This is a genomic window from Comamonas sp. MYb396 (genome assembly GCF_037479555.1).
Taxonomy (GTDB): Bacteria; Pseudomonadota; Gammaproteobacteria; order Burkholderiales; family Burkholderiaceae_C; genus Comamonas.
The window spans coordinates 185,855-298,147 of sequence record NZ_JBBGYU010000001.1 but is presented as its reverse complement, the minus strand read 5'-3'; the positions used below and the strand labels follow the sequence as shown (position 1 = coordinate 298,147).

Sequence of the window (112,293 nt, the reverse complement as noted above, 5' to 3'; positions counted from 1 at the left end):
GGCATCGCTGAACCAGCGCATGGTGGAGTTTCTCGATTCTGTCACCTTGCAAAAGCTGGTCGATGACCAACTGGCCAAGGGCATCCAGATCGAAGACAAGCCCATCGTGCGCCGCGCTATCTCGACCACGCCGGTTGTCAAGCCCATCCGTGTCACCGCACCGAACTCGGTGTTTGCACTGGGCAATGTGTTTGCCAAATCCTGATTGTTGATGCGGCGCTGGTCGCCGCATCCCCCGGTGCTCTTCGCAGTGCCGGGAGGCCTTGTTACGCCCTGAACCGGGTGCGGCAAGTTCATTCGATGATTGCGTTTTGAGTTTTTGCGGGTGCCCACCAGCACGCGCCAGTAGAGCCAGATATGGACACGACCCCACACTTCCCTATTTACCTTGATTACGGCGCCACCACGCCCGTGGACCCCCGCGTGGTTGAAGCGATGATTCCCTGGTTGTCCGAGAACTACGGCAACCCTGCATCGCGCAGCCATGCCTGGGGCTGGACGGCGGAAGAGGCGGTTGAAAAGGCCCGTGCGCAAGTCGCCGCGCTGATCAATGCCGATCCGCGTGAAATCGTCTGGACCAGCGGTGCCACCGAGTCGGACAACCTGGCGCTCAAGGGCGCTGCGCAGTTCTACAAGGGCAAGGGCAAGCACCTGATCACCGTCAAGACCGAGCACAAGGCCGTGCTGGACACGATGCGTGCGCTCGAGCGTGAAGGCTTCGAGGTCACCTACCTGGACGTCAAGGAAGACGGTCTGCTGGATCTGGACGTGTTCAAGGCGGCGATTCGCCCCGACACCATCCTGGTCAGCGTCATGTTCGTGAACAACGAAACCGGCGTGATCCAGGACATCGACACCATCGGGAACATCTGCCGCGAAAAGGGCATCATTTTCCACGTCGATGCGGCCCAGGCCACCGGCAAGGTCGAGATCGATGTGACCGCGCTGAAGGTCGACCTGATGAGCCTGGCCTCACACAAGACCTATGGTCCCAAGGGCATTGGCGCGCTGTACGTGCGCCGCAAGCCCCGTGTGCGCATCGAAGCGCAGATGCACGGCGGTGGCCATGAACGCGGCATGCGTTCGGGCACCTTGGCGACGCACCAGATCGTCGGTATGGGCGAGGCTTTCCGCATTGCCAAGGAAGACATGGCCAAGGACTACGCCCATGCCAAGGCGCTGCAGCAGCGCATGCTCGACGGTCTGATGGACATCGAACAAGTGTTCGTCAACGGTGACCTGAACCACCGCGTGCCGCACAACCTGAACATCAGCTTCAACTTCGTCGAAGGCGAATCGCTGATCATGGGCATCAAGGGCCTGGCCGTGTCCTCGGGTTCGGCCTGCACCTCTGCCAGCCTGGAGCCCAGCTATGTGCTGCGCGCGCTGGGCCGCAGCGATGAGCTCGCCCACAGCAGCCTGCGCATGACGTTTGGCCGCTTCACGACGAATGAAGACATCGACTACGCCGTGGCTTCGATCCGTGAAAACGTGACCAAGCTGCGCGAGTTGAGCCCCCTGTGGGAAATGTACAAAGACGGTGTTGATCTGAGCACCATCCAGTGGGCTGCCCACTAAAGCCGGCGCAGCCGCTAACTGTAAAGAGGTACCAAGATGGCATATTCCGACAAAGTGATTGATCATTACGAAAACCCCCGCAACGTGGGCTCGTTCGACAAGGGTGATGAATCGGTGGGCACCGGCATGGTCGGCGCTCCGGCTTGCGGCGACGTGATGAAGCTGCAGATCAAGGTCAATGCCGACACCGGCGTGATCGAAGACGCACGCTTCAAGACCTACGGCTGCGGCTCGGCGATTGCCTCGTCGTCGCTGGTGACCGAATGGGTCAAGGGCAAGACCTTGGACGAAGCCGCTGCGCTGAAGAATGCACAGATCGCTGAAGAGCTGGCTTTGCCACCGGTGAAGATCCACTGCTCGATCCTGGCTGAAGACGCGATCAAGGCGGCGGTCAACGACTACAAGGCCAAGCACACCGCCAAGGCGGAGGCTTAAAGCGCCATGGCTGTCACGCTTTCTGAGTCGGCTGCGCGCCACATCAACCGCTACCTGTCGCGTCGCGGCCATGGCGTGGGTGTGCGCCTGGGCGTGAAGACCACCGGCTGCTCGGGCCTGGCCTACAAGCTCGAGTACGTGGATGAGGCAGCGCCTGAGGACGTGGTGTTTGAAGACCATGGCGTCAAGGTGCTGGTCGATCCCAAAAGCATGGCCTACATCGACGGCACCGAGCTGGACTTTGTGCGCGAAGGCCTCAACGAGGGCTTCAAGTTCCACAATCCCAACGAGCGTGATCGCTGCGGTTGTGGCGAGAGCTTCAGAATCTGAGGCCTCGGGTTCAGGCGCCCGGTTGGCCTTCATGGGCTGACCCGGCCTTGTTTGTCGGCATCGCTGATGCCAAAACTGCAAACCGCCTGTGCTTTTGCCAGGCGGTTTTTTCATGATGAATCTGCAATCCAACGATTTTGAACTGTTCGCCGTGCCGCTGCAGTTTGCGCAAGATGCCCAGCAATTGGCTGAGCGCTGGAAGGCCTTGCAAAAGCAGGCCCATCCAGACCGCTTTGCGTCGCAAGGGGCTGCCGCCCAGCGCGTGGCCATGCAGTGGTCGGTGCGCATCAATGAGGCCTACCAGCGCTTGAAGGACCCGCTCAAGCGCGCTGCCTACCTGTGCGAGATGCATGACGCGCCCATCCGCGCCGAGGACAACACCGCCATGCCCACTGCTTTTCTGATGGAGCAGATGGAGTGGCGCGAGGCGCTGGAAGACGCGCAGAGCCAGACCGACGTTGATGCCTTGGATGACCAGGTCGCCAGCGCGCGCCGCACGATGCTGGCGCGCTGCCAGCAGCTGCTGGATGTGGAGCGCGACTATGCGCAAGCGGCCCAGCAGGTGAGAGCCCTCATGTTTGTTGCGCGATTTAGCGGCGACATCGACCGCCGCCGCGAGCAACTGGGACAATAGGCTTTTGACCAAGGCAGGGCGGCCCACCAGGCCGCACAGCATGCCTTGGCGACACCCCCATTGAGACCGCTGCCTCCGCGCGCCCGCGCGGGCCGCAGGCAAGAGAACACAAGATAGATCGCATCCATGGCACTGCTCCAAATTTCAGAACCTGGCCAATCTCCCGATCCGCACCAGCGCCGTATTGCGGTGGGCATTGATCTGGGCACCACGCACTCGCTGGTCGCTGCCGTGCGCAACGGGGTGGCCGAATGCCTGCCGGATGACGAAGGCCGGGTGCTGCTGCCATCGGTGGTGCATTACCACGCCAATGGCAAGCGCGATATCGGCTATGCGGCGCTCGCCCATCCCGGCGTGGATGCCGCCAACACCATTGCCTCGGCCAAGCGCCTGATGGGCCGCAACCTGGACGATATCCATGCGCCCGAGCAGCTGGCCTATGCACTGGTGCAGCCCGAGGGCAGCGGCATGGTGGCCATCGAGACCGTAGCCGGTCTCAAGACCCCGGTGGAGATCAGCGCCGAGATTCTGGCCACCTTGCGCTACCGCGCAGAAGACACCTTCGACAATGACCTGTATGGCGCGGTGATCACCGTGCCAGCCTACTTTGACGATGCGCAGCGCCAGGCCACCAAGGATGCGGCCCAGCTCGCCGGCATCAAGCTGCTGCGCCTGATCAACGAGCCCACTGCTGCAGCGATTGCCTATGGCCTCGATAATGCGTCCGAAGGCATCTACGCCGTTTACGACCTGGGCGGCGGCACCTTTGATATTTCCGTGCTGCGCCTGACGCGCGGCGTGTTTGAAGTCATCGCCACCGGCGGTGACTCGGCGCTGGGCGGTGACGACTATGACGCTGCACTGGGCCAGTGGGTGCTGGAGAAAACCGGCGGCGCGGTGCAGAGCGCGCAGGACAAGGCGGTATTGCGCCTCGCTGCCAAGGCCGCCAAAGAGGCGCTGACCGATGCCGACCAGGTGACGTTCTCCGCGCAGCTGTCGGGCCAGGATATTGCGCTGCCGCTGAGCCGGGCCGATTTTGATGCGGCCACCCAGGCCTTGACGGCCCGGACCCTGACGGCCGTGCGCCGCGCGCTGGCCGATGCCCAGCTGGCCAAGGACGAGGTGCAAGGCGTGGTGATGGTGGGTGGCTCGACGCGCATGCCCCAGGTGCAGACAGCCGTTGGCAACTTCTTTGGCAAGCCGCCGCTGACCAACCTGAACCCCGACGAGGTAGTGGCCCTGGGCGCCGCGATCCAGGCCAACCAGCTCGCCGGCAACGACACCAATGGCGACCTGCTGCTGCTCGATGTAATCCCGCTGTCGCTGGGCATCGAGACCATGGGCGGCCTGGTCGAGCGCATTGTCAGCCGCAACGAAACCATTCCGACCGCACGCGGCCAGGACTTCACCACCTACAAGGACGGCCAGACGGCCTTGGCCATCCACGTGGTGCAGGGCGAGCGCGATCTGGTGGCCGATTGCCGCAGCCTGGCGCGCTTTGAGCTGCGCGGCATCCCGCCCATGGCCGCGGGCGCTGCACGCATCCGCGTGTCCTTCACTATCGATGCCGATGGCCTGCTGAGCGTGGGCGCGCAAGAGCTGGTGAGCGGGGTGGAGGCGCATATCGATGTGAAGCCCTCGTACGGCCTCTCGGACGACCAGATTGCCCATATGCTGCGCGACAGCTTCAGCACCGCCCAGGCCGATATGCAGGCCCGTGCGCTGGTCGAAGCGCGCGTGGATGGCGACCGCCTGCTGATTGCCACCCAAAGCGCGCTCGATGCCGATGGCGACCTGCTGACTGACGCCGAGCGCAGCCAGGTCGACGCACTGATGGACCAGCTGCGCCGGGCCCTGGCCAGCAGCGAGAGCGCCGCCGAGATCGAGGCCAGCACCGATGCGCTGGCCAAGGGCACCGAGGCCTTTGCCGCCGAGCGCATGAACCGTGGCATCCGCCAGGCCCTGGCCGGCAAGAACGTGCAATCCATTTAACCGACTACAGCAAGAAGAACCACATTCCCATGCCTATCATCAAAATCCTGCCCCATGCCGAATACTGTCCCCAAGGCGCCGAGATCAAGGCGCCCACCGGAACGTCGATCTGCGAGGCGCTGCTGGACAATGGCATCAACATCGAACACGCCTGCGACATGAGCCGGGCCTGCACCACCTGCCACGTGATCGTGCGCCAGGGTTTCGACTCCATGGACCCTTCCGAAGAGGAAGAGGACGATCTGCTCGACCGCGCCTGGGGCCTGGAGCCGCAGTCGCGCCTGTCCTGCCAGGCCATTTTGGCGCGCGAGGATGTGACCGTGGAGATCCCCAAGTATTCGATCAACCACGCCAAGGAAAACCACTGAGCGTGGGCCGGGCCGGGCGCGCGGGTGCGAGCGGCTTTTACAATCGGTGTTTTGAGTCGAGGAAGCTGTAGATGTCGCGCCAAATTGTTCTGGATACGGAAACCACGGGTCTGTCAGTCGTCGATGGTGACCGTGTCATTGAGCTCGGCTGCGTCGAGCTGCTCAACCGCAAGCTCACCGGCAATAACCTGCATCTGTACTTCAATGCCGACCGGGAAAGCCATGAAGACGCGCTGCGCGTGCACGGCATCACCAGCGAGTTTCTGGCCGACAAGCCGCGTTTCCACGAGAAAGCCGAAGAGATCCGCGCCTACCTCGAAGGCGCCGAGCTGATCATCCACAATGCGCCATTCGACATGGGCTTCCTGAACAAGGAGTTCGAACGGGTGGGCATGCCGCCTCTGGTCAGCATGGTGAGCGGTGTGCTCGATTCGCTCTTGATGGCGCGCGACCTGTTCCCGGGCAAGCGCAACTCGCTCGACGCGCTATGCGACCGCCTGGAAGTGGACAATTCCGGCCGCGACCTGCACGGCGCCTTGCTCGATGCCGAGCTGCTCGCTGACGTCTACATCAACATGACGCGCGGCCAGGAGCAGCTGCTGTCGTCCGACAGCATGGCGTCGAACAGCAAGTCCAACGCGGCCATGGTGGTCAAGAAAGTGGATTTTGCGCAGTTCGATCTGCCGGTGATCCAGCCGTCGGATGCGGAGCTCGCTGCCCATGACGAGGTGCTGACGCAGCTGGACAAATCCAGCGGCGGCAAAACTATTTGGAGAAAATTGGCCTAATTCTCACAGCCAGCAAATATTTGCTGTCATAATAGAGGGCTTGACGGCGAGAGATTTTGGGTGATTAGCTCAGCGGTAGAGCACTGCCTTCACACGGCAGGGGTCACATGTTCGATCCATGTATCACCCACCAATCCATCGTCGTTGCGGTATGTCCCTTGGGGCATGCTTGGGGTGATTAGCTCAGCGGTAGAGCACTGCCTTCACACGGCAGGGGTCACATGTTCGATCCATGTATCACCCACCACCATTTAGTTTTGGCAGGCCTCTTTGGGGCGTGCCTGGGGTGATTAGCTCAGCGGTAGAGCACTGCCTTCACACGGCAGGGGTCACATGTTCGATCCATGTATCACCCACCAAACAACAAGCCTCTTGAATGTGATGTTCAAGAGGTTTTTTGTTTTTGCGCGCTTGTGCATGCGCTGCGCAGGCTGCAGCGCAGTCCACCACGCCGTTCATGTATCGGGCCTGTCGCTGCCAGGTAAATCCCGCCCCGGTGCTGCACCGCTGGGCCACAAAGGCCTAGGATGGCAGGTCTTGGGACTACCACGGTACCGCTATGACCGCTCGCACACTCGCTTTTGGTGTTGGCCTGGCCGCCTTGCTGGCTGGCAGTGGCTGGGCAGCTTCAAGCCCGCCATCCACCCCAGCATCGGCGCCACAGACCTGTACCGAACAGGCTTCAGACGCCTGTTACCAAGGCTTTGTGCTGCCAGGCCAGGCCGGGCGCATGCATTTCTATGCCTCGCAGGCGCCGCAAGCCGAAAATGCCGATGGATCTGGCGGGCCTCAAACGGCGCTTTTGATCATGCATGGGCACCCGCGCGATGCCAACCGCAGCTTCAAGGCCGCGCTGGATGCCGCACGCAAGGCGGGGCGCCTGGAGACGACCCTGGTCATTGCGCCGCTCTACCAGGTGGCCAGCGACAAGGCCGAGCGCTGCCGCACCAAGGGCACGCCTGCGCCGGAGCCGGGTGATGCGCTGTGGACCTGCGGCAGCTGGCTGGCCGGGCAAAACTCCCAGGCCGGCGCTGGCAGGACCCCGATCAGCGCGATTGCCGCGCTCGATGCCTTGGTCGCCCATATCCACCAGCGCTGGCCCAGCGTGCGCCACATCACCTTAGCGGGCTTTTCTGCCGGTGGGCAGATGCTCCAGCGCAGCATCGGCTTTGCCCAGCAGCCGCCTGCCGCTGTATCGCTGCGCTATGTCGTCGCCGACCCCGGCACCTGGCTGTATTTCGATCCACCGCGCCCGCAGCCCCAGCGCGCGGGCCGCGATGTGGACTGGGCTGCCTGCAGCGATGGTGGTTGCGACTACCGCATGCAACTGCCTCAAGAGGCATCCTGCCCGGGCTACCACGACTGGAAATACGGCACGCAGGCGCTGCCGTCCAGCCTGGGGCCCACCGCTGCGCAGGCGCGCGAGCGCTACCGCCAGGCGGATATTCACTATCTGGAAGGCGCGCTCGACAACCATGCCGGCAAGGGCACGAGCTATGGCGCGCTCGATAAATCCTGCGCCGCCATGCTGCAAGGGCCGTTTCGCCGCCAGCGAGGGGAGGGCTATGCCGCCTATGTGGCCCAGGTGCTGCAGCCAGCGCGCCCGCAGCCGCTGTCCATCGTGCCGGGCTGCGCCCATGATGTCGCCTGTGTGCTGCCCTCTGATGCAGCACGGCCGGCCTTGTTTGGCAGCCTGCCTTGATGGCGCGCTGTGCGGCCCTGCCCAGGCGCGTGGAGCGCTTTAGCGTGCGGGTGAGGGGGCGAGCTGGGTCGCAGGCAACGCGCCGGGAGCTGCGGCGGCGGGCGCCGTGCTGGTCAGCATGCTGCGGTCCAGCACCTCGATATCGTTCAGCGCCAAGGTGCCGGCCGCCTGCTTGAGCTTGAGCTGGCCGAGCAAGGTGTTGTAGCGGGCAAGGGCCAGGTCGCGCTTGGTCTGGTAGAGCTGGCTTTGGGCGTTGAGCACATCGATATTGATGCGCACGCCCACCTGGTAGCCGGTCAGGTTGGCATCGAGCGCGAGCTGGCTCGATGCCTCGGCGGCTTCCAGTGCCTTGACCTGGCTTGCGTTGGACTGCAGGCCAAAGAAGGCGCTGCGCACGTTCTGCGCTACGGTGCGGCGGGCATTGTCCAGGTCGGCCTCGGCCTTGCTCTCCAGTGCCAGCGTTTCCTTGACCCGGTTCTGCACGGAAAAGCCGGCAAACAGCGGCACATTGAGCACCACACCGACGGTCGCCTGGTTGGCGTTGTAGCCATGGGTGGGCATGGTGATGCTGCCCTTGGGGTAGAGCTGGCGGCCCACGGTGGCCTGCAGGTCCACGGTGGGCAGGTGGCCGGTTTCGGCCTTCTTGGTGTCCAGCCGGGCATTGTTGGTAGCCAGCTGGGCAATGCGGATCTGGGGTTGCTCGCTCTGGGCCTGGTCCACCCACATCAGCACATTGTCGGGCGTGGTCGCTGGCAGCAGCACCGGCTGCTTCAGCGGCCAGGGCTGGTTGCCGGGTGTGCCCACGGCGTTGTCCAGCGCAAGGCGTTTGACGGTCAGGTCATTCTCGGCGGCGATCTCCTGCGCGCGCACCAGGTCAAAACGGGCCTCGGCTTCGCGCGAATCGGTGATGGTGGCCGTGCCCACATCAAAGTTGCGCTTGGCAGCGGCCAGCTGCTCTTTGACGGCAGCCTTTTGGGCCTGCACAAACACCATGCTGTCCTGCGCGGCCAGCACATCGAAGTAGGCCTGGGCCACCCGCACCAGCAAATCCTGGCTCGCGGCATCGAGCTGCAGCCGGGCGATATCGCCGCCCAATTTGCCTTGTTCCAGCGCAATGCGGTTGGCCGGGCGGTAGAGCGGCTGGCTGGCCGTGATGCCAATCTGGTGGTCGGGGCCGTTCAGGCGCAGCTCGGGGTTGTTGATGGCCGTGTGGCTGTACTGCGACTGCGCCTGCAGGCCCACCTGGGGCAGCAAGCCTGCACGGGCCTGCTCGCCCCGGGAAATGGCTGCATCCAGATTGGCGCGGGCCGATTGCCACTGCGCGTCATAGCCGCTGGCCTGCTCCACCATCTGCATCAGGCTCTGGGCCTGGGCCGGCAACTGGGCCAGGCCCAGCAGCAGCGCAGCAGCTGCGGCGCAGGTTGTTCTCAGACGAGGCAGGGCAGGGGCTTGGCGCATGGTGCAGTAGGGGGAGGTACAAGGGGAGGCGCGGCCAGGCCAGAGGCCCGATGCCGCGCCGCAAACGGCGCGGGCCGCAGGTCAGTAGCGCGGCACCGAGGGGTCGCGCTCAGCCGTCCAGAGGTCGATGCCGCCGGTCAGGTTGCTGACCTGGCTGTAGCCCTGGCGCTCCAGGAACACGGCAACCTGCATGCTGCGCATGCCGTGGTGGCAGAGGCAGGCGATGGGGCGGTCTTCATCGAGCAGGTTGAGCGACGCGGGAATCTGCTGCATCGGGATATTCAGCAGCTCAAAACCTTCGGGCTTGACCGAGGCAGTCTGCAGCTCCCAGGGCTCGCGCACATCCAGCACCAGGGGGTTCTGGTCAGCATGCTGGGCCAGCCATTCATTGAGTTGCGCGGGGCGGATTTGCTCCATACATCACTTTCTGCAGCGCAGCCGGCCCCCAGGCCGCCGCGCTGCGGGGGTCATCAGAACTTGAAGCGGGGTGCCTCGGCAAAGCCCTTGAGGCGGGCCACCACGGTGTCCCAAGGCTGGCTGATCGTCAGCTTGCCTTGCGTGCGGGTGTAAACGGTGGTGCGCATCATCGGCTCGGTGCCCACAAAAGCGATCAGACGGCCGCCTTCCTTGAGCTTGTCGAGCAGTGCCGCTGGCACTTCGTAGACCGAGCCGCTCAGCACGATCACGTCATAGCTGCCGCCGATGGCCTGGGCGTTGGAGCCGTCTTCCAGCACCACATCGACATTCTTGATCTGGGCGCGGTGCAGGTTGGCGCGGGCCAGCTCGACCAGCGCAGGCTCGATCTCCAGCGAGGTGACCTGCTTGGCCAAGCGCGACATGAGCGCAGCCATATAGCCCGAGCCGGTGCCGATTTCCAGCACGTTTTCATGGGCTTGCAGCTTCAGATCCTGCAGCACGCGTGCTTCGACGCGGGGAGGCAGCATGCAGTGGCCATTGGCAACGGCTTCTTCGCCGTCATCGCCCAGCAGTGGCAGCTGGATGTCCATGAAAGCCATGTCCTGCAGGCCATCGGGAACAAATTCTTCACGGCGCAGCGTGCCGATCAGCGCCAGCACCTGTTCGTCGCCCAGGCTCCAGGGGCGAACCTGCTGCTCGACCATGTTGTAGCGTGCTGCGCGGTATTTATCATCCGTGCTGGGGGACATGTTCAGTGGCAAACTCATTGCAGACTCCGGTTGGCTTGTTGGGGGTGGGGCAAGAAAAAACCCCTTATTTTAGGCCGCTTAGGGTTCCATAGCGGGACGCCGCCACTTTTGGGCGGCCCATTTCGCAAAATCATCGAGGTAGCAGTACACCACGGGCACCACCACCAGGGTCAGCAGCGACGAGGTGATCACCCCGCCAATCACCGCCTGGCCCAGTGGCGCGCGCTGCTCGGCCCCTTCGCTCATCGCAAAGGCCAGCGGCACCATGCCAAACACCATGGCCAGGGTGGTCATCAAGATGGGGCGCAGCCGCACCTGGGCGGCCAGCAGCAGTGCCTGCTCACGGGGCAGGCCGGGCACCATCTGGCCGTCTTCGCCAGGCTGGGGCTGGCGGGCGCGTATCGCAAAGTCCACCAGCAAGATCGCATTCTTGGTCACCAGGCCCATCAGCAAGATGACGCCGATGATGGAGAACATCGACAAGGTGGTGCCAAACATCATCAAGGTGAGCACCACGCCAATCAAGGTCAGTGGCAGCGAGGTCATCAGCGCCAGCGGCTGCAAGAAGCTGCGGAACTGGCTGGCCAGAATCATGTAGATAAAGATCACCGCCAAGGCCAGTGCCGACAGCGCGTAGCCAAAGGACTCCTGCATGTTCTTGGTGCTGCCGGCAAATTCATAGCGGTAGCCGGGCGGGAAGGTGGTCTGCGCCAGCACCGCGCGGATATCGGCGGCCACTTCGCCGGCGCTGCGCTGGTTGGCGTTGGCATTGAAGGCGACTTCGCGGTTCATCGCCCGGCGGTTGATGCGGTTGGGGCCGGTGGTTTCGGTCAAGGTGGCCAGCTGGCTCAGGCGCACCGTATGGGGCTGGCCATTGGCGCCCATGGCGGTGAGTGGCAGCTGGGCCAGCATCTGCGGGTTTTCGCGCGCCTCGGGCGCCAGGCGCACTCGCACGTCATAGGTCTGGTTGTCGCCCGCGCGCCAGTTGCCCACCGTGTCGCCTTCCACCAGGGTGCGCAATGCGGTGGCCACCTGGCCCATCGGCAGGCCCAGGTCGGACGCGGCATCGCGGTTGAACTGCAGCTGCACGATGGGCTCGCGCTCCAGCACGCTGCTGTCCAGGTCCACCAAGCCGGGGATATGCTGCAGGCGCTCGCTCACCTGGCGTGCCAGACGTTCCAGCTCCTGCAGATCCGGGCCTTGCAGCGAGAACTCCACCTGCTTTTGGCCGCCCACCGCTTCGAGCAGGCCCACGTGCGTCACCTGGATGCCGGCGATCTGGTTGAGCTCCGCGCGCAGGCTGGCCGATATCTGCTGCACATCCTGGCTGCGTTCGCTGCGGTCCACCAGGCGCACATACATGCTGGCGTAGTTCTTGCCGTTGGCATTGCCGGTGTTGATCGTGGTCAGCGTGTAGCGCACGGCCGGGTTGCGGCGCACCACGTCCTCGACCTGGCGGGCGCGGGCCTCGGTCGCTTCGACCGACGCGCCCACCGGCACATTGAAGCGGATCTGGGTTTCGGAAAAATCAGCGCGCGGCACAAACTCGGTGCCCAGCAGTGGCAGCAGCAGCAGGCTGAGGATAAAGATCGCCAGCGCCACCAGCAGGCTGGTCAAGCGGTGGCGCAGCGCCCAGGCCAGCAGGCGCTGGTAGCCGGCGCTCAGCTGCTCGGTGGCGGCCTCAAAGCCAGCCAGCGCCCGGTCGAGCGCCCGTGCAAGCCCGTTGCGTGCGGGCTTGCCGCCCTTGTGCACGCTGGGGTCATGCCAGACGCTGGAGAGCATCGGGTCCAAGGTAAAGCTGACAAACATCGACAGCAGCACGGCGACCACAATGGTCAGGCCAAACTCATGGAAGAACTTGCCGATGATGCCGCCCATAAAACCAATGGGCAGAAACACCGCGACGATCGACAAGGTGGTGGCCAGCACGGCCAGGCCAATCTCCTGCGTGCCTTCCAGCGCCGCGCGGTAGGCGGATTTGCCCATCTGCAGGTGGCGCACGATGTTCTCCCGCACGACGATGGCGTCATCGATCAGCAGGCCCACGCACAGCGACAAGGCCATCAGGGTCACCATATTGATGGTGAAGCCAAAGGCATACATGAAGAAGAAGGTGCCGATGATGGAGATCGGCAGGGTCAGGCCGGTGATGACCGTCGAGCGCCAGGAATGCAGGAACAGAAACACGATCAGCACGGTGAGCACCGCCCCCTCGACCAGGGTCTGGCGCACGTTATCGACGGCCACGCGGATCGGTCGCGAGGCATCGGCAATCGGCTCCAGCCGCAGGCCCGGCGGCAGCTCGGGCGTGATCTCGGCCACTGCGCGGCGCAGGCCGTCCACCACCTCGATGGTGTTTTCCTCCTGCGATTTCTGGATCGACAGCAGCAGGGTGCGCGTGCCGTTGTACAAGGCCAGGTTCTTCAGCTCCTGCGCGCCATCCTGCACGCGCGCTACCTGGTGCAGGTAGATGGGCGCGCCATTGCGGCGGGCGACGATGATCTGGTTGAAGTCCTCGGGCCGCTTCATGCGCGAGTCGATCTGCACCAGCCGGTCCTGCTCGCGCGAGCGCACCGAGCCCAGCGGCAGATCCTGGTTCTCGCGGCGCACGGCATCGGCTACTTCGCTCGCCGAGATGGACAGCGCCTCCATCTGCTGCGGGTTCAGGTAGACATTGATCTCGCGCGGCGTGCCGCCCACCAGGCTCACCGCCCCCACGCCGCGTACATTCTCGAGGCGCTTCTTGAGCACCTGGTCGGCCCAGGAGGTCATCGCAATCGCACTGGGCGGCGTGCCCCGGCTCGGGTCAGGCAGCAGGGCCAGCGACCAGACGGCGGCGTCCGCCGGGTCAAAGCGGATCACGCGCGGGTCTTTGACCTCGTCGCGCAGCAAGGGGCGCACGGCCGCGATCTTCTCGCGCACATCCTCAGCCGCGCGGCGCCCGTCCACATAGATCTGGAACTCCATGATGATGACGGCCGTGCCCTCGTAGCTGCGCGAGGTGAGGGCGCTGATGCCGGCCACGGCGTTGACCGCTTCCTCGATCTTCTTGGTGACTTCGCTCTCGACGATCTCCGGCGCGGCGCCCGGATAGTCCACGGTGATGACCACTACCGGAAAATCGATATTGGGGAACTGGTCGACCTTGAGGCGCTGCAGTGAGAACAGGCCCAGCACCACCAGTGCGGCCATCATCATCGTGGCCAGCACCGGGTTGTTCAGGCTGAGGCGGGTGAACCACATGGATCAGGACGCGGGCGATGCGACTTTGGCGGGTGCGGCCTCGGGCGCCAAGCGGACGGGCGTGGCCTCGCGCAGCTGGCCAACCTGGCCGCCGAGAATGCGCTGGCCAGCCTGCAGACCCTGGCGGATGGCCACCCAGGTCTTGCCCTGGAGTTGGCTGCGCGCGCCCAGCACCACGGGCTGGTGCTGTACCCGCAGCGTATCGCCTGGTTCGCCCGATCCGGCGTTTGGGCTCAGCAACTGCACATAGGGCTCGGGCTTGTCGGTGCGCACGGCGGCCAGTGGCACGGCAAGCGTCTGCAGCTCGCCAGTGGCCAGTTGCCCCTGCAGGTACAGCCCCTGGCGCAGCGCCGGTGCGGCAGCGCCTGCGGATGGCGCGGGCTGTGCAATGCGCAAATACACCGTCACACTGCGGCTGTTGGCATCGGCCTGCGGGTTGATGCGCACCACCTGCGCGCTGACGGTCTGGCCGCTGCCATCGACCTGCAACTGCGCCGTCTGGCCCAGGCGCAGCTGCAGCGAATCGGCTGCCGGCATCTGGGCTTGCAGCTCCAATTCACGCAGGTCGACAATCTCCAGCACGTTGGCGTCCGGCCCGACCTTTTCGCCATTGCTCACCCATTTGCGGGCCACCTGGCCCTGGATGGGGCTGCGCAGCACGGTATCGCTCAGGTTTTTGCGTAGCACATCGGCGGCCGAGCGTGCCGCCTGGTAATTGGCCTGCGCGGCCTGCCATTGCGACTGCGACGACTCCAAGGCCGTGGCCGAGATAAAGCCCTGGTTGGCCAAGGCGCGGTTGTTGTCGTACTGGCGCTGCTGGATATCTTGCTGCGCGCGCGCCGCATCGGCCTGCTGCTGGGCCTGGGCCAGGCGGGCCTGGCTCTCGGTGCTGTCCACCCGCGCGACGACCTGGCCGGCCTGCACCGCGTCGCCCTCGCGCAGTTGCAGCTGCTGCAGCTCGCCGGCAATGCGGGCCTTGATGATGGCGGTGTGCACCGCCTGCACCGTGCCGCTGATGGGCAGGCTCAGCACCAGGGTCTGCGGCGCCACGGTGATCGCGTCGCTGGCAGCCAGCTGGTAGACCGCCTGTGCCTTGGCCTGCTCGGCCTGGGCGAGCGCTTGCTGGCGCTGCTGCTGGGTTTGGAGGCCACGCCACAGCCCGCTGGCGAGCAGGGCGATGACGACGGCAGCGGCCAGCCAGGGCAGTACGCGCTTCATGTTGCGCCACCCCGGGGTTGGCAGCCCAGGCCATGCATCAGTGCATCGGCCTGCATCTGCAAAAAGCGGGGCACATCAAAATCCGGGTTGGGCAGGCAAAAACCGCCGGTGCTTTTGACGCTGGCGCAAAAGATCAGCGGGGCCAGCACCAGGGTCACGCCATAGTCCAGGTCCAGCGGGGCGAGCTCACCGCGCTCCATGCCCCGGCGCAGCACGCGCTCGATCAGCCGGTTGCCGGGCAGCACCACTTCCTGGCGGTAGAAGGCCGCGATCTCGGGAAAGTTATGCGCCTCGGCCATCACCAGGTGCGGCAGGCCGCAGGCCTTGGTCGAGCCAATGCGCTGCCACCAGACTTCGTAGCAGTAGTGGATCAAGGTGGCAGTGTCATGCTGGTAGCTGTCGAGCTCCAGATCCCACTCGGCAAAGCGGCTGCTGAGCACATGGCGCACCACGGCCTGGAATAGCTCCTGTTTGCTCGGAAAATACAAAAACAGCGTGCCCTTGGAGACGCCGGCCTGCCGGGCCACTTCTTCGACCTTGGTGGCCGAATAGCCCTTGCTGACAAACAGGTCCAGCGCCGCATCCAGCAGCTCGCCGGGCCGGGCCTCTTTGCGGCGGCTGCGGCGGGGCGCAGGCGTAGCCAAAGCAGGGGGGGGAGGCGGAGTGGACACGGTGGGCAGCGCAATCTAACAGTTAATGACCAGTGGGTTAGTAATGTAGGCGGCCGCCCGCGACAAGTCAAGCACAACGCGGTGATACAAATAGAGAACGCATTGGCATATGGCTGTCTTTTTCTCTGTTAAAAATGAAGCCAGCCAGCGGCAGTTCTTGTGCGCTTGCCCCTGAATGTTTGGCCCTTTTGTTGCCGGAGTCATGATGTCAAATGAAGCCCAGTCCCCCGTGGAAAAAATCTATCTCGCCGGTGGTTGTTTTTGGTGCACCGAGGCCGTGTTCGGGCGGGTGCGTGGCGTTGTCAAGGTCGTCAGCGGCTATGCCAATGGCCAGATCGCCAATCCCAGCTACGAACAGGTCTGCACGGGAACGACGGGCCATGCCGAATGTGTGGAGCTGACTTTCGAGCCGCAGGTGCTGCCGCTGGACAAGGTGCTGCACATCTTTTTTGCGACGCATGACCCGACCACCTTGAACCGCCAGGGCAACGATGTGGGGCCGCAGTACCGCAGCGGCATCTACACCACGACGCCCGAGCAGCTGGCCCAGGCCCAGGCCTTTGTCGACAAGCTCAATGCCTCCGGCCAGATGGGCGCGCCGGTGGTGACCGAGGTGGAGCCACTGCAGCATTTCTGGAACGCCGAGGCCTACCACCAGGACTATTTCGACAACAACCCGCGCCAACCCTATTGCACCTATGTGGTGGCGCCCAAGGTCGACAAGCTGGAAACCCGCTTCGCAGACTGGTTGAAGTAGGTCACCTGGCTGCCGGGCGCGGGCGATGGGCATAATGCAACACAATTGCATCAAAGCCATTGCTCCCAGCCACCGATGTCCGCCCGCACTCCATCCCCCGCCACTGCCGCTTTGAGCGTGCAGTCCCTGCCGCCCGGCATGCGTGCCACGCGCGCCACCAAGGCCTTGCTGGCCCTGGTCGGCAGCCAGCCGGGCATGCAGTGGTCCGTGGCCGAGGTGCAGGCCCGGCTGCAGAAGATGGGCGTCGACGTCAACCGGGTCACCAGCTACCGCCTGCTCGACCGCCTGGCCGCTGCCGGCAAGCTGGTCAAAAGTGTGGATGCCGAGCGCCTGACGCGCTATGCGCTGCGGGCTGACGCACAGGAGCCGCTGCAGGTGCGCTATGAATGCACTGACTGCCATTCGGTGCAAAGCCTGGAGGAGCGTGCCGGCGACGCTGCCACGGCCCAGGTCAACCAGGCGATGGCGCAATACCTGCAGGTGCTGCAGGAGCAGGGGCTGGCGCCGGAGCAGACCGAGCTGCGCCTGCAGGGCCTTTGCGCCGACTGCAAGCACGACCCCAAAAAATCCTGATCTCCGCTCAGGCCCGCTTGCGGCCAATCAGCCCCGTTGACAGCATGGTGCCGCCAATCACAACGGCGCCGCAGCCCAACATCCAGGCGGTGATGGGTTCTGCCAAAAACCAGTTGCCATAGACCAGCGCAAACACCGGCGCCAAAAAGGTGACCGCAATCGCGCGGCTGGGGCCGGCTGTCTGGATGATGTGGAAATACAGGATATAGGCCACGCTGGTGCACAGCAGCGCCAGGGCCGCGACGGCCAACCACGAGCCCCAGGACGGCGTCTGGCTGGGCCACATCGCAATCGTCGGGATCAGCAGGCAGAGGCTGGCACCGACCATGCTGCCGGTGGCGGTGGCCAGGGGCGGCACGCCCACCAGGTAGCGCTTGGCAAAACTGGCAGCCACGCCATAGCTCAGCGATGCACAGAGGCAGGCGGCGATCGCGGCATAGGCGCTCCAGCTGGCTGCGCCTGCGGTGGCGGGCTTGTCATGCAGCGCGAGCAGGGCCACGCCCGTAAAGCCGATCAGCAGGCCGGTGACGCGCAGGCCGGTGATGCGGTCGCCCAGCCAGAGCCAGGCCACCAAGGCACCAAACAAGGGGGCGCAGGCATTGAGCACCGAGGCCATGCCGGTGGGCATATAGACCACGGCATAGGCGAACAGCGAGAAAGGAATGGCCGAATTGATGATGCCCGAGAACAGCACCGGCTTCCAGTGCTGGCGCAGCGCGGGCCATTCGCCGCGCAGCAGCATCAGCGGCAGCAAAAACAGCGCAGCCAGGATGACGCGCAAGCCGGCCGTGGGCACCGCGCCAAACTGCGAGGCGCCCAGGCGCATGAACAGAAAGGACGCGCCCCAGAGCACCGCCAGCAGCACAAAGGGGGGTAGCCAGCGGCTGGCGCTCGGCGCAGCCGAGGCAAGGGCGGGGCTAGGGATAGACGCAGCAGCAGAGGATGGGGTGGGGCGCATAGGATCTCGCAAGGGCAGACAGCATGCTAGCGGGCACCGTGCTTGCCATTGGTGACATTCTTGCGGTGTATTGATGCGCGCCGTGCACAGTGCAGCGGCGGCGCGGCAAACCCGCGTCTGGCCGGGTCCCATTGTGCGTCTGGCAGCGCGGCGCCCTGGTCGCCATATGGACAACTGGCCGGCCATCGCCTCGAGCGTGCCTACAATAGCTGTCTCGCAGCAAAGGCGCGGCTTCTCATGGAGGCCGTTTTTCATGCCTGTTTTGCGCCAACAACAAGGTGAGTTCTGTGCCGATTTCTTCTGCAATCTTCAAAGCCTATGACATCCGCGGCGTTGTGCCGAGCACGCTCAACGAGAGCGTGGCACTGAAGCTGGGCCGGGCCTTTGGCCAGCAGGCGATTGCCGCTGGCGAGCTGGTGGTCGCCGTGGGGCGTGATGGACGCCTGTCAGGCGATGCGCTCAGCCGCGCGCTGATGCAAGGCCTGGTGGAAGCCGGTATCGAGGTCATCGATGTGGGGCGCGTGACCACGCCGATGCTGTACTTTGCCGCCAGCACCTTGTGCCACAGCGGCATCCAGGTGACCGGCAGCCACAACCCCAAGGACTACAACGGCTTCAAAATGGTGCTGGCCGGCCGCGCCATCTATGGCGAAGAGATCCAGAAACTGCGCCAGATCATGGAGAAGGAATGCTGGCGCTTCCAGGGTGGCGGCAAGCTGCGCCAGGCCGATGTGACGGCCGCCTATGTCGAGCGCATCGTCTCGGACATCAAGCTGGCGCGCCCGATGAAGATCGTCGTGGACAGTGGCAACGGCATTGCCGGTGCCACCGCGCCGGGCATCTTCCGCGCGCTGGGCTGCGAGGTGACCGAGCTGTTCTCCGAGGTCGATGGCAACTTCCCCAACCACCATCCCGACCCCAGCAAGCCCGAGAACCTGCGTGACCTGATCGAGGCACTGCAGACCGGTGATGCGGAACTGGGCCTGGCCTTTGATGGCGATGGCGACCGCCTGGGCATCGTGACCAAGGATGGGCAGAATATTTTCCCCGATCGCCAGATGATGCTGTTTGCCCAGGACGTGCTCTCGCGCGTGCCCGGTGGTGAGATTGTCTATGACGTCAAGTGCTCGCAGCGCCTGGCGCCGGCCATTGAGGCAGCCGGCGGCAAACCGGTGATGTACAAGACCGGGCATTCGCTCATCAAGGCGCGCATGCGCGAGACCAATGCGCCCTTGGGCGGCGAGATGAGCGGCCATATCTTCTTCAAGGAGCGCTGGTACGGCTTTGATGACGGTACCTACGCCGGCTGCCGCCTGCTGGAGATTCTGAGCAAGGCCCAGAACCCTTGCGCGCTGCTGCATGCGCTGCCCAGCAGCTACAGCACGCCTGAGCTCAATGTGGAATGCCAGGAGGGCGAGCCGCACAAGCTGAGCGCCCAGCTCCAGGAGATGGCGGCCGATGTGTTCAGTGCGCCGGCCCAGATCAACACCATTGATGGCCTGCGCGTGGACTGGCCCGATGGTTTTGGCCTGATCCGTGCCAGCAACACCACGCCCGTGCTGGTGCTGCGCTTTGAAGGCCATACCCAGGCAGCGCTGCACCGCATCCAGAACGAGATGAAGGCGCTGCTGCTCAAGGTCAAGCCCGATGCCGTCATTGGCAGTGCGTCGCACTAAGGCGCGGCCGCATCCATGGGTCTGAGCCTGACGCTCTACGGCTGGGTCGCAAGGCTTGCCCGCCCGCTGGTGCGGCGCAAGCTGGCGCGCCGCGCGGTGCAGGAGCCCGGCTACGCCCAGATGGTGGAGCAGCGCTTTGGCGATTATGGCGACCTGCCGCGCTACCAGGCCGTGCCCGAGATGCCGCTGGTCTGGATCCATGCGGTATCGCTGGGCGAGACGCGGGCTGCTGCCATCTTGCTGCGCGAGCTGCGGCTGCAGATACCGGCCTTGCGCCTGCTTTTGACCAATGGCACGGCCACCGGCCGTGAAGAGGGGCAAAAGCTGCTGCTGCCCGGCGATATCCAGGTCTGGCAGCCCTGGGATGACCGCGCCAGTGTCAGCGCCTTTTTGCGCCATTTCCGCCCCACCATCGGCATCCTGATGGAGACGGAGATGTGGCCGGGGCTGGCCGCTGGCTGCCAGCGCGAACATGTACCGCTGGTGCTGGCCAATGCCCGGCTCAATGAGAAATCGCTGCGCGGTGCCCAGCGCCTGGCTTGGCTCGCGCGCCCGGCTTACCGCAGCCTGCGCTCGGTGATCGCGCAGACCGAGGCCGATGCCAGCCGCTTGCGCGCCGCGGGCGCCGAGGTGACTGCGGTGCTGGGCAATCTTAAATTCGATGTCGAGCCCGATGCGGCGCAACTGGCCCAGGGCCAGGCCTGGCACCAGGCGGCGGGCAAACCGGTGGTGATGCTGGCCAGCAGCCGTGAGGGCGAAGAGGCCTTGTGGTTAGAGGCACTGGCGCAGCTGCGCGGCAGTGACCCGCAAGCCGCCGCATGCGTGCAATGGCTGCTGGTGCCGCGCCACCCGCAGCGTTTTGACGAGATTGTGCAGCTGCTGCAGGGCGCCGGTTTGCAGGTATCGCGCCGCAGCCAGTGGCAGAGCGGGCCCGAGCCCGCCGATGTCTGGCTGGGCGACAGCATGGGCGAGATGCAGCTGTACTACGGACTGGCCGATGTGGCCTTGCTGGGTGGCAGCTTTGCGCCGCTGGGCGGCCAGAACCTGATTGAGGCGGCCGCTTGCGGCTGCCCGGTCGTCATGGGGCCGCATACCTTTAATTTTGCGCAGGCGGCGGACAGCAGCGTGCAAGCCGGTGCCAGCTTGCGCGTGCCAGGCATGGACGAGGGCCTGCAGCAGGCCGTGGCCATTGCCAGTGATACGAGCCGCCACAGCCGCATGCGCCGCGCGGCACTGCAGTTTGCGCAGGCGCACCGGGGCGCAGCGAAGACCACGGCGCAGCTGGTGGCCGCGGTGCTGGAGTCGACAGACGGCTTTGTCAATTCCAGCTTTGAGGCCTCGCTGTTTGACGACGCTGCCTAAGAACCTGTTCAAAGTCTCCTCGCGCCGCGAAAGTGTCTTTGCGGGATGGGATGCTAGGCGCAACACCGCAGCAATAGCCCAGCTATTGCGAGGATTTGCAACAACGCAGACCGCCCGCAAAGCCACTGTCCCTACGGGTTGGAGTGAAATCGGGCGATTTCTGCGCGCTGGCCCTTGCTTGCACCCCGGTGCAAGCTGCGTTCCACCCCTTCGAACTCATCCCGATTGCACTCCAACGCGGCTGCGTAGAGACTTTGAACAGGTTCTAAACAGAGCGCGCTTTCAGGCTTTGGGGCGGGTGGCAAAGGCCAGCACAAAGGTCAGCGCCAGGGTTGGCAAGGCCGATCCCGCTTGCGGCGCCCAGGCGGCCAGGCCGTGGTAGAGCGCGATGCCGCCCAGCCACAGGGCCAGCGGCAGCAGGTGCACGCCGGCCTGCGTGCGGGCGGGCTGGTAACCGCCCCAGGACAGCCGGCCCAAAATCACGCCAAACAGCGGCACAAAGACGGAACTCAGGATCAGCAAAAAGGGCTCGAGGCTGTGCATCGGCAGCACCATGGCGAGCGCCGTGCTGCACAGGGCCATCGCAATGCCCCAGCCGCGCACACCCCAGCGCGGCAGCAGGCTGTGGGCCGATACCGCGCCCGAGTAGGCATCGCCATAGGCATTGTCCACTTCGTCCAGCAGCACCAGTGATAGTGCGATCAAACCGCCCTGGGCCAGCAGCAAGGCGGCGACCAGGTCGGTGCTGGGCAGCACCAGAGCCACCAGCACGCCCAGTGCATAGCACCAGATATTGGCAATGCCAAAACCAATCCAGGTGCCGGCCATGGCGCTGCGGCCATTGCGCCCGTAGCGGGCATAGTCGGCCACCAGCGGCAGCCAGGAGATGGGCATGGCCACCACCAGGTCGAGCGCGGGCATCACGCCCATGCCGCCCGCTCCTGGCCGGCTCCACAACGCAGGCAGGCCTTGCTGCAAGGCCATGCCGACAAACTGCCAGCTCAGCCACAGCAGCGACAGCACCACCAGCGGCAGCGCGACGCGCGAGATCAGCTGGCGCACCAGCCGCACCATGGAGCCCGTCATCAGTGCCACCAGCAGGCCACCCCAGAGCAAGGTGGCCAGCCAGGGCCAGTACGCGGCCTGCATGCCACCGGCCTGGCGGCCAATGGCCACGGTCGATTCGCGCATCACCACCAGCTCGAACGCGCCCCAGCCCAGCAGCTGCACGATATTGAGCAGCACCGGCAGCTTGGCAAAGTGGCGGCCATAGACATGGTGGATCAGTCCGGCGCTCGACAGCCCCGTGTCGCAGCCGATCTTGCCCACCCAGGCGAGCAGTCCCGCCCCCACGACCGAGCCGCCCACAATGGCCATCAGTGCCTCGGGCGTGGACAGCGCTGGCATCAAATAGGCACCCACCTGCATCACCAGCAGGCCCACGCCCAGGCTGAACCACAGCGAGGCCAGATGCCAGCCGTTGAAAACACGCTCCTCTTGAGCGACGGGATGGAGGGCGAAGTTGGAGGCGGAAGAAGCGTTGGCGGTCATGGCCTGTTATTGTTTGAAGTGCTGGTAGTTAGGTTGCAGTGCAAGGCAGTCCGGGCGCCTGCAAGTGCGGCTATTGTGCCCAGCCTTCATGCCCCTAAAGAGATGACTACAATCGCCTGCGAGATGACGATACAGACGGACCCTTCTACCTGGATGCGCGACGGCGTGAGCCCCAGCTGCGTGGTGCTGCCCTCGCGCGGAGAGGGCCTGCTGCTGGACTTTCTGGCCCAGCGCCTGCCGCTGGTCAGCGCCGCGCAGTGGCTCGAACGCCTGCAGGCGGGCGATGTGGTCGATGGCGCGCGCCAGACCTTGGGCCCGGCACAGGTCTTTGTGCCCGGCATGCGGGTGTACTACTGGCGCAAGGTCGAGCAGGAGCTGCCCATTCCTTTCGATGCCGAGGTGCTGTACGAGGACGAGCGTCTGCTGCTGGTGGACAAGCCGCATTTTCTGCCGGTGCTGCCGACGGGCAAATATGTGCAGAACTCCTTGCTGGTGCGGCTGAAAAATGCGACCGGCAATGCCCATCTCTCACCGCTGCACCGTATCGACCGCGATACCGCCGGCCTGCTGCTGCTGTCCAAGGATGCGGCCACGCGTGGCCAGTATCAGGCCTTGTTCCGTGACCGGGCGATGGACAAGCGCTATGAGGCGGTGGCGCCCTGGCGGGCGGACCTGGTGTTTCCGCGTGAGCACCGCAGCCGCATGGAAGAGAGCCAGCGTTTTTTTCTGATGCATGAGGTGCCAGGCGAGCCCAACAGCCACAGCCATATGGCGCTGCTGGAGCAGCAGGGCGCCTGGGCGCGTTATGCCTTGAAACCCGTCAGCGGCAAACGCCACCAGCTGCGCGTGCACATGGCGGCCCTGGGTCTGCCGATCCGCAACGATGCGTTCTACCCCGAGGTCAATGACCCGCCCGAGGGCGACTTCTCGCGGCCCTTGCAGCTGCTCGCGCGTGAGCTGCGCTTTAGCGATCCGGTCACGGGGCAGGCGCATGTGTTTCGCAGCCGGCGCCAGTTGCTGCCCCTGGCTGACTAGCAGCAACCAAGCCGCCCAGCGGCGGCTTGTGGTGAGGGTAGGGTAGTTGGCCTTAGCGGCTGAACGACCCCATGGCCTCGCCCAATTGCACCGGCTTGGCCGCGGCCCAGTCGGCATTAAAGGCGCTTTTGCCTTCGGGCAGCAGCAGCACGATGGTCGAGCCCAGCAAAAAGCGGCCCATCTCATCGCCTTGCTCCAGCACAATGGGCTGGGTCTGGTAGTCCCAGCTGCGAATCTTGCGCGAGCGGGGCGGGTTCACCTGGCCGTGCCAGGTGGTGGACATGCTGCCGACAATGGTCGCGCCCACCAGCACCATCACGACAGGGCCAATGCGCGACTCAAACACGCAGACCACGCGCTCGTTGCGGGCAAACAGGCCGGGCACGCCCCGCGCGGTCAGCGGGTTGACGGAGAACAGGTCGCCAGGCACATAGACCATCTTTTGCAGCTTGGCGCGCAGCGGCATGTGGATGCGGTGGTAGTCGCGCGGGCTGAGGTAGATGGTGGCGAACTGGCCGTTGTTGAACTGCGCGGCCAGCTGCGCATCGCCGCCGAGCAAGGCGGTGGTGCTGTAGCTATGGCCCTTGGCCTGGAAGATCTGGTCCTGCGCAATCGCACCGCACTGGCTGATGGCGCCATCGACGGGGCAGACCAGGTCGGCCTGGGCCATGGGGCGCACGCCGGCGCGCAACTCGCGGGTGAAGAAGTCGTTGAAGCTCTTGTACTGCGCAATATCGGGCTGCGCCGCTTCATCCATGTTGACCTGGTACTTGCCAACAAACCAGCGGATAAAGCGGGTGGTTGCGCCGCCCAGCTCTGCCGATGCCAATGTGCCGGCCAGCGCGGTCATCCATTTCTTGGGCAGCAGGTATTGGGGCAAAACAGCAATTCGATCGCGCATGGTCAGGGCCGTCACAGTAAACCGCCGATTCTATCGACACTGTGTCGTACCCATGACAAATTGCGTTGTGAAATGCAGCTTTTGTCGGCCATATGCTGACAATTTGTCGCCAAATGCCTGGGCTTGGATGCCGATGCTGCCAGCAGGGGCGACAGCGGCGGCTGTGCTTGTAGTCCGGCGCCTGATTATGATGGCGGACCTCCAGCTTTCATATCGCCTTCTGTCTCGCCATGTCTCCAGCACGTCCTCCGTCCCAACCAGCATCTGCGCCAGGCACAGTCAGCCGCCGCGCCCGGCTGCAGCTGTGGTTGCGCAACTTTCTGCCGTCGGCCGCGCATGTCAACGGGCTGGAGCTGGCGCGCATGGTCGTGGGCGCGATGGTGGTGCTGTGGCTCACAGGCATGGCCAGCCAGACCTGGGGCCAGCATGACCACAGCCCCTGGCTGTTTGCCGCGATGGGCGCCAGTGCCTTGCTGCTGATCGGCACGCCGTCGAGCCCCATGGCCCAGCCCTGGCCGGTGATTGGCGGCTCGATGCTGTCGGCGCTGGCGGGCTGGGTGGCTGTGCTGGTGTTTCCCGATCCGCTGCTGGCAGCGGCCGTGGCGGTGGGCCTGGCCATCATGGTGATGGTGGTGCTGCGCTGCCTGCACCCACCGGGCGCTGCGCTGGCCATGTGGATGGCGATTCAGGGCTGGCACGATGTATCGGTGCTGCTCAACCCCGTGGCGCTGAACCTGGTCGTTCTGGTGCTGTTGGCCACTGCCTACAACCGCATGACCGGCAAGCGCTACCCCGCACCCCAGCACAGCCAGAAGGCGCAGGCCGCGCAAGCCTCGCGCGAATCCAGCGCACGCATCGAGGGCAGCGATCTGGACGAGGCGCTGGAGCGCTTCAACGGCGTGCTCGATGTCAGCCGCGCCGATCTGGAAGCGCTGCTGCAAGGCGCAAGCCAGGCCGCCTTCAAGCGTACCTTGGGCAATGTGCGCTGCGAGGATGTGATGTCCCACCCGGTGCATGCGACGCGGCCACAGAGCAGCGTCAAGGAGGCCTGGGCCCTGATGCAGCAGCACGGGGTCAAGGCCTTGCCGGTGGTCGATGAGGCGCAGCGGGTGGTGGGCATCATCACCGCCACCGATCTGCTCAACCATGCGCTGACCGCCACCCCGGCTGCCCTCAGCAGCAAGCTCAAGCACTGGGTGCTGCGCAAGAAGGACGCCGGCCAGCTGGTGGGCGAGCTGATGACGGCCGAGGTCTCCAAGGTGGGCAGCTATGACCGCCTGGTCGACCTGATTGCGATCTTCTCGCGCGCCAAGCTGCACCATGTGCCCGTTGTCAACCGGCAGGGCAAGCTGGTGGGCATCATCTCCCAGACTGACCTGGTGCGCGAGATGGCAGCGGCGCTGTCGCTGCCGCACGCAGACACCTGAGGCGAACGTTGTGTGATGGGCATGGCCCAAAACAAAGCCCTGCGACAGCAGGGCTTTGTGCTTCAGGATGCGTAGAGCCGTCCTGGGTGTGGAGCGGGGCGCGTGGCCCCGCTACCTTCGCAGCACCAGCCAGCTGAAGGCGCCCAGCGACAGCAGCGAGTAGATCAGCCCCGGCGCCGCAGCGGTCAGCATCGGGTGCCAGTTCTGCAGGTTGCCTGCAAAGCCAAACACGTTGTTGAGCAGGAAGAAGCTGATACCGGCCATCACGCCGCCAAACACATAGCCGGTGATGCCGCCCGAGCGGAAATGCAGGTAGGCAAAGGGCAGGGCGAGCACGACCATCACCAGGCAGCTGATGGGGTAGAACACCTTGCGCCACAGCTCGATCTCGTAGCGCTGTGCGCTTTGGCCATTGGCCTGCAAATGGCTCACGTAGAGGAAGAGGTCGTAGGTGCTCATCTGGTCGGGCTTGAGCACGGCGGCAGCGACCATGCTGCTGGTCACCGCAGTGGGCCAGTCCAGGGTCTCCAGGTTCTTGACCTCGACACGCGCCTGGCGCTGGTCGCCCAGGTAGTAGCGCTGCTCCTGGATATGGTGCAGGTGCCAGACGCCATTGCCAAATTTGCCGCCAGCTGCGGTGAGCTGCATCTGGATGCGGCCCTGGTCGTCGAAGTTGTAGACGCGCACGCGCTGCAGATCGCCTTCGGGCGAGATGGCGCGCACATTGATGGCAGCCATGCCGTCCTCTCGCTTCTCGCGCAGCCAGGCGCCGGTGCGGCCCGTGCTCAGCTGGCCAAAGCGCTGCGCGCGCACCAGCTGGCTGGCCTGCTCACCGGCAGGCGCCACATAGTCGCCAATTGCAAAAGTCAGCACCACAAAGGCCAGGCCAATGCTCAGCAGGCTGCCCAGCGCCTGCCAGGGGCCCAGGCCACTGGTGCGCAAAATAGTGAACTCGGAAGTCTGCGCCATGCGCGCCATCACAAAGATCGTGCCGATCAGCACGGTGATGGGCAGCAGCTCATAGATATGGTTGGGGATGTTGAGCGCCACGCTCAACAGCGCATCCTTGAGCTCATAGGTGCCGGTGCCGATCCAGCGGAACTCGTCGACCAGGTCAAAGAAAAAGAACAGCGCCAGAAAGGCGAGGGTGACAAAGCCGACGGTCACGGCAATGTCCCGGTAGATCATTTTGCGAAAGGTCTTCATGCGCGGCTCCCCTGGCGGCGTACCCATTGCAGCAGCGAGAACTGCTGGTTGCGGCTGAGCAGCAGGGTCCATGCAAGCAGCGCCGTCAAGCCGTGGATGAGAACAAAGGAGAGCGGCAGCGAGGCTTTGCCCGAAGACACCCAGTTCTGGGCAAAGGTCATGAGGTTGTAATAGACGATAAAGGCAAACAGGGCGAACACCAGGCTGCTGCTGCGGCCTGCGCGCGGGTTGACGCTGGCCATGGCCAGGCCCAGCACGACGAAATTGATCGCGGCAATCGCCAGGCCCAGGCGGTAACCCAGCTCGCCCAGCAGGCGGGGCTCTGCACTGGCCATCAGCTGGCGCGTGGGGATGTTCTTCACCGCGCCCATGTCGTTGGGGTCAATCGTGGCGGCGCTGCCGATGCGGGTGCCGTATTCCTTGAAGTCGCTGACCTTCAGGCCGGGGTTGTCCTTGGTTTTTTCGATGCGCTGGCCGTCATTGAGCACGGCAACGCGGGCGTTTTCCTGCACTTCGAGGTGGGCGCTCTTGGCGCTGGTCACGGTGTCCTTCTTCTCTTCGTTGGTCACGATAAAGACATTGCTTGCTTCCAGGTCCGAGTTGCGGTCGCGGTCGATGAAGAACACGCGCGAGCCGTCGGACGACTCCTGAAATTCCCCCGGTGCGATGCGGTCGACGTCACCGCGCTGTTCATATTGCGCGCGAAGCTGCACAATCTGCTGGTTGGCCCAGGGCCATACCAGCAAGGCCAGCACGGCAATGACGACCATGATGGGCCAGGAAAAGCGCATCAGCGGGCGCAGAAAGCTCAGCAGACTTTGACCACTGCTGAACCACACGGCCATTTCACTGTCGCGGTACATGCGCGACAAAGTCGCCACCACCGCAATGAAAAGGCAGAGGCTCAAAATGGTGGGCAGCTGGCCCAGCACGGTGTAGCCCATCACCAGCAACACATCGGAAGGGTTGACGCTGCCACGCGAGGCCTGGCCCAGCACTTTGATGAGCATCATCGTCATCACCACAGTCACCAGCACCACCAAGGTGGCACCAAAGCTGCGGGATAGCTCTTTACGGATCGAGGAATCGAATAACATTGGCGAGAAGGAAAGCACCGATTATGAACTTTGAACTCAAAACTCTGGATTTGGCTTCGGCCGCATTGCAGTCTGGCGACCTGCTGGTCGTCTTGGTGGCTGACAAGCAGCCCAAAACCAGTGATGCATTGTCCACCCTGATTGCGCACGCGCAGAAAAATGGTGATTTTGAGGCAAAAACCGGCAAGTTGCTGGCCATGTATGCGGTGCCCGCCATCGAAGCCCGGCATTTGTTGCTGCTGGGCATTGGCGATGGCTCGCCCCAGGCGGTGCGCCAGGCGCTGGCGGCCGTCTCGGGCCCGCTGACGCGCGAAGGCATCGAGCGCGCAGCCGTTGTGAGCGCCCAGCCGCTGGCGGGCGCCTCCCTGCATGCGCTGCTGCAATGCCTGGCCGACAGCGCCTACCTCTACCGCACCACCAAGCCATCGGCCAAGGCCGTGGCGCTCAAGTCCGTGGTGCTTGGCGCGCCCAATGCACCAGAGCTGGAGCGCGCTTTTGAGGTGGCCAAGGCCACCGCCCAGGGCGTGGCCTTTGCCCGTGAATGGGCCAATCGCCCTGCGAACTACGCCACGCCCAAGCTGCTGGCCGATGCGGCCGAATCGCTGGCCGAAGAACACAAGCGCATCAAGTGCAAGATCCACAAGCCCGAAGACGTGGCCAAGCTGGGCATGGGCGCCTTCATCGCCGTGGCCCAGGGCTCCAAGGAGCCGCTGCGCTTTATCGAGCTGCACTACCACGGCGCCGACAAGGACAGCCAGCCGGTGGTGCTGGTGGGCAAGGGCATCACCTTTGATACCGGTGGCATCTCCATCAAGCCTGCGGGCGACATGGACGAGATGAAGTACGACATGGGGGGCGCTGCCAGTGTGCTGGGCACCTTCCGTGCGCTGGCTGAACTCAAGCCCGAGATCAATGTGGTCGGCCTGATCCCCGCCTGCGAAAACATGCCCGATGGCGGCGCGGTCAAGCCCGGTGATGTGGTCACCAGCATGAGCGGCCAGACCATCGAGATCCTGAACACCGACGCCGAAGGCCGCCTCGTGCTCTGCGATGCGCTGACCTATGCCGAGCGTTTCTCGCCCAGCGCCGTGGTCGATATCGCGACCTTGACCGGGGCTTGCGTGATTGCGCTGGGCGCGCAGCGCAGCGGCCTGTTCTCGAACAACGACGCGCTGGCCCAGGCCTTGCAAGCCGCTGGCGAGCAGGCGCAAGACACTTGCTGGCGCATGCCGCTCGATGACGAGTACGCCGAAGGCCTGAAGACCAACTTTGCCGATGTAGCCAATGTCGGCGGCCGGCCGGCCGGCGCCATCACGGCCGCCAAGTTCCTGCAACGCTTTGTCGGCAGCATGGCCTGGGCGCACCTGGATATCGCCGGCACCGCCTGGCGCAGCGGCGCCAAGAAGGGCGCCACCGGCCGCCCGGTGGGCTTGCTGCTGCAGTACCTGCTTGGCAGCGCCCAAGGCGCAGCACCTGCCGAGCAGGCCAAGACGGTCAAGCCGGCCAAGGCCAGCAAGGCCGACAAGCCTGCCGCAGCGGCCAAGCCCGGCAAGGCGGCAGTCAATGTGGACGGCGCTGACAAGGCGGACGCCCAGTAAGCACAGCCTGCCTTATGACGACCTCCACGACGGTAGCCTTTCACTTCAACGCGCCCAGCAAGCTGGCCTATGCCTGCAAGCTGGCGCGCAAGCTCCAGCGCATGGATATTCCGCTGGTGGTGCTCGGCGAGCCGGCCATGGTGGCCCAACTCGACGAGGCGCTGTGGTCCTTTGGCGGTGCCAGTCAGTTTCTGGCCCACTGCCGGGGGGACGCAGCGCCAGAGGTACTGCAGCGCTCGCCCACGGTGCTGCTGAGCGAGCTGGCCGGCAGCCTGCCGCATACCCGTGTGCTGCTGAACCTGGGCGCGGAGATGCCCGCCGATGTCACCCGCTTCGAGCGGGTGATTGAAGTGGTCAGCGCCGATGACGAGCAGGACCGGCAGCAGGCCAGGGCGCGCTGGCGCGCCTACGCCGCCATGGGCTATGCCATCGAGCGCCGCGATCTGGTGATGAAGTCGGAGGACTGAGCCATGACCGAGTCCAGAATCCCCCCCAAGTTTGTGCCCACCTTGACCGAGGAGGCCGCACAGGACGCCGCTGACGCACTGCCTCAGGTGGTGCCCGGCGGGGCCGCTGTGGGCGCGCCCGACAGCACACCGCCTGGCCTGGATGTGCTGCGCCGGCGCCGCGATGTGGATGTGCCGGCCTCGGGCGCCTGGGCGCAGCCCGCTGCCGATATTTCCGACCTGCCTACCTACAGTGGCTGGGCGCAGCAGGCAGATGCAGCATTGCCCCTGGGCAGCGGCGCGCAAGCTGTTGCTGCCCCCCATCCGCCTGCAGCGGACAGCAACAGCCTTCCGGGCTTGGTGCAGGGCGCGGGCCCAGCGGCTGTCTTGCCGCCCGCAGGCGCTGGGGCGGTGGTGGATGACAGCGATGGCCAGGGCAACCCCGGCCTGGTGCAAAACGCGCTGGGCGGCGAGGGCATGGCCGTGTCGGATGCGACCAGCCACTTGGTCGAGTCCGCGGCCGAGACGGCGCAGGCGCTGGAAGACGCGATCACCCGCCGCGTCACCCGGCGTGTGCAAGAGACCTTGGACACGCGCCTGTCGGCAGCCGTGCTGAAGGTGGTGGAGCAGCAGACGGCCTTGCTGCAATCGTCGCTGCAGCTGGAGATTGACAGCACCATCCGCGAGGCAGTGGCCGATGCGGTGGCCCGCATTTTGCGCGAGAGCCAGAACCCGCCACGCTAGCCTTCCGCTCATCGGTTCATCTGCTTTTTGATGACAAAAAAGACCTGGTGAAATAACCGGCGGTTGTAAAGAACTAAAATTTCGTTCTTTGCGGCTGTCTGTCGCATCGCTTACAGTACGGCTATTCACGGTTTTTCGAGCGCCCGCTGCACGCTGCAGGGCGCTTTCTTTATTCCAATGATTGAACTACGGGGTATCACCCAAACCTACCCGGGCAAAAACGGCCCGGTCCATGCGCTGCGCGGTGTCGATCTGAGTATTGCCGCTGGTGAAGTGTTTGGCATCATCGGACGCAGCGGTGCGGGCAAGAGCTCGCTGGTGCGCAATATCAACCTGCTCAACCGCCCGACCACCGGCCAGGTGGTGGTCAATGGCAAGGAGCTGACGGCGATGGACGATGCGCAGCTGCGTGCGGCGCGCCGTGAGATCGGCATGGTGTTCCAGCACTTCAACCTGCTGTCCTCGCGCACGGTGTTTGACAATGCCGCGCTGCCGCTGGAGCTGGCCGGCATGAGCAAGGCCGCCATCAAAAAGCGCGTGGACCCGCTCTTGGACCTGGTGGGCCTGGCTGCGCTGAGCGACCGCTACCCCGCGCAATTGTCGGGCGGCCAAAAGCAGCGCGTAGGCATTGCCCGCGCGCTGACCAGCGAGCCCAAGGTGCTGCTGAGCGACGAGGCGACCTCGGCGCTGGACCCGGAAACCACCCGCTCGGTGTTGGCGCTGCTCAAGCAGATCAACAAGGACATGGGCCTGACCGTGGTGCTGATCACCCACCAGATGCAGGTGGTCAAACAGATCGCCGACCGCGTGGCGGTGATGGAGGCTGGCAAGGTCGTCGAGATGGGCTCGGTCATCGATGTCTTCACCCGTCCCCAGCAACCCATCACCAAGAGCCTGATCGACGAGATCGTGCCCCAGGAGCTGCCTGCCAGCGTCATCGACCGGGTGCGCAGCCTCAATGGCGCGCTCTCCAGCGGCCAGGGCAAGCTGCTGCGCCTGTCCTATGCCGGCAATCTGGCCTACCAGCCCATTCTCTCGCGTCTGATCCGTGACTTTGGCCTGGATGTGAGCATCCTCAACGGCCAGGTCGATGAGATCCAGGACCAGACCTTTGGCTTCCTGGCGGTCTACGCCAGCGGCGATCTGGCCCAGCTCCATGCGGCTGTGGAAGCGCTGCGCGCCTCGGGCGTGATGGTGCAGGAAGTCAATACCGAGGCCTCGGCCGCTTAACACCCGCAAAGAGGTCATCGATGTTTGAGAATTTTTCTGAAATGATGCTGCAGCTGTTTGCCACGTCCTTGTGGGAAACGCTGATCATGGTCGGTATTTCTGGCGTGGCCGGCGCGCTGATCGGCATTCCGCTGGGCGTGTTCCTGCGCCTGACGGACCATGGCGGCATCCTGCAAAACGGCGCTGCCAACAAGATCGTCGGCTGGCTGGTGAATGCTGTGCGCTCCACGCCCTTCATCATCTTGCTGGTCGCCATCATCCCGTTCACCCGCTTTATCACTGGCTCGTCCATCGGCACGGCCGCGGCCATTGTGCCGCTGACCCTGGCCGCTGCGCCCTTCATCGCCCGCCTGGTCGAGACCTCGCTGCGTGAAGTGGACCACGGCCTCGTCGAAGCGGCGCAAGCCATGGGTGCCACCTCCTGGCAAATCGTCTGGAAGGTGCTGCTGCCCGAGGCGCTGCCTGGCATTGTTGCGGGCCTCACCATCAGCTTTGTGTCGCTGACTGGCTACTCGGCGATGGCCGGTGCCATTGGCGGCGGCGGTCTGGGCGATCTGGGTATCCGCTATGGCTACCAGCGCTTTTTGCCAGACATCATGCTGGCGGTGGTCGTCATCCTGATCATCTTTGTGCAGCTGGTGCAAAGCCTGGGTGACTGGGCCGTGCGGCGCCTGAGCCACAAATAATTCGCTGCCCCAGCGCTTGCCCCGCCAAAGCCCATGTGCCCTGCCCATGGGCTTTTTGCTTGGGGCCAGCGGCGGCTGTCACCCAAGGGCATTGCGCGCTCTGGGCTCTGCCTACAATGGCGCATTGCCCACGCCTTGGAGACTGCCATGAACGCCGCCTTGCCCACTGCTACCGCACATGCCCTGCCTCTGCAGGCGCTGGATACCGCGCAATGGCTGCGGGCCAAGCCCTTGCTCGATGAGAACTGGATCCACGCCCACCCGGTGCTGGCGCGGGCCTTGCCGGTGGTGCTGGCCCGCGATGTGGGCCAGGACTGGCACAAGGCAGGCACCTTTCGCCACCATCTGCTGGGGGTGACGCGGACCTTGCAGCTGTGGCAGCAACCGGAAGATGTCAAGCTGCTGGGCCTGCTGCACAGCGTCTACGGTAATGCCTTTGTGGACCTGGTCAAGTTCGATGCCAGCAGCGAGCGCAGCCAGCTGGCCGCCCTGGTGGGCGAGCCTGCCGAGCAGCTGGTCTACGAGTTCTGCATTCTCTCGCGCGCCCAGTTTGTGCAGAAGGTGCTGGCTGGCACCATCGAGCCCGATGGCGCCGTGCTGCTGGACCACCAGGGCGCGCCGCGCAGGGTCGAGCCCTATACCGTGGCCGCCTTCATCATCGTCAGCATGGCCGACACCATCGAGCAGTGGTTCAGCTGGCAGGACGATATCTTCTCCAGCTTTCCGCAGGTGCCCCAGCGCCCGCAAAAGGCGCACTGGATGGCATCGCTCTGGCCCGGCCCGATGCGCCCCAGCGGCCGCATGCTGTCGCAGATTGCCAGCCTGGGCCTGGCCTTGCAGCACCCGGCCTTGCAGGGCCTGCTGCCCACGCCGCCGGTGTTTGCCAACTGCAGCCAGGGCCTGAGTCCATCGGCCGATGCAGCGGCCGCGTCGCTCTACTGGTCGGTGATCCAGCAGGACCAGCCGCTCACGGACCTGGATGTGGCCACCGGCGTGCTGGAGCAGGCCGTGCAGCTCAACCCCTGGGTGGGCGAGCCGCAGATGGTGCTGGCCCAGCTTTACCTCAGCGCCGGGCGCGAGGCCGATGCGCTGGCCGCTGCCGACAGCGCGCTGCAGTGTTTCAGCCAATGGGGCAATGCCTGGGACAAGCGCGTGCAATGGGATGCCTGGGTCGCCTGGACCCGCATCCTGCAGCAGCATGCCAGGAACGGCAACTGGCCCGAGCGCCTGGACAAGCTCAACAACGTCGCGCTGCGGCCGGAGTAAAACGTGCCCCGGCAGCGGCGGGCAGGTTGTAAGCAAATGGCAAAAAGTTCTTTGTTGCGTTGCAAAATCGAGCGTACAGTTCGGTATCGCATTTGAAAGGTATCGCTCCCGTGCAAAAACGTACATTGCTGCAATCCGTGCTGGCCCTGGCTTTGGCCGCCGGTGTTTCTGGCGCCGCAGTCGCACAAGACAAGGAAATCAAGATCGGTGTGACCGCTGGCCCGCATGGCCAGATCATGGAGCAGGTCAAGAAGATCGCCGAAAAGGACGGGCTGAAGATCAAGGTCATCGAGTTCAGCGACTACATCCAGCCCAATGCCGCGCTGCAGTCCGGTGAGCTCGATGCCAACAGCTACCAGCACAAGCCCTATCTGGACGCCCAGATCAAGGACCGTGGCTACAAGTTTGTGGCCGCCGCCGACACCGTCAATTTCCCGATCGGCATCTACTCCAAGAAGATCAAGAAGATCGAAGAGTTGAAGGAAGGCGCGCGCTTTGGCCTGCCCAATGACCCGACCAATGGTGGCCGCGTATTGCTGCTGCTGCAGGCCAATGGGCTGATCAAGTTGAAGGAAAGCGCTGGCCTCAAGGCCACGCCGCTGGATGTGGTCGAGAACCCCAAGAAGCTGCGCTTTGTCGAGCTGGATGCCGCCCAGCTGCCGCGTTCGCTTGATGACCTGGACGCTGCTGCGATCAACACCAACTTCGCGATCTCGGCCGGCCTGAACCCCAAGTCCGACGCAATCGTGGTCGAAAACGCCAAGAACCCCTATGTGAACATCCTGGTGATCCGCGAAGCGGACAAGAACCAGCCCTGGGTGGCCAAGCTGGTCAAGGCCTACCACAGCGAGGAGATTCGCAAGTTTGTCGACACCCAGTTCAAGGGTGCGGTGATGCCTGGCTTCTAAGCGACTCTAGGCACAACAAAAAGCCTCGCGGTTTAGGACTGCGAGGCTTTTGCTTTTGAAGGGATCGGCTTCACCGCTTTAACTGCGTGCCGGTTTGGCCTTGGCGCGTTTGCTGCCGGGCACCACGGCCTGGGTCGCTTCTGCTGGCAGTGGCTCGACCTTGACGATGGCCAGCGACATATTATCGCCCGAGCCCGAGGCGCGCATGCGGGCGCGCTCGATCAGGAACTGGCTGGCTTCGCGCGGCGAGAGCAGGCGGGTGATCGATGACAGCTCGTCGGGCGAGAAGTAGTGCCAGATGCCATCGCTGCAGGCCAGGAGCACATCGCCTTGCTTGAGCATGGGGATGCGGTGGTGGATCAAGGGCGGGTCATCGGCCGTGCCCAGGCAGTGCAGCAAGATATTCGATTGCGGGTGGTAACGCGCTTCTTCCAGCGTGATCTGGCCCTGGTCGACCAGGGTTTGCACATAGGAGTGGTCACTGGTCTGGTAGAGCAGCTGCCCATCGCGGAAATGGTAAATGCGCGAATCGCCCGAATGCACCCAGGCGCAGGCGCTGTTGGGCAAGATCAAAAAGGCCGCAATGGTGCTGTGGGGCTCTTGCTCGGCGGCAATGGCCACCAGGCGGATCAGCAAATGGGCTTCGCGCACCAGGTTGCCCAACATTTCTTCGGCGTTGTCGGTCTCTGGTGAGTAGCGCTCGAACACCTGCTTGGCCGTCAGCATGACCTGGTCCGATGCCGCACGCCCGCCGCTGCGGCCGCCCATACCATCGGCCACCACGGCCAGCACGCAGCCCTTGGCGCGCGGGTGGGCGAGCATGATGACCTGGTCCTGCTGGTAGGGCCGGTCGCCTTTGTGGAGGCCGGTAGCGGCAGAGAGGCGGTAGCTGGTGCTCATGCGCGAGGGGTGCTGGGCAAGTGGGGTGGCGAAGGGGGAATCATAGAGCAGATTGCCCGGCAGGCCGCCAAAGCATGCCGGGTGATGCTGCCAACCGATGTTTGTATACCAACGCCAGGGGCGTTGCGGGGCAGTGCGCGGGGGCGGGGCGCTGAACGCGCTAGACTGCCATGCCCCCGAAACCCGTCTTTTTTGATGCCTTTGTCCGTCGCCATTGCTAGCGATAGTGCCCCTGATGCCCCGCTGCGCCTGCGTCCGCAGCAGGAGCAGATGATCGCGGCCATCGAGGCGGCCTGGGCCCAGGGCCAGCGGGTGGCGATCGAGGCGCCCACCGGTACCGGCAAAACCTATGCCTATCTGATAGCGGCCTTGGCGCGCCAGGAGCGCTTTGTGGTCAGCACCGCGACGCGTGCACTGCAGGACCAGCTGGTGGACCGCGACATTCCGGCACTGCTGGCCCACCAGGGCCTGCAGCGCAAGGTGGCTGTGCTCAAGGGGCGGGAGAACTATGTCTGCCTGCAGGGCCTGGAGCAGGCGCGCAGCAAGCTGCAAGGCCGGCATGCCGGCGCGCTGGCCCAGGTGGAGCGCTGGGCGCAAAGCACCCAGGGCGGCGATCTGTCCGAGCTGGACGATATCAGCCATCTGCCCAGTCTCGTGCCGCACATCACCGCCAGCCATGACGAATGCCTGGGCCAGCGCTGCAGCCACTTTGAGCGCTGCTTCTCCAACCAGGCCCGGGCCCGCGCTGCGCAGGCCGATATTCTGGTGATCAACCACCATCTGTTTTTCAGCGAGCTGCGCCACCGCCAGATGCTGGGCGTGAAACACGGCTTTGTGCCGCTGGCGCAAACCATGGTGATGGACGAGGCCCACCAGCTGCAGGCCATTGGCCTCAAAGTGCTGGCCAAGGGCCTGAATGTCGGCGATATGCGCGACTACCTGCAGACCGTGGAGCGCGAGACCGGCCTGCATGCGCGCGGCTTTGCGCCCTGGCATGCCCTGCTGCAGCAGGTGCAGCAGGCCCTGGTGCAGTGGATGGAGGCCGAGCAGCGCTTGCTGGGCCCCGCCGATGCCCCCACCGATGTGGCAAGCCGCAACACAAGCCGCCAGGCGCTGGTCAACCTGCACAACCTGCTATCGGCCCTGGTCGCCGCCTTGCAAGGGGTGGCTGGCAGCGCGGCCGTGGTGGCCCAGCTCGCAGGCCAGGGCGATGTGATGCTGCAGGCCTTGCGCCAGTGGGCCCAGGGCGCGGGCCAGGACCGGGTGCGCTGGTGGGATTCCCCCGGTTTTGTGCGCGCCGGCCAGGGGGGCGACCTGCAGGCCCATGGGCGCTATGCCTGGCGCCAGGGCTTTCGCGAATCTCCCCTGTGGCTGTGGCAGGCGTTGCAGGCGCTGGGCCCCCAGGTGCAGGCCAGCAGCTGGCTGGGGCAGGGGGTGCAGCGCTGGCTGTTTACCTCGGCCACCTTGGGCGATGACGAGGCACTGACCTGGTTTGCCCAAGGCCTGGGCTTGCGCAGCGATCACAGCGATAACAGCGATAACAGCGATAACAGCGATAACAGCGATAACAGCGAAACTGGCGATGCGCCCATGCTTGCCAGCCTGCGCTTGCGCAGCCATTTTGACTGGGCGCAGCAGGCCCGGCTGGTGGTACCCCAGGGCCTTCCCGGCACCGATGCGCCGGCCGCCGAGCGCGCGCAGGCACTGGCGCAATGGCTGCTGCCGCACTTGAAGACCCTGGGCGGGCGCTGCATGGTGCTGTGCACATCAACGGCCGCGATGGAGGCCTTGGCCCAGGCCTTGCGTCAGGGTCTGCAAGGCCAGGCCATCGGCGTGCTGCAGCAGGGCGAGCAGCCCAAGCGCCGCTTGCTGCAGGCGATGCGAACCGCGCCGGGTGGCAAGACCGGCCGGGTGCTGGTCGGTACCCTCGGCCTCTGGGAAGGGGTGGATCTGCCTGGCGAGGCGCTGCAGCTCTTGGTGATCGACAAGCTGCCATTTCCGCCGCGCCATGATGTGCTGCATGCAGCGCGCGTGCAGGCGCTGCGGGCTGCGGGTCGCGATGCGTTTGGGCGCTATGTCCTGCCGCAAACGGCGATGCAGCTGCGCCAGGGTGTTGGGCGGCTGATTCGGTCTGCCAGCGACCAGGGTGTGGTGGTGATTGCCGATGAGCGGCTGCACAGCCGCAGCTATGGCGCTGCCTTGCTGGCAGCACTGCCGCCGCTGCCCAGCCTGGATGACGCGGCCTTGCCGGCATTCTTGCAGGCCTTGGCGGAAAAAGAGATCCGTCCATAAGGAAACGGCTGCCGCAGGTTAAAACTTGCAGCAGCCGTTTGGCTATCAGCTAACGCGCCTCAGGCGCGTTGCATCACCACATCTTCCACCAGGGGCGCTCTTCCTTGCGGAAGCCATTGGCCAGCAGGCGGGTGTTGGGGTAGCTCGCTTCCAGCACCCGCTTGGTGTCAGCGGCCATGTCGGCCATGTTCAGGCGCTCGTAGGACAGCATCAGGATGTACAGCGCGTCCTCTTGCGCGGGCACTTCCTTGTAGTCGGCAATAGCGGCTTGCGCGCGGTTGACGGCGGCCACATAGGCGCCGCGCTCGTAGTAGTAGCGGGCGACATGCACTTCGTACTGGGCCAGCGAGTTGACGATGTAGCGCATGCGCATTTCAGCGTCGGGTGCGTACTTGGACTCGGGAAAGCGCGTGGTCAGCTCGCGGAAGGACTCGAACGAGTCCTTGGCGGCCTTCTGGTCGCGCTCGGACAGGTCCTGCCTGGACACCCAGGAGAAAAGACCCAGGTTTTCGTTGAAGTTGACGAGGCCCTTGAGGTAGAGCGCATAGTCCACGCCTTCGCTCGCCGGGTGGAGTTTGACAAAGCGGTCCAAGGTGGCAATGGCCTGGGCCTTTTCACCGCTCTTGTACTGGGAATAGGCCTTTTCCAGCTGGGCTTGCTGCGCCATCGCGGTGCCCGCGGCACGACCTTCGAGCTTTTCATACAGCGGAATGGCCTTGTCGAACGAGCCGGACGAGGCCTCGTCGCGGGCTTCCGAATAAATCTTGTTCGGGCTCCAGCCGGCGGTGGGATCCACATCGGTCGATGAACAGCCTGCCAGCAAAGCGGCAAGTGCTACAGAAGCGATAGCGGGAACCTTCGATTTGGGGTACGCAAACAGCATTTTTGGCTTGAAATCCATGGACGGAAAGCTGAAAAACTGCGTGGGGCGGCAAAGCCCGCCACGCAGCGGGGCAGCCCGTGCCGCGCCCTCTGATCTGGGCCATTGTAATCGGCGCGCAGCCCGCTGCCACAGAGCCGGACTTGTCGCCTGTAGGGCTGTGTAACATTCCGCGCCAGATATGCCATGGTTTGCAGCGGCGGTGCTGCGGCTTTCCTACAATGCAGGGATATGTTCGTACACCTTCGCATCCATTCCGAGTTTTCCATCATCGACAGCACCAATCGCGTGGGCGATTTGATCAAGTTTGCTGCGGGTGATAGCCAGCCGGCGATGGCGCTCACCGACCTGAACAGCCTGTTTGGCGCCATCAAGTTTTACAAAGCCGGGCGCGGCGCAGGTGTCAAACCGCTTCTCGGCGCCGAGCTGGCGCTGGAGCCCGAGGTGGCCGGTGGCCCGCTCTCGCGCATCATCGTGCTGATCCAGAGCCAGCAGGGTTATCTGAATCTGTCCGAGATCCTCGCGCGCATCTGGATGGCCGATACCGTCAAGGCCCAGCCCCAGTGCACCTGGGCCTGGCTCGAGGAGCTGTCCGAGGGCCTGATCGTGCTGTCGGGCGCGCAAGCCGGGCCCGTGGGCCAGGCGCTGATGCGCGGCGATGAAAAGGCCGCCCGTGGTGTGGCCTTGCGCCTGGCCAGCCTGTTTCCGCACCGTTTCTATATCGAGCTGCAGCGCGCTGGCCGCGCCGATGACGAAAGCCATGTGGCCGCTGCCGTGGCGCTGGCTGCCCACCTCAAGCTGCCGGTGGTGGCCACCCACCCGGTGCAGTTCACCAAGCCTGCCGATTTTGAATCGCATGAGGCCCGCGTCTGTATTGCCGAGGGCGAGACTCTGGGCAACAAAAAGCGGGTCAAGCGCTTTACCCGCGACCAGTACCTCAAGACCGCTGCCGAGATGGAGGCCTTGTTTGCCGACCTGCCCAGCGCCATTGCCAATACCGCCGAGATTGCGCGCCGCTGCAGTGTGACCCTGCAGCTGGGCAAGTACTTTCTGCCCGATTTCCCCACGCCCAATGGCATGCCGATCGACGAGTACTTCCGCCAGGTCTCGTTCGAGGGGTTGGAAGACCGTCTGCAGCTGCTGTTCCCGAACGAGGCCAAACGGGACGCCGAACGTCCTAAGTACATCGAGCGCCTGGATTTCGAGCTCGGCATCATCCTGAAGATGGGTTTTCCCGGCTACTTCCTGATCGTGGCGGACTTTATCAACTGGGCCAAGAACAATGGCTGCCCGGTGGGGCCGGGCCGGGGATCGGGGGCGGGCTCGTTGGTGGCCTATGTGCTGAAGATCACCGACTTGGACCCGATCCACTACAACCTGCTGTTCGAGCGCTTTCTGAACCCAGAGCGCGTCTCGATGCCCGACTTTGACGTGGACTTTTGCCAGGCCAACCGGGACCGGGTGATCGACTATGTGAAGGACCTCTACGGCCGCAATGCGGTGAGCCAGATTGCGACCTTTGGCACGATGGCCGCGCGCGCGGCCATCCGCGACGTGGGCCGCGCGTTGGACATGAGCTATGGCTTTTGCGATGGCATCTCCAAGCTGATCCCGAACAAGCCGGGCCTGCATGTGACCTTGAAGTACCCGCCCAATCCTCCCAAGGACGGCGACAAGTACACCTATGCGATCAAGGAAGAGCCGATCCTGGCCGAGCGCATCGAGAAGGAAGAGGACGTCAAGACCCTGATCGAGATGGCCCAGAAGCTCGAAGGCATGACCCGCAATATCGGCATGCACGCCGGGGGCGTGGTGATTGCGCCGGGCAAGCTGACCGATTTTTGCCCGCTCTACCAGCAGCCGGGCAGTACCTCGGCGGTGGCCATGTATGACAAGGACGACGTCGAGGCCGTGGGCCTGGTCAAGTTCGACTTCTTGGGTCTGGCGACCTTGACGATTCTGGAGATCGCGCGCGAATTCATCATCAAGCGCCACAAGGGGCAGGAGAACTTCAAGTTCGAGGAAATCCCGCTTGACGACGCCCGTACCTACCAGCTCTTTTCGGCCGGCAAGACCGAGGCCGTGTTCCAGTTTGAATCGCGCGGCATGCAGCAGATGCTCAAGGAAGCCAAGCCCAGCCGCCTGGAAGACCTGATTGCGCTGAATGCGCTCTACCGCCCGGGCCCGATGGACCTGATCCCCAGCTTTGTGGCGCGCAAGCACGGCAAGGAAGTGGTGGAGTACCCGCATCCGCTGGTCGAGAAGGTGCTGTCCGAGACCTACGGCATCATGGTCTACCAGGAGCAGGTGATGCAGACTGCCCAGGTGCTGGGCGGCTACAGCCTGGGCGGCGCCGACTTGCTGCGCCGCGCGATGGGCAAGAAAAAGGTCGAGGAGATGGTGCAGCACCGTGCCACCTTCCGCGAAGGGGCCTCCAAGATCGGCATCGACGAGGCCAAGGCCGACGAAGTGTTCGATTTGATGGAGAAGTTTGCCGGCTACGGCTTCAACAAGTCGCACGCTGCTGCCTACTCGCTGCTGGCCTACCACACCGGTTGGCTCAAGGTGCACTACACGGCGGAGTTCTACTGCGGCAATATGACCGTGGAAATGGACAACACCGACAAGCTCAAGGTGCTGTACGAAGACGCGCTGAAGATGGGCGTAACTTTTGAGATGCCAGATGTGAACCGGGGCCACCACCGCTTTGAGCCGGTGACCGACAAGGTGATCCGCTACGGCCTGGGCGCCATCAAGGGCACCGGCCAGGCCGCCATCGAGGCGATTGTGGCCGCGCGCGAAGGCAAGGGCACGGGGCCGCAGGGCGATACCAAGGGCCCGTTCAAGAGCCTGTTTGACTTCTGCCTGCGCGTGGACCGCAGCAAGCTCAACAAGCGCACGGTCGAGGCGCTGATCAAGGGCGGTGCCTTTGACAGCATCCAGCTCAACCGCCGCGCGCTGATCGAATCGGTCGATGTGGCTTTCGAGTTTGCCGCCACCACCCATGCCAACGCCAACCAGGGCGGCCTGTTTGACATGATGGGCGATGACGCCGTGGGATCGAGCACCCAGGAGCCGCCGCTGGCCGATGTGCTGCCCTGGGGCATCAAGGAGCGCCTGGTGCAGGAGAAGACCGCCATCGGTTTCTACCTCTCGGGCCATTTGTTTGACGAGGTGGAGCTGGAAGTGCGCCAGTTTGTGCGCACCCCCATCTCCCAACTCAAGGACAGCCGCGAGCCCCAGACGGTGGCGGGCATCATCAGCGAGCTGCGGGTCATCAACGGCCAGCGGGGCAAGATGGTGCTGTTCAAGATCGACGACAAATCATCGGTCATTGAGGGCTCGATCGACGAAGCCACCTGGAGTCGCCACAAGGAGCAACTCAAGGACGACGAGTTCGTCATCCTGAGCGCCCGCGTGGGTTTGGATCGCTTCAGCGGCGGCCTGCGCGCCAAGGCACAGCATGTCTGGGGCCTGGCCGAGGCCCGGGCGCGCTTTGGCCGCTACCTGCTGGTCAACACCGACCGCCACCAGCCCGATGTTGCGCGGCTGATTCAGGAGTTTCCCGCAGTCGAGGAGCACACCGACGAAGGCCTGCTGCGCCACGGCCTCAAGATCCGCCTGGGCGTCGTCTGCGGCCAGGGCGAGACGCGGGCCGGGGTGGAACTCAACCTGGGCGATGCCGCACGCTTTTTCCCCAGCGACCAGGCCATGGCGGCCTGGTCCCAGGAAGCGGGCCACGAAGCCATCAAAATCGTTTACGAAAGCATGGCCTAGTAACGGTTTTGCCCGGGTTGAAAATACGCAGCACCAGCCGTTGCTGGCGCCGCTGTATTGAAGTTCATAAAAGCATCACCATCTTTGTCCATGTGGAAATTTAGCCTTATAGAATGATCTCAATGGCCACGAAACCTGTTGTTCCTCCCTCGCCGAATCTGCCTGCAACGCCCCAGCCTCCGGAGGACGGCGGGGGGGCGCTGGTGGTCGAGCGCATCGCCCAGCGGGTGGAGCCACCGAAGATGTACCAGGTGGTCATGCTCAACGATGATTTCACGCCAATGGAGTTTGTGATTGAGGTACTGCAGCATTTTTTTGGCAAGAGCCGCGAAGCGGCCACCCAGATCATGCTGAAGATCCACCTGGATGGGAAAGGTGTCTGCGGGGTGTACTCGCATGAAATCGCCGAAACCAAGGTGGCGCAGGTGATGGATGCCGCCAACGGAGCGGGTCACCCGCTTCAAGCCGTATCGGAGCCTGTTGAATAACGGAATCTGGTCCTCATCTAGAAGCAAGTTGAGTGTATTTGGCAAGCAATAAAGGAGTTTCAAATGATTGCTCAGGAACTGGAAGTCAGCTTGCACATGGCTTTTGTCGAAGCCAGGCAGCAGCGCCACGAATTCATCACCGTGGAGCATTTGCTGCTGGCCTTGCTGGACAACCCGAGTGCTTCCGAGGTGTTGCGCGCATGCTCTGCCAATATCGACGACCTGCGCGCGTCGCTGACCAATTTCATCAAGGACAATGCCCCGCAGGTGGCCGGTGAGGACGAGGTGGACACCCAGCCCACCCTGGGTTTCCAGCGCGTGATCCAGCGCGCCATCATGCATGTGCAAAGCACCGGCAATGGCAAGAAGGAAGTGACCGGCGCCAATGTGCTGGTGGCCATTTTTGGCGAAAAAGACTCGCATGCCGTGTACTACCTGCACCAGCAGGGCGTCACGCGCCTCGATGTGGTCAACTACATCGCCCATGGCATCAAGAAGAATGACACGCCCGAGCTGCCCAAGTCCGAGTCCAGCTCGGATGCGGAAGAGGTGGGCAGCAACAACGCCGAGCGCGCTGAAAAGGCCTCGCCGCTGGAGCAGTTCACCGTCAACCTGAACCAGCAGGCCAAGGATGGCAAGATCGATCCGCTGATCGGCCGCCAGTACGAGGTCGAGCGCACGATCCAGATCCTGTGCCGCCGCCGCAAGAACAACCCGCTCTTGGTGGGTGAGGCCGGCGTGGGCAAGACGGCGATTGCCGAGGGCCTGGCATGGCGCATCACGCAAGAAGATGTGCCCGAAGTGCTGGCCGAGGCCACCGTCTACTCGCTGGACATGGGCTCGCTGTTGGCGGGCACCAAGTACCGGGGTGATTTTGAACAACGCTTGAAAGGCGTGCTCAAGGCCTTGAAGGACAAGCCCCATGCGATCTTGTTCATCGACGAGATCCACACCCTGATCGGTGCCGGTGCGGCCTCGGGCGGCACCTTGGATGCGTCCAACCTGCTCAAGCCGGCGCTGTCAAGCGGCCAGCTCAAGTGCATCGGTGCGACCACCTTCACCGAGTACCGTGGCATCTTCGAGAAGGATGCAGCGCTGTCGCGCCGCTTCCAGAAGGTCGATGTGGTCGAGCCGACCGTGCCCGAAACCATCGATATTCTGAAGGGCCTCAAGTCCCGCTTCGAAGAGCACCACAACGTCAAGTACGCGGTGGCCGCTTTGCAGGCAGCTGCTGAGCTGTCGGCTAAGTTCATCAATGACCGCCATCTGCCCGACAAGGCGATTGACGTGATCGATGAGGCCGGTGCCGCGCAGCGCATTCTGGCGCCTTCCAAGCGCAAGAAAACCATTGGCAAGACCGAGATCGAAGAGATCGTCGCCAAGATCGCCCGCATTCCGCCGGCCAACGTCAGCAATGACGACCGCGGCAAGCTGCAGACCCTGGAGCGCGACCTGCGAAGCGTGGTCTTTGGCCAGGACAAGGCCCTCGAAGTGCTGGCCTCGGCCGTCAAGATGGCGCGTTCCGGCCTGGGCAAGGTGGACAAGCCGATTGGTTCGTTCCTGTTCTCGGGCCCGACCGGTGTGGGCAAGACCGAAGCTGCCAAGCAGCTGGCCTACATCCTGGGCATCGACCTGATCCGCTTTGACATGTCCGAGTACATGGAGCGCCATGCGGTTTCGCGCCTGATCGGCGCGCCTCCCGGCTACGTCGGTTTCGACCAGGGTGGCCTGCTGACCGAGGCGGTGACCAAGAAGCCCCATGCGGTGCTGCTGCTCGACGAAATCGAGAAGGCGCATCCGGATATCTTCAATGTGCTGCTGCAGGTGATGGACCACGGCACCTTGACCGATAACAACGGACGCAAGGCCGACTTCCGCAATGTGATCATCATCATGACCACCAATGCGGGCGCCGAGACGATGAACAAGGCCGTCATTGGCTTTACCAACCCGCGCGCGGCGGGCGACGAGATGGGCGACATCAAGCGCCTGTTCACGCCCGAGTTCCGCAACCGGCTGGACGCCATCGTCAGCTTCAAGCCACTCGACGAGCAGGTCATTTTGCGCGTGGTCGACAAGTTCCTGCTCCAGCTCGAGCAGCAACTGGCCGAGAAGAAGGTCGAGGTCACGTTCAGCGACAAGCTGCGCAAGCACTTGGCCAAGACCGGCTTCGATCCGCTGATGGGTGCGCGGCCGATGCAGCGCCTGATCCAGGACACGATCCGCCGGTCGCTGGCCGACGAGCTGCTGTTTGGTCGCCTGACCGATGGTGGGCGCCTGAGCGTCGACTGGGACGACAGCAACGCCGACAAGCCCGAGGTGATGCTCGACATCCAGCCGCTGCCCAAGAAGGAGCGCGCCAAGCAAGAGCCGGCCGAGCCTGAAGAGGAAGTCGCCGCCGATTGAGGCCCCCGCGCCTTGAGGACAAAAGCAGCCGCTCCATGCGGCTGTTTTTTTTGCGTGGGACTGTCACGGTGGCAGGCTACACTGGGCAGTCCCCTCAACAGGAGCGCGCTGCTGTGGCGTCCCTCTCTCCGTATCTGACCAAGGAAAATATCGTCGCGCTGCTGTCCGTGATCTGGCCGATCTACCTCGGCGTGGTGGGTATCTGGATTTTGATGCAGCGCCGCGCGCCGGTGGCCACCTTGGGCTGGCTGCTGTCCATGGGCTCCTTGCCCGTGGTTGGGCTGATCGTGTATTACTTCATCGGCCCGCAGCGCATGAAGCGCCAGCGCATCAAACGCCTGCGCGCACGCAACAAAAACCATGTGCGCGAGACCACGCGCCGCATCCGCGACGGCCAGCCCGAGGCACCTGCCCAGCTGCGCGAGATGGTCAAGCTGGTCGAGGCCACCTGCGGCTTCCCGATCACTTCGGCCGAAAGCGTGGAGTTGCTGAGCGGGGGCGCGGCCACCTTTGACCGGATTCTGGAAGACGTCGCCCAGGCCCGCCACCATGTGCACCTGGAATACTATATTTTCGAGCCCGACCAGACCGGCACGCGCCTGCGCGATGCGCTGGTCGAGCGCGCCAAGGCGGGGATCAAGGTGCGCATGCTGGTCGATGCGCTGGGCTCCAAGCGCGTCAACCGCAAGTTCATCGCGCCCTTGCTGGAGGCGGGCGGCGAGTTTGCGGTCTTCCACCCCACACGCATCGGCAGGCGCCTGCGCCCGGTGATCAACTTCCGCAGCCACCGCAAGATCCTGGTGGTGGACGGCCAGATCGGCTTTACCGGCGGCGTCAACATCACCGATGAAGAAGACCGCCGCGTCAACACCAATGCCTACCACGATGTGCACCTGCGCATGGCGGGGCCCATCGTCACCTGGCTGCAGACCACCTTCTTGGAAGACTGGGCCTATGCGCTGGAGAAGTCGGCCCAGGACATGCCTGCCAACCTGGACTTGCTGCTGCCCGATATGCCCGATGGCCCCCATGCGATGCAGCTGGTGAGCTCGGGCCCGGACAACCCCACCGAGCCCATCCACCGCGCCCATGTCGCCGCCATCCAGTCGGCCACCGTGCGGGTCTGGCTGACCACGCCTTACTTTGTGCCGACCGAGCCCGCCATGTATGCGCTGACCAGCGCTGCGCTGCGCGGCGTCGATGTGCGGCTGCTGGTGCCGGAGAAGTCCGATTCGATCTTTGTGACGGCCGCTGCCCGCTCGTACTACGAGGAGCTGATCAGCGCCGGTGCCAAGGTCTACGAATACAGCGCGCGCATGCTGCACTCCAAGACCTTGGTGGTCGATGACAACCTGACCATCATCGGCACGGCCAACTTTGACAACCGCAGCTTTCGCCTGAACTACGAGGTCTGCGCGATTGGCTATGGGCCGGAGCTGAACGCCCGGCTGCAGGACCAGTTCAACACCGACCTGATGCGTTCCAAACAGGTGGCTTCGCGCCGCAAGCAGCGCTTTTTGCCCCGGCTGGGGGATTCGATCGCGCGCCTGTTCTCGCCGCTTCTGTAGTTGCGGGCCCACGTTGCTCTGCGGCAGTGACCGGAGCAGGCATACTAGCGGGCATGCAGAATTCCTCGTCCGCTTCCGCCAGCTTTTTCTGGCATGACTACGAAACCTTTGGCGCCGTGCCGCGCCGTGACCGCCCCGCGCAGTTTGCCGGCATCCGCACGGACATGGATCTCAACGAGATCGGCGAGCCGGTGATGCTGTACTGCCAGCCTGCGCTTGACTACCTGCCCAGCCCCCAGGCGAGCCTGATCACCGGCCTCACGCCCCAGCACTGCCTGGAGCAGGGCGTGCCCGAGCACCAGTTTGCTGCGGCCGTAGAGGCCGAGCTGGGCCGCCCGGGCACCATTGGCGTGGGCTACAACACCATCCGTTTTGACGACGAGGTGACGCGCTACATGCTGTGGCGCAACCTGCGCGATCCCTATGCCCGCGAATGGCAAAACGGCTGCGGCCGCTGGGATCTGCTCGATGTCGTACGCATGGTCTATGCGCTGCGCCCCGAAGGCATCCAGTGGCCCCAAAAGGACGACGGCTCGGTCAGCTTCAAGCTCGAAGACCTGGCCCGCGCCAACGGCATCCTGCATGAGTCGGCGCACGATGCGCTGAGCGATGTGCGTGCCACCATTGGTCTGGCGCGCCTCATCAAACGCCTGCAGCCGCGCCTGTTTGATTTTGCGCTGGGCCTGCACAAAAAGGACCGCGTGATGCAGGAGCTGGCCCTGCCGGCCACCTCCGCCCATGCCCGGCCTTTTTTGCATGTCTCGGGCATGTACGGGGTCGAGCGCGGCTGCATTGCCGTGGCCTGGCCGCTGGCCCAGCACCCGACCAACAAGAACGAGATCATCGCCTGGGACCTGGCGCAGGACCCGAGCCACCTGGCGGAGCTGTCGGTGGACGAGATGCGCCTGCGCATGTTCAGTGCAGCGGCGGATCTGCCCGAAGGCATGGCGCGTCTGCCGATCAAGACGGTGCACCTGAACAAATCGCCGATGGTCGTCGGCAGCCTGCGTACGCTCAGCGCCGAGCAGGCCGCCCGCTGGCAGATCGACATGGACCAGGCGCTGCGCCATGCCGCGATTGCCCGCGATCTGCCCGATATGAGCGCCATCTGGGCTGCCGTGTTTGACCGCCCGCCGCTCGAAGGTGTGGATGTGGACCAGGATCTGTACAGCGGCTTTATCGGCCAGGGCGACCGCCGCCGCCTGACCCAGCTGACCACCATGCACCCGCAGGAGCTGGCTGTGGCCAAGCCTGGTTTTGACGATGAGCGCCTGCATGAGCTGCTGTTCCGCTACCGGGCGCGCAATTTTCCTGATTCCTTGACGCCTGATGAGCAGCAGCGCTGGCTGGAGCTGCGCGTTGCCTTTTTGCAAGAGGGCTTGGGCGGCGCGCGCACAGCCGAGCAGATGTTTGCCGAGATCGACCAGCTGTCCGAAACCGCTGATGAGCGCGCCGAAGAGATTCTCGGCACCCTCTACGACTGGGCCGATGCGATCATGCCCGATGCCTGAGCGGTATTGAATCAGGCTACCGCCAGCGCCTGCTGCAGGTTATCGCGCGCCTGCGCCTCCAGCCGGGCCTGCATGGTCACCGTCTGGTAAATGGCCGGGCGCTGCAAAAAGCTGCGCAGCACCGCCTGTCGGCGCAGCGCATAGTCGGCAGCGGGCACCCAGGCATATTCGGCCTGGATCTGCGCCTGGTACTGCGCAAAACGCGCGGCGGGCGCGCCCAGGATGGACAAATCAATATCCAGCATCCAGGCGCTGTCTTCGGGCAGCTGCGCTTGCGCGGGCAGGAAATGGCAGGTGGACATGATCAGCGCATCAACGCGCAGCACCGCATCTGGCTCGGCACCTGCTGACTGCAGCACCGCTTGCGCCCACTGGGCACTGCGCAGCTCATTGTCCTTGGCCTGCGGGTCATAAATCGCGTCGTGAAAGCACAAAGCCAGCGCCAGCTCCGCCGGCTGCGCTACCTGTGGGCGCAATTGCTCCAGCCATTGCAGGCATTCGGCAATATGCTGCAGGCCGTGGTAATGGCGATCAGGCCCGTCATGCGCTGCCAACAGCTGCGGCAAGGCATCCGTGGCCGGGGTCAGGCCCAGGTCCTGCCAGGCACGGTCCCAGGCGGCGCTGAAAATCTGGGCGTCTGCGCTGCTGCTGGTCATGGCAACTCCTGAAGATGTCTCGTCTGCAATCAACCAAAGAACTGGTAGCAAACCACAATGGCGGCCACCACGCCCGAGAACTCAGCCAGCAGCGCGCAAGGCACCGCATGGCGCGCGCGCTGTATGCCGACGGCGCCAAAGTACACCGCCAGCACATAGAAGGTGGTCTCGGTGCTGCCCTGGATGATGGCGGCGGCCAGCGCCGGGAAGCTGTCCACGCCATGGCTTTGCATGGTCTCGATCAGCATGGCGCGCGCAGCGCTGCCCGAAAACGGCTTGACAAGCGCAGTAGGCAGCGCATCGACAAAGCGCGTGTCCATGCCGCTCAGGTCGACCAGCCAGCGGATGCCGTCAAGCGCATAGCCCAGCGCGCCGGAGGCGCGAAAGAGGCCCACGGCGCAGAGCATGGCCACCAGGTAGGGCAGCAGGCCCTTGGCGACATCAAAGCCTTCCTTGGCGCCTTCGATAAAGCTCTCGTATACGGGCACCTTGCGCAGCGCGCCCACCACGACAAACAGCACCACCAGGCCAAACAAGGTGAGGTTGCCCAGGAGGGACGACACCTGCGCCATCGCCGTGGACGTCAAGGTCGCCAAAAAGGCCATGAATCCAGCCAGCACCAGGCCCACCGGCAGCAGATAGGCCAGCACCACCGGGTGCCACAGCGGCAGGCGCTGCACGATGGCCACCGACACCAGGCCCACCAGCGTCGAGACCGAGGTGGCCAGCAAGATCGGCAGAAAGACCAGGGTTGGGTCGGGCGCGCCTTGCTGCATGCGGTACATGAAGATGGTCACCGGCAGCAGGGTCAGCGACGAGGCATTGAGCACCAGAAACAAAATCTGCGCATTGCTGGCCGCGGTGGGCGAGGGGTTGATCTCTTGCAGCGCGCGCATGGCCTTGAGGCCGATGGGAGTGGCTGCGTTGTCCAGCCCCAGCGCGTTGGCGGCAAAGTTCAGGGTCATCAGGCCCAAGGCCGGGTGGCCGCGCGGCACATCGGGCATCAGCCGGGCAAACAAGGGCGCGAGCCAGCGGGCCAGCATATCGACTAGGCCAGCCTTTTCGGCAATCTTCAAAAAGCCCAGCCAGAGTGTGAGCGTGCCAAACAGCAGCACCATCACCTCGACCGAGAGCTTGGCCATGGCAAACAGCGCTTGCACCATGTCGCCAAATATCTGGGCATTGCCGCCCAGCAGCCACTGCGCGAATGCGGCCATGGCCGCCACCACAAAAAAACCCAGCCACAAGCCATTGAGCATGGGACATCCTTCGTCATCCGGCGCGCCGCAGCACCGGGGCGGTGCGCCATGCCGCTGATTGTGCGCGATGCCGGGTGCCGCCCGGGCCAGCCAGCGCGGAAACTGTGCAGGGCGCTGCAAAAGCCCCTCTGGGCTGCTCGCGTGTATGCGGGAAAACCACAGGCTGGCCGGCGCAGCCCTGCGCACATTTGTCAGCGGGATGCAAGACAAAGGGAAATAATGGCTGCACAACAAAAGATGGAGACAGACTTCGATGAGCCGTTTTGCCGACTTTTACGCCCGCTCGATCCATGACCGCGATGCCTTCTGGGCCGAGCAGGCGCAGCGCATCGACTGGCATGTGCCGCCCCAGCAGATCTGTGACTACAGCAACCCGCCATTTGCGCGCTGGTTTGTCGGCGGCCAGACCAACCTCTGCCACAACGCCATCGACCGCCATGTGGCCGAGCGCGGCGACCAGGCCGCGCTGATTGCGGTATCGACCGAGACCCATACCGAGCGCAGCTACAGCTATGCCGAGCTGTACCGCGAGGTGCAGCGCATGGCCGCAGCGCTGCTGGCGCTGGGCGTCAAAAAGGGCGACCGCGTGCAGATCTACATGCCGATGATTGCCGAGGCCGCCATTGCGATGCTGGCCAGCGTGCGCATCGGCGCCATCCATTCGGTGGTGTTTGGCGGCTTTGCCTCGGGCTCGCTCGCCACCCGGATTGACGATGCCCAGCCCACGGTCATCATCAGCGCCGATGCCGGCTCGCGCGCCGGCAAAGTTGTGCCCTACAAGCCCTTGCTGGATGAGGCCATTGCGCTGGCCAGCCACCAACCCCAGGCGGTGCTGATGGTGGACCGGGGCCTGGCCCCCATGCAGCTTGTGCCGGGCCGCGACCACCTCTGGGCCGATCTGCGTGCCCAGCATCTGGATGCGCAGGTGCCCTGCGAATGGGTGGAGGCCACCCACCCCAGCTACACGCTCTACACCAGCGGCACCACCGGCAAGCCCAAGGGCGTGCAGCGCGACACCGGCGGCTACACGGTAGCGCTGGCCGCCAGCCTGCCGGCGATCTTCGATGCCAAGCCGGGCCAGACCTTTTTCTGCACCAGCGATATCGGCTGGGTCGTGGGCCACAGCTACATCATCTATGCGCCGCTGATTGGCGGCATGGCCACCCTCATGTACGAGGGTGTGCCGCTGCGCCCGGACCCGGGCATCTGGTGGAGCCTGGTCGAGAAATACAAGGTCACGCACATGTTCTCGGCGCCCACCGCGATCCGTGTGCTCAAAAAGCAGGACCCTGAGTACCTCAGCAAGTACGACCTGAGCAGCCTGCAGGCGCTGTGGCTGGCCGGCGAGCCGCTCGATGAGCCCACAGCCAGCTGGATCAGCGGCGCCATCGGGCGCCCCATCATCGACAACTACTGGCAGACCGAGACCGGCTGGCCGATCCTGACGCTGTGCAACGGCATTGAACCCCAGCCATCGCGCTTTGGCAGCCCGGGCAAGGCCGTGTTTGGCTACCATATCAAGCTGATCGATGGCGATACCGGCGCCGAGCTGGTAGAGCCGATGCAAAAGGGCGTGATCGCCATCGAAGGCCCCTTGCCCCCTGGCTGCCTGATGACCGTCTGGCGCGATGACCAGCGCTTTGTCAACACCTACTGGAAGAGCATCCCCGGCCGCCTGGTCTACAGCACCTTTGACTGGGGTGTGCGCGACAAGGATGGCTACTACTTTATCCTGGGCCGCACCGATGATGTGATCAATGTCGCTGGCCACCGCCTGGGCACACGCGAGATCGAGGAAAGCATCTCCGGCCACCCCGATATTGCAGAAGTTGCCGTCGTGGGCGTGGCTGATGCCTTGAAAGGCCAGGTCGCGCTGGCCTTTGCGGTGCCGCGCAGCAATGCGGTGGCGGGCGACAGCGCCGCCTGCAGCGCGCTGGAGAAATCCGTCTGCAACCATGTCGATGCCCAGCTCGGTGCCGTGGCGCGGCCGGCGCGCGTCTACTTTGTCGCTACGCTGCCCAAGACGCGCAGCGGCAAACTGCTGCGCCGCGCGCTGCAGGCGGTGGCCGAGAAGCGCGACACGGGCGATCTGTCGACGATGGAAGACCCGGCAGCGCTGCAGCAGGTGGTGGCGGCGATGGCGGCGGCTGAACGCTAAGCCGAGTCTCCAGCAGGAGCGCCTTGCGCGCTCCTTGGGGGCTCTCTGCTCACGCATCCCATGGGGTTGTGGCCGCGTTGAATCAACTTGTGCCTCCAGCCGGGACTACAGCTGGAGCGCCAAGCCAGCACAGCCAGACCCTGCAAGCGCCGATCCGAGGGAGGGTATTTGCCTTACATGGGCTGCGCAGACCCGTCGATACAGTGAAATTTTCCAATTCGACAGGAGTTGCGCCATGGCCCAAGACAATCCGCGTGAAAAATTGTGGGAACTCATCAAGGACATTCGCTTTGCGATGATCACCCACCAGCATGAACATGGCAGCCTGCATGCCGCGCCGATGACCACGGCCAACAAAGAGGGCATGGATGAGGATAAAAATTTGTATTTCCTGCTGGGTAGGGACTCTGATTTGTCGCGGTGCCTGAGCACCTCCAGCGCCATTAATGTGTCCTACGCCGATCCCAATAAGGACAGCTATGTTTCGGTATCGGCAACGGGATCCCTCAGTGACGATCTGGCGCTGAAAGAGCAGTTGTTCAGCCCCATGGCTAAAGCTTGGTTTCCCGATGGCCCGGCCGATCCCAATTTGCAGATCCTGGTGGCGCGGGTTGATTTTGCCGAATACTGGGATGTGAAAGAAAACAAGCTGGTGCAGCTGTTCAAGATGGCCAAATCAGCGGTGACCGGTGAACGACCCGATGGCATGGGCGAGCACCGCGAGATCAAGCTGTAAATCTGGGGCCATCGGCTCCAACTGCATGCCCTGCGCCATGGCCCATGGCGCGGGGCATGCCACGTTCAGGCTGCGCTGGCGTGCTGCATGCCGTAGGCCCGCTCCACCCTGGCCACCCGTACCTGGTAATGTGCATACCAGCGCTCGGCGCCCATGCGCTGGGCGACCAGGTGGTCGCTCTGGGCCTTCCAGCGGCGGATGTCTTCCTCGGTCTGCCAGTACGACACGGTGATGCCCAGGCCGTCGCTGCCCCGGGTACTTTCGGCGCCCAGAAAGCCAGGTTGCTGCTCAGCAAGCAGCACCATCGCATCGGCCATGTCGGCATAGGGCTGGTGTTCGGTGTCGGTACGCTGCGAGGTGAAGATGACGGCGTAGTACGGGGGCTGGGGGGTGTTGGCAAAGGCGGCGCTGTGCATGGCGGTGGCTCTGGTGGGGCGCAAACAATAAAAAAGCCAGCACGGAGGCTGGCTTGGCGGGTTCAGGGCGCGGGCATCACAGCGTGGCATCCCTGCATAAGCTGGCTCAGCGGATCAGGTCCTTGAGCTTGTCGGGCTGGCCGTTGGCCTCGTCGGCACCTTCCATCGGCGCCTTGCGCTTGGTGATGCTCTTCCAGCCATCGGCCAATGCCAGCTCGGCATTGAGCTTGATAAAGGCCAGCTGGTCTGCGGGCACATCTTCCTCGGCGTAGATGGCGTTGGCAGGGCACTCGGGGATGCAGACGGCGCAGTCGATGCATTCGTCCGGATCGATGGTCAGGAAGTTCGGGCCTTCGCGGAAGCAGTCAACAGGGCAGACGTCCACACAATCGGTGTATTTGCACTTGATGCAGTTTTCGGTGACGACGTGGGTCATGGAATGGTTTTCGCCAGTGATTCAGACAAACAAACAGCGGAGGATTTTACGGTTTTTGTGCACAAGCACCTAGCCGACCTCCGAATAACGTGGTTTTTAACTGCGGGACTGCTGGCTTTACTCCACCAGTACCGCAGCGGCCGTGCTGTTGGAGGCCGTGTCCACAAGGATCAGCGAGCCCAATTCACGTGAGTGCACAAAAGACGCTGCCGGAATCGCTTCTTGCAGGCTGATCTCCACCCGGCCAATGGCATTGGGTTCGAGCTGCTCGGCCGCCTGACGCTCCAAGGTGTTGATATCCAGACGGTTGAGCACCTTGCGCACCTTGGCCTTGATCCAGCGGCGGCCATGCAGCGCCCAGTACACGCGGCCGGCCAGCAGGGGCTCGTTGTCCATCCAGGCAATGGTGGCGGTGATCTCGCGCGTTGCGGGCCAGGCAGGCTGCTCGGCGGGGGTGTCAAAATCATCGTCGGCGGCATTGGTCGCAGCCGCTGCCGGGGCCGCAATGATCCAGTCGCCGCGCGAGACATCGACCTCGCGGTCCAGCACGATGCCGGCGCTCTGGCCTGCGCCGCGTGCGATGGGCTTGCGGGTGTGGTCCAGCACCTGGGCCACGCTGGCGCGCTGGCCGCTGGGCAGAATCTGCACCGCAGTGCCGGGCGCCACATCGCCGGTGCCTACACGGCCCCAGAAAATGCGGCGGCCCTGGTGGGTGTCGGCCGAGGCGGAGAACTTCTCCACCCATTGCACCGAAAACGCCAGCGGTTGACCAGCGTCAGCGGGCGTGGTGGGCAGCGTCTCGAGCAGCTGCAGCAGGCTCGGGCCCTGGTAGCCGGCCCAGTCAGGGTGCGCAGTCACCACGTTCCAGCCCTTCAGGGCCGAGACGGGAATAGTGGCTGCCACGGTGATGCCGGCCGCCTGGGCGAAGGCGGCCAGCGCATTGCGGATATTGGCAAAGGCCAGCGCCGGGTCGGCCACCGCATCGAGCTTGTTGACCGCAAACACCAGCGAGTGCACACGCAGCAGATGGGCCAGCAGGCTGTGGCGGCGGGTTTGGGGCAGCAGCGCGAGCTGGGGGTTTTGCCAGTCCAGCTTGGTGGCATCGACCAGCACCACGGCGGCGTCGGCGCTCGATGCAGCGGTCACCATGTTGCGGGTGTACTGCTCATGGCCGGGCGCATCGCCAATGATGAACTTGCGCGTTTCGGTGGCGAAGTAGCGGTAGGCCACATCGATGGTGATGCCTTGCTCGCGCTCGGCGGACAGGCCATCGGTGAGCAGGGCCAGGTCGGTCTCGCCGCTGCGCTGCACGCCGGCGAGCTGGTCTTGCAGCACCGATTTGCTGTCGACCAGCAGGCGGCCGATCAGGGTGGATTTGCCATCATCGACCGAGCCGCAGGTGATAAAGCGCAGCGCCGATGCGGTGTGCAGGTGGTCTTGGGCCGGGGCGCGCACGGCAGTCAGGGTATCGGTAGTCATCAGAAGTATCCGTCTTTCTTGCGCTTTTCCATCGAGGCATCGCTGGTCTTGTCGTCCATGCGGGTAGCACCTCGCTCGCTCACATCGGCAGCCAGCGTCTCCAGCACGATGTCGTCGGCCGAGGCCGCATCGCTGCTCACCGGGCAGGTGCAGGTGATGTCGCCGACGGTGCGAAAGCGCACGGTGCGGCTCTCGACGGTTTCGCCGTCGCGGGCCGGGGTGAGCGGCGTGATGGGCACGAGCAGGCCCTTGCGCTCGACCACATCGCGCTGGTGGGCGTAGTAGAGGCTGGGCAGCGCGATGTTTTCGCGGGCAATGTACTGCCAGACATCGAGCTCGGTCCAGTTGCTGATCGGGAACACGCGGAAATGCTCGCCCGGGGCCAGACGTGTGTTGAACAGGGTCCAGAGCTCGGGGCGCTGGGCCTTGGGCTGCCACTGGCCAAAGCTGTCGCGGTGGCTGAAGATGCGCTCCTTGGCGCGGGCCTTTTCTTCGTCGCGGCGGGCGCCGCCAATCAGCGCGTCAAAGCGGAACTCCTCGATCGCTTCGAGCAAGGTCACCGACTGGTGCACATTGCGCGATTCGCCGGGGTGGGCCAGGCGCACGGTGCCGCGCGCCATCGAGTCCTCGACGCTGCGCACGATCAGATCGGCACCCAGTTCCTTGGCGCGCAGATCGCGGAAATCGGTCACTTCGGGGAAGTTGTGGCCGGTGTCGATCATCAGCAAGGGGTAGGGGATGCGGCCGGCGCCAAAGGCTTTTTCGGCGCATTTGAGCATCACCAGCGAATCCTTGCCGCCGGAAAACAGCAGCGCTGGGCGCTCAAAGGCGGCTGCCACTTCGCGCAGGATAAAGATGGTTTCTTCTTCCAGCGCATCGAGGTGCTGGTTGCTCAGGTGGTTGAGCACATCGGTTTCAACACGGGCGTTCATATCGGATGGACTTTCTTGTCGGGCGGGCTGCATGCGGTCAGTGGGCGATATCAGTGCGCAATGTGCAGGCCGCATTCGCGGTTGTCTTCGCCCTTGGTGGGATCCACATAGTCGAAGTTGTTGGGCAGACCGTGTTGTTCGCAGTAGTCGTACAGATCCTTGGACGACCAGTGCAGCAGGGGTGCGACCTTGATGAGGCCATCGGGGTTCAGACTGACCGGATCCATCTGGGCACGCACGGCCGTGTCGGTGGCGCGCAGCGCGGTGAACCACACGCGCGGCTGGGTCTCGCGCAGCGCGCGGGCAAAGGGCTCGAGCTTGACCTCTTCGGTAAAGGCGGCGTGGCGCGGATCATCCAGCGCGGGCGTGGCGCCTTCAATGGCTTCGCGGTGGGCGCGCGAGCGGCGTGGCAGGTAGATCTGCAGGTTCAGCCCCAGCTGGCGCGTCACCTCGTCGGCAAAGCGGTAGGTGGCCTCGGTGTTGTAGCCGTTGTCCATCCAGACCACGGGCACATCGGGCTGGACCTGGCTCACCAGGTGCAGGATCACCGCTTCAAAGGGGCGGAAATTGGTGGTCACGATGCTGGTCTGGCCCAGCGACAGCGCCCAGCGCACCAGGGCTGCGGCGTCCTTGCCCAGCTCGGCATTCACGCGGGCCAGTTCTTGGGGGGTGAGGGTGGTCGTGCTCATGCGGCGGCCTGGTCAAAATGGGGCTTGGCTTCCACGTCGCCTTGGTAAAAACCGGCAAAACGCTCGAACTGGCGCGCGGCATCGGCCACGTCCACGCCTTCCTTGAGCACCGCGCTGCTGAAGCCGGTGCGGTGCATCTGCACCAGCTGGTCGATCAGCACATCGCCCAGCGCACGGATGTCGCCCTTGAAGCCACGGCGGCGGCGCAGCAGGTAGGCCTGGCTGAACGCGCGGCCATCGGTGAAAGACGGAAAGTCGAGGTCAATGCGCTCCACGCCATCAAGCGAGACTTGCAGCGCATCGGCATCGTTGGCCAGCAGCAGCACGCTGCGGTCGCCTTCGCCAGCGGGCTGGTGGTCGCCGGCGGCCAGGATCTGGAAATCGTTCGGAATGCTCATCGTTGTTCTGCTCAATGCTCAGGCTTGGGTGGTTTCTGCGGCGGTGTCAGCGGCTTCGGGCAGGCGGGCGGACTTGCCCGCTTCCTTGAAGGGGTCCAGGCCCACGCGGCGCACGGTGTCGATAAACAGCTCGCCGTTGCCCCGCAGATCGCGGTAGGCTGTCAGCACGGCTTCGATCACGCCGGGCACTTCGGCAGCGCTGAACGAGGGGCCAATGGCCTTGCCAGCCTGGGGCGCGCCCGACAAGGTGGCGCCGTCAGAGCCGCCCACGGTGATCTGGTACCACTCCTTGCCGTCCTTGTCGACGCCCAGGATGCCGATATGGCCGCTGTGGTGGTGGCCGCAGCTGTTGATGCAGCCGCTGATATGCAGGTCGATGTCGCCGATGTCGTCGAGTTCGTCCAGGTCCTGGTAGCGCTCGGTAATGGCTGCTGCAATCGGCAGGCTGCGGGCATTGGCCAAGGCGCAGAGGTCACCGCCGGGGCAGGCGATCATGTCGGTCAGCAGGTCCACATTGGTGCTGGCCAGGCCCAGGGCCTTGGCCTGCAGCCACAGCGCATGCAGCTGGCTCACATGCACCCAGGGCAGCACCACGTTCTGGTCGTGGGTCACACGGGCTTCGCCGGCGGAGAACTGGTCCACCAGCTGGGCCAGCGCATCGAGCTGCTCGCCCGAGGCATCGCCCGGCGCCTGGCCGACGCGCTTGAACGACAGCACCACCGCGCGCAGCTGCGGGTTTTGGTGGGCGCGCACATTGCGGCTCACCCAGCGGCCAAAGGCTGGCTCACGCACGCCTTGCTCGGTCAGCTGATGCTTGGCCTCGGTGGCGTTGACCTGCGGGTAGCCCGACAGGTCGGGGGCCACAAAGCAGGCCGCCACGCGGTCAAACTCGGCCTGGGGGATGGTGTGCGGGCCGCCATCAACCTCGACGATCTGGCGGAACTCTTCTTCCACCGAGTCGATATAGACCTGGCCCTCGGCCTTCACCAGGATCTTGATGCGGGCCTTGTACTTGTTGTCACGGCGGCCGCGCTCGTTGTAGACGCGAACAATCGCCTCGATGTAGTTGAGCACCTGGTTCCAGGGCAGAAACTCGCGGATCGGAGTGCCGATCACCGGCGTGCGGCCCATGCCGCCGCCGACAAACACCTTGAAGCCGATCTCACCGGCTTCGTTCTTCGTCAGGTGCAGGCCGACATCGTGCCAGCCAGTGGCGGCGCGGTCTTCTTGCGAGCCGCTGATCGCAATCTTGAACTTGCGCGGCAGGAAGGCGAACTCGGGGTGCAGGGTGGTCCACTGGCGCAGCACCTCGGCATAGGGCCGGGGGTCCACCAGCTCGTCCACGGCCACGCCAGCGAGCGCATCGGTCGTCGTGTTGCGAATGCAGTTGCCGCTGGTCTGGATGCCGTGCAGGTTGACGCTCGCCAGCAGGTCCATCACATCGGCGGACTTGGACAGCGGAATCCAGTTGAACTGCACATTGGTGCGGGTCGTGAAATGCGCGTAGTGCGTGGGCAGGTAGGTGGTGCCCATCGCGCCTTGGGTCTTGAGCGCATCCTGGTAGAGCTGGGCTTCGGGTGCGTCGTACTCGCGGGCAATGCGGGCCAGCACACGGATCTGGGCGGAGTTGATCTCGCCATAAGGCACTGCCACCCGCAGCATCGGTGCGTAGCGTTGCACATACCAGCCGTTTTGCAGACGCAGCGGGCGGAATTCTTCTTCACTCAGCCGGCCCGTTTCCCAGCGTTGGAGCTGGTCACGGAACTGGTCTGCTCGGGCCTGGACAAACTGGCGATCAAATGGGGTGTATTGGTACATCGTGGTGCGGAAGTTGCAGCTACCGAGCCCTGGTGTGCCCGCTGCCCCAATGGCGGCGGAGCTGGGCTGTTGCGATGTACTGTAAAAAAATTTCATATAAACTCAAACTACATTTTTCTCAGTCCTGTATGACATTGAGTTATATGAAAATGGCGAATGCTAGTGAGCAAATGGCATATGGGCGCAATAGGGCGCCCCAAAGACAGGGCGGAGCGGAGGTGGCGCTGCATCCGCCCCTCAGTCTAAAAAGGCATAGGGGGCGCCGCAGGGCATCCCATGGACAGGGCGGGGCGAAGACGGCATTCGCATCCGCCCCTCGCGCTAAAGCGCTCGCTTATTTGCAGTAGCGGTCGCTGGCCAGCGCCAGGGCCAGTGGGTTGGGCAGTGGCAAGGGCTCGGCATGCAGGCGGGCGGCCAGCAGCTCGGCGCAGAGCAGCGCCCAGGTGAGCCCGCGCGACCCCATCGCCGTGGCGACCCAAGGGCTGGTCAGGCCTTCAGGCAGCGCCTGGGCGGGCAGCAGCGGGCCCACCAGCGGCAGCCGGTCGGTCGATGCGCAGCGCAGCTGGGCCCAGTGCTGGGCGCGCGCAAAGGCCTGCGCATCCGGCCGGTGGCCTTCCGGCAGCAGGGTTTGCAGCTTGGCTCCATTACCGGCATGCGCTGCGGCGGCATCGTCGGCCGACGGCGGCAGTGCGACTTGGCCGCGCTCAAAGCTCGATCCCATGACCCAGGCCGCGTCTCCCGTCTGCCCAATGCGGAAATAGGGCACCCAGCTGCCATGGCCGTTGACCGGCTGGTGGGCCGCGGGCGCCTGGCCTTCGGCATAGCGGCCCCAGCTGACCTGGCCGCGAATGGTTTGCAGCGCCTGGGCAGCGGCCAGGCTTTGGCCGTTGATGCGGATGCTGGCCGATTGCGGCCCGGCGCAGAGGACGACCAGATCGGCCTGCGCCCATGGCTGGCCTTGGCCATCGCTCAGGCACCACTGGGGCTGGCCGTCTTCGCTTGCCAGCGCATCGAGCGCATGCACAGGTGCATCGCCGACAAAACGGATGCCCGGGTGGTCCAGCAAGGTCTGCACCAGCGCAGCCGGCCGCAGCCAGCCGCCGCGTGGGTGCCAAAGCGCGGGGGTATCGGCCGGCAAGCCCAGCGCTTCGAGTGTGGCGGCGCTGGCCTCTTCACTCCAGTCGGCCGCAGGCGCGGCCAAGGTGTCCTTCCAGGCGGGTGGCCGCTCATGGGCGCTGCGGCGCGTGGGCGCGGCTGCGAGGCTGTCGCTGAGGGCAGCGCTTTCATCGGGCGGGGTGGCGAGCTGGCGGCGCTCCAGCACCCCGGTCATCTCCCAATCCAGCCCTGCTTGCAGCAGCTGCTGCGCCCATTGCAGACTGCAGCGCTGGCCGGCACGGGTGATGCGCGAGAGGGGGCTGTCGTCGCTGCTGGTGTGGGGCGCAAAAATGCCGGCGGGCAGTGCGGAGGCACCGGCGGCCGGATGGCTGGCGGCATCGAGCACGGTGACCTGCCAGCCGCGCAGGGCCAGTTGGCGCGCGCAGGCAGCTCCCGCAATGCCCGCGCCGATGATGGCCGCCTGCCCGCCGCCGCCTGCCAGGCGCGCCGGCAGGGCCTGCGCGCCCAGCGGCCACAGCGGCGCCTTGCGGGGCTCCCACTGGGGAGCAAAGCTTGCCTGCAGGTTGTCGCGCTTGGGCGGCACGCCCGGCACCTTGCGCACTTCAAAGCCGCACTGGGCCAGGTCGCGGCGCAGCTGGGCGGCGATGGTCCAGGTCGCCAGCTGGGTGCCGCGCCGGGCGCAGCGTGCCACGGCCTTCAAGCTGTGCAGGCTCCACATATCGGGGTTGCGCGCGGGGCTGAAGCCGTCCAGGTAGATGCTGTCTGCCACCAGCTCTTGCTGGCGCAGCATGGCCTGGCTGTCACCAATCAGCAGGCTGAGCAGCACCCGGCCACCGGCCAGGCGCAGGCGGTGCACGCCCGGCAGCAGCCCCCACCACTGGGCGGCGAGTTCTTCGGCCAGCGGCAGCAGATGGGGAAACTTGCGCGCCTGCGCCAAGAGGTCAGCCGCCGCAATGGGAAAGGCCTCGGTCGAGACAAAGTGCAGCAATGCAGGGCGGGCCGGGTCTTGCTGCCAGGCATGCCAGGTGACCAGAAAATTGAGCCCAAAGCCAAAGCCGGTCTCCAGAATGCGCCACTGCGGCTGGCCGGCCCAGGCCTGGGGCAGACCGCAGCCGGCCAGAAACACCTGCTCGGCCTGGGCCAGTGCATGGGCGGCTTCGCTGTGGTAACGGTCAGCAAAGCGGGGGCTGTAGGGCGTGCCGTCGGCCATCCATTGCACGGTCTCAGTCATGGCTTGCAAAGATCATTTCTCAAAGAAGGGGGATTGTAGGGAGTTCAGTCCCAGCGCGCGGCGCAGCATTCCCTGGATGGCGGTTTTGTGACAATTTGTTGTCAAACCCGTACTATCATGGCCCCATGCCTGATCGACCGTCTGCCCGTTCTCTAGTCTCTCACTGCCTGTGGCTGGCGCTGGCCTGGACCCTGCCTGGCCATGCCCAACCACCCGCCCAAGCCCAGCCCGCCGTCTATGCCGCTGCGCAGGCAGAGCAAACGCCCATGCTGGCGACCTTGAAAAACCTGGTGCATATCGAATCGGGCAGCCGCGATTATGGCGGTGTCAGCTATATCGCCCAGGTGGCCGCCGAGCGGCTCAAAGCACTGGGCGGCGAGGTGCAGATCATTCCGGCCAGCGATGTGGTGCGGCTGGAAGATACGCCCGAGCAGGTCGGCCCCATGGTGCAGGCCGTCTTCAAGGGCCGGGGGCAGTCGCGCATCATGATGATTGCGCATATGGACACCGTCTACCAGCGCGGCGATGTGGACAAGCAGCCGTTCCGCATTGAGGGCGATCGCGTCTACGGCCTGGGTGTCGAGGACGAAAAGCAGGGCGTGGCGCTGGTGCTGCACAGCATCGCGATGCTGCAAAAGCTGGGCTATGACAGCTTTGGCGAGATCACCGTGCTGTTCAACAGCGATGAGGAGATCAGCTCGCCGGGCTCGCGCCGGCTGATCAGCGCACTGGCGCGCGACCAGGATGCCATCTTCTCTTTCGAGAGTGGCGGCCTGCAGGGCACCCTGCACCTGGCCACCAGTGGCATTGGCGCGATGTTCCTGGATGTGCAGGGCAAATCCTCGCATGCCGGGGCCAAGCCCGAAGCAGGGGTGAATGCGCTGTATGAACTGTCGCACCAGCTGCTGCAGATGCGCGACCTGTCGCAACCCGAAAACGGCCTGAAGCTGAACTGGACCATCGCACAGGCAGGCACCACCCGCAATGTGATACCGCCGCATGCGCAGGCCCAGGCCGATGCGCGGGCGCTGCGGGCTCAGGATTTTCAGGCGCTGCAGGATGCGGTGCAGGAAAAAATCAAGAACCGCCTGCTGTCTGACAGCAAGGTGACGGCCCGCTTTGAGCTGCGCCGCCCGCCGATGCAGGCCAGCGATGCGGCACGCCGCATTGCCGCGCAGGCCAAGGCCATCTACCAGGATGAGCTGGGCATACCGCTGCATGTGAACGATGTGGCGCTGGGCGGCGGCACCGATGCCGCTTTTGCCGCCCTCAACACCCGGGGTGGGGTGGTCGAGGGCATGGGCGTGTGCGGCTATGGCGCGCATGACATGTATGGCGAATACATCCTGCTGGACTGCATTGCGCCGCGCCTGTACCTGGTGGCGCGCATGGTGATGGCGCTGTCAGAGCCGCCGGCCACGCGCTGATCACCGGCCGCCGGAGCCGGGCTGGGGCTCAGCCCTTTTTCTGCAGCATCTTGATGACGCTGGAGAAGTCCTCTGCGCCATGGCCGGCAATGCTGTGCGCCGCATACAGCTGGCGCGCCATGCCGCCCAGCGGGGTGCTGGCCTTCACCGTCATCGCGCTTTCCTGCGCCAGGCCCAGGTCCTTGAGCATCAGGTCGGTGCCAAAGCCGCCGGTATAGCCGCGCGTGGCGGCGCTGGCCTCCTGCACGCCGGGGAAAGGGTTGTAGACCTCCAGTGCCCAGTTGCCGCCCGAGCTGCGGCGCATGATCTCGCTGAGCACCTTGGGGTCCAGGCCATTGGCAACACCCAGCGCAATCGCCTCGCTGGTGCCCACCATCAAAATGCCCAGCAGCATGTTGTTGCAGATCTTGGCGGTCTGGCCCGCGCCCACATCGCCGGCGTGGAAGATGTTCTTGCCCATTTTCTCGAGCAGCGGACGGGCACGCTCGAGATCTGCTGCGCTGCCGCCGACCATAAAGGTCAGCGTGCCGGCAATCGCGCCGCCGGTGCCGCCGGAGACCGGCGCATCGATAAAGCCAATGCCCAGCGCCTGCGCGGCCTTGGCCACTTTCTGGCTGGTTGCTGCCGCGATGGTGGAGCTGTCGATGATCAGCGCGCCCTTGGCGATGCCTTGCAGCAGCCCCGCCTGGCTGCCGTTGCCCAGAAACAGGCCTTCGACATGCTGGCTGGCGGGCAGCATGCTGACGATGACCTCGGCGCCATCGACGGCCTCCTGGGCGCTGGTCGCGGCGCTGCCGCCTTCTGCCACCACCTTGGCCACCGCTTCGCGGCTCAAGTCAAAAGCGCGGACCTGGTGGCCCGCCTTGGCCAGGTTGATGGCCATGGGCGCGCCCATATTGCCCAGGCCGATGAATGCGATAGTTGCCATATTTGTCTCCTTGAAGTGTTATTGCACAGGGTTGTTGGTTGGCATGGATAGGGAAAGACAGCGTCGGATTCATAGTTCAAAGATCGCTGTCAAACACGCTGTGGCGTTTGCGGGCGGCAGGCGTTGGGCCCGCATCGCCAGCCGCTTTGGCGGTTTTTGTTTTTTTCAGCGGCTTGGCAGAGGGGTCGGAAGCGGCCGCCTTGGGCTTTTTCTTCGGTGTGGCCTTGGCACGCGGGTTAAAGGCCAGCGCCGCATCGATCCAGTGCTGCCAGGCCTCACGCGTGGCATAGGCGGCGGGCCCCACCAGAAAATAGCCATCCATCAAGCCCTTGGACGACAGCGGCCGCACTCCCGGCAGTTCTGCCACCTGGGCATGGGTTTCAGGCGCAATGCGTACCAGCAGCTCGTCGTTCTCCACGCCCAGGCACATCTTGTCGTCCACCATGAACACATGGCAGCCGAACATGGTTTTCTCTTCCACCGAGACGCCCACGGCTTGCTCGGCCAGTGCCAGGCGCACGGCGTCGATGAGGCGCAGGGTTTCAGGGTCCAAAGGGCGGCGTGGCATGGTGGGAGGGTGCTTGGGCAGGAGGGGGCAAGGCAGCGCCTGCTCAGCGGATGGCCTCAGGCGCATCCCCATCGAGCATGCGCCGGGCGATGATGACCCGCATGATCTCGTTGGTGCCTTCCAGAATCTGGTGCACCCGGGCGTCGCGCATCAGGCGCTCGAGCGGGTACTCACGAATATAGCCGTAGCCGCCGTGCAGCTGCAGCGCATCGTTGCAGACATTGAAGCCCGCGTCCGTCGCAAAGCGCTTGGCCATCGCGCAGTAGGTGGAGGCATCGCGCGCGCCGGCATCGAGCTTGCTGGCGGCCAGGCGCACCATCTGGCGTGCGGCAACCAGCTCGGTGGCCATGTCGGCCAGCTTGAACTGCAGCGCCTGAAAACTGGCAATCGGCTTGCCGAACTGCTTGCGCTCCTGCATATAGCTTTGCGCCTGGGTGAGGGCGCCCTGGGCCGCGCCTACTGAGCAGGTGGCGATATTGATGCGGCCGCCGTCGAGCCCCTTCATCGCAATCTTGAAGCCTTCGCCCTCGCGGCCCAGCAGGTGGTTGGCGGGGATGCGCACATTGTCAAAGCTGATCACACGCGTGGGCTGGCTGTTCCAGCCCATTTTTTCTTCCTTCTTGCCGTAGCTGATGCCTTCCAGGTGCGCGGGCACGGCAAAGGCGCTGATGCCCGAGGCGCCCGATTGCGCGTCGCCCGTGCGGGCCATCAGTACCAGCATGTCGGTGGCGCCGGCCCCGCTGATAAAGGCCTTGCTGCCATTGATGATGTAGTCATGGCCGACCAGCTCGGCCCGGGTCTTGAGCGAGGCGGCGTCCGAGCCGGCACCGGGCTCGGTCAGGCAGTAGCTGGCCAGCTTCTGGCCGCTGGCAAGCAGGGGCCCCCACTCGTCGCGCACCGCATTGCTGGCCCAGGTGCCCAGCATCCAGGTCGCCATGTTGTGGATGGTGATGAAGGCGGTGGTGGAGGGGTCAACCGCAGCCAGCTCCTCAAACACCAGGGTGGCATCGAGCCGGGGCAGCGCCAGGCCGCCAGCATTTTCGGGGGCATACAGGCCGCAAAAGCCCAGCTCGCCCGCCTTGGCAATCGCCTCACGGGGAAAGACGGCCTCGGCATCCCAGTGCGCGGCATGCGGGGCGAGTTCCGCCTGGGCAAAGGCGCGTGCAGTGTCGGCAAAGGCGCGCTGGTCTTCTGATAGCTCGAAATCCATGGGCTGGTCTCCTGTCTCTTATCGTGCTGCGCCGGGCATGGAAGCCTGGGCAGCAGCGTTTTGTGGTGAACGCGGCTGGCTATGGTTTTTGCAGCAGCTAGTGCGGCGGGCCTTCATGCAGCCAGACCATCAACTCCTTCTTGCGCTTGCCGATTTCGGCCACCAGGCATTCGTGGTAGCGGCGCGGCCAGTCGGGCTGGGCCTCATGCGCGGCCTGCTGCTTCTTGCAGGTGGCAGCACGCTGGCGTATCCAGTCGTTCTGGTCACGGCGCAAGGCCGGACGCTCGTGCGCCGAGAGAATGCGCATCACATCGGCATACAGGATGTTGTTGTCGGTATCGGCTTGCTGAAAGGCCTGCACCGCGCAGGCATTGGTTTGCTCGGTATTGCCGCCGCTCACACAGGCCGCGCCGGCCTGGGCCAGCGCGGTCTGCGGGGCGAGGGCAGCCGAGGCTGCAAAAAACAGAGCCAGCAGCGCTGGGCGGAATGCAAGGAAATGAGGCATAGCCCAGATCATCGCCGCAAAACTGCAGCGGCCCGGAAAAGGCCCGCTGCAGTGCTCGCCAAGTCCGCTTACTTCAGGCTGATGGTGGTGTTCACCCCATGGGCGATGGTGCTGTCGTCAAACCAGCGGGCCGTCACGGTCTTGGTCTGCGTGTAGAACATCACCACCTGCTTGCCGTAGGGGCCCAGGTCGCCGAGCTTGGAGGCGCGGCTGCCGGTGAACGAGAACAGCGGCACGGGCACAGGAATCGGCACATTGATGCCGATCTGGCCGACATCGATCTCTTCCTGGAACTTGCGCGCAGCTGCGCCGCTTTGCGTGAAGATGGCGGTGCCGTTGCCATTGGGGTTGGCGTTGATGAAGGCAATGGCTTCATCGATATCGGCGGCCTCGGCAATGCAGAGCACCGGGCCAAAGATTTCCTGGTCATAGATGGCCATGCCGGGCTTGACGCCAGAGAAGACCGTTGGGCCGACAAAGTTGCCCTTTTCAAAGCCGGCGACGGCAGGCTTGCGGCCATCGAGCTCCAGCTTGGCGCCATCGGCAATGCCGCGCTCGATCAGGCTCTCCACCCGCGACAGCGCCTGGCAGGACACGACCGGGCCCACATCGGTACCGGACTCGGTACCGGCAGACACCTTCAGGGTCTTGGCCTTTTCGACCAGCTCGGGGATCCACTTCTGTGCCTCGCCCACCAGCACCACCACCGACAAGGCCATGCAGCGCTGGCCGGCCGCGCCAAAGGCCGCACCAGCGAGCGCGTTGAGCGACTGCTCCTTGTTGCAGTCAGGCAGCACGATGGCGTGGTTCTTCGCGCCCATCATGCATTGCACGCGCTTGCCGTTGAGCGATGCGCGGTTGTAGACATGGGTGCCGACCTTGGTGGAGCCAACAAAGCTGATCGCCTTGATATCGGGGTGGTCGCAGATCGCGTTGACCGCGTCTTCGCCGCCGTGGATCACGTTGAGCACACCCGGGGGCACGCCCGCTTCCAGGGCCAGCTCGCACAGGCGCATGGTCACCATCGGGTCTTGCTCGGAGGGCTTGAGCACAAAGGTGTTGCCCGTGGCAATGGCCATCGGGAACATCCACAGCGGGATCATGGCCGGGAAGTTGAAGGGGGTGATGCCGGCGCACACGCCCAGCGGCTGGTTCAGGGTGTAGGTGTCGACGCCATTGGCCACGTTGTTGGCCAGCTCACCCAGCTGCAGCGAGCCGATGTTGGCGGCATGCTCGACCACTTCCAGGCCCCGGAAGACATCGCCTTCGGCGTCGGGCAGGGTCTTGCCTTGCTCGGCCGTCAGGATGGCGGCGAGCTCCTTCATATTCTCGCGGATCAGCTGCTGGAGCTTGAGGAAGATGCGGGCGCGCACGCCGATGGGCGTCTTCTTCCAGGTCTTGAACGCTTCCTTGGCATTGGCCACCGCGGCGTTGATCTCTTCGGGCGTGGCAAAAGGCACGCGGGCCAACACCTGCTGCGTGGCAGGGTTGACCACGTCACGCCATTGCGTGGTTTTGGATTCGACCAGTTGGCCGTTGATCAGCAGCTTGACGGTCGGCGCCAAGGTGCTGGTGGATTGCGGTGCGTTCATGTTTTGTCTCCTGGGAATCTAGGGTAGAGAGAGGCGGCAGGTTGCCGCTGGGCAACGCACCGTTATGCACATGGTAGATGTGCGCATTCGCCCAAACAAGAGGTTGGCTGCACAGGGCTGTGCGGCGCTGCACATCCTCGGGGCTGCGGGTGGCCTGGTGCATACTGCGTCGATCACATGCAGCAGGGAGATTTCCATGGGTTGGTTGGACAGAATCGGTCAGCTGTTGGGCGCCAAGGCGCCTGTGCAGGGCGAACGCGCCGCGTCTGCGCCTGCGCCGGAGCCACCCGAGCCCACGATGGACGCATGGCAGGCCTTGTGCATGGCTCTCGGCCAGGCGCTGGCCTTGGACGATAGCGATGAACTCTGGGGCGAGCTGCGGCAGGCGATCGAGCAGCCAGCGCAGTACCTCGATCGCTTTGCCGATGAATGGGTCAACCGGGGCATGGACGAGCCCGCGCATGTGACGCCCTGGCTGGCGCTGGTCGAGGGCCTGCAGCGCCGCAAGCAGAACTTTGAGCTCGATTGGAAGCTGAACATGGATGACGCCATCTGGGCGCTGCAGCAGCTCCAGACCGTGCAGCAGCGGGGGCTGGACTTGCAGGCGCTGGCGGGCAGCCAAGCGCTGAACCACGAGGCCTTGCAGGCGGCGGGTGACTACCTGCGCAGCCAAGGCCTGAGCCTGGTCAGCTTCGACATCGATAGCGACAGCTATCCGCTGTCGGTGCTGGAGGCCAGCGCGGTTGCGCCTTTGCAGGCCTTGGCAGCGCGCGTAGGCGGTAAATTGCTGCCTTTGCACAATTAGTTGCGCAGCATAATAACCTTTTGCCCCTGGCTGGGCTGACGCTGTTTTATCCTTGCGCACCTTCGCGGTGCGTCCGGGCCTTGGCTCGCAGGCCGCACCAACTTTCTCGCTAACGCACTGCGCTTTTTTCTCATGAGCAAACAGGCCCCAGCGGAGCAATCGGGGGCTTCGCCCGGAACCGATGACCTCCAACGCAATCTCAGCAACCGCCATATCCAGTTGATCGCCATCGGCGGCGCCATCGGCACCGGGCTTTTCATGGGCTCGGGCAAGACCATCAGCCTGGCGGGGCCGTCCATCGTGCTGGTCTACGCCATCATCGGCATCATGCTGTTCTTTGTGATGCGGGCCATGGGCGAGCTGCTGCTGTCCAACCTGCAGTACAAGTCCTTTATCGATTTCTCGGACGACCTGCTGGGCCCTTGGGCCGGCTTCTTCACCGGTTGGACCTACTGGTTCTGCTGGATCATCACCGGTATTGCCGATGTGATTGCCATTTCGGCCTATGCGCAGTTCTGGTGGCCTGATTTGCCGCAGTGGGCCCCGGCCATTGCCTGCGTGGCCGTGCTGCTGTCGCTCAACCTGCTGACCGTCAAGCTCTTTGGCGAGGTCGAGTTCTGGTTTGCGATGATCAAGATCGTGGCCATCGTCGCGCTGGTCGGTACGGGCCTCTACATGGTCAGCACCGGTTTCAGCTCGCCGGCCGGGCGCCAGGCGAACATCGCCAACCTCTGGAACGATGGCGGGCTCTTCCCCCATGGCGCCATGGGCTTTTTTGCCGGCTTCCAGATTGCGGTGTTTGCCTTTGTCGGTATCGAGCTGGTGGGCACCACGGCTGCCGAGGCCAAGGACCCGCACCGCACCCTGCCGCGCGCGATCAACTCGATCCCCGTGCGCATCATCATCTTCTACGTCTGCGCGCTGATCGCCATCATGGCCGTCACCCCCTGGCGCGATGTGGTGCCCAGCAAGAGCCCGTTCGTCGAGCTGTTTGTGCTCGCCGGCCTGCCGGCAGCGGCCAGTGTGATCAATTTTGTCGTGCTGACCTCGGCCGCCTCGTCGGCCAACAGTGGCGTGTTCTCCACCAGCCGCATGCTCTACGGCCTGGCGCTCAAGGGCGATGCCCCGCGCTCCTTTGGCCAGCTTTCGGCCAGCAGCGTGCCCTCGCGCGGCCTGCTATTCTCCTGCGTCTGCCTGCTGGGCGGTGCCTTTTTGATGTGGGTGGTACCCAACCTGGTCGAAGCCTTCACGCTGGTGACCACCGTCTCGGCCATCCTCTTCATGTTTGTCTGGTCGCTGATCCTGCTGTCCTATATCAGCTACCGCAAGCAGCGCCCCGCGCTGCACCAGGCCTCCCACTACCGCATGCCGGGCGGCGTGTTCATGTGCTGGGTCTGCCTGGCCTTCTTTGCCGCCGTGCTGGTGCTGCTCAGCCTGGAGTTGGACACGCGCCAGGCGCTGATCGCGACGCCGGCCTGGTTTGTGCTGCTGGGTCTGGCCTACGCCTGGCAGCGCAAGCGCGCCAAAGTCGCCTGATCGGAGCCAGGCACGGTTCCTATCTGCTGCCCCTGTTGCAAATTTGCACAATAATGCTGTGCAACATCGACAAGGGGCTGGCATGGATTGGGATCATTTGCGCTTTTTCTGGGCCTTGGTGCAGGCCGGCACCCTGGTGGGCGCGGCCAAGGCGCTGGGCGTGGAGCACACCACAGTCTCGCGCCGCATCCAGGCTTTGGAAAAGCAGCTCGGCGCCACCTTGTTCACCCGCGAGGGCAGTGGCTACAAGCTGACCGATGCCGGCCGCCAGCTGCAGCCGCGCGCCGAGGCCATGGACCAGATTGCGCGCGGCATCGCGCCGATTGCTGCGAGCCAAAGCGCCGAGACCCCCAGCGGCGTGGTGCGCATTGGCGTCACCGAAGGCTTTGGCACCCAGGTGCTGGCCAAGCACCTGGCCTTGCTGGCCCAGCGCTACCCCTTGCTGACCATCGACCTGCTGGCCGTGCCGCGCATGCTGCAGCTCTCGCGCCGCGAAGCCGATATCGTCATCTCGCTCGAGCGCCCGGTGCGCGATACCGTCGTGACCAGCCGCCTGACCGAGTACCGCCTCTACCTCTATGGCCAGCGCGAATACCTGGCCCGCCACCCGCTGATCACCTCGACCGAAGGCCTGGCCAGCCACCGCTTTGTGCACTATGTCGATGACCAGCTCTTCACCAAGGAGCTGCAGTTTCTCGACAGCCTGAGCGCGCCGCAGCGCTTTAGCTTTCGCAGCACCAGCATCCTGGCGCAGTACACCGCCGTGCGCACCGGCGCGGGATTGGGCGTGCTGCCGGGCTTTCTGGCTGACAAGGACCCCTTGCTGCAGCGTGTGCTGCCCGAGCAGGCGCAGTTCACCCGCACCTTTTGGATGTCGATGCCGCCCGAGCTGCGCTCGGTGCCGGGCATCCAGGTGGTCTGGCGCTTTTTGCAGGCCACGGTGCAGGAGCAGCAGGACCTGTTGCTGTGCTGAGCGCTGGCGCATAAAAAAACCGGCTGCCAAGGCAGCCGGTTCGTCGCGGATCTGCGCAAGGCTTACATGTTGTTGGGCAGCGCGGTGACGATCTGGGGGAAGAACCAGAGAATCACCAGGGCCAGCACCATCAGCGCAAAGTAGGGTGCGCAGACACGGGCCAGGTAGGTGATCTGCTTGCCTGTCATGCCTTGCAGCACAAACAGGTTGAAGCCCACTGGCGGCGTGATCTGCGCGGTCTCCACGGTGATCACCAGGAAGATACCAAACCACAGCGGATCGATGCCCGCAGCCTGGATGATGGGCAGCACCACACCCATGGTCAGCACGATGGTGGAGATGCCATCGAGGAAGCAGCCAATCAGGATGTAGAAGATGCCCAGCACGATGATCAGCATCGCAGGCGACAGGTTGAGGCTGCCGACATACTCGGCCAGCTGGCGCGGCAGGCCGATATAGCCCATCGACAAGGTCATGAAGGCGGCACCGGCCAGGATCAGCGCGATCATGCAATACAGGCGCGTGGCACCAAACAGCGAGTCCTTGAAGTTCTTCCAGGTGAGCGCGCCTTGCGTCGCAGACAGCACGAGGGAGCCCACCACGCCAATCGCGGCCGCTTCGGTCGCCGTCGCAATGCCCGAGTAGATGCTGGCAATGACCGATGCGATCAGCAGCACCACCGGAATCAGGTGGCGCGACTCGTGCAGCTTCTGCTTGAAGCTCATGGAGCTGTCGGCCTTGGGGATCTTGTTCGGGTTGAGCAGGGCCCAGATGACGATCCAACCGCTGAACATCAGCGCCAGCATGATGCCGGGCAGCACGCCGGCCATGAAGAGCTTGGAGATCGACATCTCCGCAGCAACACCGTAGACGATGAGGATGATCGATGGCGGAATCAGCAGGCCCAGGGTGGCAGGGCCGCCCAGCGAGCCAATGACCATGTTCTCCGGGTAGCCGCGCTTCATCAGCTCGGGCACATTCATCTTGCCCACCGTGGCGCAGGTCGCGGCCGAGGAGCCCGACACCGCTGCAAAAATCGTGCAGCCGATCACATTGGTGTGCAGCAGGCGGCCGGGCAGCAGGTTGACCCAGGGAGCCAGGCCCCGGAACATGCTCTCCGATAAATTTGTGCGGTAGAGAATCTCGCCCATCCAGACAAAGAGCGGCAAGGCCGTCAGGGTCCAGCTGCTGGCCGATCCCCAGATCGTCATCGCCATCGCATCCCCGGCGGCGCGGGCGGTAAAGAACTCCATGCCGAACCAGGCCACACCGGCCAGGGTCAGACCCACCCAGACGCTGCCGCCCAGCAAGATCAGCAGCACCACAATCAGCGCAATGCTGGCGGTAATTTCATTCATGGTGGGCATCCTCCTTGGCCACAGGTTTGCGTTTGCCCGTCAGCTCCAGCACCAGCTCGTCGCAAAAGGCGATAAAAAACACCAGGGTGCCCAGTGCCATGAAAAGTTGTGGAATCCACAGCGGCGTAGCATCCATGCCCACGGAGATGTCATCGATCTCCCAGGATTGCCAGACCAGGCGCGCGGCGTAGAACGCCAAAAAGCCCGAGAGGATGGTTGCGATGCCCAGGGCAATCACTTCCATGGTCTTCAAGGCGCCACCTTTGAGCGCGCCCAGCAGCAGGGTCACGCGGATGTGTTCCCCTTTTTTGAGGGTGCTGGCCAGGGCCATGAAGCCCGCTCCCGCCATCGCGTAGCCGGCATAGGCGTCGGTGCCGGGGGCACTGAAGCCGATCAGGCGGCTGACCACGGTGAGCAGCACCATCACGAGGATGCCGATCATCGACAGCCCCGCCAGCCAGGCAGAGGCGTCATACAGTCCATTGAGTAGCTTGCGCATGCTTGTCATTCAAAGCAGTAAAGGTTGCTGACTGCACAGCCCAGCCGGGGCGGGTGGCCCCGGGCGGACTGCACAGAGGAGACCGTGGCTTACTTGGAAGCCTGGTAGGCGTCCAAAATGGCCTTGCCTTCGGCGCCGGCCTTGTCGGTCCATTCCTTGATCACGGTCTCGCCCACCTTGGCCAGGTCGGCCTTGAGCTGGGCCGAGGGCAGCTCGATGCTCATGCCGCCTTGCTTCAGGGTCGCCAGCGACTTGGCATCGACTTCCTTCGATTCCTTCCAGCCGCGCTCTTCGGCAGCGGCCGCCGCCTTGAGCACCGCTTCCTGCTCGGCCTTGCCCAGCGCGTTGAAGGCCTTCTTGCTCACGGTCACGGCGTTCTTGGGAATCCAGGCCTGCACGTTGTAGTAGTACTTGAGGTTTTCAAACAGCTTGTTGTCGGCGCCGGTGGCCGACGAGGTGATCAGGCCATCGACCACGCCGGTGGCCAGCGCCTGGGACAGCTCGGCCTCTTGCACGGTGGCAGGTTGCGCGCCAATCAGCTCGCCAATGCGGGCGGTGGTGGGCGAGTAGACGCGCCACTTCATGCCCTTGAGGTCCGCTGCCGAGTTGATGGGTTTCTTGGTGTAGATGCCCTGCGGTGGCCAGGCCACCGAATACAGCAGCACCTGGCCTTGCTTGTCCAGCAGCTTTTGCAGCGCCGGCTTTTGGGCCTGGTAGAGCTTGAAGGCTTCGTCGTAGTTGTTGACCAGGAAAGGCAGGCCGTCGACGCCGAAGATCTGCGATTCGTTCTGGAAGCTCACCAGAAAGAATTCACCCATCTGGGCATTACCCGTTTGCACGGCACGCTTGATTTCGGGCATTTTGAACAGCGACGCACCAAAATGGGGAGTGATCTTGAGTTTGCCGCTGGTCGCTGCGTCCACGTCCTTGACGAACTGCTCGTTGTTTTTGGAGTGGAAGTTAAATGGCGCATACGCGGTGGCGAAATCCCATTTGGTTTGGGCAGCGGCTGCGGTGGCAAAACCGATGCTGGCAACCAGGGTGGCGGTGGCACAAAAAACTCGACGCTTCATGACGGCTCCTTCTAGAGACAAATAGGGCGCAGCGAATGCTGCCCGGGATGAATACGATCAACAGCCACAGCAGCGCCGGAAACAACTGCTATGCTGGTGAATTGTTTGCCAAAATTAACAGTTATTGCAAAGTAGCGCTATACGGGGTTTCAACAATAATTAATTTTTGTAGGTTTCAAAATTTCTTTTGTGGGATGTGGTATTGAAATTGTTCAACGATTTTTGATTTTGAGCGAACACGTCCATGCATTTTGCTGTCATAGATTCCTAGGGTTAATACTAGTTTTCTGCAAGCCTGCGCAGTTTGGCCCCTAGGCAGAAGTAGCAGCAGAAGTACCTGCAGAAGTACCTTAAGACCGCCTTAAGGCCCCCAGGATGCCTGCAAAAAGTGTGCGCAAAAAAGCCACCACGGCGGCTGGGGCGCGGTGGTGGCGGGAGCAGGGCAGCGGGGCGCTGGGTGCGCGCTCAGCCTTTGTTGGCGCTGTCCGTGGTGGGCTTATCGGCGGGGCTGTCGCTAGTGGTTGCCAGCGCTGCAGCGCCGGTGTTGCTTGGCTTGGGCGCTTGCCAGCCGATGAATTGGGGGTAGATCGCAGCGACGCCGGCGCCATTGAAATCCCAGCCCTTGCACTGCCCCAGGTGGCGGGGGGGCTGGTCTGATTGGGGGCGGGCAAAGGCCTGGTTCACGCTCTGAAAAGCGGCGGTTGCCATGTTGAACAACAGCTCGCGCATATGGGTGCAGCCCGCAATGCTGCCCAGGTTGGCCTCGATGGCCTTGCGCCAACCCCTGGCCATGCAGCAGCCCACCATTTTTTGCATGGCAGGCAGGGCCAGCGGGCATTCGCCCAGTGGGTGGGCATCCATCGCGACTTCGATGGCAACAACTGTAAGTGTTGTATCAATGGTACAGCGAATCCACATATGGTGAATGGGCTCTCCGGCTTTGCGCTTGCGCTCGCCCGACAGCACCAGGTCATAGGCTTTGGTGTCCACCAGCTCACCTTCGACATCCCAGAGGCCATCCTCGCGCTCGAAGCTGCGGTAGCGCACATCGCGCAAATGTTTGGGGACGCGGTTGGGGACGGGAGACAAAGGCATGGAAAAAGGGTGTCGCGGTGGGATTGTTTTTGTGGATGACCCGGCTTGGTGCAGGCCAGCGCTTGTTTGACGGCGCTGCCATGCCCCCAGTGCTGATCACTATGGGGCTGTTGCTGCGGGCTGTCTGTGCAGCAGGTGACAGGCCGGCTGTGTGCTGCGCTCAGCCCTCCATTGTAAAAACAATCGCGCCGCCGCTGCAGAGCAGGGGCGGCGCCGGGGGGGGGCGGGTGGAGCGCCCCAGTTCGGTATCAACCGTGGCGGATGGCGACGGTCTTCAGCGTGGTGAAGCCATACAGCGCCTCAAAGCCCTTTTCGCGGCCGTGGCCGCTGGCCTTGGTGCCGCCAAAGGGCAGCTCCACGCCGCCACCGGCGCCATAGTTGTTGATAAAGACCTGGCCGCTGCGCAAGCGCTTGGCCACGCGGAACTGGCGGCCGCCATCGCGCGTCCAGACGCCGGCCACCAGGCCGAACTGGGTGGCATTGGCCATCTTGATGGCTTCTTCTTCGCTGTCGAAAGCCATGGCGCTCAGCACTGGGCCAAAGATCTCTTCCTGGGCCAGGCGGTGGTCCACGGGCACATCGCGCAGCAAGGTGGGGGCCTGGTAGTAGCCGCCTTCGGGCGCCTCGTCGACGATCTGGCCTTGGGCGACGATGGAGATGCCGTCGTTGTGCGCATCGCTCAGAAAATCCCAGACGCGTTGCTGCTGGGTCTGGCGGATCAGCGGGCCCAGGTCCAGGTCCAGGCTGGCCGGGCCCACGCGCAGCGCTTCGAAGGCGCTGCCCAGGCGAGCGAGCAGGGTTTCGTAGATGCTGCGCTCGACCAGCAGGCGCGAGCCGGCCGAGCAGGTCTGGCCGGAGTTCTGGATGATGGCGTTGATGATGGTCGGGATGGCGGCATCCAGATCGGCATCGGCGAACACGATCTGCGGGCTCTTGCCGCCCAGCTCCAAGGTGCAGGGGCAGTGGCGCTCGGCAGCCGCCTGCTCGATCAAGGTGCCGATGCGGGGGCTGCCGGTAAAGCTGATGTGGTCCACATCGGGGTTGCGGGCCAGTGCATCGCCCACTTCATGGCCAAAGCCGGTGACGATATTGATCGCGCCGGCAGGAAAGCCCACGTCAGCGGCCAGTTGCGCCACGCGGATGAGGCTGAGGCACGCATCTTCCGAGGGCTTGACCACGCAGACATTGCCCGCTGCCAGCGCCGCGCCCACGCAGCGGCCAAAAATCTGCATCGGGTAGTTCCAGGGCACGATGTGGCCGGTGACGCCATGGGGCTCGCGCCAGGTCAGCACGCTGAAATCATGGGGGTAGGGAATGGTCTCGCCGTGGAGCTTGTCGGCAGCGCCCGCATAGAACTCGAAATAGCGGCCCAGGGCCAGTGCATCGGCCTTGGCCTGCTTGGTGGGCTTGCCGCAGTCGCGCTGCTCGATGGCGGCGAGTTCGTCGGCGTGCTCAATCACCTTGGCCGACAGGCGCATCATCAGGCGGCTGCGCTCGGCCGGGCTGGTCTTGCGCCAGACGTTCTCATAGCACAGGCGCGCGGCCTGCACCGCATGGTCCACGTCTTCGGCGTTGCCGCGCTGGATTTCATCAAAGGGTTGGCCGTCCGAGGGGTCAATGACGGGGATGGTCTTGCCCGACAGCGAGGGCACAGAGGCGTTGGCGATGTAATGCAACTGCATGGCGTTGTTCCGTTCTGGGTGCAATAGGCGGCGGAGTCTGCCAGGCGGCAGGCTCGAAACGGCCCCCACGATAGCGCAGGAATGGGGCTGCGCCTACCGGGATGAGCCCGCGGTTGTCACGGGTTTGACCACCGCATTTGACGATGCGGTTGGCATTTTTTGGGCAATGGCTGGCCAATGCACCTAAAATCACGGGGTTTTGCCGCTGGCGGGCCGCTTTTTGCGCGCTGTCGGCCCTCCATTCAATTGACCTCATAGGAATCGCATGTCCTTCGAAAAACTGACCCCTGGCTCCAAGGCCCCTGATGTCTTCAATGTTGTGATCGAAATCTCGGCCAACTCCGCTCCTGTGAAGTACGAAGTGGACAAGGACTCGGGCTGCGTGTTCGTGGACCGCTTCCTGGGTACCGCCATGCACTACCCGGTGAACTACGGCTATGTGCCCCAAACCCTGTCGGGTGATGGCGACCCCGTGGACGTGCTGGTGATGACGCCTTTTCCCCTGCCTACCGGCGTGGTGGTGCCTTGCCGCGCGATCGGCATCCTGCACATGGAAGACGAGTCCGGTGTGGACGGCAAGGTGCTGGCGGTGCCCACCCAAAAGCTGCTGCCTGCCTACGACAAGATCAACCACCTGAGCGACATCCACGACCTGGTGCTCCAGCAGATCTCGCACTTCTTCGAACACTACAAGGACCTGGAAAAGGGCAAGTGGGTGAAGGTGCTGGGCTGGAAGGGTGTGGACGAAGCCCACAAGGAAATCGTGGACGGCATCGCCAACTACAACAAGTAAGAAGACGCCACCTGCCGGGGCCCTGCGGCACTGGGCAGGCAACGCTGACGAAAGCCGGTTTTTCACCGGCTTTTTGCTTTTGGGCGACGCGCCAGGCGCTAAGCTGGCGGGCATATAAAAGCGAAGGAGCGAGCAAGTGGCCGATATTGTCGATTGCGTGGTGATTGGTGCGGGTGTGGTGGGGCTGGCGGTCGCCCGCGAGCTGGCCTTGGCCGGGCGTGAGGTGCTGGTGCTGGAGGCGCAGGACGCTATTGGCACGGGCACCAGCTCGCGCAACAGCGAAGTGATCCATGCCGGCATCTACTACGCCCAGGGCTCGCGCAAGGCGCGCTGGTGTGTGGAGGGCAAGGCCCTGCTGTATGCCTACTGCCAGGAGCGCGGCATTGACCACCAGCGCTGCGGCAAGCTGATTGTGGCCACGTCGGAGGCGCAACGCGCCAAGCTGCAGGACATTGCCCGCCATGCCGCTGCCAACGGTGTCGATGACCTGGTACTGCTCAGCCGCGAGGAGGCCAGGGCCATGGAGCCCGCGCTGGAATGCGTGGCCGCGCTGCATTCGCCCAGCACCGGCATTGTCGACAGCCACGGGCTGATGCTGAGCCTGCAGGGCGATCTGGAAAACGCCGGTGGCATGGTGGTGTTCAACAGCCCGCTGGCCGCTGGCCGCTGCGAAGAGGGCGGCATCCTGCTGCGCACCGAAGACGGCACCGAGCTGCAGGCCAGGACCGTGGTCAATGCCGCAGGCCTGTGGGCGCCGGACTTGGCACGCAATTTTGCAGGCGCTGATCTGTCGCAGCTGCCAGTCGCCCACTATGCCAAGGGCAATTACTTCAGCTTGAGTGGCCGCGCGCCATTCAAGCAGCTGATCTACCCGGTTCCCGAAGTGGGCGGCCTGGGTGTGCACCTGACCCTGGACCTGGGCGGCCAGGCCAAGTTTGGCCCGGATGTGCAGTGGGTGGACAGCGCCGATGACCTGGTGGTCGACCCGGCACGCGGCGATGCCTTTTATGCTGCTGTGCGCCGCTACTGGCCCGGCCTGCAGGATGGCGCGCTGGCAGCCGGTTACGCCGGTATCCGGCCCAAGATCAGTGGCCCGGGAGAGCCCGATGCCGACTTTGTGCTGCAAGGCCCTGAGGTGCATGGCGCGCCGGGCCTGTTCCACCTGCTGGGCATCGAATCGCCCGGGCTGACCAGCTGCCTGGCCATTGCCCAGGCGGTGAACGAAGCGGTAGCCGAAGAAGCGGCTTGACCGCCGTCAAGGGGCAGGTGCGCAGGACCTGCGATGCGCAGCTAAATGCGACAAAAGCCACAGTTTGACGGCGATAGTCGGAATCTTCTGACAGGCAGGGCTGCATATCGGAACCCGTGGCTGTCGCTTTCTCCGTTAACATGTAACGGAGCTTGCGCCCTGCAGCAGCCGGCCCTGGCTGCGCAGGGTGGATGCGGAACTTTCCTGTAGCCTGACCAAGAAAAGGATGATGAACATGCGTAAATCCAATTTGCTGAGCGATACCGTTGAGAATGCCCAGGCTGATCTGGAAAAACTGGTGAGCGATCTGCGCGGCGTGCTGTCGAGCAAGGACCTGGACGGCGTGCCCGACATCAAGCAACTGCGCCAACGCCTGGAAGACAGCGCGGGTGATGCCCGTGAAGGCGCGGTTCGCGCTGCACAAGAAGCCGCCCGCCAGGCCAAGGAAGCTGCGCTGGCAGCTGACCGCTATGCCCATGACGAGCCCTGGCGCGTTGCCGGTGCAGCGCTGGCCGTCGGCGCGCTGATCGGTTTTATCTTCTCGCGCCGCTGAGCTGAGCCCGAAGCCAGCGTGGGCACCATGGCCGCGCTGGCAAGGCCCGCCGGGCCGACACCAAGAACAAGGGGCACCCAGGTGCCCCATATGCACGAGGAGAGTCCATGAACTGGTTGTCTGTGCTGGGCGTCGATGACATGCTGGCGCGCTTTCGCGCCTTGCTGTCGGAAAGCGCCATAGCGGCTGAAGACCGAATGGATCTGCTGGCCATTGAATGGCAGGAGCAGAAAAAGAACCTGATCTGGCTGGTCCTGATGGGTTTGGTGGTCGCGGGTCTGACCATTGTGGCCCTGACGGTGCTCTCGGGCGCCATCATCATTTCTTTCTGGGATACGCCTAACCGCATGCTGGCCACCTGGCTGGTAGCCGGTGTCTGGCTGGTGCTGTGGCTGGGCGTGCTGGCCTTCCTGTACCTGACCACGAAGAAGGCCGCCAACCCCTTCCAGCTGACCAAGACCGTGCTGCGCCAGGACTGGCAAGCGGTCAAGGGCCGTCTCAAGTAATGCAAGGGACCCAAGCGATGATCAACCCCAGCAAAGACGCGGAGCTGCAACTGCTGCAGGCCACCGACCCGCAAGCGCGAGAAGTGCTGCTGCGCATCCAGAACCAGCGCGAGCGCCTCGATGGCCGCCGCCTGGCGCGTGAGCAAGCCCTGGCGCTGCGCCGCGATGCCACCGGCGGCCAGCACCACCCCATGGCCTATGGCACCCTGGCCGAGCGCCTGATCAGCTTTGGCCGCGAGCATCCGCTGGTCTGCGCTGGCCTGGTGGGCGCCGGCCTGCTGCTGGGGCCGCGCAAGCTCATTCGCATGGCCACCATTGCGATGCCCATTGTGATGAAGCTGCGCCGCAACCACTGAGCAGCGCCACCTCCCTAAATACCGCCATGCCGCCCTGCATGGCGGTTTTTTTGTGCCGCATCGCGCTACGCGTATTCCCGAGGATAGGGACTGCCCGCTTGCTGCCATCGATCTCGTGGCGAAAAATGGCTTTCAAGCGCCGCCGATGTGGGTAGAATGCGCGGCGCGCTGTGTATATACGCATTGCGTGATGCACTTGTCTTGTGCGTGTGGTCTGCCGCTGCAAGCGCTGTCGCTTGGCAGCCAGCCACACGTTGCTGCTCTCAATGCAGGAGCGGTCACAGGCGGGTGCAGCACGTTGGCACAAGACACGGTACAGAACTTGCTTCTCTCGCCCGCCCACTTGGATGGCAAGTGGATCTCACCCCTAAGGAGTTTCTTGATGACTACACGGCGTCGTATTGTTCAAACCTGCCTGGCTGCACTGCCCCTCGCGCTGGCTGGCCTGTCGGCTGCCCCGGCCTGGGCGCAGACCAAGGTGAAGGTCGCGGCGGTCTACACCGTGCCGTACGAGCAGCAATGGGTCAGCCGCATCCATGAGGCACTGAAGGCCGCCGAGGCGCGTGGCGAGATCGAGTACAAGTCCAGCGAAAACGTGGCCAATGCCGACTATGAGCGCGTGATGCGCGAGTACGCCACCGGCGGCGCGCAGCTGATGTTTGGTGAGGTGTTTGGCGTGGAAGCGGCGGCGCGCAAGGTTGCCAAGGACTTTCCCAAGACCGCCTTTGTGATGGGCTCGTCGGGCAAGATCCAGGCGCCCAACTTCAGCGTGTTCGACAACTACATCCAGGAGCCTGCCTACCTGTCGGGCATGGTCGCTGGCGGCATGAGCAAGACCAACAAGATCGGCATGGTCGGCGGCTTCCCCATCCCCGAAGTCAACCGCCTGATGCACGCCTTCATGGCGGGTGCCAAGGAAACCAATCCCAAGGTGGAGTTCACCGTCAGCTTCATCAACAGCTGGTTTGATCCACCCAAGGCCAAGGAAGCGACTTTTGCGATGATCGACAAAGGTGCCGATGTGCTCTACGCCGAGCGTTTTGGCGTGAGCGATGCGGCCAAGGAAAAGGGCAAGCTGGCCATTGGCAATGTGATCAACACCCAGGCGCAGTACCCCGACACCGTGGTGGCCTCGGCCCTGTGGCACATGGAGCCGAGCGTCGAGCGCGCGATCAAGGCGGTCAAGGACGGCAGCTACAAGGCCGAGGACTACGGCCCGTACTCGATGATGAAGTACAAGGGCTCGTCGCTGGCACCGTTTGGCACCTTCGAGAAAAAGCTGCCGGCGGACCTGATCGCCAAGGTGCAGGCCAAACAGGCCGATATCCTGTCGGGCAAGTTCGTCGTGAAGGTCGACGACTCGCAACCCAAGTCCACGGCCAAGTAAGCCGGGCCTGGATTGCCTAGGCGCTGGGCTCTGGCAGCTCGGCGCCACCAACTTCCAGCTCCGGCCCATGCCGGGGCTGTTTTTGTGCCAGCTGCCAGGCCCGTCGCCTGCCCAGCGAACCCAGCGGCCCTTTGCCCATGTCTCCTCCAAGTTCCTCTCCTGTCGTGCTCCAGCTGCACGGCATCACCAAACGCTTTGGCCCGCTGGTGGCCAATGACGGCATTTCGCTGACCCTGCACCGGGGCGAGATCGTGGCCTTGCTGGGCGAGAACGGCGCGGGCAAATCCACCTTGATGTCGATCCTGTTTGGCCACTATGTGGCCGATGCGGGGCGCATTGATGTGATGGGCCAGCCGCTGCCGCCGGGCCAGCCGCGCGCCTCGCTGGCTGCGGGCATCGGCATGGTGCACCAGCACTTTGCGCTGGCCGACAACCTGAGCGTGCTGGACAACATCATGGTGGGCAGCGAATCGCTGCTGCGCCTCAAGTCAGCCAAGCGCCAGGCCCGCGCCAAGCTGGTCGAAGTCGCACGCCAGTTTGGCCTGGTGGTCGATCCTGATGCACGGGTGGGCAGCCTGTCGGTGGGTGAGCGCCAACGGGTGGAAATCCTCAAGGCGCTGTACCGGGGCGCCAAGATCTTGATTCTGGACGAGCCCACCGCCGTGCTGACCCCGCAGGAGAGCGAGGCGCTGTTTGCGACCCTGTCCCAGATGGTGGCCCAAGGCCTGTCGATCATCTTCATCAGCCACAAGCTGGGCGAAGTGCTGCGCGTGGCCGACCGCGTGGCCGTGCTGCGCCACGGCAAGCTGGTGGCCGAGGCGCCAACCGCCGGCACCACCCAGGCGCAGCTGGCGCAGTGGATGGTGGGCGAGGCCGTGAGTCTGCCCGAGCGCCAACCTGCCGCCAAGGTGGGCAATGAGGTCTGCAGCCTGCGCAATGTGCACACTACGGCATCGGCCAAATCCACCGCGCGCGATCGCCTGGTCGATGTGTCGCTGGTGCTGAGGGCCGGGGAGATGGTGGCAATTGCCGGTGTTTCGGGCAACGGCCAGGTGGCTTTGGCCGACATGCTCTGCGGCATGCGCCGCCCGGGCCAGGGCAGCGTGCAGTACCTGGGCGCGCCGATGCCGGCGTCAGCCGTGGCCCTGGTCGCCCAGGGCGTGGCGCGCATCCCGGAAGACCGCCATGGCACCGGCGTGGTCGGTGATCTGCCGGTGTGGGAAAACGCGGTGTCCGAGCGGCTGCGTAGCCCCTGGTTCTCACGCTGGGGCTGGGTGCGCCGTGCGCAAGCTCGCAGCCAGGCCCAGCATGTGTCGAAGCAGTTCGATGTGCGTGGCGGCGGTCTCGATGCGCCAGCCCGTTCGCTGTCGGGCGGCAATATGCAAAAACTGATTCTGGGCCGGGCGCTGCTGGCACCCCAAGGTGCCGAGGGCATGGCGCCACGCCTGATTGTGGCGCACCAGCCCACCTGGGGCCTCGATATTGGCGCGGTGCGCTTTGTGCACCAGCAACTGCTGGCCGCACGCGATGCCGGCGCTGCGGTGCTGCTGATCTCGGACGACCTGGACGAGGTGCTGGCGCTCGGAGACCGCATCGGCGTGATGCACGAGGGGCATCTGTCACCCGTGCTGCCTTTTGCGGACTGGAGCCGCGAGACGATCGGTCTGGCCATGGCCGGATCTCCTATGACAGCGCCTGAGCGCCAGGGCTGAGAGACTGCAATGCGTATAGAAAAAAGAGCAACCCCCTCGAAGCTGGCCATGGTGGCTGCGCCCCTGGGTGCGGTGGTATTTACCTTGGCCATCAGCGGCTTGTTGGTGCTGTGGGCAGGTGCACCGGTGGGCGCCACCTATGTGGCCTTGTTTAAAGGCGCCTTTGGCTCGCTGTTTGCACTGTCCGAGACCTTGACGCGCGCCGTGCCGCTGATCCTGACGGGGCTGGCGGCTGCGGTGGCTTTCCGCGCACGGCTGTTCAACATCGGCGCCGAAGGCCAGCTCTATGCCGGCGCGGTGGCGGCCGTGGCGGTGGGCGGCATGCATGGGGGTACCGGCTTTGAGCTGCCCATCTATCTGCTGTTTCCGCTGATGCTGCTGGCTGCCGCCCTGGCTGGCGCGGCCTTGCTGCTGGGCCCGGCCTTGATGAAGACCAAGCTGGGTGTGGACGAGGTGGTGACCACCTTGCTGCTGAACTTTGTCATGCTGCTGGCCGTGTCCTACCTGCTCGATGGCCCGATGAAAGACCCGATGGCGATGGGCTGGCCGCAGAGCGTGGCGCTGCAGGGCGACCTGGAGCTGGGCAAGCTGATTGCGCAGACCCGTTTGCACAACGGCTTGCTGATGGCGGTGGGCCTGGCGGTCGCGCTGTGGCTGCTGCTGCAGCGGGCCGTGCCGGGCTTTGACATCCGCGCAGCCGGCGCCAACCCCCGCGCAGCGGCCTTTGCCGGCGTGCCGGTGACCCGCACCGTCGTGCTGGTGGCGCTGCTGTCGGGCGGGCTCGCGGGCCTGGCCGGCGCCATCGAGGTGGCGGGCCGCACCAGCTACCTGACCCTAGACATGTCGCCCGGCTATGGTTACAGCGGCATCGTGATTGCGATGCTGGCCGGCCTGCACCCGCTGGGTGTCGTGGCCTCGGCCGTCTTTGTGGCCGGCATGCTGGTGGGAGCCGACAGCATGAGCCGCGCCGTCGGCGTGCCCAATGCGATTGCCGATGTGATCGTGGCCGCCTCGCTCTTGTCGGTGCTGGTGGCCAGCCTGATGACCCAATACCGCCTGCGCAGAAAGTGAGCGCTGTGATGTTGAAACCCCAAAAACAAACGGCAGCGCGAGGTGCAGCATGAGCGATGTGATGGATATTTTGGCCAATGCCTCCTTCTGGGTGGCCGTGCTGCGTACAGCCACGCCGCTGCTGCTGGGCACGCTGGGGGTGCTGCTGTGCGAGCGCGCCGGCGTGCTGAACCTGGGCATCGAGGGCATCATGGTGGCCGGTGCCTTTACCGGCTGGCTGACCGTGTATGCCGGCCACGGCCTGTGGACGGGCGTGCTGGTGGCCGCGCTCACCGGCGCGGTGCTGGGCAGCCTGCATGCCTGGCTGACGGTGGGTCTGGCGCTGTCGCAACACGTATCGGGCCTGGGCATCACGATGCTGGCGACCGCCTTGTCGTACTACGGCTACCGCGTGAGCTTTCCCAAGGTGAACACGCCGCCCACGATCACGCCGTTTGAGGCCATGGACTGGCTGCCGATTCCGATTCTGGGCGACCAGACCGCCTTGACCTTGCTGGCGCTGCTGCTGGTGCCGCTCTTGGCCTGGGTGCTGTTTCGCACGCCGCTGGGTTTGGCGGTGCGCATGGTGGGCGAGAACCCGCAGGCCGCAGAAGGCCAGGGTGTGGCCGTGATGGCGGTGCGCAGCGGTGCGATCATTGCAGGCTCGGCGCTGATGGGCGTAGCGGGTGCGTTTTTGACGCTGTCGGCCTTCAACGCGTTTTTCTTCAATATGGTTAACGGCCGGGGCTGGATCTGCGTGGCGCTGGTGGTGTTTGCCTCCTGGCGGCCGGGCAAGGCTTTGCTGGGCGCGCTGCTGTTTGCGTTCTTCGACGCACTGCAGCTGCGCCTGCAGCAGTCGGGCGATGGCCTCGTGCCTTACCAGTTCTATCTGATGCTGCCGTACCTGCTGTCGATCCTGGCGCTGGTGCTGGTGGCCCGCAAAGCCGCCTACCCGCAGGCTTTGATGAAACCCTACCGCAAAGGCGAGCGCTGAGCCCAGGCTCGCGCCCCACGATGCAGACCCTGGTCTGCCTACCAGGATAAAAAATGCTTGATTTATTGATTCGCAATGCCAGCTTGCCCGATGGCCGCAAGAACATGTCGGTCGCCGTGCAGGACGGCAAGATTGCCGAGGTGAGCGAGGGCCTGCAGGCGCCCGCTGCCGAGGTGGTGGACGCCCAGGGCCTGCTGCTGAGCCCACCCTTTGTGGACCCGCATTTCCACATGGATGCCACCCTGAGCTACGGCATGCCGCGTGTGAACGAAAGCGGCACCTTGCTCGAAGGCATTGCACTCTGGGGCGAACTCAAGCCCCAGCTGACGCACGAGGCGCTGGTCGAACGCGCCTTGGCCTACTGCGACTGGGCGGTGGCGCGCGGCCTGCTGGCCATTCGCAGCCATGTGGACACCAGCGACCCGAGCCTGCTGCCGGTCGAAGCCATGCTCGATGTGCAAAAGCGCGTGGCGCCCTATATCGACCTGCAGCTGGTGGCTTTTCCGCAAGACGGCGTGCTGCGCACACCGGGCGGGCTGGACAACCTCAAGCGCGCGCTGGATCTGGGCGTCGATGTCGTCGGCGGCATTCCGCACTTTGAGCGCACCATGGCCGATGGGGCAGAGAGCGTGCGCATTCTCTGCGAGCTGGCCGCCGAGCGCGGTAAGTTGGTGGACATGCACTGCGACGAGTCGGACGACCCGATGTCGCGCCATGTGGAAACCCTGGCCTACCACACGCAGCGCCTGGGCCTGCAGGGCCGCGTGACTGGCTCGCACCTCACCTCCATGCACAGCATGGACAACTACTACGTCAGCAAGCTGATGGCCTTGATGGCCGAGGCGCAGCTGGGCGTTGTCAGCAACCCCTTGATCAATATCACGATCCAGGGCCGCCATGACACTTACCCCAAGCGCCGGGGCATGACGCGCGTGCCCGAGCTGATGGCCGCGGGCCTCACGGTGGCCTTTGGCCATGACTGCGTGATGGACCCCTGGTACAGCCTGGGATCGGGCGATGCGCTGGAGGTGGCGAACATGGGCCTGCATGTGGCGCAGATGACCAGCCGCGCCGGCATGCAGCAATGCTTTGATGCGATCACCTGCAACCCCGCACGCCTCTTGGGCCTGCAAGGCTATGGCATTGAAAAGGGCGCCCATGCCGACTTTGTGCTGCTGCATGCCAAGGACCCGGTGGAGGCCCTGCGCCTCAAGGCCACGCGCCTGGGCGTATGGCGCCGAGGCCAGCGCATTGCCAGCACGCCGGCACCGGTAGCGACCTTGAATGTGCCCGGGCGCCCTGGCAGCACCACGCTGCTGAGCGCGCGCTAAGCGGCGCCTTTCAGCGCTACTGCAAGTGCTGCTGCAAGTGCTGCTGCAAGTGCTGCTGCAAGCGCTTGCGGATCGGCTCGAACTCCGGTGTCGCGCTGCGCTTGACCGGGTCGGGCAGGCCTTTTTCCATCGCATCCCAGTAGCGCCAGTCCACCTTGGCCTGCCCCAGTTCGTAGTCCATGGCGTCCCAGGCATCTTCGCGAAAGCTGTAGAAGGCCCAGTGGTAGCGCTTGTCCTCGGTATAAGACAGAACATCGTCCAGGTACTGGCTGCAGCTGCCGAGCATGCGCACACAGCCAAACTCTCCCATGACGATTTGCTCCGGCGCAATCGCCAAGGAGCGCGCCCAGCTGTTGACGGCACCCAGGTACTGGGCCACGCGCTGCTGGTTCCAGGGCTGGGTCTTGCCGGCAAACGGCACCTCGCCCGGGTAGCGGTAGGGCTGCTTGCGCTTCATGTTGGGGGTGCTGGTGGCCTGGTAGGGTTCGTACATGTGAAAGCTGTAGAGCACCCGTTTGTCAGCCAGCGCTTCGGGCCAGTAAGCGAAGGCATCAGCCGCACCATACCAGCCGGCATCGACCATGATGGGCGTGTCCGGGTCGACGGCCCGGATCTGGGCAATCAGGTACTGGTAGAACGCGGGCAGGTCGCGCGACCCGCCTTTCGCCTTCGCATACCAGGCCTGCATCGCCTGGGCGCTGGCATGCTCGGGCATGCCGCCTTGTTTTTCGGGCGCGGGCTCGTTGATCAGGTTATAGGCCGCTATGCCTGGCGTGTCCTTCAAGGCGCGGGCGAGGTCCTGCCAAAACTGGCCGGCGGCCTTCCAGTGGGCCCGGTCCTTCCAGATGCGGTCATCGAACTGCCCCTGGTTGTTTTGCGACCAGCGCGACAGCGGCAGGGATAGCGGCGCAATCACCACTTTGAGCCCCGCCGCATGGGCCTTGGCCACCGATGCCTGGAGCGTGGCAAGGTCCGATGCCACCAGCGTCTGGTAGTCGTCCGCATTGCCCATCAAAAAATCGCGCTGCGCAGGCTTCCATTTGTCATACGACAGCCGTACCCAGCTGGCGCCGTAGCCGCGCAGCGCTTCGTAATAGTGGGCATCCGGCGGCAAGCGGTTAAAGCTGTTGCCGCCCCGTTGTGTGGTGGTCCAGAAGGCCGCCAGGTCGGCCGCTTCGGCTGCTTGCACGGATGCGGACAGCGCCATCGCGACGGCCAGGCTGGGTACAGAGATCTTGAACATCGAAGCAGGGCGTTGAAGGCCGGTGACGGGGGATGCGGCAGATGCTATCACTGGTAATGCTTTGATTGATTTCTGTTTGCAACGGGCTTGGGCGCTATTTCTGGCCGCTTTCCGAGGCATATCGCCGGGCCCAGCCCTTGCGCTTGCTCACACAATGGCTTGGCGATCTCGTTGGTGTTGGAGAAAGCCGGAGACCCGGGTGGCGCTTCTGCTTTTTAGGGATGACCAGGCAGGCTTGGCACCGCTTCCTGGCTGCCACCCTCAGTCAGCAGCCATTGCCGCAGCTGCGCAAAGGCGGGAGACTGCATGCGATCGGGCCGGTAGCACAGGTAGTGGCCATGCTCGACGGCGGTGGTTCCTTCGAATGGGGTGACCAGCACGCCTTCTGCCAGTTCGTCTTCGACCAGGATGAGGGGAACAAAGGCGATGCCCAGACCACAGCGCGCTGCCTGAATCAAGGCCGAGTACTGCGCAAACCGAGGGCCCGCAATCAGCAACTGGTGGGTGATGCCATGGGCAGCGGCCCATTGCGACCAGGCGCCCTGGGCTTCTTCATGGTGCAGCAAGGTATGGGCCAGCACATCGGCGGGTTCCTGGATCTTGTGCAGGCCCTGCATCAGCGCGCTGGAAGCGATAACCACGAATTCGCGCCCGGCGATGTATTCGTTGACCACACCGGCGTAGTCGGCTGGGTTGTAGCGGATGGCGGCATCGACATGGGCCGGCAGGTTCTCCAGCGGCGCCAGATGGCGGCTGAAGCTCAAGGTGGCGCGGGGGTGGGCCTGGCGAAAGCGGGGCAGGCGGGGAATGAGCCAGCGGGTGAAAAAGGTCGGCACGCAACTGAGGGTCAGCACATTCGTGTCCGCGCCGGCGCGGACCTCGTAGGTGGCGGTCTCCAGGCTGCGCAGGCTGCCCGTGATCTTGAGCCAGTAGCTGCGGCCCACTGGCGTGAGCTCTACGCCGCGCCCCAGCTTTTGCAGCAGGGCCGTGCCCAGAAAGCCCTCCAGCGAGGCAATCTGCTTGCTCACGGCGCTGGTGGTCACGCACAGCGAGGAGGCAGCCAGGGTCAGGCTGGAATGGCGGGCCACGGCGTCGAGCGCGAGCAGCTCCTGGATGGTGGGGCAGTCCCGTTTCATAGTCTCAGTCAGCGGTTTTGTTGATGAAAAGTAGCCAGAACACTTTCCATTAATTCAATGATTGTGCCGCATTGTCACAGCAATGCAATACCAATATAAGGGCCGATCGCTACACTAACGTGTCTGAAAAGGAAAGTATCCGTTTTTTACTGGGAGACAAGATGGTTCGTGGCATTGCCATCGTCTATGGCCTTTATCTGCTGCTGCCGATGGCATTATTGGCCGTGGGCAGCTTTGGGCAGAACTGGACCAACTCACTGCTGCCCTCCGGATTTACCGGCCAGTGGTACATGCAGCTGTGGAGCGACCCGTCGTTCCGCAAGGGCTTCATCTCCAGCCTGGTGGTGGCGCTGTCCACCTGCGCCATCAACGCGGTGCTGGCGCTGCCGCTGGCCTATTCCCTGCACCAGGGCGCAACGCGTGGCCGCGCCTTTGCAGCCCGCATCGTGAGCGCCATGCCCGTTGCCGTGCCCGCCATCACGCTGGGCTTTGGCTACATGATTGTCTTCAACACCGACACCTTGCCCTGGCTGGGCAGCACACCGCTGCTGATTGCCGCGCATGTGATTGCAACCCTGCCTTATCTCACCAACACCTTGCTGACGGACCTGCGCCACCTTGGCATCGAGCGGCTGGAACAGGCGGCCGCCACCTTGGGCGCGGGCGAATGGCAGCGCTTCAGCGGCATCGTGCTGCCCAGCCTGCGCCAGAGCATGCTGTCCGGGCTGGTGATGGTGGCGGCGCTGTCGATCGGGGAGTTCAACCTCTCCAACCTGCTGGTCGGTTTCCAGAACCGCACCTATCCCGTCGTGCTGCTGCAGGCCTTCTATGGCGCAACCGGCTTTGCCTGCGCTGCCACGGTGATCCTGCTGCTGCTGGCCAGCCTGGCCGCACTGCTGTCTTCTTCTCTTTTGCGTAAATCCCCATGAGCCTGACTTTCCAGAACGTCAGTTACCGCTACCCCGGCAGCCAGCAAGGGCTGCACGAGGTGTCCTTCGACATTGGCCAGGGCGAGCTGGTGGCGGTGATCGGCCCCAGCGGCTCGGGCAAGTCCACCCTGCTCAAGCTGGTTGCGGGGCTGGAGACCGGCTACCAGGGCCGTATTGCACTGGCGGGCCAGGACATGGCGGGCACGCCGGTGCACCTGCGCGGCATCGGCATGGTGTTCCAGAGCTATGCACTGTTTCCGCACCTGTCGGTGCGGGACAACGTAGCCTACGGGCTGGCACTGCGCAAGATGCCGGCCGCACAGCGCCATGTCCGGGCGGCAGAGCTCTTGGAGGTGGTGGGACTGTCCGATTTTGCGCAGCGCGGTGTGCAGCAGCTCTCCGGCGGGCAGCAGCAGCGGGTGGCCCTGGCGCGCGCGCTGGCCATCGATCCGCGTGCGCTGCTGCTGGACGAGCCGCTGTCTGCGCTGGATGCCAGCGTGCGGGGCCATCTGCGCGACCAGATCCGTGCGCTGCAGCAACAGTTTGGTGCCACCACCTTGCTGGTCACCCACGACCAGGAAGAGGCGCTGGCCATGGCCGACCGCGTGGCGGTGCTCAAGGAAGGGCGGCTGCTGCAGATCGCCACACCAAAAGAAATCTACGACATGCCGAACTGCCGCGCCGTGGCGGAGTTTGTCGGGCTCTCCACCATTTTGGAAGGGCAGGTGGCCGCCAGCGGCCGCGTGGACTTTGGTTTTGCCGAGCTGTCCGTGCCCACCGGCAGCCATCGCCCTGGGCAGAAGGTGCATGCGCTGATCCGCCCCGAGCATATCGAGCCAGACCCGCAGCCCGGGCAGACCAATACCTTGCAGGGGCGTCCAGGCGCCTGCCGTTATCTGGGATCGCTTACGCGCTATGACTTTGCGGTGGCAGGTGCGCCGCGCGCCTTCCTGGCCGAAGGCCGGCAGCCGGCAGGCCAGGCCATTGCCATCGCGCCCGAGCACATTCGCTTGCTGGATACCTAAGAACCTGTAAGCACCGCACATCCGTTCAACACCCCACCGACACCGAACTTTTCAACGAAGGAAAACCGCTATGCAACGCCGACATCTCATCCAAGCCGCTGCTGCCTTGCCTTTGGCTGCCCTGGTCCAGCGCACATCCTGGGCACAAGAGGGGGCGGAGCTCTATGCCGGAGAAATAGAACTCTACGAGCTGGCCAAAAAGGAAGGTTTTTGCGTCTCCTTCGACACCGGGCCGGAATGGGCCAACTGGAAGGCCTTGTTTGCCGAGTTCAAGAAGCGCTACCCCGATGTCGAGCTGAGCTACAACGACCTGGGATCGGCAGCTACCGTGGTCGCGCTGGAGAAGATGCGCCGCCGCCCCCAGGCAGACACCGCGTACTACTTCGCGGCCTCGGCCGCCGATGCCGCGAAGAAGGATGTGGTCGCGCCTTTCAAGCCCATCCACTTCGACAAGCTGCCCGAGGTGTTCCGTGAGGCAGAAGGGCGCTGGTTCACCATCCACACCTTGAACATCGCCTTCCTGGTGAACAAGAAGCTGGTCAAGAATGTGCCCACCGGCTGGGCCGATCTGCTCAAGCCCGAGTACAAGAACGGTGTGACCTACCTGGATCCCCGCAGTGCCGGCGTGGGCCAGGTGCTGACCTTGGCCGCAGCCTACGGCAACGGTGGCAGCGTAGACAACGTCAAGCCCGGCACGGACTACCTGGGCAAGCTGCATGCCGCTGGCAACGTGCAGCGCGTGGAGGGCACGACCCCCTATGCCAAGTTCATCAAGGGTGAGATCCCCATCTGGATCGGCTACGAGAATGACGGCCTCAAGGCCAAGCATAGCGATGGCATGGGCGAGGCCTGCGAGGTCGTCATCCCCAAGGAAGCCAGCGTGGCAGCGCCGTACGCCATCAGCCTGGTGAAGGGCGGCCCCAACCCGAACGCCGGCAAGCTGTGGCTGAACTTCATCATGAGCGAGGCCGGCCAGCAGCTGTTTGCCAAGGGCTTTGTGCGGCCTGCAGTGCCGGGCATCAAGCTGCCCGACGATGTGGCCAGCAAGCTGCCGGCGGCAGCGCAGATCCGCCCGCTCGATGTCATCAAGGCCTCGGCCAAGAAGGCCGAGATCGACCAGCTCTGGGCGCAGGCCACGCTGGGTCGCTCATGAGCGGCTGGATCCGCCGTTTTGGCGCCTGGCCTGCCTGGTGCTTCATGGCGCTGTTCTTTGTGCTACCCCTGGCATCGCTGGTGCCCGAGGCCATGGCGGACGGCGGCAGCGCCTTTGCCCGCTTGTGGGGCAACCCGTTGCTGGGCCGGGCCGTGCTGAACACCCTTGTGCTGGGCCTGACCGCAGGCGCAGTCTCTGGCCTGGTGGGCACGGTGATCGCCATTGAGCTGGGGCGCCAGCCGCTGCAGCGCCGGCGCTGGATGATGACCTTGCTCGGGCTGCCGCTCGCCTTCTCGGGCCTGGTGATCGCCTATGGTTTCATCCTGGCTTTTGGGCGCTCGGGCTTTGTCACGCAGCTGCTGGTGGCACTGGGTTTTGACGGCGCCGCTGTGGGCAGCTGGATCTATGGCACCGTGGGCCTGGGCTGCGCCTATGCCTACTACCTGGTGCCCCGCGTGGCGCTGTCGCTCTACCCGGTGTTTGCCAACCTCGACCTGCGGCCCATGCTGGCGGCGCGCACCCTGGGGGCCACGCGTTGGCGCGCGTTCCGCGACACGGTGGTGGCCGAGGTGGCGCCTTCGGTGGTGTCCAACGCCTGCCTGGTGGCTGCCATTGCGATGGGCACCTACGGCACGGCACTGGCGCTGGTGGGGACGCAGCTGAACATTCTTCCGCTGATGCTGTTTGCACAGGTCAGCGATGGCGGATCGGACCTGAGCGTCGCATCTGCCTTGTCATTGCTTTTGATGGCGCTGTGCGTCATCGTCATGGGATTGGGAGACACGATTGCACGCCAACGCGAAACACATGCAGCAGGATCACATTGAAGCGCTGGGCTTGCCGCCCGGGTTGACGGACGCACTGCGGCGGCTGGCCCAGCACCAGGCCAGCCCAGCGCGCCACCGCCGGCCGGTGGGGGTCATCGGCCCCGGTGATGCCGATGGGCAGGTCTATGCCGATGCGCGCCTGATCGCCCGTGCGCTGGCCGCTGCCGGCATGGCTATCGTGTGCGGTGGGCGCGGCGGTGTGATGGCTGCGGCCTCACAAGGCGCCACCGAAGTAGGCGGCGTCGCCATCGGCATCCTGCCCGAGGAGGACGAGCGCCATGCGAATCCCTATCTCAGCGTGGCCTTGCCCACCGGGATCGGTGAAATGCGCAACGCCTTGATTGCGCGCAGCGCCCTGTGCCTGGTCGCCGTGGGCTACAACATGGGAACGCTCTCCGAGATGGCCCTGGGGCTGAAGTGGGGGCGCCCGGTGTTCGTGCTGCACGGCAAGCTGTCCTTGCCCGGCGCGGTGGAGGTGGCGGATGTGCAGCAGATGCTGGGCTGCGTCGTGGACTGCCTTTTGGGTGATGCTGCGTGTGCCTGAATGCCGGCGATGCTGGCGGTGCGGGCGATAGCGCCCCGCATGTTGGCCTGGTTCGTAAGGTATTAGCACGCCCCGCAGGGAAGAGGCCGAAGCTGCAGTTCACGCAAGGCTTGGCGTGTAGCTTGTACGACCTAGGCGTACTCCACCCTCGCCGCTAAATTGGGGAACTCGTTCTGCATGTCGTCCAGTAGCCATGGCCGCGTTTCAGCAGGCGTTGGGCAAAAGCCCTCTGAGCAATATATTTCTACCGAGGGATGTTTACGGTCTGCGCAGCGAGCCCATCGCGCAGGGACATAAAAAATGGCAGCCTCGGCTGCCACTTTTTGTGCCTGGGACCTGTCCCAGGCTTGCACTTGTGCGACTGCCGTATCAGTCTGCAGTAGGCGGCACATAGCCGACGGCCGCATCGGCGCCTTCGCCAAAGAAATGGTTTTCCATCTGGCGGGCCAGGTACTGGCGGGCGCGCTGGTCGGCCAGGTTCAGGCGGTTTTCATTGACCAGCATGGTCTGGTGCTTGAGCCAGCCAGCCCAGGCTTCCTTGCTGACGTTTTCCCACAGGCGCTTGCCCAGCTCACCAGGGTAGGGGGGAAAGTCGAGGCCCTCGGCTTCTTTGTGCAGTTTGACGCAGTTGACCATACGTGCCATGGGAGATGCTTCCTTCGTTGGGTTGACGCTGTTGCACTGGCAGGGTGCTTGCCCGATGCTGCCGCAGTCTGCGGGCGGTTGCCCAGCATGGCCTGCTTTGCCCACACCGCCAACCAGGGTTGGGGCGTTGGCGAGCTTCCTGCCTTGCCAGCCCCGAAACCGGGCCTGGCAGATGCGTTTTCGCGTCTTGTTAATAAGTTTCAGTCATAAAAAACTGAATTAATAGTAGTTTGAGTTTTTATGGCCGCGTTTCAGAATGTGTTCAAGCCTAACAAGCCCTACGACTTTTGCCATTCTGAAAGTGTTCCATGCAACAACGCCGCCACTTTATCAAGTTTCCGATAGCCGCAGCCGCAGTCGCGTCTCTGATGGCGCTGGCGCCCGCAGTTTTTAGCGGCGCAGCCCATGCCCAGGCACCAGCACCGGTGACCTTGCTCAACGTGTCCTACGACCCGACCCGTGAGCTGTACAACCAGTTCAACCAGGCCTTTGCCAAGCACTGGAAGGACACGACCGGCCAGACCGTGACCATCAAGCAGTCGCATGGCGGCTCAGGCAAGCAGGCGCGCGCCATCATCGATGGCATCGAAGCCGATGTGGCCACCTTGGCGCTGGCCGGCGACATTGATGCGCTGAACAAGCACGGCCAGTTGGTGCCGGCCGATTGGCAAAAGCGCCTGCCGCTCAACAGCGCGCCTTACACCTCGACCATTGTGTTCCTGGTCAAAAAGGGCAATCCCAAGGGCATCAAGGACTGGGGCGATCTGATCAAGCCCGATGTGAAGGTGATCACCCCCAACCCCAAGACCAGCGGCGGCGCGCGCTGGAACTACCTGGCCGCCTGGGAGTTTGGCAAACGCAACTATGGCGGTGAAGCCGGTGCCAAGGACTACATCAGCAAGCTGTTCAAGAACGTGCCGATTCTCGATACCGGCGCGCGCGGCTCGACCGTGACCTTTGTGCAGCGCGGCCAGGGCGATGTGCTGCTGGCCTGGGAAAACGAGGCCTACCTGGCATTGAAGGAATTTGGCCCCGAGAAGTTCGAGATCGTCACGCCTTCGCTGTCGATCCTGGCCGAGCCTACCGTGACTGTCGTCGACAAGGTGGTCGACAAGCGCGGCACGCGCAAGATTGCCGATGCCTACCTGCAGTACCTGTACTCGGACGAGGGCCAGGACATTGCCGGCCGCAACTTCTACCGCCCCACGGCCGAAGCGGCCAAGGCCAAGTACGCCAGCCAGTTTGCGACGCTCAAGCTCTTCACCATCGATGAGGCCTTTGGCGGCTGGACCAAGGCCGACGCTGCGCACTTTGCCGATGGCGGCAGCTTTGACCAGATCTACACCAAGAAATAAGCAAGGACGCTGAACCGGCCGCCGGGTACCCCCTTGCGGTTGGGTCCAAGAAGGTGAATGTTATGAATTTTCAGCAACTGCGGGCCGTGCGCGAAGCCGCCCGCAATGGCTACAACCTGACCGAGGTGGCGCATGTGCTCTACACCTCGCAGCCAGGCGTGAGCCGCCAGATCCGCGAGTTGGAAGACGAGCTGGGCGTGGACATCTTTATCCGCGCTGGCAAGCGCCTGACCGGACTGACCCCACCGGGCGAGGCCATTTTGCCGATTGTGGACCGCTTGCTGCTGGAGTCCGAAAACCTGCGCCGCGCCGGTGCCGATTTTCATGCCAGCCGCAGCGGCCAGCTGAGCATTGCCGCCACCCACTCGCAGGCACGCTATGCGCTGCCGCTGGTGGTGCGCGATTTTCGCGAGCAGTTTCCCGATGTGGCCCTGCACCTGCACCAGGGCTCGCCCCGCCAGGTCGCCGAGATGCTGCTGAGCGGCGCGGCCGATATCGGTGTGGCCACCGAGGCACTCACCGGTTATGCAAGCTTGGCGACCCTGCCGGGCTACCGCTGGACCCACTCGGTGGTCGTGCCCCCGGGCCACCCCTTGCTGGCTCAGCAAGAGGCTGGACGGCCATTGACCCTGCAGTCGCTGGTGCGCTTTCCGATCATCACCTATGAGCAGGGCTATACCGGCCGCTCGCATATCGATGAGTCGTTTGCCGCCGCCGAGGTCACGCCCAATGTGGTGCTGACCGCCATGGATGCGGACGTGATCAAGACCTATGTCGAGCTGGGCATGGGCATCGGCATTGTCGCCTCCATCGCCTTTGACGAGGAGCGCGACCGCAACCTGCGCGCCATCGACGCGGGCCATTTGTTCAAGGTCAACACCACGCGCATTGCGCTGCGCAAGGGCGTGTGGCTGCGTGCCTATGCGCTGCAGTTCATCGAGAGCTTTGTGCCGACCTTGAAGCGCGAGGTGGTGTTGCAGGCCGTGTCGGCCACCGCACCGGATGAGGCATCTGTGCAGGCCGCCGCGCAGAAAGCAGCCTGAGTGATCTGCGGGGTATAGAAACTATTACTTCGATAAGCGCACGCTATGATGCACGTTTTTAACGTGTAGATGAGGAGATAGCGAATGCGCAAAACTTTGATGCTCACGGGTCTGGTTGCAGCCATGGCCTTGGCCGGTTGCAAGACCATGGACGCGGGCAACCTGGGCGGTCTGATGGATTCGGGCTCCACGGCGATGAAGGCCATGACACTGACCGATGGCGATGTCGTGGCCTTGTCCAATGAGTCCTGCGCCGCGCTGGACAAGCAAAACAAGCTCGCGCCTGCGAACAACAAGTACAGCCAGCGTCTGGCCAAGGTCGTCGCCAACATGCCGCAAGAGGTGGAAGGCAAGAAGGCCGACTACAAGGTCTACCTGACCAGCGATGTGAACGCCTGGGCAATGGCCAATGGCTGCATCCGCGTCTACAGCGGACTGATGGACCTGATGAACGACGACGAACTGCGCGGCGTGATCGGCCATGAAATCGGCCACGTGGCGCTGGGCCACAGCAAGCGCCGCATGCAGACGGCCTATGCGACATCGGCCGCACGCCAGATTGCTGCGAGCAGCGGCAATGCCACCTTGGCATCGCTGTCGAGCTCGCAAGCGGGCGAGCTGGGTGAAAAGTTTATCCATGCGCAGTTCTCGCAGGCCAATGAGTCTGCCGCCGACAACTACTCCTTTGACCTGCTCACCAAGCAAAAGATGGAGCGCAAGGGCCTTGTCACCGCGTTCCAGAAGCTCGCCAAGCTGAGCGGCGGCAGCGGCAACTCGCTGATGGATTCGCACCCACCGTCGGACGCCCGCGCCAAGGCGATGCAGGCGCGGCTGGACAGCGGCAAGTAAGCCGTCGATAGCCCAAGAGGGGACTGGTGCGGTGCATGCCGCCGCGCCAGTCCCTTTTTTTTTGCGCTCGGCTCCTTTGTCGGCGCCGACCTTCTGTGCTTGGGTGACGCCGCCGCAGTGCACGGGCTGCTATGCTGGCTGCCTCATTCAAAGAGGTGTTATGCAGTTACTGTTGTTGAGCAACTCACGCGCCCCCGATGGCGGCTACCTGACCTTTTGCCGCGAAGCGCTGGCCGCCCAGCTGCAGGGCGTGCAAAAAGCATTGTTCGTACCTTTTGCTGGGGTCAGCCTCAGCTGGGATGACTACACAGCACAGGTGCAAGCGGCGATTGCACACACGGGCGTGCAGCTGGTGGGCGCGCACCAGGACAATGCCCTGGACCAGTTCTTGACCGGGGATATCCAGGCGATCCTCGTCGGTGGCGGCAATACCTTCCAGCTGCTGGCCCAATGCCGCAAGCGGGGCTGGCTGGTGCGCATCGGTGATGCGGTGCGCTCGGGCCGCATGTCGTATACCGGTTGGAGTGCAGGGGCCAATCTGGCGGGCCTGACGATCAACACCACCAATGACATGCCCATCGTCGACCCGCAGGGCTTTGGCGCGCTGGGCCTGGTGCCGTTTTGCATCAATCCGCACTACCACAACAGCCTGCCGCCCGGCCACCAGGGAGAGACGCGCGACCAGCGCCTGGCGGAGTTCCTGGTCGCCAACCCGGACAAGCAGGTAGTGGCTCTGCCCGAAGGCAGCTGGCTGCGCGTGCAGGGTGGCCAGATCGAAGTGGCAGGGCAGTTTGCGGCCAAGCGCTTTGCGGCGGGCAAGCCGGTGGAAGACTTGCCCGTGGGGACTGCGCTGGCGCTTTAAGGCTTGGTTAGACGCGTTCGAAGATGGCGGCAATGCCCTGGCCGCCGCCAATGCACATGGTGACCAGCGCATAGCGGCCACCGGTGCGGTGCAGCTCATGGATGGCCTTGACGGTGATGATCGCACCGGTCGCGCCAATCGGGTGGCCCAGCGAAATGCCCGAACCATTGGGGTTGACCTTGGCAGGGTCCGCGCCCAGGCCCTTGGTCACTGCGCAGGCTTGCGCGGCAAAGGCTTCATTGGCCTCGATGACATCCATCTGGTCGAGCTTGAGGCCCGTCTTGGTCAGCACGGCCTTCGACGCGGGCACGGGGCCAATGCCCATGATCTTGGGGTCCACGCCGGCATGGGCATAACCCACCAGACGGGCCAGCGGCTTGGCGCCGCGCGCCTTGGCGGCGGCCGCTTCCATCAGCACCACCGCCGCTGCGGCGTCGTTGATGCCCGAGGCGTTGGCGGCGGTGACCGTGCCGTCTTCCTTGACGAAGACGGGCTTCATCTTCTGGAAGTCTTCGATCTTGGCACCGGCGCGGAAGTGCTCGTCCTTGTCAAAGCTGATATCGCCCTTCTTGCTTTTAAGGATGACCGGCACGATCTGGCCGGCAAAGCGGTTCTCGGCCCAGGCCTGCTCGGCGCGCTGGTGGCTGCTCAAGGCCAGTTGGTCCTGGTCATCGCGGCTGATGCCAAATTCCTTGGCCACGTTTTCAGCGGTTACACCCATGTGGATGTTGTGGAAGGGGTCGTGCAGCGCGCCGGTCATCATGTCGATCATCTTGAAATCGCCCATGCGTGCGCCCCAGCGGCTGGTGGTGCTGGCGTAGGGCGCGCGGCTCATGTTCTCGGCGCCGGCGCCAATCGCCACGTCATAGTCGCCGAGCAAAATGCCCTGGCTGGCGGTCACAATCGCCTGCAGGCCCGAGCCGCAGAGGCGGTTGACATTCATCGCCGGCGTCTCCTGCGGGCAGCCGCCCTGGATGGCGGCCACGCGGCTCAGGTACATGTCCTTGGGTTCGGTGTTGACCACGTGGCCGAAGATCACATGGCCCACATCCTTGCCTTCAATGCCGGCGCGGACCAGCGACTCCTTGACGACCAGCGCACCCAGCTCGGTCGGTGGAACATCCTTGAGGCTGCCGCCAAAGGTGCCGATGGCAGTGCGCACGGCGCTGCAGACAAGTACTTCACGGGACATGGAAAGGTCTCCTGTTTAGGTTGGAATGGGCATGCAAATGTTGCCTTGCAGCATTATTGCCAGCCAGGCGGCCCATGTGCAAACCGCAGGCGGCCAGCGCGCACCTTGGTGACAGTCCATGGCGGGCATGGACCCTTTGGTGCGCGCCGTGGTTCAAGGCTCGCGCACGTCGGCGATCACGTTCTGGCCAAAGTCGGCGCGGTCGAGCCAGCCCAGTACCTTGGCAGCGGCTTCTGCCGGGCTGCTGAGCTTGCCGCCCTCATGCAGGCCCTTGAAGTTGCCCACATCGGGGAAGGCGCCCGCATCGGCATTGCGCAGCTGCACCTGCATGTCGGTATCGATCACGCCGGGTGCGAGCGAGACAATCTTGGCGCCATGGGGCTTGTGGGCTTCTTCCAGCGCCACGCAGCGTGCATAGGCATCCATGCCGGCCTTGGCGGTGCAGTAGGCGGCCTGCGATGCCATCGGGCGGCGGCCCAGGCCGGACGAGACATTGAGCACTTTCTTGGGCACGGTCCAGCTGTCGGTCGCACCCAGAAACACCCCCGTCAGCGCCATCGGCGCCTCCAGCCCCACGCGCAGCGCATTGCGCAGGTCGGGTGTGGCCAGGTCGGACAGCGGCGCGATCTGCGGAATCACGCCGGCGTTGTTGATCAAGGTGATGCTGGCCCAGTCGCTGGCCTGGAGGCTGCGCAGCCAGTCGCCCAGGCGCTGGGCGGCGGCATCGGTATCGCCCAGGTCCTGCTCCCACTGGATGAGCTGGTCCGGCGATGGAGCGGCAGCGGCCAGCGCGCTGGAGCTGCGGCGCGCAATGCTCAGCACGGTATGGCCCTTGGCCAGAAGTTGCTGGCCCATGGCCAGGCCCATGCCGCGCGAGCCGCCGGTGAGGATGGTGAGGTGTTTGGTGGTCATAACCGGCTATCGTAACGGCAGTTGGGCCTGGGCGTTACGGCGTTTTTCCCGGTGGCCTGCACAAGCGCGGCGGCTTGGTTAGGATGGGCAGCTTTGGAATCACAAAGACAAAGGAAGCACAGCATGAACCAACCCAAAGTAGCCATCGTGATCGCCGGTGGATCCGGCATGGGCGCAGCGGCAGCACGCCAGTTGCACCAGGCCGGGTATGCGCTGGGGATTATGTCGTCCTCGGGCAAGGGTGAGGCGCTGGCCCGGGAGCTGGGCGGAGTGGGCGTGACGGGCTCCAACCAGAATGTGGCCGACATGCAAAAGCTGGTGGATGCGGTGATGGCGCGCTATGGCCGCATCGATGTGCTGGTCAATGGTGCCGGCCACGGCCCCAAGGGCGATCTGCTGTCGATCAGCGATGAGGACTGGATCAAGGGCCTGGAGGTGTACTTTCTGAACGTGGTGCGCGCCACGCGCCTGGTTGCGCCCATTATGCAAAAGCAGGGCGGCGGCGCCATCATCAATATTTCGTCGGCCTGGGCGTTTGAGCCGGCAGCGCTGTTCCCCACCTCTGCCATGGCACGCTCCGGGCTGGCGGCCTTCACCAAGATCTTCTGCGACGAATACGGCAAGCACAACATCCGCATGAACAATGTGCTGCCCGGCTGGATCGACAGCCTGCCCAAGAAGGACGAGCGCCAGGCAGCGGTGCCACTGCAGCGCTACGGCAAGGCCGACGAGATTGGCGCCACCGTGGCCTTTTTGGCCTCCGAGGGGGCGGCCTATATCACCGGCCAGAACATCCGCGTGGATGGCGGCCTGATGCGCCACGTCTAATGCGACCCGGCCGTTCCAGCACGGCCGTTAGAAATCAGCCGCCAGCCGGCAGTCCAGCCACTGGCCGGTCACCGGGTGGGCAAAACCCAGCTGCTGCGCCTGCAGCAGCAGGCGTGGCGCCATCGCCTGCACTGCGGCGCTGGCATAGAGGCCATCACCCAGCATCGCATGGCCGATGGCCTGCATATGCAGGCGCAGCTGGTGGGTGCGACCGGTCAGCGGCTCCAGCCACAGGCGCGTGCTGCCGGCAGGGATGGCGGGCAGGGCGGCCGCTTCCTCCGCATTCATCGCCCGCCACCAGGTCTGGCTGGGCTTGCCCATCTCCCCATCCACCCGCTGCAAAGGGCGGCGCTCCCAGTCGGCGATCAGTGGCAGATCGACCAGGCTCCAGCGGTGGCCATCCTGCGGCATCGCGGCATGCAGCGCATGGCTGGGTGGCAGCGGTTGTGCAGCGGGGCTGCCGCAGACGACGGCGGTATAGCGCTTGCGCACGGCGCGGGCCGCAAAGGCGTCGCCCAGCGCACGCTGCACGGCCAGGCTGCGTGCCATCACCACCAGGCCCGAGGTGGGCTGGTCCAGCCGGTGCACCACCAGCGCATCGGGCCATTGCTGCTGGGCCCGGGCGCTCAGGCAGTCCTGCTTGTCTTCTCCCCGGCCGGGCACACACAACAGGCCCGAAGGCTTGTTCAGCACCAGCAGGTGCTCGTCGATGTAGTCGGGGATCAGCATGGGGAAGGGGGTGAGAGCGCAACGCCCGATTCTAAGTGCTGCAGCCTAGGTGACAGCGCGCAGTGCGCGTTGCGCGCCGCAGCCTGTACTGTATGCCTCGTCATAAGCTGCAGGCATTTGCTCATGCAGCCCGCTGGCAGTGCGGGTTGCTACGATGCCCTTTGCCGCGCGCACGCGCTATAAAAACAGATGCATGCCGGTGGTGGTATGTGCAGCCTTGACTGTGCGCCGCCACTGGCCATACCACAAGGAGACCCAATGCTAGGCCTGATGCAAAAGCAGCAACTGCTGACCTCCAACCTGCTGGAGTTTGCGGAGCGTTACCACCGCGATACCGAAATCGTCTCGCGCCGAGTGGAAGGTGATATCCACCGCTACACCTATGGCGATTTTGCGCAGCGCGCCCGGCAGCTGGCGCAGACCCTGGATGGCATGGGGCTGGCAGCGGGCACGCGCGTGGCGAGCCTGGCCTGGAATGGCTACCGCCATATGGAGCTGTACTACGGCGTGGGCGGATCGGGCCGGGTCATCCATACCCTGAACCCCAGGCTGCACCCGGACCAGGTGGTCTGGATCGTCAACCATGCCGAAGACGAGGTGCTGTGCTTTGACAGCTGCTTCCTGCCTATCGTGCAAGCCATCCACGCGCGCTGCCCTACGGTGCGCCTATGGGTGGCGCTGTGCGATGCCGACCAGTTGCCTGCCGATGCCGGCATCCCGGGCCTGGTTGCCTACGAGGCCTGGATTGCGGCTGCCGACGGCGCCTACCAGTGGCCCGAGTTTGACGAAAACACCGCTTGCGGCATGTGCTACACCAGCGGCACCACGGGCAACCCCAAGGCGGTGCTGTACTCGCACCGCAGCACCGTCTTGCATGCCTATGGCGCCTCGCTGCCCGATGTGATGGATATCTCCTCGCGCGATGTGGTGCTGCCCGTGGTGCCGATGTTCCACGTCAACGCCTGGGGCCTGCCGTTTTCCGGGCCGCTCAATGGTGCCAAGCTGGTGTTTCCCGGCCCGGCGCTCGATGGCCCCTCGGTCTACGCGCTGATGGAGGCGGAAAAGGTGACCTTTGCCGCCGGCGTGCCCACCGTCTGGCAGATGCTGCTGAGCCATGTGCAAAGCCAGGGCCTGCGCTTTAGCAGCCTGCAGCGCACCATCATTGGCGGCTCGGCCTGCCCGCCAGCGATGATCAAGACCTTCCAGGAGGACTATGGCGTTACCGTGCTGCATGCCTGGGGGATGACCGAACTCAGCCCGCTGGGGACCGTCTGCACCTTGAAGCACAAGCACCTGGAGCTGCCGGCCGACACCCAGGCGCAGCTGCTGGCCAAGCAGGGCCGGGTCATCTTTGGCGTGGACATGAAGATCGTCGGCGACGATGGCCAGGACCAGCCCTGGGATGGCAAGACCTATGGCGACCTGCTGGTGCGCGGCCCCTGGGTGGTGGCGGACTACTACCGCAGCGAGGGCGCCTCGCCGCTGGTCACTGATGCGCAGGGGCGCGACTGGTTTCCCACTGGTGACGTGGCCACCATCGATGCCGATGGCTTTATGCAGATCACCGACCGCAGCAAGGATGTGATCAAGTCCGGCGGTGAATGGATCAGCTCCATCGATATCGAGAACATTGCGATGGCGCACCCGGCCGTCGCCATGGCTGCCTGCGTGGGCATGCCCCATCCCAAGTGGGACGAGCGGCCGGTGGTGTTTGTCGCGCTCAAGAAGGGCGCCGCTGTCAGCGAGCAGGACTTGCTTGCCTTCTACCAGGGCAAGATGGCCAAGTGGCAGATCCCCGATGCCGTCATCTTTGTGGAGGCCATTCCGCTGGGTGCCACCGGCAAGATGCTCAAGACCCGGCTGCGCGAGCAGTTCAAGGACTATGTGCTGCCGGCTTGACGGCCCCTTTGAACAACTCGATGAACCTCTTTTTCAGGCATACCAGGAGGCCTTTGCATGACGCGCAAGATTGGGCAATTATTGGATCTGACCGGCAAGACGGCCCTGATCACCGGCGGCTCACGTGGCCTGGGGCTGCAGCTGGCCCATGCGCTGGGTGAGGCCGGTGCCAAGGTGGTGGTGACCAGCCGCAAGGCCAGTGAGCTGGAGGCCGCGGTGGCGGAGCTGAGCGGCGCTGGCATCGATGCGCGCTGGATCGCCGCCGACTGCGCGGTCGACAGTGAGATCGAGCGCCTGGCCATCGAGGTGCTCGAACGCGTGGGCAATGTGGACATTTTGGTCAACAACGCCGGTGCCAGCTGGGGGGCGCCGGCAGAAGACCATCCGGCCGCTGCCTGGGACAAGGTGATGAACCTGAATGTGCGGGGCTATTTTCTGCTGTCGCAGCAGCTGGCCAAGCGCTGCATGATTGCGCGCCGGCAGGGCGCCATCATCAACCTGGCATCGATTGCCGGGCTGGGCGGCAACCCGGTGGGCATGAAGACCATCGCCTACAACACCAGCAAGGGCGCGGTCATCAACTTCACCCGCGCGCTCGCTGCCGAATGGGGGCATTACGGCATCCGCGTCAATGCCATTGCGCCGGGTTTTTTCCGCACCAAGATGGCCAATGGCCTGATTGACCAGATCGGCGAGGATGCCATGACGGCCGGCGTGCCGCTGGGGCGCCTGGGCGGGGATGATGATTTGAAGGGCGCTGCCGTGCTGCTGGCCAGCGATGCGGGCAAACACATCACCGGCCAATGCCTGGCCGTTGATGGCGGGGTCAGCATCGTCACGGCAGGCTGACTCGGACAGCTTGACCCGGTCCCGGAAATTTAAAGGGCTGCCCTTAATGGGCAGCCCGCTTTCCCTGTATCAGCTGTGGTCCGTCTGCGCCAGGTAGAACCACTCGCGGTTCACGGCGGCATCGGGCTGGGGGAAGATCACGCAGCCATCGAAGGGCGCCAGAATCTGGCTGCCATCGGCGCGGGTCGCGAGCAGGTCACCCTGGCTGAACGGATCAAAGTTCTGCCACTCCTTTTGCATGCGGTCATCGGCGCTATGGCGCATGAACACCTGGCGCATATGGTGGGTGGTGTACTGGGCGACGGGCTCGACGGTCACATCGGCCATCTCCAGCAGGGCCAGTACGCCAGCGATGCAGCGGTCGGCCACCTCGATGGCCTGGGGCTCTTCGTGTGAGCCCGATTCCACGGTGATCGCGTAGCCCCCCCGGCTGCGCATGAACTCATTGGTGCCGATGCCATGCTCGGGACGAATCGCGCCGCCGCTGGCCTTGACGGCTTGCTCATACACCTCCAGCCAGCCTTGCACGATGACGGGCAGGCCCACGGCCTTGGCAAAGGCCTCTTCCTCTTGCTGGCGGGCAAAGGGCTCCAGCGCGCCGGTGTTGTTGAGCGGGCCGGTCATCGCAAAGGCCCGGCCTTCGCCGCTGTAGGAGTGCAGATCGAGCAGCGCATCATGGCTCTCCAGCAGCGGTGCCAGTGCATTGACCATATGGTCTTCAAAGTTCTGCGGCTGGGCCTGGGGCACAAAGTTGCGGTTGAGGTTGCGGTCACCCTCGCGCTCGTTCTTGATAAAGGCCTTGGGGTTGGCCACGGGCACCATGGTGAGGCGCCCGCGCTTGAGGCGCACCTGGCCGGATTCAAAGCGCTCGATCCAGCGGCGGATCGCATGCGTGCCGCTTTGCTCATTGCCATGCACGGCGCCAAAGATCAGCAGCGAGGGGCCCGGCACGGCGGACGCCCAGCCATAGCTGCGCAGCGCAGCCGGTTGCTCGGCAGAAGGGCTGTGGTCCTGTTGCGGGATATGGAAGCGAGAGACGGTCATTGCAGTTTTCCGGTGTGATGGCCTGCCAGCCCGGGCCGCTGCGTCACAAGCCTTGCATCCCGCCAGGGGCTGTCGCACCAGAGCAGGGCGCAAGGTTTATACCCACAACCGTGGGGCAGGGGGCGGCGTGTGCCATTGGCCCCAGCGCGTGGGTGCCAGCAGCCATCCTACCGCATAGTGCGCTGCAGGCGGCCGATTCTGCTATCAATTTTGATACGCAAAGCAACGGTTACTTAATCAGCTCGGTGCGCCGGGCAGCCAAAAACGAAAAAGGCTGCCGAGGCAGCCTTTGCGAGAGCGTGGGCCATTTAGCCCAGCACGCTTATGCGGCGCGGGTGAACACCAGGTCCCAGACACCATGGCCCAGACGCAAGCCCCGGTTTTCGAACTTGGTCAGCGGGCGGTACTCGGGCTGCGGCGCGTAGCCGTCGGCCGTGTTCTTCAGCTCGGGGTTGGCCGAGAGCACCTCGAGCATCTGCTCGGCATAGGGCTGCCAGTCGGTGGCGCAGTGGATATAGCCACCGGGCTTCAAATGGGCGACAAGCTGGGCCACAAACGGCGCCTGGATCAGGCGGCGCTTGTTGTGCTTTTTCTTGTGCCAGGGATCGGGGAAGAACACATGGATGCCGTCGAGCGAGCCCGGCTGCAGCATGTTCTCCAGCACTTCCACGGCGTCGTGCTGGAAGATGCGGATATTGGTGATGTCCTGCTCGCCAATGCGCTTGAGCAGCGCGCCCACGCCCGGCTCATGCACTTCGCAGCACAGAAAGTTGTCGTCCGGGCGAACGCGGGCGATGTGCGCGGTGGCCTCACCCATGCCAAAGCCGATTTCCAGAATCACCTTGGCCTGGCGGCCAAACGCCGCCTCGGCATTGAAGGCCTCGCCGGTGTAGGGCAGTACATAGCGGGTGCCCAGCGTCTCAAAGGCCTTGGCCTGGCCGGTGGTGGTGCGGCCTGCGCGGCGCACGTAGGAGCGGATGGTCTTGGGATGGGCCACATCCGCAGGCGCATGGCCGGGCGCACTGCTGGCATCGCGTGCGTTGGTGATGATGGGCTCGGGCACGGGGCCAGCAGCAGGCGTCGAAGAAGATTGCATGGTCATGGAGGTGCCGCTCAGCACAAGCGGCAGGGGTGGCGCTTGCCCGGCAAGGGGCACTGGGCCGCGTCAAAAAAGGGGCTATTGTAGATTTTTCCAGTCTGCAATGGCAAAACGCTGGGCAATCGCCGTGTGCGCCCGCTGCCATCTGGCTGCAAAGTCGCTGCCTATAATGCCCTTTTCAATGTGACGTCTGTCGTGATTGCAGGTCTGTGTGCGACAGGAAACACGGGGTAGGGGCTCGGGAGCGCAGCATGTTGCCTGGCCGCTTTCTGCCCCATGGGTTCCGGTATGGGCCTGCCTTTGCGCCAGCATCTGGAGCAGCATGGACATCCTTTCGTCGTTGGAGCTGATCGTGCGCGACCTCATTGCGCCGGCGGCCGCGCATACCGATAGCCAGGCGGTCTACCCGCGCCAGGCGCTGCAGGCCTTGGGTAGCCAGGGGCTGCTGGGCCTCATCAGTGCCGCTGAGGTAGGCGGCATGGGCGCAGGCCTGCCCGAAGCCGTACAAGTGGTCGAACGCATTGCCCAGGACTGCCCCTGCACGGCCATGGTGCTGACCATGCACTACTGCGGTGTGGCACTGATCGAGCCTTTTGCGGCCGAGGACACGCGCCGCGCCATTGCCCAGGGCCGCCACATCACCACCTTGGCGGTGTCGGAGACCGGCTCGCGCAGCCATATCTGGGCGCCAACGGGTACCGCCGCTGCGCAGGGCCAGGACGTGGTGCTGCTCAATGCCCAGAAAAGCATGATCACCTCGGCGGGCGAGGCCGATTCCTATGTCTGGATCTCGCGCGCAAGTACGGGCGAGGGCAATACGCTGTGGCTGGTCGACAGCCGCCTGCCTGGGCTGCAGATTCCGTCGCGCTTTGATGGCATGGGGCTGCGCGGCAATGCCTCGTCTCCCATCATCGCGCAGGATGTGGCTGTGCCGCTGGCCTGCCGCTTGGGCGAGGATGGCCAGGGCGAGGACGTCAAGGCGCGCTACCTGATGCCTTACTTTCCTACCCTGATCGCGACCACGTCGGTCGGCCTGATGCAAGGCGTGCTGCGCCGCGCGCTGCAGCATGTGGCCCACACCCGCTTTGCCGAAAACGGCAGCGGCCTGGCCGATCTGCCCACCATCCGCGCTTACCTGGCCAAGGCCCAGCTCAAGGCCGACCAGGCCCGCCTGCTGCGCGATGACGCCGTGCAGGCGGTGCTGGCCGGGCGCCCCGATGCCAAGACCCGCCTGCTGCAATGCAAGGCCGCTGCGGCCGAGGCGGCGCTGGAGGTGAGCGATACGGCGATGCGCGTCTGCGGCGGCGCAGCCTTCCGCAAGGACCTGGGCATTGAGCGGCTGTTCCGCGATGCCCGCGCGGCCTCGGTGATGGCGCCCACCACCGATGTGATCTACGACCTGCTGGGCAAGGCGCTGTGCGAGGCCGCAGCCTGAGCCCCCGTGACCCAACCAACCGGAGAGACATGCATCCATGACCGCTTCCTACACCACCCTCAAGATGGGCGCCGTGGCCTATGCGCCCAAGGTCATCACCATCTGGGAGGGCTTCAAGGCCCATTTCATCGAGCAGGGCCTGTACTTTGACTATGTGCTGTATTCCAACTACGAGTCGCTGACCGAGGCGCTGATGGATGGCACGGTGCAGCTGGCCTGGAACTCGCCGCTGGCCTTTGTGCGCGCCGAGCTGATGGCCCGGGCCGCCGGCCAGCAGGTGCGCTCGATTGCGATGCGCGATACCGACATGGATGTGCAGTCGCTGCTGGTGGTGCGCGCAGACAGCCCCGCCCAGACCCTGGCTGACCTGCGTGGCCAGACCCTGGGCTTTGGCGCCATTGATTCGCCCCAGGCCACCTTGATCCCCCTGGACCACCTGCGCCAGCACGGCCTGCTGGCCGGCCAGGATTTTCAGGCGCGCCGCTTTGATGTGCTGGGCGGCAAGCATGGCGACCATATTGGTGGCGAACGCCTGGCGGCCAAGGCCATGGTCGCCGGTGAGATTGCGGCGTCCTGGATGGTTGCCAAGAACTACCTGGCCTTTGCCGCCGAAGGGACTCTGCCTGCAGGCGCGACGCGTGTGCTCGATACCTCGCAGCCTTTTGACCACTGCAATATGACCGCCGGGCCCAGTATCAGCGCTGCCGATGCGGCGCGCTTTACCGAGATCCTGCTGGCCATGTCCTGGGATGACCCGCTGATTCGCCCCTTGCTGGAGTTGGAAGGCCTCAAGGTCTGGCACCCCGGCCGTGCTTCGGGCTATGTGCCCTTGGCCCGTGCGGTGCGCGATGAGCGCTTCTACGATGAGGCGGGCCGCATCCTGGCGGCGGACTACCGGTACTGAGGCCCATGGAAAAACCGCCAGCCCCCTGCAGCAGTACGGGCCCTGCAAGCCCAGGCCAGACCGACCCCGCGAGCTTGCCGCAGGTGGATTTGGGCCGGCTGGGCTTTGATGCCGGTGCGCACCTGCTGGTCAAGCACGGCCTGGCGGCCGTGCCCGTGGGCGAGTCCATCCGGGTGAGCGGCCAGGCGCCGGGCTGGCAGGCGCAGTTGGCCGCCTGGTGCCAGGCCCAGGGCCATGCGCTGCAAACGCCTACCGGCTGGCTGCGGCAGCCGGCCTTGCTGGTGCGCCGTGGCAGCGCGCAAGCGGGCCGCTGGCGCGATGCGACGGTGGCGGGCCACAGCGATGCCAGCCAGCCCGGTGCAGTGGCGGCACAGGCCGACCCGGCCTGGGGCTTGGCAGCGCGCGGTGCCGCAGTGGAGGCCGGGGCACCGGCCTTTGCCTTTCGCCTGCAGGACAAGGCCGAGTTCTGGACCGACCAGGCCGGAGACCTGTATGCCCAGGCCGTGGCTGCGCAGTGGAATGCCGACACCGATATCGACTGGGCGCAAGCGCCAGAGCCCCCGGCGGTGATCGAGGACGCCATCGTCCAGGTGATGACCTATATGGTCGAAAACGAAAATGCGGCGCTGATTGTGCCGGCGCGGTTCTTGGGCGAGCTGCATCCGCATTACCGCGAGCTGCAGGCGGCGCTGGCGATCCAGGTGGCCGATGAGGCGCGCCATATCGATGTGTTCACCCGCCGTATCCGCCGCCACGGGCGTGAGCCGGCGCTGTCCACTGCTGGAGGCCAGGCCTCGCTGCAGAGTCTGCTGGCGGAAAAGGATTTTTCGGTCGCGGGCTTTTTGCTGTCGGTGCTGGGCGAGGGCAGCTTTGTCAACCTGCTGCAGTTCTTGCAGACCTATGCGCCCGATCCATTGACGCGCCAGATCTGCCGCCTGGCCGCCCGTGATGAGGCCCGCCATGTGGCGCTGGGCATGTCGCACCTGCTGCACCGCCTGAAGCTGGAGCCCGATTTTCGCCACCGGCTGGCCCAGGCGGTGGAGGCGCGCCATGACGCGTTGGCCGGCACATCGGGCCTGAATGAAGAGGTGTTTGATGCGCTGATTCTGGTGGGTGCCGGGGCCTTGTCCGCCGATGCGCTGGCGCTGGGCAGCCAGCGCGTGCAGCAGCTGATGCAGGACATGGCCGATGGCCGCTACACCAAGCTGGTGCGGCTGGGCTTTGAGCGTGGCCATGCGCAGGAGCTGGCCTCCTTGCACACGCGCAATTTCATGTAGTGGCCAGGTGGCGGCGCGCCCATTGCGCCGTCCAGTCGGCCAGCGCATCGGGGATGGAGCTGGCCTCGCCCGCCTCCAGCCCCAGGTGCTGGGCGGCCTGGCGCAGCACGGCGATGCGCTGCTCGGCACTGTCCACCACGACGGCCGGCGCGCCGTACTGCTTGGAGAGCTTTTCGCCATCGGCCTGCAGCACCAAGGGCGTGTGCATATAGCGCGGCGCCGGCAGGCCCAGCGCGCGCTGCAGCAGCAGCTGGCGCGGGGTGTTGTCGGCCAGGTCAGCGCCGCGCACCACATCGCTGATGCCTTGCGCTGCGTCATCGACCACCACGGCCAGCTGGTAGGCCCAGAGGCCATCGGCGCGCTGCACCAGAAAATCGCCCACGCTGGCGGCCACATCCTGCTGCATGGGGCCCAGCCAGCGGTCTTGCCACCCCAGTTGCTGGTCGCTGTGCAGCACTGGGTGGTCGGGCGTCGGCGACAGGTCATCTTGGGCCGCGGCGGCGCTGGCATGCTGCTGGTAGCGCTGGGTATGGAAGCGCCAGCTGCGCCCGGTCCTGCCGTGCAGGCCATCGCGGCAGGTGCCCGGGTAGGGGCGCTCGCCATGGCGCTCATGCACATGGCCCTGGGCGGCAAGCGCGGCATCCATATCGCGGCGCGTGCAGGCGCAGGGGTAGGCCCAGCCAGCGGCCTGCAGCTGCGCCAGGGCCTGGGCATAGAGGCTATGGCGGGCCGACTGCCACTGCGGCGGTGCATCGGGGACCAGCTGCAGCGCATGGAGCTGGCGCAGGATTTCCTGGTCCATGCCCGGCGGGCAGCGGGGCGGATCGATGTCTTCGATACGCAGCAACCAGCTGCCGCCATGGGCGCGGGCATCGAGCCAGGACGCCAGGGCCGCCACCAGCGAGCCCGCATGCAGCGGGCCGGTGGGTGAAGGGGCAAAACGGCCGGTATAAACGCGAGAGCTCATGGGAGATCAAGTGTAATGCCGCTGACCAGCGCGCAAAGCCGTTGCCCGGTATCGGCAACGGCTAACGATGGAGAGAACGGAAAAGCGGCCCGCCGGCGGGCGGGGGCGCGCGGGGGGTTTATTTGGGGAACCCCAACACCAAAACCCAGGGGTTGGGGTGGGGCGAGGGGGGCCCCCCCCGGCGCCCCCCCCCCCGCCGGACAGCCCGTCGACCA

At 64.5% G+C, this 112,293-nt stretch carries 101 protein-coding genes and 3 tRNA genes (1 of these 104 running past the window's edge); 62 read left to right on the top strand and 42 right to left on the bottom strand.

Going from position 1 to position 112,293, the window contains the following annotated elements; all coding sequences use genetic code 11:
* From iscR to WH265_RS01425, 12 genes are all read left to right on the top strand, one after another.
* Positions 1-205 carry the final stretch of a Fe-S cluster assembly transcriptional regulator IscR gene (iscR, locus tag WH265_RS01480; RefSeq protein WP_021025851.1) on the top strand. 332 nt of this gene lie to the left of the window's left edge, so only the last 205 of its 537 coding nucleotides appear in the window; its start codon lies beyond the left edge, outside the window; it ends in the stop codon at positions 203-205.
* Between the two features lie 152 nt (positions 206-357).
* Complete coding sequence (locus WH265_RS01475) at positions 358-1,578, top strand: IscS subfamily cysteine desulfurase (RefSeq protein WP_021025850.1); 1,221 nt, start codon at positions 358-360, stop codon at positions 1,576-1,578.
* A gap of 36 nt (positions 1,579-1,614) precedes the next feature.
* On the top strand, positions 1,615-2,013 hold the full coding sequence (gene iscU / locus WH265_RS01470) for a Fe-S cluster assembly scaffold IscU (protein WP_021025849.1): 399 nt from the start codon (positions 1,615-1,617) through the stop codon (positions 2,011-2,013).
* 6 nt (positions 2,014-2,019) lie between these two features.
* Positions 2,020-2,343, top strand: coding sequence for an iron-sulfur cluster assembly protein IscA (gene iscA / locus WH265_RS01465; RefSeq protein WP_021025848.1), 324 nt, complete (start codon positions 2,020-2,022; stop codon positions 2,341-2,343).
* A gap of 115 nt (positions 2,344-2,458) precedes the next feature.
* Positions 2,459-2,977: a Fe-S protein assembly co-chaperone HscB gene (hscB, locus tag WH265_RS01460; protein ID WP_027010646.1), complete on the top strand. Its 519-nt coding sequence runs from the start codon at positions 2,459-2,461 to the stop codon at positions 2,975-2,977.
* Between the two features lie 126 nt (positions 2,978-3,103).
* Positions 3,104-4,969: a Fe-S protein assembly chaperone HscA gene (gene hscA, locus WH265_RS01455; RefSeq protein ID WP_339557097.1), complete on the top strand. Its 1,866-nt coding sequence runs from the start codon at positions 3,104-3,106 to the stop codon at positions 4,967-4,969.
* A 29-nt stretch (positions 4,970-4,998) separates the two neighbouring features.
* Positions 4,999-5,337: an ISC system 2Fe-2S type ferredoxin gene (gene fdx, locus WH265_RS01450; protein WP_021025845.1), complete on the top strand. Its 339-nt coding sequence runs from the start codon at positions 4,999-5,001 to the stop codon at positions 5,335-5,337.
* A 71-nt stretch (positions 5,338-5,408) separates the two neighbouring features.
* On the top strand, positions 5,409-6,125 hold the full coding sequence (gene dnaQ, locus WH265_RS01445) for a DNA polymerase III subunit epsilon (RefSeq protein WP_339537163.1): 717 nt from the start codon (positions 5,409-5,411) through the stop codon (positions 6,123-6,125).
* A gap of 58 nt (positions 6,126-6,183) precedes the next feature.
* A tRNA-Val gene (locus WH265_RS01440) sits at positions 6,184-6,258 on the top strand.
* Between the two features lie 39 nt (positions 6,259-6,297).
* Positions 6,298-6,372, top strand: a tRNA-Val gene (locus WH265_RS01435).
* A gap of 37 nt (positions 6,373-6,409) precedes the next feature.
* Positions 6,410-6,484, top strand: a tRNA-Val gene (locus WH265_RS01430).
* Between the two features lie 200 nt (positions 6,485-6,684).
* Positions 6,685-7,827, top strand: coding sequence for a hypothetical protein (locus tag WH265_RS01425; RefSeq protein ID WP_339557096.1), 1,143 nt, complete (start codon positions 6,685-6,687; stop codon positions 7,825-7,827).
* A gap of 39 nt (positions 7,828-7,866) precedes the next feature.
* Here WH265_RS01425 and WH265_RS01420 read toward each other — a convergent pair whose 3' ends face one another.
* The 6 genes from WH265_RS01420 to WH265_RS01395 form a co-directional block, all read right to left on the bottom strand.
* Positions 7,867-9,285, bottom strand: a complete 1,419-nt coding sequence (locus WH265_RS01420) for a TolC family outer membrane protein (protein ID WP_339557095.1) — start codon at positions 9,283-9,285, stop codon at positions 7,867-7,869.
* An 81-nt stretch (positions 9,286-9,366) separates the two neighbouring features.
* Positions 9,367-9,702, bottom strand: a complete 336-nt coding sequence (locus WH265_RS01415; protein ID WP_116923977.1) for a rhodanese-like domain-containing protein — start codon at positions 9,700-9,702, stop codon at positions 9,367-9,369.
* Positions 9,703-9,755: 53 nt separating this feature from the next.
* Positions 9,756-10,469 (bottom strand): protein-L-isoaspartate O-methyltransferase family protein, encoded by a 714-nt coding sequence (locus tag WH265_RS01410; protein ID WP_021025840.1) that lies wholly within the window; start codon positions 10,467-10,469, stop codon positions 9,756-9,758.
* Between the two features lie 60 nt (positions 10,470-10,529).
* Positions 10,530-13,694 carry an efflux RND transporter permease subunit gene (locus tag WH265_RS01405; RefSeq protein WP_339557094.1) on the bottom strand — a complete coding sequence of 1,055 codons (3,165 nt, stop codon included), beginning with the start codon at positions 13,692-13,694 and terminating at the stop codon, positions 10,530-10,532.
* Positions 13,695-13,697: 3 nt separating this feature from the next.
* Complete coding sequence (locus WH265_RS01400; protein WP_339557093.1) at positions 13,698-14,912, bottom strand: efflux RND transporter periplasmic adaptor subunit; 1,215 nt, start codon at positions 14,910-14,912, stop codon at positions 13,698-13,700.
* On the bottom strand, positions 14,909-15,556 hold the full coding sequence (locus tag WH265_RS01395) for a TetR/AcrR family transcriptional regulator (RefSeq protein ID WP_021025837.1): 648 nt from the start codon (positions 15,554-15,556) through the stop codon (positions 14,909-14,911). Before WH265_RS01395 ends, WH265_RS01400 begins: the two co-directional genes overlap by 4 nt.
* 232 nt (positions 15,557-15,788) lie before the next feature.
* Between WH265_RS01395 and msrA the strand changes: the two genes are divergently transcribed.
* Together msrA and WH265_RS01385 are read left to right on the top strand one after the other, a co-directional pair.
* The gene (gene msrA / locus WH265_RS01390; protein WP_133856022.1) at positions 15,789-16,340 is read left to right on the top strand and encodes a peptide-methionine (S)-S-oxide reductase MsrA; all 552 of its coding nucleotides are present in this window, start codon (positions 15,789-15,791) and stop codon (positions 16,338-16,340) included.
* Positions 16,341-16,415: 75 nt separating this feature from the next.
* Positions 16,416-16,913, top strand: a complete 498-nt coding sequence (locus tag WH265_RS01385) for a Fur family transcriptional regulator (RefSeq protein WP_158400492.1) — start codon at positions 16,416-16,418, stop codon at positions 16,911-16,913.
* Positions 16,914-16,920: 7 nt separating this feature from the next.
* Here the strand turns inward: WH265_RS01385 and WH265_RS01380 are convergent, their stop codons facing one another.
* The gene (locus WH265_RS01380) at positions 16,921-17,871 is read right to left on the bottom strand and encodes a DMT family transporter (protein ID WP_339557092.1); all 951 of its coding nucleotides are present in this window, start codon (positions 17,869-17,871) and stop codon (positions 16,921-16,923) included.
* A gap of 287 nt (positions 17,872-18,158) precedes the next feature.
* Between WH265_RS01380 and WH265_RS01375 the strand changes: the two genes are divergently transcribed.
* Positions 18,159-19,547 carry a phosphomannomutase/phosphoglucomutase gene (locus WH265_RS01375; protein WP_021025833.1) on the top strand — a complete coding sequence of 463 codons (1,389 nt, stop codon included), beginning with the start codon at positions 18,159-18,161 and terminating at the stop codon, positions 19,545-19,547.
* 15 nt (positions 19,548-19,562) lie between these two features.
* A complete protein-coding gene (locus WH265_RS01370; protein WP_339557091.1) occupies positions 19,563-20,909 on the top strand; it encodes a 3-deoxy-D-manno-octulosonic acid transferase in 1,347 nt (448 codons plus the stop codon).
* Positions 20,910-21,191: 282 nt separating this feature from the next.
* Here WH265_RS01370 and WH265_RS01365 read toward each other — a convergent pair whose 3' ends face one another.
* Positions 21,192-22,460 (bottom strand): purine-cytosine permease family protein, encoded by a 1,269-nt coding sequence (locus WH265_RS01365; RefSeq protein WP_339557090.1) that lies wholly within the window; start codon positions 22,458-22,460, stop codon positions 21,192-21,194.
* A gap of 102 nt (positions 22,461-22,562) precedes the next feature.
* On the opposite strand from WH265_RS01365, the gene WH265_RS01360 reads away from it, so the two are divergent.
* Positions 22,563-23,495 carry a pseudouridine synthase gene (locus WH265_RS01360; protein ID WP_339521231.1) on the top strand — a complete coding sequence of 311 codons (933 nt, stop codon included), beginning with the start codon at positions 22,563-22,565 and terminating at the stop codon, positions 23,493-23,495.
* 52 nt (positions 23,496-23,547) lie between these two features.
* Here WH265_RS01360 and asd read toward each other — a convergent pair whose 3' ends face one another.
* A complete protein-coding gene (asd, locus tag WH265_RS01355) occupies positions 23,548-24,396 on the bottom strand; it encodes an archaetidylserine decarboxylase (protein WP_027010641.1) in 849 nt (282 codons plus the stop codon).
* A gap of 230 nt (positions 24,397-24,626) precedes the next feature.
* Between asd and WH265_RS01350 the strand changes: the two genes are divergently transcribed.
* A complete protein-coding gene (locus WH265_RS01350; protein ID WP_339557089.1) occupies positions 24,627-25,823 on the top strand; it encodes an HPP family protein in 1,197 nt (398 codons plus the stop codon).
* 111 nt (positions 25,824-25,934) lie between these two features.
* Here the strand turns inward: WH265_RS01350 and lptG are convergent, their stop codons facing one another.
* Together lptG and lptF are read right to left on the bottom strand one after the other, a co-directional pair.
* Entirely contained in the window at positions 25,935-27,029 is a 1,095-nt protein-coding gene (gene lptG / locus WH265_RS01345; protein ID WP_021025827.1) for an LPS export ABC transporter permease LptG, read from the bottom strand.
* Positions 27,026-28,126 carry an LPS export ABC transporter permease LptF gene (gene lptF / locus WH265_RS01340; protein WP_021025826.1) on the bottom strand — a complete coding sequence of 367 codons (1,101 nt, stop codon included), beginning with the start codon at positions 28,124-28,126 and terminating at the stop codon, positions 27,026-27,028. Before lptF ends, lptG begins: the two co-directional genes overlap by 4 nt.
* A gap of 23 nt (positions 28,127-28,149) precedes the next feature.
* Here lptF and WH265_RS01335 point away from each other — a divergent pair, with 23 nt between their 5' ends.
* From WH265_RS01335 to WH265_RS01305, 7 genes are all read left to right on the top strand, one after another.
* Positions 28,150-29,724, top strand: coding sequence for a leucyl aminopeptidase (locus WH265_RS01335; protein ID WP_312990280.1), 1,575 nt, complete (start codon positions 28,150-28,152; stop codon positions 29,722-29,724).
* 14 nt (positions 29,725-29,738) lie between these two features.
* Positions 29,739-30,191: a DNA polymerase III subunit chi gene (locus tag WH265_RS01330; protein ID WP_339521233.1), complete on the top strand. Its 453-nt coding sequence runs from the start codon at positions 29,739-29,741 to the stop codon at positions 30,189-30,191.
* A gap of 3 nt (positions 30,192-30,194) precedes the next feature.
* The gene (locus WH265_RS01325) at positions 30,195-30,914 is read left to right on the top strand and encodes a hypothetical protein (protein ID WP_339557088.1); all 720 of its coding nucleotides are present in this window, start codon (positions 30,195-30,197) and stop codon (positions 30,912-30,914) included.
* Positions 30,915-31,091: 177 nt separating this feature from the next.
* Positions 31,092-32,144 (top strand): methionine ABC transporter ATP-binding protein, encoded by a 1,053-nt coding sequence (locus tag WH265_RS01320; RefSeq protein ID WP_021025823.1) that lies wholly within the window; start codon positions 31,092-31,094, stop codon positions 32,142-32,144.
* Between the two features lie 20 nt (positions 32,145-32,164).
* Entirely contained in the window at positions 32,165-32,830 is a 666-nt protein-coding gene (locus WH265_RS01315) for a methionine ABC transporter permease (protein ID WP_021025822.1), read from the top strand.
* Between the two features lie 147 nt (positions 32,831-32,977).
* Positions 32,978-34,096: a DUF6817 domain-containing protein gene (locus WH265_RS01310; RefSeq protein WP_339557087.1), complete on the top strand. Its 1,119-nt coding sequence runs from the start codon at positions 32,978-32,980 to the stop codon at positions 34,094-34,096.
* Between the two features lie 110 nt (positions 34,097-34,206).
* Entirely contained in the window at positions 34,207-35,004 is a 798-nt protein-coding gene (locus WH265_RS01305; protein ID WP_116923960.1) for a MetQ/NlpA family ABC transporter substrate-binding protein, read from the top strand.
* A gap of 78 nt (positions 35,005-35,082) precedes the next feature.
* Here the strand turns inward: WH265_RS01305 and WH265_RS01300 are convergent, their stop codons facing one another.
* Entirely contained in the window at positions 35,083-35,904 is an 822-nt protein-coding gene (locus tag WH265_RS01300) for a PP2C family protein-serine/threonine phosphatase (RefSeq protein WP_339557086.1), read from the bottom strand.
* 195 nt (positions 35,905-36,099) lie between these two features.
* Here WH265_RS01300 and WH265_RS01295 point away from each other — a divergent pair, with 195 nt between their 5' ends.
* Entirely contained in the window at positions 36,100-38,196 is a 2,097-nt protein-coding gene (locus WH265_RS01295) for an ATP-dependent DNA helicase (protein WP_339557085.1), read from the top strand.
* A 73-nt stretch (positions 38,197-38,269) separates the two neighbouring features.
* Here WH265_RS01295 and WH265_RS01290 read toward each other — a convergent pair whose 3' ends face one another.
* Positions 38,270-39,079 (bottom strand): outer membrane protein assembly factor BamD, encoded by an 810-nt coding sequence (locus WH265_RS01290; RefSeq protein WP_312990018.1) that lies wholly within the window; start codon positions 39,077-39,079, stop codon positions 38,270-38,272.
* Positions 39,080-39,307: 228 nt separating this feature from the next.
* Between WH265_RS01290 and dnaE the strand changes: the two genes are divergently transcribed.
* The 5 genes from dnaE to sbcB all read left to right on the top strand — a co-directional run bounded on the left by dnaE (position 39,308) and on the right by sbcB (position 48,826).
* Positions 39,308-42,853 carry a DNA polymerase III subunit alpha gene (dnaE, locus tag WH265_RS01285; protein ID WP_339557084.1) on the top strand — a complete coding sequence of 1,182 codons (3,546 nt, stop codon included), beginning with the start codon at positions 39,308-39,310 and terminating at the stop codon, positions 42,851-42,853.
* A gap of 113 nt (positions 42,854-42,966) precedes the next feature.
* The gene (gene clpS, locus WH265_RS01280; protein WP_021025816.1) at positions 42,967-43,341 is read left to right on the top strand and encodes an ATP-dependent Clp protease adapter ClpS; all 375 of its coding nucleotides are present in this window, start codon (positions 42,967-42,969) and stop codon (positions 43,339-43,341) included.
* 63 nt (positions 43,342-43,404) lie between these two features.
* A complete protein-coding gene (gene clpA, locus WH265_RS01275; protein ID WP_021025815.1) occupies positions 43,405-45,747 on the top strand; it encodes an ATP-dependent Clp protease ATP-binding subunit ClpA in 2,343 nt (780 codons plus the stop codon).
* A 113-nt stretch (positions 45,748-45,860) separates the two neighbouring features.
* On the top strand, positions 45,861-47,315 hold the full coding sequence (gene cls, locus WH265_RS01270; protein ID WP_339521240.1) for a cardiolipin synthase: 1,455 nt from the start codon (positions 45,861-45,863) through the stop codon (positions 47,313-47,315).
* A 53-nt stretch (positions 47,316-47,368) separates the two neighbouring features.
* Complete coding sequence (sbcB, locus tag WH265_RS01265; RefSeq protein ID WP_339557083.1) at positions 47,369-48,826, top strand: exodeoxyribonuclease I; 1,458 nt, start codon at positions 47,369-47,371, stop codon at positions 48,824-48,826.
* 11 nt (positions 48,827-48,837) lie between these two features.
* On the opposite strand, the gene WH265_RS01260 is transcribed toward sbcB, so the two are convergent.
* Positions 48,838-49,482: an HD domain-containing protein gene (locus tag WH265_RS01260; RefSeq protein ID WP_339557082.1), complete on the bottom strand. Its 645-nt coding sequence runs from the start codon at positions 49,480-49,482 to the stop codon at positions 48,838-48,840.
* 29 nt (positions 49,483-49,511) lie between these two features.
* Complete coding sequence (locus tag WH265_RS01255; protein WP_339557081.1) at positions 49,512-50,741, bottom strand: nucleoside recognition domain-containing protein; 1,230 nt, start codon at positions 50,739-50,741, stop codon at positions 49,512-49,514.
* 253 nt (positions 50,742-50,994) lie between these two features.
* On the opposite strand from WH265_RS01255, the gene WH265_RS01250 reads away from it, so the two are divergent.
* Together WH265_RS01250 and WH265_RS01245 are read left to right on the top strand one after the other, a co-directional pair.
* Positions 50,995-52,899, top strand: coding sequence for a propionate--CoA ligase (locus WH265_RS01250; protein ID WP_339557080.1), 1,905 nt, complete (start codon positions 50,995-50,997; stop codon positions 52,897-52,899).
* A gap of 235 nt (positions 52,900-53,134) precedes the next feature.
* Positions 53,135-53,635, top strand: coding sequence for a pyridoxamine 5'-phosphate oxidase family protein (locus WH265_RS01245; protein WP_021025809.1), 501 nt, complete (start codon positions 53,135-53,137; stop codon positions 53,633-53,635).
* Between the two features lie 65 nt (positions 53,636-53,700).
* Here the strand turns inward: WH265_RS01245 and WH265_RS01240 are convergent, their stop codons facing one another.
* From WH265_RS01240 to mnmC, 8 genes are all read right to left on the bottom strand, one after another.
* Positions 53,701-54,051: an antibiotic biosynthesis monooxygenase family protein gene (locus WH265_RS01240; protein WP_339557079.1), complete on the bottom strand. Its 351-nt coding sequence runs from the start codon at positions 54,049-54,051 to the stop codon at positions 53,701-53,703.
* Between the two features lie 106 nt (positions 54,052-54,157).
* On the bottom strand, positions 54,158-54,487 hold the full coding sequence (fdxA, locus tag WH265_RS01235) for a ferredoxin FdxA (protein ID WP_021025807.1): 330 nt from the start codon (positions 54,485-54,487) through the stop codon (positions 54,158-54,160).
* Between the two features lie 117 nt (positions 54,488-54,604).
* Positions 54,605-55,966: a sulfate adenylyltransferase subunit 1 gene (locus WH265_RS01230; protein WP_339557078.1), complete on the bottom strand. Its 1,362-nt coding sequence runs from the start codon at positions 55,964-55,966 to the stop codon at positions 54,605-54,607.
* Entirely contained in the window at positions 55,966-56,898 is a 933-nt protein-coding gene (cysD, locus tag WH265_RS01225; RefSeq protein WP_116923949.1) for a sulfate adenylyltransferase subunit CysD, read from the bottom strand. The genes WH265_RS01230 and cysD overlap by 1 nt, the downstream gene beginning before the upstream one ends.
* A 50-nt stretch (positions 56,899-56,948) precedes the next feature.
* Positions 56,949-57,587, bottom strand: a complete 639-nt coding sequence (locus tag WH265_RS01220; protein ID WP_021025804.1) for a phosphoadenosine phosphosulfate reductase domain-containing protein — start codon at positions 57,585-57,587, stop codon at positions 56,949-56,951.
* Positions 57,584-57,985 (bottom strand): DUF934 domain-containing protein, encoded by a 402-nt coding sequence (locus tag WH265_RS01215; protein WP_021025803.1) that lies wholly within the window; start codon positions 57,983-57,985, stop codon positions 57,584-57,586. The genes WH265_RS01220 and WH265_RS01215 overlap by 4 nt, the downstream gene beginning before the upstream one ends.
* Before the next feature lie 18 nt (positions 57,986-58,003).
* Complete coding sequence (locus WH265_RS01210; protein WP_339557077.1) at positions 58,004-59,803, bottom strand: nitrite/sulfite reductase; 1,800 nt, start codon at positions 59,801-59,803, stop codon at positions 58,004-58,006.
* A 334-nt stretch (positions 59,804-60,137) separates the two neighbouring features.
* Positions 60,138-62,150 (bottom strand): FAD-dependent 5-carboxymethylaminomethyl-2-thiouridine(34) oxidoreductase MnmC, encoded by a 2,013-nt coding sequence (gene mnmC / locus WH265_RS01205; protein ID WP_339557076.1) that lies wholly within the window; start codon positions 62,148-62,150, stop codon positions 60,138-60,140.
* A 125-nt stretch (positions 62,151-62,275) separates the two neighbouring features.
* On the opposite strand from mnmC, the gene WH265_RS01200 reads away from it, so the two are divergent.
* Positions 62,276-63,577 carry a glutamate carboxypeptidase gene (locus tag WH265_RS01200; RefSeq protein ID WP_339557075.1) on the top strand — a complete coding sequence of 434 codons (1,302 nt, stop codon included), beginning with the start codon at positions 62,276-62,278 and terminating at the stop codon, positions 63,575-63,577.
* A gap of 28 nt (positions 63,578-63,605) precedes the next feature.
* Here the strand turns inward: WH265_RS01200 and mmsB are convergent, their stop codons facing one another.
* From mmsB to WH265_RS01175, 5 genes are all read right to left on the bottom strand, one after another.
* Positions 63,606-64,505: a 3-hydroxyisobutyrate dehydrogenase gene (gene mmsB / locus WH265_RS01195; protein WP_339557074.1), complete on the bottom strand. Its 900-nt coding sequence runs from the start codon at positions 64,503-64,505 to the stop codon at positions 63,606-63,608.
* 76 nt (positions 64,506-64,581) lie between these two features.
* Positions 64,582-65,073, bottom strand: coding sequence for a TfoX/Sxy family protein (locus WH265_RS01190; RefSeq protein WP_339557073.1), 492 nt, complete (start codon positions 65,071-65,073; stop codon positions 64,582-64,584).
* 43 nt (positions 65,074-65,116) lie between these two features.
* The gene (locus WH265_RS01185) at positions 65,117-66,283 is read right to left on the bottom strand and encodes an acyl-CoA dehydrogenase family protein (RefSeq protein WP_339557072.1); all 1,167 of its coding nucleotides are present in this window, start codon (positions 66,281-66,283) and stop codon (positions 65,117-65,119) included.
* A 97-nt stretch (positions 66,284-66,380) separates the two neighbouring features.
* Positions 66,381-66,788 (bottom strand): lysozyme inhibitor LprI family protein, encoded by a 408-nt coding sequence (locus tag WH265_RS01180; protein WP_339557071.1) that lies wholly within the window; start codon positions 66,786-66,788, stop codon positions 66,381-66,383.
* A gap of 68 nt (positions 66,789-66,856) precedes the next feature.
* The gene (locus WH265_RS01175) at positions 66,857-68,380 is read right to left on the bottom strand and encodes a CoA-acylating methylmalonate-semialdehyde dehydrogenase (protein ID WP_339537193.1); all 1,524 of its coding nucleotides are present in this window, start codon (positions 68,378-68,380) and stop codon (positions 66,857-66,859) included.
* A 196-nt stretch (positions 68,381-68,576) separates the two neighbouring features.
* Between WH265_RS01175 and WH265_RS01170 the strand changes: the two genes are divergently transcribed.
* The 3 genes from WH265_RS01170 (at position 68,577) to WH265_RS01160 (ending at position 71,694) form a co-directional block, all read left to right on the top strand.
* Complete coding sequence (locus WH265_RS01170) at positions 68,577-69,185, top strand: DUF6630 family protein (RefSeq protein WP_339557070.1); 609 nt, start codon at positions 68,577-68,579, stop codon at positions 69,183-69,185.
* Between the two features lie 132 nt (positions 69,186-69,317).
* Positions 69,318-70,721 (top strand): D-serine/D-alanine/glycine transporter, encoded by a 1,404-nt coding sequence (gene cycA, locus WH265_RS01165; protein WP_339557069.1) that lies wholly within the window; start codon positions 69,318-69,320, stop codon positions 70,719-70,721.
* Positions 70,722-70,803: 82 nt separating this feature from the next.
* Complete coding sequence (locus WH265_RS01160; RefSeq protein ID WP_021025105.1) at positions 70,804-71,694, top strand: LysR family transcriptional regulator; 891 nt, start codon at positions 70,804-70,806, stop codon at positions 71,692-71,694.
* A gap of 62 nt (positions 71,695-71,756) precedes the next feature.
* Here WH265_RS01160 and WH265_RS01155 read toward each other — a convergent pair whose 3' ends face one another.
* The 5 genes from WH265_RS01155 to WH265_RS01135 form a co-directional block, all read right to left on the bottom strand.
* Positions 71,757-73,052 (bottom strand): TRAP transporter large permease, encoded by a 1,296-nt coding sequence (locus WH265_RS01155; protein ID WP_339557068.1) that lies wholly within the window; start codon positions 73,050-73,052, stop codon positions 71,757-71,759.
* Positions 73,045-73,551 (bottom strand): TRAP transporter small permease, encoded by a 507-nt coding sequence (locus tag WH265_RS01150; protein WP_312987731.1) that lies wholly within the window; start codon positions 73,549-73,551, stop codon positions 73,045-73,047. The genes WH265_RS01155 and WH265_RS01150 overlap by 8 nt, the downstream gene beginning before the upstream one ends.
* An 89-nt stretch (positions 73,552-73,640) precedes the next feature.
* Positions 73,641-74,624: a TRAP transporter substrate-binding protein gene (locus tag WH265_RS01145; protein WP_021025102.1), complete on the bottom strand. Its 984-nt coding sequence runs from the start codon at positions 74,622-74,624 to the stop codon at positions 73,641-73,643.
* A gap of 465 nt (positions 74,625-75,089) precedes the next feature.
* Positions 75,090-75,719 carry a DUF2889 domain-containing protein gene (locus tag WH265_RS01140; protein WP_339557067.1) on the bottom strand — a complete coding sequence of 210 codons (630 nt, stop codon included), beginning with the start codon at positions 75,717-75,719 and terminating at the stop codon, positions 75,090-75,092.
* A 248-nt stretch (positions 75,720-75,967) separates the two neighbouring features.
* Positions 75,968-77,401 (bottom strand): aldehyde dehydrogenase family protein, encoded by a 1,434-nt coding sequence (locus WH265_RS01135; protein WP_339557066.1) that lies wholly within the window; start codon positions 77,399-77,401, stop codon positions 75,968-75,970.
* 265 nt (positions 77,402-77,666) lie between these two features.
* Between WH265_RS01135 and ppa the strand changes: the two genes are divergently transcribed.
* From ppa to WH265_RS01085, 10 genes are all read left to right on the top strand, one after another.
* Positions 77,667-78,194: an inorganic diphosphatase gene (gene ppa / locus WH265_RS01130; RefSeq protein WP_116927687.1), complete on the top strand. Its 528-nt coding sequence runs from the start codon at positions 77,667-77,669 to the stop codon at positions 78,192-78,194.
* Between the two features lie 136 nt (positions 78,195-78,330).
* Positions 78,331-79,443 carry an NAD(P)/FAD-dependent oxidoreductase gene (locus tag WH265_RS01125; RefSeq protein ID WP_339557065.1) on the top strand — a complete coding sequence of 371 codons (1,113 nt, stop codon included), beginning with the start codon at positions 78,331-78,333 and terminating at the stop codon, positions 79,441-79,443.
* A 235-nt stretch (positions 79,444-79,678) separates the two neighbouring features.
* On the top strand, positions 79,679-79,996 hold the full coding sequence (locus WH265_RS01120) for a DUF883 family protein (RefSeq protein WP_043338381.1): 318 nt from the start codon (positions 79,679-79,681) through the stop codon (positions 79,994-79,996).
* Between the two features lie 107 nt (positions 79,997-80,103).
* Positions 80,104-80,502, top strand: coding sequence for a phage holin family protein (locus WH265_RS01115; protein WP_021025096.1), 399 nt, complete (start codon positions 80,104-80,106; stop codon positions 80,500-80,502).
* Positions 80,502-80,858, top strand: a complete 357-nt coding sequence (locus tag WH265_RS01110; RefSeq protein ID WP_021025095.1) for a hypothetical protein — start codon at positions 80,502-80,504, stop codon at positions 80,856-80,858. The genes WH265_RS01115 and WH265_RS01110 overlap by 1 nt, the downstream gene beginning before the upstream one ends.
* A 382-nt stretch (positions 80,859-81,240) precedes the next feature.
* A complete protein-coding gene (locus tag WH265_RS01105) occupies positions 81,241-82,245 on the top strand; it encodes a BMP family protein (RefSeq protein ID WP_021025094.1) in 1,005 nt (334 codons plus the stop codon).
* A 137-nt stretch (positions 82,246-82,382) separates the two neighbouring features.
* On the top strand, positions 82,383-83,957 hold the full coding sequence (locus tag WH265_RS01100) for an ABC transporter ATP-binding protein (RefSeq protein ID WP_339557064.1): 1,575 nt from the start codon (positions 82,383-82,385) through the stop codon (positions 83,955-83,957).
* Between the two features lie 9 nt (positions 83,958-83,966).
* Positions 83,967-85,028, top strand: a complete 1,062-nt coding sequence (locus WH265_RS01095) for an ABC transporter permease (RefSeq protein WP_021025092.1) — start codon at positions 83,967-83,969, stop codon at positions 85,026-85,028.
* A gap of 49 nt (positions 85,029-85,077) precedes the next feature.
* Entirely contained in the window at positions 85,078-86,001 is a 924-nt protein-coding gene (locus WH265_RS01090; RefSeq protein WP_021025091.1) for an ABC transporter permease, read from the top strand.
* Positions 86,002-86,054: 53 nt separating this feature from the next.
* Complete coding sequence (locus WH265_RS01085) at positions 86,055-87,332, top strand: amidohydrolase family protein (protein ID WP_339557063.1); 1,278 nt, start codon at positions 86,055-86,057, stop codon at positions 87,330-87,332.
* A gap of 16 nt (positions 87,333-87,348) precedes the next feature.
* Here WH265_RS01085 and WH265_RS01080 read toward each other — a convergent pair whose 3' ends face one another.
* The gene (locus WH265_RS01080; protein ID WP_339557062.1) at positions 87,349-88,575 is read right to left on the bottom strand and encodes a glycoside hydrolase family 5 protein; all 1,227 of its coding nucleotides are present in this window, start codon (positions 88,573-88,575) and stop codon (positions 87,349-87,351) included.
* A gap of 215 nt (positions 88,576-88,790) precedes the next feature.
* The gene (locus WH265_RS01075; RefSeq protein ID WP_339557061.1) at positions 88,791-89,711 is read right to left on the bottom strand and encodes a LysR substrate-binding domain-containing protein; all 921 of its coding nucleotides are present in this window, start codon (positions 89,709-89,711) and stop codon (positions 88,791-88,793) included.
* Positions 89,712-89,872: 161 nt separating this feature from the next.
* Between WH265_RS01075 and WH265_RS01070 the strand changes: the two genes are divergently transcribed.
* The 5 genes from WH265_RS01070 (at position 89,873) to WH265_RS01050 (ending at position 94,189) form a co-directional block, all read left to right on the top strand.
* Entirely contained in the window at positions 89,873-90,640 is a 768-nt protein-coding gene (locus WH265_RS01070) for an ABC transporter permease (RefSeq protein WP_339537203.1), read from the top strand.
* Positions 90,637-91,665 (top strand): ABC transporter ATP-binding protein, encoded by a 1,029-nt coding sequence (locus WH265_RS01065; protein ID WP_339557060.1) that lies wholly within the window; start codon positions 90,637-90,639, stop codon positions 91,663-91,665. Before WH265_RS01070 ends, WH265_RS01065 begins: the two co-directional genes overlap by 4 nt.
* Before the next feature lie 70 nt (positions 91,666-91,735).
* Positions 91,736-92,818 carry an extracellular solute-binding protein gene (locus WH265_RS01060; RefSeq protein ID WP_339557059.1) on the top strand — a complete coding sequence of 361 codons (1,083 nt, stop codon included), beginning with the start codon at positions 91,736-91,738 and terminating at the stop codon, positions 92,816-92,818.
* Positions 92,815-93,645 carry an ABC transporter permease gene (locus tag WH265_RS01055; protein ID WP_312987716.1) on the top strand — a complete coding sequence of 277 codons (831 nt, stop codon included), beginning with the start codon at positions 92,815-92,817 and terminating at the stop codon, positions 93,643-93,645. Before WH265_RS01060 ends, WH265_RS01055 begins: the two co-directional genes overlap by 4 nt.
* Positions 93,626-94,189 (top strand): SLOG cluster 4 domain-containing protein, encoded by a 564-nt coding sequence (locus tag WH265_RS01050; RefSeq protein WP_339557058.1) that lies wholly within the window; start codon positions 93,626-93,628, stop codon positions 94,187-94,189. Before WH265_RS01055 ends, WH265_RS01050 begins: the two co-directional genes overlap by 20 nt.
* A gap of 369 nt (positions 94,190-94,558) precedes the next feature.
* On the opposite strand, the gene WH265_RS01045 is transcribed toward WH265_RS01050, so the two are convergent.
* A complete protein-coding gene (locus tag WH265_RS01045) occupies positions 94,559-94,834 on the bottom strand; it encodes an oxidative damage protection protein (RefSeq protein ID WP_027010457.1) in 276 nt (91 codons plus the stop codon).
* Positions 94,835-95,142: 308 nt separating this feature from the next.
* On the opposite strand from WH265_RS01045, the gene WH265_RS01040 reads away from it, so the two are divergent.
* The 4 genes from WH265_RS01040 to pepE all read left to right on the top strand — a co-directional run bounded on the left by WH265_RS01040 (position 95,143) and on the right by pepE (position 98,943).
* Complete coding sequence (locus tag WH265_RS01040) at positions 95,143-96,189, top strand: sulfate ABC transporter substrate-binding protein (RefSeq protein ID WP_021025081.1); 1,047 nt, start codon at positions 95,143-95,145, stop codon at positions 96,187-96,189.
* A gap of 62 nt (positions 96,190-96,251) precedes the next feature.
* A complete protein-coding gene (locus tag WH265_RS01035) occupies positions 96,252-97,232 on the top strand; it encodes a CysB family HTH-type transcriptional regulator (RefSeq protein ID WP_021025080.1) in 981 nt (326 codons plus the stop codon).
* Positions 97,233-97,316: 84 nt separating this feature from the next.
* Positions 97,317-98,081, top strand: a complete 765-nt coding sequence (locus tag WH265_RS01030; RefSeq protein ID WP_021025079.1) for a M48 family metallopeptidase — start codon at positions 97,317-97,319, stop codon at positions 98,079-98,081.
* A 160-nt stretch (positions 98,082-98,241) separates the two neighbouring features.
* Positions 98,242-98,943, top strand: a complete 702-nt coding sequence (gene pepE / locus WH265_RS01025; RefSeq protein ID WP_339557057.1) for a dipeptidase PepE — start codon at positions 98,242-98,244, stop codon at positions 98,941-98,943.
* A 7-nt stretch (positions 98,944-98,950) separates the two neighbouring features.
* Here the strand turns inward: pepE and bktB are convergent, their stop codons facing one another.
* Together bktB and WH265_RS01015 are read right to left on the bottom strand one after the other, a co-directional pair.
* Entirely contained in the window at positions 98,951-100,135 is a 1,185-nt protein-coding gene (gene bktB, locus WH265_RS01020; RefSeq protein ID WP_339557056.1) for a beta-ketothiolase BktB, read from the bottom strand.
* A gap of 153 nt (positions 100,136-100,288) precedes the next feature.
* The gene (locus WH265_RS01015) at positions 100,289-101,047 is read right to left on the bottom strand and encodes an SDR family NAD(P)-dependent oxidoreductase (RefSeq protein ID WP_339537211.1); all 759 of its coding nucleotides are present in this window, start codon (positions 101,045-101,047) and stop codon (positions 100,289-100,291) included.
* A gap of 123 nt (positions 101,048-101,170) precedes the next feature.
* Between WH265_RS01015 and WH265_RS01010 the strand changes: the two genes are divergently transcribed.
* The gene (locus WH265_RS01010; RefSeq protein ID WP_339537212.1) at positions 101,171-101,875 is read left to right on the top strand and encodes an SDR family oxidoreductase; all 705 of its coding nucleotides are present in this window, start codon (positions 101,171-101,173) and stop codon (positions 101,873-101,875) included.
* A 27-nt stretch (positions 101,876-101,902) separates the two neighbouring features.
* On the opposite strand, the gene WH265_RS01005 is transcribed toward WH265_RS01010, so the two are convergent.
* The gene (locus tag WH265_RS01005) at positions 101,903-102,604 is read right to left on the bottom strand and encodes a pseudouridine synthase (protein ID WP_339521283.1); all 702 of its coding nucleotides are present in this window, start codon (positions 102,602-102,604) and stop codon (positions 101,903-101,905) included.
* A 258-nt stretch (positions 102,605-102,862) separates the two neighbouring features.
* Here WH265_RS01005 and WH265_RS01000 point away from each other — a divergent pair, with 258 nt between their 5' ends.
* Together WH265_RS01000 and WH265_RS00995 are read left to right on the top strand one after the other, a co-directional pair.
* Entirely contained in the window at positions 102,863-104,503 is a 1,641-nt protein-coding gene (locus WH265_RS01000) for a 3-(methylthio)propionyl-CoA ligase (protein ID WP_339557055.1), read from the top strand.
* A 57-nt stretch (positions 104,504-104,560) separates the two neighbouring features.
* Positions 104,561-105,352: an SDR family oxidoreductase gene (locus WH265_RS00995; RefSeq protein WP_339557054.1), complete on the top strand. Its 792-nt coding sequence runs from the start codon at positions 104,561-104,563 to the stop codon at positions 105,350-105,352.
* 69 nt (positions 105,353-105,421) lie between these two features.
* Here the strand turns inward: WH265_RS00995 and WH265_RS00990 are convergent, their stop codons facing one another.
* Entirely contained in the window at positions 105,422-106,396 is a 975-nt protein-coding gene (locus WH265_RS00990) for a succinylglutamate desuccinylase/aspartoacylase family protein (protein ID WP_339557053.1), read from the bottom strand.
* 322 nt (positions 106,397-106,718) lie between these two features.
* Positions 106,719-107,492 (bottom strand): tRNA (guanosine(46)-N7)-methyltransferase TrmB, encoded by a 774-nt coding sequence (trmB, locus tag WH265_RS00985; RefSeq protein WP_409515695.1) that lies wholly within the window; start codon positions 107,490-107,492, stop codon positions 106,719-106,721.
* A 325-nt stretch (positions 107,493-107,817) separates the two neighbouring features.
* Here trmB and WH265_RS00980 point away from each other — a divergent pair, with 325 nt between their 5' ends.
* Genes WH265_RS00980 through WH265_RS00970 form a run of 3 tightly spaced genes read left to right on the top strand, consistent with a single transcriptional unit; the run spans position 107,818 to position 111,111 of the window.
* Positions 107,818-108,930, top strand: coding sequence for an acyl-CoA dehydrogenase family protein (locus tag WH265_RS00980; protein WP_339557052.1), 1,113 nt, complete (start codon positions 107,818-107,820; stop codon positions 108,928-108,930).
* A 37-nt stretch (positions 108,931-108,967) separates the two neighbouring features.
* On the top strand, positions 108,968-109,834 hold the full coding sequence (locus WH265_RS00975) for a phosphate/phosphite/phosphonate ABC transporter substrate-binding protein (RefSeq protein ID WP_339557051.1): 867 nt from the start codon (positions 108,968-108,970) through the stop codon (positions 109,832-109,834).
* A 5-nt stretch (positions 109,835-109,839) separates the two neighbouring features.
* Positions 109,840-111,111 carry a ferritin-like domain-containing protein gene (locus WH265_RS00970; protein WP_339557050.1) on the top strand — a complete coding sequence of 424 codons (1,272 nt, stop codon included), beginning with the start codon at positions 109,840-109,842 and terminating at the stop codon, positions 111,109-111,111.
* On the opposite strand, the gene gluQRS is transcribed toward WH265_RS00970, so the two are convergent.
* Positions 111,104-112,078, bottom strand: a complete 975-nt coding sequence (gluQRS, locus tag WH265_RS00965) for a tRNA glutamyl-Q(34) synthetase GluQRS (RefSeq protein WP_339557049.1) — start codon at positions 112,076-112,078, stop codon at positions 111,104-111,106. The two genes, WH265_RS00970 and gluQRS, sit on opposite strands and share 8 nt — an antisense overlap.
* Between the last annotated feature and the right edge of the window lie 215 nt (positions 112,079-112,293).

Excerpts from the sequence above, each read along its gene's own strand:
- WH265_RS01475 (WP_021025850.1), top strand. The coding sequence starts at position 358 with ATGGACACGACCCCACACTTCCCTATTTACCTTGATTACGGCGCCACC.
- iscU (WP_021025849.1), top strand. The coding sequence starts at position 1,615 with ATGGCATATTCCGACAAAGTGATTGATCATTACGAAAACCCCCGCAAC.
- iscA (WP_021025848.1), top strand. The coding sequence starts at position 2,020 with ATGGCTGTCACGCTTTCTGAGTCGGCTGCGCGCCACATCAACCGCTAC.
- hscB (WP_027010646.1), top strand. The coding sequence starts at position 2,459 with ATGAATCTGCAATCCAACGATTTTGAACTGTTCGCCGTGCCGCTGCAG.
- hscA (WP_339557097.1), top strand. The coding sequence starts at position 3,104 with ATGGCACTGCTCCAAATTTCAGAACCTGGCCAATCTCCCGATCCGCAC.
- fdx (WP_021025845.1), top strand. The coding sequence starts at position 4,999 with ATGCCTATCATCAAAATCCTGCCCCATGCCGAATACTGTCCCCAAGGC.
- dnaQ (WP_339537163.1), top strand. The coding sequence starts at position 5,409 with ATGTCGCGCCAAATTGTTCTGGATACGGAAACCACGGGTCTGTCAGTC.
- WH265_RS01425 (WP_339557096.1), top strand. The coding sequence starts at position 6,685 with ATGACCGCTCGCACACTCGCTTTTGGTGTTGGCCTGGCCGCCTTGCTG.
- WH265_RS01420 (WP_339557095.1), bottom strand. The coding sequence starts at position 9,285 with ATGCGCCAAGCCCCTGCCCTGCCTCGTCTGAGAACAACCTGCGCCGCA.
- WH265_RS01415 (WP_116923977.1), bottom strand. The coding sequence starts at position 9,702 with ATGGAGCAAATCCGCCCCGCGCAACTCAATGAATGGCTGGCCCAGCAT.
- WH265_RS01410 (WP_021025840.1), bottom strand. The coding sequence starts at position 10,469 with ATGAGTTTGCCACTGAACATGTCCCCCAGCACGGATGATAAATACCGC.
- WH265_RS01405 (WP_339557094.1), bottom strand. The coding sequence starts at position 13,694 with ATGTGGTTCACCCGCCTCAGCCTGAACAACCCGGTGCTGGCCACGATG.
- WH265_RS01400 (WP_339557093.1), bottom strand. The coding sequence starts at position 14,912 with ATGAAGCGCGTACTGCCCTGGCTGGCCGCTGCCGTCGTCATCGCCCTG.
- msrA (WP_133856022.1), top strand. The coding sequence starts at position 15,789 with ATGTCAAATGAAGCCCAGTCCCCCGTGGAAAAAATCTATCTCGCCGGT.
- WH265_RS01385 (WP_158400492.1), top strand. The coding sequence starts at position 16,416 with ATGTCCGCCCGCACTCCATCCCCCGCCACTGCCGCTTTGAGCGTGCAG.
- WH265_RS01380 (WP_339557092.1), bottom strand. The coding sequence starts at position 17,871 with ATGCGCCCCACCCCATCCTCTGCTGCTGCGTCTATCCCTAGCCCCGCC.
- WH265_RS01370 (WP_339557091.1), top strand. The coding sequence starts at position 19,563 with ATGGGTCTGAGCCTGACGCTCTACGGCTGGGTCGCAAGGCTTGCCCGC.
- WH265_RS01365 (WP_339557090.1), bottom strand. The coding sequence starts at position 22,460 with ATGACCGCCAACGCTTCTTCCGCCTCCAACTTCGCCCTCCATCCCGTC.
- WH265_RS01360 (WP_339521231.1), top strand. The coding sequence starts at position 22,563 with ATGACTACAATCGCCTGCGAGATGACGATACAGACGGACCCTTCTACC.
- asd (WP_027010641.1), bottom strand. The coding sequence starts at position 24,396 with ATGCGCGATCGAATTGCTGTTTTGCCCCAATACCTGCTGCCCAAGAAA.
- WH265_RS01350 (WP_339557089.1), top strand. The coding sequence starts at position 24,627 with ATGTCTCCAGCACGTCCTCCGTCCCAACCAGCATCTGCGCCAGGCACA.
- lptG (WP_021025827.1), bottom strand. The coding sequence starts at position 27,029 with ATGAAGACCTTTCGCAAAATGATCTACCGGGACATTGCCGTGACCGTC.
- lptF (WP_021025826.1), bottom strand. The coding sequence starts at position 28,126 with ATGTTATTCGATTCCTCGATCCGTAAAGAGCTATCCCGCAGCTTTGGT.
- WH265_RS01335 (WP_312990280.1), top strand. The coding sequence starts at position 28,150 with ATGAACTTTGAACTCAAAACTCTGGATTTGGCTTCGGCCGCATTGCAG.
- WH265_RS01330 (WP_339521233.1), top strand. The coding sequence starts at position 29,739 with ATGACGACCTCCACGACGGTAGCCTTTCACTTCAACGCGCCCAGCAAG.
- WH265_RS01325 (WP_339557088.1), top strand. The coding sequence starts at position 30,195 with ATGACCGAGTCCAGAATCCCCCCCAAGTTTGTGCCCACCTTGACCGAG.
- WH265_RS01320 (WP_021025823.1), top strand. The coding sequence starts at position 31,092 with ATGATTGAACTACGGGGTATCACCCAAACCTACCCGGGCAAAAACGGC.
- WH265_RS01315 (WP_021025822.1), top strand. The coding sequence starts at position 32,165 with ATGTTTGAGAATTTTTCTGAAATGATGCTGCAGCTGTTTGCCACGTCC.
- WH265_RS01310 (WP_339557087.1), top strand. The coding sequence starts at position 32,978 with ATGAACGCCGCCTTGCCCACTGCTACCGCACATGCCCTGCCTCTGCAG.
- WH265_RS01300 (WP_339557086.1), bottom strand. The coding sequence starts at position 35,904 with ATGAGCACCAGCTACCGCCTCTCTGCCGCTACCGGCCTCCACAAAGGC.
- WH265_RS01295 (WP_339557085.1), top strand. The coding sequence starts at position 36,100 with ATGCCTTTGTCCGTCGCCATTGCTAGCGATAGTGCCCCTGATGCCCCG.
- WH265_RS01290 (WP_312990018.1), bottom strand. The coding sequence starts at position 39,079 with ATGCTGTTTGCGTACCCCAAATCGAAGGTTCCCGCTATCGCTTCTGTA.
- dnaE (WP_339557084.1), top strand. The coding sequence starts at position 39,308 with ATGTTCGTACACCTTCGCATCCATTCCGAGTTTTCCATCATCGACAGC.
- clpS (WP_021025816.1), top strand. The coding sequence starts at position 42,967 with ATGATCTCAATGGCCACGAAACCTGTTGTTCCTCCCTCGCCGAATCTG.
- clpA (WP_021025815.1), top strand. The coding sequence starts at position 43,405 with ATGATTGCTCAGGAACTGGAAGTCAGCTTGCACATGGCTTTTGTCGAA.
- sbcB (WP_339557083.1), top strand. The coding sequence starts at position 47,369 with ATGCAGAATTCCTCGTCCGCTTCCGCCAGCTTTTTCTGGCATGACTAC.
- WH265_RS01260 (WP_339557082.1), bottom strand. The coding sequence starts at position 49,482 with ATGACCAGCAGCAGCGCAGACGCCCAGATTTTCAGCGCCGCCTGGGAC.
- WH265_RS01255 (WP_339557081.1), bottom strand. The coding sequence starts at position 50,741 with ATGCTCAATGGCTTGTGGCTGGGTTTTTTTGTGGTGGCGGCCATGGCC.
- WH265_RS01250 (WP_339557080.1), top strand. The coding sequence starts at position 50,995 with ATGAGCCGTTTTGCCGACTTTTACGCCCGCTCGATCCATGACCGCGAT.
- WH265_RS01245 (WP_021025809.1), top strand. The coding sequence starts at position 53,135 with ATGGCCCAAGACAATCCGCGTGAAAAATTGTGGGAACTCATCAAGGAC.
- WH265_RS01240 (WP_339557079.1), bottom strand. The coding sequence starts at position 54,051 with ATGCACAGCGCCGCCTTTGCCAACACCCCCCAGCCCCCGTACTACGCC.
- fdxA (WP_021025807.1), bottom strand. The coding sequence starts at position 54,487 with ATGACCCACGTCGTCACCGAAAACTGCATCAAGTGCAAATACACCGAT.
- WH265_RS01230 (WP_339557078.1), bottom strand. The coding sequence starts at position 55,966 with ATGACTACCGATACCCTGACTGCCGTGCGCGCCCCGGCCCAAGACCAC.
- cysD (WP_116923949.1), bottom strand. The coding sequence starts at position 56,898 with ATGAACGCCCGTGTTGAAACCGATGTGCTCAACCACCTGAGCAACCAG.
- WH265_RS01220 (WP_021025804.1), bottom strand. The coding sequence starts at position 57,587 with ATGAGCACGACCACCCTCACCCCCCAAGAACTGGCCCGCGTGAATGCC.
- WH265_RS01215 (WP_021025803.1), bottom strand. The coding sequence starts at position 57,985 with ATGAGCATTCCGAACGATTTCCAGATCCTGGCCGCCGGCGACCACCAG.
- WH265_RS01210 (WP_339557077.1), bottom strand. The coding sequence starts at position 59,803 with ATGTACCAATACACCCCATTTGATCGCCAGTTTGTCCAGGCCCGAGCA.
- mnmC (WP_339557076.1), bottom strand. The coding sequence starts at position 62,150 with ATGACTGAGACCGTGCAATGGATGGCCGACGGCACGCCCTACAGCCCC.
- WH265_RS01200 (WP_339557075.1), top strand. The coding sequence starts at position 62,276 with ATGCCTGATCGACCGTCTGCCCGTTCTCTAGTCTCTCACTGCCTGTGG.
- mmsB (WP_339557074.1), bottom strand. The coding sequence starts at position 64,505 with ATGGCAACTATCGCATTCATCGGCCTGGGCAATATGGGCGCGCCCATG.
- WH265_RS01190 (WP_339557073.1), bottom strand. The coding sequence starts at position 65,073 with ATGCCACGCCGCCCTTTGGACCCTGAAACCCTGCGCCTCATCGACGCC.
- WH265_RS01185 (WP_339557072.1), bottom strand. The coding sequence starts at position 66,283 with ATGGATTTCGAGCTATCAGAAGACCAGCGCGCCTTTGCCGACACTGCA.
- WH265_RS01180 (WP_339557071.1), bottom strand. The coding sequence starts at position 66,788 with ATGCCTCATTTCCTTGCATTCCGCCCAGCGCTGCTGGCTCTGTTTTTT.
- WH265_RS01175 (WP_339537193.1), bottom strand. The coding sequence starts at position 68,380 with ATGAACGCACCGCAATCCACCAGCACCTTGGCGCCGACCGTCAAGCTG.
- WH265_RS01170 (WP_339557070.1), top strand. The coding sequence starts at position 68,577 with ATGGGTTGGTTGGACAGAATCGGTCAGCTGTTGGGCGCCAAGGCGCCT.
- cycA (WP_339557069.1), top strand. The coding sequence starts at position 69,318 with ATGAGCAAACAGGCCCCAGCGGAGCAATCGGGGGCTTCGCCCGGAACC.
- WH265_RS01160 (WP_021025105.1), top strand. The coding sequence starts at position 70,804 with ATGGATTGGGATCATTTGCGCTTTTTCTGGGCCTTGGTGCAGGCCGGC.
- WH265_RS01155 (WP_339557068.1), bottom strand. The coding sequence starts at position 73,052 with ATGAATGAAATTACCGCCAGCATTGCGCTGATTGTGGTGCTGCTGATC.
- WH265_RS01150 (WP_312987731.1), bottom strand. The coding sequence starts at position 73,551 with ATGCGCAAGCTACTCAATGGACTGTATGACGCCTCTGCCTGGCTGGCG.
- WH265_RS01145 (WP_021025102.1), bottom strand. The coding sequence starts at position 74,624 with ATGAAGCGTCGAGTTTTTTGTGCCACCGCCACCCTGGTTGCCAGCATC.
- WH265_RS01140 (WP_339557067.1), bottom strand. The coding sequence starts at position 75,719 with ATGCCTTTGTCTCCCGTCCCCAACCGCGTCCCCAAACATTTGCGCGAT.
- WH265_RS01135 (WP_339557066.1), bottom strand. The coding sequence starts at position 77,401 with ATGCAGTTGCATTACATCGCCAACGCCTCTGTGCCCTCGCTGTCGGGC.
- ppa (WP_116927687.1), top strand. The coding sequence starts at position 77,667 with ATGTCCTTCGAAAAACTGACCCCTGGCTCCAAGGCCCCTGATGTCTTC.
- WH265_RS01120 (WP_043338381.1), top strand. The coding sequence starts at position 79,679 with ATGCGTAAATCCAATTTGCTGAGCGATACCGTTGAGAATGCCCAGGCT.
- WH265_RS01115 (WP_021025096.1), top strand. The coding sequence starts at position 80,104 with ATGAACTGGTTGTCTGTGCTGGGCGTCGATGACATGCTGGCGCGCTTT.
- WH265_RS01110 (WP_021025095.1), top strand. The coding sequence starts at position 80,502 with ATGCAAGGGACCCAAGCGATGATCAACCCCAGCAAAGACGCGGAGCTG.
- WH265_RS01105 (WP_021025094.1), top strand. The coding sequence starts at position 81,241 with ATGACTACACGGCGTCGTATTGTTCAAACCTGCCTGGCTGCACTGCCC.
- WH265_RS01100 (WP_339557064.1), top strand. The coding sequence starts at position 82,383 with ATGTCTCCTCCAAGTTCCTCTCCTGTCGTGCTCCAGCTGCACGGCATC.
- WH265_RS01095 (WP_021025092.1), top strand. The coding sequence starts at position 83,967 with ATGCGTATAGAAAAAAGAGCAACCCCCTCGAAGCTGGCCATGGTGGCT.
- WH265_RS01090 (WP_021025091.1), top strand. The coding sequence starts at position 85,078 with ATGAGCGATGTGATGGATATTTTGGCCAATGCCTCCTTCTGGGTGGCC.
- WH265_RS01085 (WP_339557063.1), top strand. The coding sequence starts at position 86,055 with ATGCTTGATTTATTGATTCGCAATGCCAGCTTGCCCGATGGCCGCAAG.
- WH265_RS01080 (WP_339557062.1), bottom strand. The coding sequence starts at position 88,575 with ATGTTCAAGATCTCTGTACCCAGCCTGGCCGTCGCGATGGCGCTGTCC.
- WH265_RS01075 (WP_339557061.1), bottom strand. The coding sequence starts at position 89,711 with ATGAAACGGGACTGCCCCACCATCCAGGAGCTGCTCGCGCTCGACGCC.
- WH265_RS01070 (WP_339537203.1), top strand. The coding sequence starts at position 89,873 with ATGGTTCGTGGCATTGCCATCGTCTATGGCCTTTATCTGCTGCTGCCG.
- WH265_RS01065 (WP_339557060.1), top strand. The coding sequence starts at position 90,637 with ATGAGCCTGACTTTCCAGAACGTCAGTTACCGCTACCCCGGCAGCCAG.
- WH265_RS01060 (WP_339557059.1), top strand. The coding sequence starts at position 91,736 with ATGCAACGCCGACATCTCATCCAAGCCGCTGCTGCCTTGCCTTTGGCT.
- WH265_RS01055 (WP_312987716.1), top strand. The coding sequence starts at position 92,815 with ATGAGCGGCTGGATCCGCCGTTTTGGCGCCTGGCCTGCCTGGTGCTTC.
- WH265_RS01050 (WP_339557058.1), top strand. The coding sequence starts at position 93,626 with ATGCAGCAGGATCACATTGAAGCGCTGGGCTTGCCGCCCGGGTTGACG.
- WH265_RS01045 (WP_027010457.1), bottom strand. The coding sequence starts at position 94,834 with ATGGCACGTATGGTCAACTGCGTCAAACTGCACAAAGAAGCCGAGGGC.
- WH265_RS01040 (WP_021025081.1), top strand. The coding sequence starts at position 95,143 with ATGCAACAACGCCGCCACTTTATCAAGTTTCCGATAGCCGCAGCCGCA.
- WH265_RS01035 (WP_021025080.1), top strand. The coding sequence starts at position 96,252 with ATGAATTTTCAGCAACTGCGGGCCGTGCGCGAAGCCGCCCGCAATGGC.
- WH265_RS01030 (WP_021025079.1), top strand. The coding sequence starts at position 97,317 with ATGCGCAAAACTTTGATGCTCACGGGTCTGGTTGCAGCCATGGCCTTG.
- pepE (WP_339557057.1), top strand. The coding sequence starts at position 98,242 with ATGCAGTTACTGTTGTTGAGCAACTCACGCGCCCCCGATGGCGGCTAC.
- bktB (WP_339557056.1), bottom strand. The coding sequence starts at position 100,135 with ATGTCCCGTGAAGTACTTGTCTGCAGCGCCGTGCGCACTGCCATCGGC.
- WH265_RS01015 (WP_339537211.1), bottom strand. The coding sequence starts at position 101,047 with ATGACCACCAAACACCTCACCATCCTCACCGGCGGCTCGCGCGGCATG.
- WH265_RS01010 (WP_339537212.1), top strand. The coding sequence starts at position 101,171 with ATGAACCAACCCAAAGTAGCCATCGTGATCGCCGGTGGATCCGGCATG.
- WH265_RS01005 (WP_339521283.1), bottom strand. The coding sequence starts at position 102,604 with ATGCTGATCCCCGACTACATCGACGAGCACCTGCTGGTGCTGAACAAG.
- WH265_RS01000 (WP_339557055.1), top strand. The coding sequence starts at position 102,863 with ATGCTAGGCCTGATGCAAAAGCAGCAACTGCTGACCTCCAACCTGCTG.
- WH265_RS00995 (WP_339557054.1), top strand. The coding sequence starts at position 104,561 with ATGACGCGCAAGATTGGGCAATTATTGGATCTGACCGGCAAGACGGCC.
- WH265_RS00990 (WP_339557053.1), bottom strand. The coding sequence starts at position 106,396 with ATGACCGTCTCTCGCTTCCATATCCCGCAACAGGACCACAGCCCTTCT.
- trmB (WP_409515695.1), bottom strand. The coding sequence starts at position 107,492 with ATGCAATCTTCTTCGACGCCTGCTGCTGGCCCCGTGCCCGAGCCCATC.
- WH265_RS00980 (WP_339557052.1), top strand. The coding sequence starts at position 107,818 with ATGGACATCCTTTCGTCGTTGGAGCTGATCGTGCGCGACCTCATTGCG.
- WH265_RS00975 (WP_339557051.1), top strand. The coding sequence starts at position 108,968 with ATGACCGCTTCCTACACCACCCTCAAGATGGGCGCCGTGGCCTATGCG.
- WH265_RS00970 (WP_339557050.1), top strand. The coding sequence starts at position 109,840 with ATGGAAAAACCGCCAGCCCCCTGCAGCAGTACGGGCCCTGCAAGCCCA.
- gluQRS (WP_339557049.1), bottom strand. The coding sequence starts at position 112,078 with ATGAGCTCTCGCGTTTATACCGGCCGTTTTGCCCCTTCACCCACCGGC.